Source organism: Mesorhizobium sp. P2_E7 (assembly GCF_056403855.1).
Genome location: NZ_JBFUER010000002.1, coordinates 335,640 through 450,982, shown reverse-complemented (window position 1 = coordinate 450,982; position 115,343 = coordinate 335,640). Strand labels below are relative to the sequence as shown.

Annotated in this window: 89 protein-coding genes, 1 tRNA gene and 1 other RNA gene (2 of these 91 cut by a window edge); 61 read left to right on the top strand and 30 right to left on the bottom strand. The window is 62.4% G+C overall.

Translation table 11 applies throughout. From position 1 onward, the window contains the following. Window positions 1-68 carry the 5' end (the start) of an acyltransferase family protein gene (locus AC1DYC_RS19110; protein WP_477408960.1) on the bottom strand. Its footprint begins 1,114 nt before the window's first position, so the window shows 68 of its 1,182 coding nt (coding positions 1-68); the start codon lies at window positions 66-68; its stop codon lies beyond the left edge, outside the window. An 803-nt stretch (window positions 69-871) separates the two neighbouring features. On the opposite strand from AC1DYC_RS19110, the gene AC1DYC_RS19105 reads away from it, so the two are divergent. The 7 genes from AC1DYC_RS19105 (at window position 872) to AC1DYC_RS19075 (ending at window position 6,472) form a co-directional block, all read left to right on the top strand. Further along, window positions 872-2,218 carry a tyrosine-type recombinase/integrase gene (locus tag AC1DYC_RS19105; RefSeq protein ID WP_477408958.1) on the top strand — a complete coding sequence of 449 codons (1,347 nt, stop codon included), beginning with the start codon at window positions 872-874 and terminating at the stop codon, window positions 2,216-2,218. 385 nt (window positions 2,219-2,603) lie between these two features. Beyond that, the gene (locus AC1DYC_RS19100; protein ID WP_477408956.1) at window positions 2,604-2,822 is read left to right on the top strand and encodes a helix-turn-helix transcriptional regulator; all 219 of its coding nucleotides are present in this window, start codon (window positions 2,604-2,606) and stop codon (window positions 2,820-2,822) included. Beyond that, the gene (locus tag AC1DYC_RS19095; RefSeq protein ID WP_477408954.1) at window positions 2,819-3,082 is read left to right on the top strand and encodes a hypothetical protein; all 264 of its coding nucleotides are present in this window, start codon (window positions 2,819-2,821) and stop codon (window positions 3,080-3,082) included. The genes AC1DYC_RS19100 and AC1DYC_RS19095 overlap by 4 nt, the downstream gene beginning before the upstream one ends. Continuing rightward, window positions 3,079-3,552 carry a hypothetical protein gene (locus tag AC1DYC_RS19090; RefSeq protein WP_477408952.1) on the top strand — a complete coding sequence of 158 codons (474 nt, stop codon included), beginning with the start codon at window positions 3,079-3,081 and terminating at the stop codon, window positions 3,550-3,552. Before AC1DYC_RS19095 ends, AC1DYC_RS19090 begins: the two co-directional genes overlap by 4 nt. Next, entirely contained in the window at window positions 3,549-5,738 is a 2,190-nt protein-coding gene (locus AC1DYC_RS19085; protein WP_477409017.1) for an AAA family ATPase, read from the top strand. The genes AC1DYC_RS19090 and AC1DYC_RS19085 overlap by 4 nt, the downstream gene beginning before the upstream one ends. Before the next feature lie 239 nt (window positions 5,739-5,977). Then, window positions 5,978-6,247 carry a hypothetical protein gene (locus tag AC1DYC_RS19080; RefSeq protein ID WP_477408950.1) on the top strand — a complete coding sequence of 90 codons (270 nt, stop codon included), beginning with the start codon at window positions 5,978-5,980 and terminating at the stop codon, window positions 6,245-6,247. Window positions 6,248-6,265: 18 nt separating this feature from the next. Continuing rightward, entirely contained in the window at window positions 6,266-6,472 is a 207-nt protein-coding gene (locus AC1DYC_RS19075) for a hypothetical protein (RefSeq protein ID WP_477408948.1), read from the top strand. A 181-nt stretch (window positions 6,473-6,653) separates the two neighbouring features. On the opposite strand, the gene AC1DYC_RS19070 is transcribed toward AC1DYC_RS19075, so the two are convergent. The 4 genes from AC1DYC_RS19070 to AC1DYC_RS19055 all read right to left on the bottom strand — a co-directional run bounded on the left by AC1DYC_RS19070 (window position 6,654) and on the right by AC1DYC_RS19055 (window position 13,223). Beyond that, window positions 6,654-7,223: a recombinase family protein gene (locus AC1DYC_RS19070; protein WP_477408946.1), complete on the bottom strand. Its 570-nt coding sequence runs from the start codon at window positions 7,221-7,223 to the stop codon at window positions 6,654-6,656. A gap of 70 nt (window positions 7,224-7,293) precedes the next feature. Beyond that, window positions 7,294-7,935: a hypothetical protein gene (locus AC1DYC_RS19065; protein ID WP_477408944.1), complete on the bottom strand. Its 642-nt coding sequence runs from the start codon at window positions 7,933-7,935 to the stop codon at window positions 7,294-7,296. Window positions 7,936-7,937: 2 nt separating this feature from the next. Then, window positions 7,938-8,252 carry a hypothetical protein gene (locus AC1DYC_RS19060; protein ID WP_477408942.1) on the bottom strand — a complete coding sequence of 105 codons (315 nt, stop codon included), beginning with the start codon at window positions 8,250-8,252 and terminating at the stop codon, window positions 7,938-7,940. Between the two features lie 849 nt (window positions 8,253-9,101). Beyond that, entirely contained in the window at window positions 9,102-13,223 is a 4,122-nt protein-coding gene (locus AC1DYC_RS19055; protein WP_477408940.1) for a hypothetical protein, read from the bottom strand. A 397-nt stretch (window positions 13,224-13,620) separates the two neighbouring features. Here AC1DYC_RS19055 and AC1DYC_RS19050 point away from each other — a divergent pair, with 397 nt between their 5' ends. Beyond that, on the top strand, window positions 13,621-16,329 hold the full coding sequence (locus AC1DYC_RS19050) for an ATP-binding domain-containing protein (protein ID WP_477408938.1): 2,709 nt from the start codon (window positions 13,621-13,623) through the stop codon (window positions 16,327-16,329). Between the two features lie 220 nt (window positions 16,330-16,549). Here the strand turns inward: AC1DYC_RS19050 and AC1DYC_RS19045 are convergent, their stop codons facing one another. The 4 genes from AC1DYC_RS19045 to AC1DYC_RS19030 all read right to left on the bottom strand — a co-directional run bounded on the left by AC1DYC_RS19045 (window position 16,550) and on the right by AC1DYC_RS19030 (window position 25,399). After that, window positions 16,550-19,141: a UvrD-helicase domain-containing protein gene (locus AC1DYC_RS19045; RefSeq protein ID WP_477408936.1), complete on the bottom strand. Its 2,592-nt coding sequence runs from the start codon at window positions 19,139-19,141 to the stop codon at window positions 16,550-16,552. Between the two features lie 551 nt (window positions 19,142-19,692). Further along, entirely contained in the window at window positions 19,693-20,439 is a 747-nt protein-coding gene (locus tag AC1DYC_RS19040; protein ID WP_477408934.1) for a hypothetical protein, read from the bottom strand. Between the two features lie 338 nt (window positions 20,440-20,777). Then, a complete protein-coding gene (locus AC1DYC_RS19035) occupies window positions 20,778-21,767 on the bottom strand; it encodes a hypothetical protein (protein WP_477408933.1) in 990 nt (329 codons plus the stop codon). Window positions 21,768-22,468: 701 nt separating this feature from the next. After that, window positions 22,469-25,399, bottom strand: coding sequence for a DEAD/DEAH box helicase (locus AC1DYC_RS19030; protein ID WP_477408931.1), 2,931 nt, complete (start codon window positions 25,397-25,399; stop codon window positions 22,469-22,471). A 381-nt stretch (window positions 25,400-25,780) separates the two neighbouring features. Between AC1DYC_RS19030 and AC1DYC_RS19025 the strand changes: the two genes are divergently transcribed. The 7 genes from AC1DYC_RS19025 to drmB all read left to right on the top strand — a co-directional run bounded on the left by AC1DYC_RS19025 (window position 25,781) and on the right by drmB (window position 41,932). After that, complete coding sequence (locus tag AC1DYC_RS19025; protein WP_477408929.1) at window positions 25,781-27,424, top strand: MBL fold metallo-hydrolase; 1,644 nt, start codon at window positions 25,781-25,783, stop codon at window positions 27,422-27,424. A 308-nt stretch (window positions 27,425-27,732) separates the two neighbouring features. After that, window positions 27,733-30,900: a DISARM system SNF2-like helicase DrmD gene (gene drmD, locus AC1DYC_RS19020; protein ID WP_477408927.1), complete on the top strand. Its 3,168-nt coding sequence runs from the start codon at window positions 27,733-27,735 to the stop codon at window positions 30,898-30,900. 2 nt (window positions 30,901-30,902) lie between these two features. Continuing rightward, entirely contained in the window at window positions 30,903-34,829 is a 3,927-nt protein-coding gene (locus tag AC1DYC_RS19015; protein ID WP_477408925.1) for an Eco57I restriction-modification methylase domain-containing protein, read from the top strand. After that, window positions 34,826-35,710, top strand: coding sequence for a hypothetical protein (locus AC1DYC_RS19010; protein ID WP_477408923.1), 885 nt, complete (start codon window positions 34,826-34,828; stop codon window positions 35,708-35,710). The genes AC1DYC_RS19015 and AC1DYC_RS19010 overlap by 4 nt, the downstream gene beginning before the upstream one ends. Then, a complete protein-coding gene (locus AC1DYC_RS19005; protein WP_477408921.1) occupies window positions 35,707-36,513 on the top strand; it encodes a hypothetical protein in 807 nt (268 codons plus the stop codon). Before AC1DYC_RS19010 ends, AC1DYC_RS19005 begins: the two co-directional genes overlap by 4 nt. A 50-nt stretch (window positions 36,514-36,563) precedes the next feature. Next, window positions 36,564-40,016 (top strand): DISARM system helicase DrmA, encoded by a 3,453-nt coding sequence (gene drmA, locus AC1DYC_RS19000; protein ID WP_477408919.1) that lies wholly within the window; start codon window positions 36,564-36,566, stop codon window positions 40,014-40,016. Window positions 40,017-40,024: 8 nt separating this feature from the next. Then, complete coding sequence (gene drmB, locus AC1DYC_RS18995; RefSeq protein WP_477408917.1) at window positions 40,025-41,932, top strand: DrmB family protein; 1,908 nt, start codon at window positions 40,025-40,027, stop codon at window positions 41,930-41,932. Window positions 41,933-42,113: 181 nt separating this feature from the next. Here drmB and AC1DYC_RS18990 read toward each other — a convergent pair. Beyond that, window positions 42,114-42,189 (bottom strand) — tRNA-Thr (locus tag AC1DYC_RS18990). Window positions 42,190-42,541: 352 nt separating this feature from the next. On the opposite strand from AC1DYC_RS18990, the gene AC1DYC_RS18985 reads away from it, so the two are divergent. Further along, complete coding sequence (locus AC1DYC_RS18985) at window positions 42,542-43,771, top strand: hypothetical protein (RefSeq protein ID WP_477408915.1); 1,230 nt, start codon at window positions 42,542-42,544, stop codon at window positions 43,769-43,771. A 9-nt stretch (window positions 43,772-43,780) separates the two neighbouring features. Here the strand turns inward: AC1DYC_RS18985 and AC1DYC_RS18980 are convergent, their stop codons facing one another. Both AC1DYC_RS18980 and AC1DYC_RS18975 read right to left on the bottom strand, forming a co-directional pair. Continuing rightward, window positions 43,781-45,376, bottom strand: a complete 1,596-nt coding sequence (locus AC1DYC_RS18980; protein WP_477408913.1) for a cisplatin damage response ATP-dependent DNA ligase — start codon at window positions 45,374-45,376, stop codon at window positions 43,781-43,783. Window position 45,377: 1 nt separating this feature from the next. Then, entirely contained in the window at window positions 45,378-46,388 is a 1,011-nt protein-coding gene (locus AC1DYC_RS18975) for a ligase-associated DNA damage response exonuclease (protein WP_477408911.1), read from the bottom strand. 105 nt (window positions 46,389-46,493) lie between these two features. Between AC1DYC_RS18975 and AC1DYC_RS18970 the strand changes: the two genes are divergently transcribed. Then, window positions 46,494-47,423 (top strand): methyltransferase domain-containing protein, encoded by a 930-nt coding sequence (locus tag AC1DYC_RS18970; protein ID WP_477408909.1) that lies wholly within the window; start codon window positions 46,494-46,496, stop codon window positions 47,421-47,423. 108 nt (window positions 47,424-47,531) lie between these two features. Then, on the top strand, window positions 47,532-47,888 hold the full coding sequence (locus AC1DYC_RS18965; RefSeq protein ID WP_477408907.1) for a hypothetical protein: 357 nt from the start codon (window positions 47,532-47,534) through the stop codon (window positions 47,886-47,888). Between the two features lie 14 nt (window positions 47,889-47,902). On the opposite strand, the gene AC1DYC_RS18960 is transcribed toward AC1DYC_RS18965, so the two are convergent. The 7 genes from AC1DYC_RS18960 to AC1DYC_RS18930 all read right to left on the bottom strand — a co-directional run bounded on the left by AC1DYC_RS18960 (window position 47,903) and on the right by AC1DYC_RS18930 (window position 57,321). Then, the gene (locus AC1DYC_RS18960) at window positions 47,903-48,844 is read right to left on the bottom strand and encodes a 2-hydroxyacid dehydrogenase (protein ID WP_477300466.1); all 942 of its coding nucleotides are present in this window, start codon (window positions 48,842-48,844) and stop codon (window positions 47,903-47,905) included. 19 nt (window positions 48,845-48,863) lie between these two features. Then, window positions 48,864-50,492, bottom strand: coding sequence for an ABC transporter ATP-binding protein (locus AC1DYC_RS18955; protein WP_477408905.1), 1,629 nt, complete (start codon window positions 50,490-50,492; stop codon window positions 48,864-48,866). After that, entirely contained in the window at window positions 50,489-51,628 is a 1,140-nt protein-coding gene (locus AC1DYC_RS18950) for an ABC transporter permease (protein WP_477408903.1), read from the bottom strand. Before AC1DYC_RS18950 ends, AC1DYC_RS18955 begins: the two co-directional genes overlap by 4 nt. Next, on the bottom strand, window positions 51,628-52,725 hold the full coding sequence (locus AC1DYC_RS18945; RefSeq protein WP_477408901.1) for a microcin C ABC transporter permease YejB: 1,098 nt from the start codon (window positions 52,723-52,725) through the stop codon (window positions 51,628-51,630). Before AC1DYC_RS18945 ends, AC1DYC_RS18950 begins: the two co-directional genes overlap by 1 nt. Before the next feature lie 30 nt (window positions 52,726-52,755). Then, window positions 52,756-54,624: an extracellular solute-binding protein gene (locus AC1DYC_RS18940; RefSeq protein WP_477408899.1), complete on the bottom strand. Its 1,869-nt coding sequence runs from the start codon at window positions 54,622-54,624 to the stop codon at window positions 52,756-52,758. Continuing rightward, a complete protein-coding gene (locus tag AC1DYC_RS18935) occupies window positions 54,624-56,501 on the bottom strand; it encodes an extracellular solute-binding protein (protein WP_477408897.1) in 1,878 nt (625 codons plus the stop codon). The genes AC1DYC_RS18940 and AC1DYC_RS18935 overlap by 1 nt, the downstream gene beginning before the upstream one ends. A 157-nt stretch (window positions 56,502-56,658) precedes the next feature. Next, complete coding sequence (locus AC1DYC_RS18930) at window positions 56,659-57,321, bottom strand: c-type cytochrome (RefSeq protein WP_477408895.1); 663 nt, start codon at window positions 57,319-57,321, stop codon at window positions 56,659-56,661. 191 nt (window positions 57,322-57,512) lie between these two features. Here AC1DYC_RS18930 and AC1DYC_RS18925 point away from each other — a divergent pair, with 191 nt between their 5' ends. Together AC1DYC_RS18925 and AC1DYC_RS18920 are read left to right on the top strand one after the other, a co-directional pair. Then, on the top strand, window positions 57,513-58,241 hold the full coding sequence (locus AC1DYC_RS18925) for a 3-deoxy-manno-octulosonate cytidylyltransferase (protein WP_477300479.1): 729 nt from the start codon (window positions 57,513-57,515) through the stop codon (window positions 58,239-58,241). A gap of 9 nt (window positions 58,242-58,250) precedes the next feature. Continuing rightward, window positions 58,251-59,114 carry a prephenate dehydratase gene (locus tag AC1DYC_RS18920; protein ID WP_477408893.1) on the top strand — a complete coding sequence of 288 codons (864 nt, stop codon included), beginning with the start codon at window positions 58,251-58,253 and terminating at the stop codon, window positions 59,112-59,114. Here AC1DYC_RS18920 and AC1DYC_RS18915 read toward each other — a convergent pair. Genes AC1DYC_RS18915 through AC1DYC_RS18905 form a run of 3 tightly spaced genes read right to left on the bottom strand, consistent with a single transcriptional unit; the run spans window position 59,111 to window position 60,836 of the window. Continuing rightward, a complete protein-coding gene (locus tag AC1DYC_RS18915) occupies window positions 59,111-59,416 on the bottom strand; it encodes a Dabb family protein (protein ID WP_477408891.1) in 306 nt (101 codons plus the stop codon). The two genes, AC1DYC_RS18920 and AC1DYC_RS18915, sit on opposite strands and share 4 nt — an antisense overlap. A 22-nt stretch (window positions 59,417-59,438) precedes the next feature. After that, complete coding sequence (nudC, locus tag AC1DYC_RS18910) at window positions 59,439-60,380, bottom strand: NAD(+) diphosphatase (protein ID WP_477408889.1); 942 nt, start codon at window positions 60,378-60,380, stop codon at window positions 59,439-59,441. 36 nt (window positions 60,381-60,416) lie between these two features. Continuing rightward, the gene (locus AC1DYC_RS18905) at window positions 60,417-60,836 is read right to left on the bottom strand and encodes an HIT domain-containing protein (RefSeq protein ID WP_142868516.1); all 420 of its coding nucleotides are present in this window, start codon (window positions 60,834-60,836) and stop codon (window positions 60,417-60,419) included. Between the two features lie 158 nt (window positions 60,837-60,994). On the opposite strand from AC1DYC_RS18905, the gene ffs reads away from it, so the two are divergent. The 12 genes from ffs to AC1DYC_RS18845 all read left to right on the top strand — a co-directional run bounded on the left by ffs (window position 60,995) and on the right by AC1DYC_RS18845 (window position 72,430). Then, an RNA gene (ffs, locus tag AC1DYC_RS18900) (signal recognition particle sRNA small type) lies at window positions 60,995-61,091 on the top strand. A 105-nt stretch (window positions 61,092-61,196) separates the two neighbouring features. After that, complete coding sequence (locus AC1DYC_RS18895) at window positions 61,197-63,026, top strand: DNA polymerase III subunit gamma/tau (RefSeq protein WP_477408887.1); 1,830 nt, start codon at window positions 61,197-61,199, stop codon at window positions 63,024-63,026. A gap of 30 nt (window positions 63,027-63,056) precedes the next feature. Continuing rightward, complete coding sequence (locus tag AC1DYC_RS18890) at window positions 63,057-63,380, top strand: YbaB/EbfC family nucleoid-associated protein (protein ID WP_454588116.1); 324 nt, start codon at window positions 63,057-63,059, stop codon at window positions 63,378-63,380. A 218-nt stretch (window positions 63,381-63,598) separates the two neighbouring features. Continuing rightward, a complete protein-coding gene (locus tag AC1DYC_RS18885; protein ID WP_477408885.1) occupies window positions 63,599-64,567 on the top strand; it encodes a cell wall hydrolase in 969 nt (322 codons plus the stop codon). Window positions 64,568-64,662: 95 nt separating this feature from the next. Further along, window positions 64,663-65,268: a recombination mediator RecR gene (gene recR, locus AC1DYC_RS18880; RefSeq protein WP_477408883.1), complete on the top strand. Its 606-nt coding sequence runs from the start codon at window positions 64,663-64,665 to the stop codon at window positions 65,266-65,268. 194 nt (window positions 65,269-65,462) lie between these two features. Further along, window positions 65,463-66,740, top strand: coding sequence for a lytic murein transglycosylase (locus AC1DYC_RS18875; protein ID WP_477408881.1), 1,278 nt, complete (start codon window positions 65,463-65,465; stop codon window positions 66,738-66,740). Window positions 66,741-67,002: 262 nt separating this feature from the next. Beyond that, complete coding sequence (locus tag AC1DYC_RS18870; protein ID WP_477408879.1) at window positions 67,003-68,646, top strand: ABC transporter substrate-binding protein; 1,644 nt, start codon at window positions 67,003-67,005, stop codon at window positions 68,644-68,646. An 18-nt stretch (window positions 68,647-68,664) separates the two neighbouring features. Then, entirely contained in the window at window positions 68,665-69,726 is a 1,062-nt protein-coding gene (locus tag AC1DYC_RS18865; protein ID WP_477300498.1) for an ABC transporter permease, read from the top strand. Next, complete coding sequence (nikC, locus tag AC1DYC_RS18860) at window positions 69,723-70,643, top strand: nickel transporter permease (protein WP_477408877.1); 921 nt, start codon at window positions 69,723-69,725, stop codon at window positions 70,641-70,643. Before AC1DYC_RS18865 ends, nikC begins: the two co-directional genes overlap by 4 nt. Before the next feature lie 10 nt (window positions 70,644-70,653). Further along, on the top strand, window positions 70,654-71,490 hold the full coding sequence (locus AC1DYC_RS18855) for an ABC transporter ATP-binding protein (RefSeq protein WP_477408875.1): 837 nt from the start codon (window positions 70,654-70,656) through the stop codon (window positions 71,488-71,490). Then, window positions 71,487-72,236: an ABC transporter ATP-binding protein gene (locus AC1DYC_RS18850; RefSeq protein WP_477408873.1), complete on the top strand. Its 750-nt coding sequence runs from the start codon at window positions 71,487-71,489 to the stop codon at window positions 72,234-72,236. The genes AC1DYC_RS18855 and AC1DYC_RS18850 overlap by 4 nt, the downstream gene beginning before the upstream one ends. Window positions 72,237-72,250: 14 nt before the next feature. After that, window positions 72,251-72,430 (top strand): hypothetical protein, encoded by a 180-nt coding sequence (locus AC1DYC_RS18845; protein ID WP_477408871.1) that lies wholly within the window; start codon window positions 72,251-72,253, stop codon window positions 72,428-72,430. Between the two features lie 164 nt (window positions 72,431-72,594). On the opposite strand, the gene AC1DYC_RS18840 is transcribed toward AC1DYC_RS18845, so the two are convergent. From AC1DYC_RS18840 to AC1DYC_RS18830, 3 genes are read right to left on the bottom strand one after another with little or no spacing between them, the layout of a single operon-like run. Next, the gene (locus AC1DYC_RS18840) at window positions 72,595-75,690 is read right to left on the bottom strand and encodes an efflux RND transporter permease subunit (RefSeq protein WP_477408869.1); all 3,096 of its coding nucleotides are present in this window, start codon (window positions 75,688-75,690) and stop codon (window positions 72,595-72,597) included. Next, window positions 75,687-76,772 (bottom strand): efflux RND transporter periplasmic adaptor subunit, encoded by a 1,086-nt coding sequence (locus AC1DYC_RS18835; RefSeq protein ID WP_477408867.1) that lies wholly within the window; start codon window positions 76,770-76,772, stop codon window positions 75,687-75,689. Before AC1DYC_RS18835 ends, AC1DYC_RS18840 begins: the two co-directional genes overlap by 4 nt. Further along, entirely contained in the window at window positions 76,769-77,899 is a 1,131-nt protein-coding gene (locus tag AC1DYC_RS18830; RefSeq protein ID WP_477408865.1) for an efflux RND transporter periplasmic adaptor subunit, read from the bottom strand. The genes AC1DYC_RS18835 and AC1DYC_RS18830 overlap by 4 nt, the downstream gene beginning before the upstream one ends. Before the next feature lie 225 nt (window positions 77,900-78,124). On the opposite strand from AC1DYC_RS18830, the gene AC1DYC_RS18825 reads away from it, so the two are divergent. Next, complete coding sequence (locus AC1DYC_RS18825) at window positions 78,125-79,402, top strand: 4-aminobutyrate--2-oxoglutarate transaminase (RefSeq protein WP_477408863.1); 1,278 nt, start codon at window positions 78,125-78,127, stop codon at window positions 79,400-79,402. A 159-nt stretch (window positions 79,403-79,561) separates the two neighbouring features. Here the strand turns inward: AC1DYC_RS18825 and AC1DYC_RS18820 are convergent, their stop codons facing one another. Continuing rightward, window positions 79,562-80,815, bottom strand: coding sequence for an NAD(P)/FAD-dependent oxidoreductase (locus tag AC1DYC_RS18820; protein WP_477408861.1), 1,254 nt, complete (start codon window positions 80,813-80,815; stop codon window positions 79,562-79,564). Window positions 80,816-81,307: 492 nt separating this feature from the next. On the opposite strand from AC1DYC_RS18820, the gene AC1DYC_RS18815 reads away from it, so the two are divergent. The 18 genes from AC1DYC_RS18815 to trmB all read left to right on the top strand — a co-directional run bounded on the left by AC1DYC_RS18815 (window position 81,308) and on the right by trmB (window position 98,608). Next, window positions 81,308-82,600, top strand: a complete 1,293-nt coding sequence (locus tag AC1DYC_RS18815; RefSeq protein ID WP_477408859.1) for an imelysin family protein — start codon at window positions 81,308-81,310, stop codon at window positions 82,598-82,600. 60 nt (window positions 82,601-82,660) lie between these two features. Then, on the top strand, window positions 82,661-82,972 hold the full coding sequence (locus AC1DYC_RS18810) for a (2Fe-2S)-binding protein (RefSeq protein ID WP_477300520.1): 312 nt from the start codon (window positions 82,661-82,663) through the stop codon (window positions 82,970-82,972). Continuing rightward, window positions 82,938-83,423: a bacterioferritin gene (gene bfr / locus AC1DYC_RS18805; RefSeq protein WP_142868533.1), complete on the top strand. Its 486-nt coding sequence runs from the start codon at window positions 82,938-82,940 to the stop codon at window positions 83,421-83,423. The genes AC1DYC_RS18810 and bfr overlap by 35 nt, the downstream gene beginning before the upstream one ends. Before the next feature lie 12 nt (window positions 83,424-83,435). Next, window positions 83,436-85,037, top strand: coding sequence for a di-heme oxidoreductase family protein (locus tag AC1DYC_RS18800; protein WP_477408857.1), 1,602 nt, complete (start codon window positions 83,436-83,438; stop codon window positions 85,035-85,037). Further along, window positions 85,037-86,110: an imelysin family protein gene (locus AC1DYC_RS18795; RefSeq protein ID WP_477408855.1), complete on the top strand. Its 1,074-nt coding sequence runs from the start codon at window positions 85,037-85,039 to the stop codon at window positions 86,108-86,110. The genes AC1DYC_RS18800 and AC1DYC_RS18795 overlap by 1 nt, the downstream gene beginning before the upstream one ends. Before the next feature lie 12 nt (window positions 86,111-86,122). Next, window positions 86,123-87,229, top strand: coding sequence for a DUF1513 domain-containing protein (locus tag AC1DYC_RS18790; protein WP_477409015.1), 1,107 nt, complete (start codon window positions 86,123-86,125; stop codon window positions 87,227-87,229). Between the two features lie 94 nt (window positions 87,230-87,323). Continuing rightward, window positions 87,324-88,001, top strand: a complete 678-nt coding sequence (gene tsaB, locus AC1DYC_RS18785; RefSeq protein WP_477408853.1) for a tRNA (adenosine(37)-N6)-threonylcarbamoyltransferase complex dimerization subunit type 1 TsaB — start codon at window positions 87,324-87,326, stop codon at window positions 87,999-88,001. Continuing rightward, on the top strand, window positions 88,001-88,495 hold the full coding sequence (gene rimI / locus AC1DYC_RS18780; RefSeq protein WP_192249924.1) for a ribosomal protein S18-alanine N-acetyltransferase: 495 nt from the start codon (window positions 88,001-88,003) through the stop codon (window positions 88,493-88,495). Before tsaB ends, rimI begins: the two co-directional genes overlap by 1 nt. 27 nt (window positions 88,496-88,522) lie before the next feature. After that, a complete protein-coding gene (olsA, locus tag AC1DYC_RS18775) occupies window positions 88,523-89,323 on the top strand; it encodes a lyso-ornithine lipid O-acyltransferase (RefSeq protein WP_477408851.1) in 801 nt (266 codons plus the stop codon). Window positions 89,324-89,397: 74 nt separating this feature from the next. Next, complete coding sequence (miaB, locus tag AC1DYC_RS18770; RefSeq protein WP_477408849.1) at window positions 89,398-90,807, top strand: tRNA (N6-isopentenyl adenosine(37)-C2)-methylthiotransferase MiaB; 1,410 nt, start codon at window positions 89,398-89,400, stop codon at window positions 90,805-90,807. 136 nt (window positions 90,808-90,943) lie between these two features. Continuing rightward, window positions 90,944-91,936, top strand: a complete 993-nt coding sequence (locus AC1DYC_RS18765; RefSeq protein ID WP_477233649.1) for a PhoH family protein — start codon at window positions 90,944-90,946, stop codon at window positions 91,934-91,936. 34 nt (window positions 91,937-91,970) lie between these two features. After that, on the top strand, window positions 91,971-92,477 hold the full coding sequence (gene ybeY / locus AC1DYC_RS18760) for an rRNA maturation RNase YbeY (protein WP_477408847.1): 507 nt from the start codon (window positions 91,971-91,973) through the stop codon (window positions 92,475-92,477). Between the two features lie 28 nt (window positions 92,478-92,505). Continuing rightward, complete coding sequence (locus tag AC1DYC_RS18755) at window positions 92,506-93,582, top strand: hemolysin family protein (RefSeq protein ID WP_477408845.1); 1,077 nt, start codon at window positions 92,506-92,508, stop codon at window positions 93,580-93,582. Between the two features lie 11 nt (window positions 93,583-93,593). Next, entirely contained in the window at window positions 93,594-94,127 is a 534-nt protein-coding gene (locus AC1DYC_RS18750; protein ID WP_477408843.1) for a VOC family protein, read from the top strand. 23 nt (window positions 94,128-94,150) lie between these two features. Next, window positions 94,151-95,743 carry an apolipoprotein N-acyltransferase gene (gene lnt, locus AC1DYC_RS18745; protein ID WP_477408841.1) on the top strand — a complete coding sequence of 531 codons (1,593 nt, stop codon included), beginning with the start codon at window positions 94,151-94,153 and terminating at the stop codon, window positions 95,741-95,743. Window positions 95,744-95,880: 137 nt separating this feature from the next. Further along, on the top strand, window positions 95,881-96,300 hold the full coding sequence (locus tag AC1DYC_RS18740) for a helix-turn-helix domain-containing protein (protein WP_112566421.1): 420 nt from the start codon (window positions 95,881-95,883) through the stop codon (window positions 96,298-96,300). A gap of 220 nt (window positions 96,301-96,520) precedes the next feature. After that, a complete protein-coding gene (gene metK / locus AC1DYC_RS18735) occupies window positions 96,521-97,786 on the top strand; it encodes a methionine adenosyltransferase (protein ID WP_477279392.1) in 1,266 nt (421 codons plus the stop codon). Window positions 97,787-97,906: 120 nt separating this feature from the next. Further along, window positions 97,907-98,608, top strand: coding sequence for a tRNA (guanine(46)-N(7))-methyltransferase TrmB (gene trmB, locus AC1DYC_RS18730; RefSeq protein WP_477408839.1), 702 nt, complete (start codon window positions 97,907-97,909; stop codon window positions 98,606-98,608). A gap of 42 nt (window positions 98,609-98,650) precedes the next feature. Here trmB and AC1DYC_RS18725 read toward each other — a convergent pair whose 3' ends face one another. Continuing rightward, complete coding sequence (locus AC1DYC_RS18725) at window positions 98,651-98,815, bottom strand: hypothetical protein (RefSeq protein ID WP_477300543.1); 165 nt, start codon at window positions 98,813-98,815, stop codon at window positions 98,651-98,653. Between the two features lie 296 nt (window positions 98,816-99,111). Between AC1DYC_RS18725 and rimP the strand changes: the two genes are divergently transcribed. The 10 genes from rimP to AC1DYC_RS18675 all read left to right on the top strand — a co-directional run bounded on the left by rimP (window position 99,112) and on the right by AC1DYC_RS18675 (window position 111,460). Continuing rightward, window positions 99,112-99,744 carry a ribosome maturation factor RimP gene (rimP, locus tag AC1DYC_RS18720; protein ID WP_477408837.1) on the top strand — a complete coding sequence of 211 codons (633 nt, stop codon included), beginning with the start codon at window positions 99,112-99,114 and terminating at the stop codon, window positions 99,742-99,744. A gap of 49 nt (window positions 99,745-99,793) precedes the next feature. Further along, window positions 99,794-101,389: a transcription termination factor NusA gene (gene nusA / locus AC1DYC_RS18715; protein ID WP_477408835.1), complete on the top strand. Its 1,596-nt coding sequence runs from the start codon at window positions 99,794-99,796 to the stop codon at window positions 101,387-101,389. 38 nt (window positions 101,390-101,427) lie between these two features. After that, window positions 101,428-102,078 carry an RNA-binding protein gene (locus tag AC1DYC_RS18710; RefSeq protein WP_477408833.1) on the top strand — a complete coding sequence of 217 codons (651 nt, stop codon included), beginning with the start codon at window positions 101,428-101,430 and terminating at the stop codon, window positions 102,076-102,078. After that, entirely contained in the window at window positions 102,075-104,642 is a 2,568-nt protein-coding gene (gene infB / locus AC1DYC_RS18705; RefSeq protein WP_477279403.1) for a translation initiation factor IF-2, read from the top strand. The genes AC1DYC_RS18710 and infB overlap by 4 nt, the downstream gene beginning before the upstream one ends. 171 nt (window positions 104,643-104,813) lie before the next feature. Beyond that, window positions 104,814-105,230, top strand: a complete 417-nt coding sequence (gene rbfA, locus AC1DYC_RS18700) for a 30S ribosome-binding factor RbfA (RefSeq protein WP_477408832.1) — start codon at window positions 104,814-104,816, stop codon at window positions 105,228-105,230. Beyond that, window positions 105,230-106,195, top strand: coding sequence for a tRNA pseudouridine(55) synthase TruB (truB, locus tag AC1DYC_RS18695; RefSeq protein WP_477408831.1), 966 nt, complete (start codon window positions 105,230-105,232; stop codon window positions 106,193-106,195). The genes rbfA and truB overlap by 1 nt, the downstream gene beginning before the upstream one ends. Window positions 106,196-106,239: 44 nt before the next feature. Next, the gene (gene corA / locus AC1DYC_RS18690; RefSeq protein ID WP_477408829.1) at window positions 106,240-107,334 is read left to right on the top strand and encodes a magnesium/cobalt transporter CorA; all 1,095 of its coding nucleotides are present in this window, start codon (window positions 106,240-106,242) and stop codon (window positions 107,332-107,334) included. Between the two features lie 97 nt (window positions 107,335-107,431). Next, window positions 107,432-107,806 carry a 30S ribosomal protein S15 gene (gene rpsO / locus AC1DYC_RS18685; RefSeq protein ID WP_477300560.1) on the top strand — a complete coding sequence of 125 codons (375 nt, stop codon included), beginning with the start codon at window positions 107,432-107,434 and terminating at the stop codon, window positions 107,804-107,806. Window positions 107,807-108,085: 279 nt separating this feature from the next. Then, on the top strand, window positions 108,086-110,233 hold the full coding sequence (gene pnp / locus AC1DYC_RS18680) for a polyribonucleotide nucleotidyltransferase (protein WP_477408827.1): 2,148 nt from the start codon (window positions 108,086-108,088) through the stop codon (window positions 110,231-110,233). Between the two features lie 90 nt (window positions 110,234-110,323). Next, window positions 110,324-111,460: a class I SAM-dependent methyltransferase gene (locus AC1DYC_RS18675; protein ID WP_477408825.1), complete on the top strand. Its 1,137-nt coding sequence runs from the start codon at window positions 110,324-110,326 to the stop codon at window positions 111,458-111,460. Between the two features lie 40 nt (window positions 111,461-111,500). Here the strand turns inward: AC1DYC_RS18675 and AC1DYC_RS18670 are convergent, their stop codons facing one another. The 3 genes from AC1DYC_RS18670 to fabB form a co-directional block, all read right to left on the bottom strand. Further along, window positions 111,501-113,054, bottom strand: coding sequence for a putative bifunctional diguanylate cyclase/phosphodiesterase (locus AC1DYC_RS18670; RefSeq protein ID WP_477408823.1), 1,554 nt, complete (start codon window positions 113,052-113,054; stop codon window positions 111,501-111,503). Between the two features lie 283 nt (window positions 113,055-113,337). Next, the gene (fabI, locus tag AC1DYC_RS18665) at window positions 113,338-114,150 is read right to left on the bottom strand and encodes an enoyl-ACP reductase FabI (protein ID WP_477408821.1); all 813 of its coding nucleotides are present in this window, start codon (window positions 114,148-114,150) and stop codon (window positions 113,338-113,340) included. A 13-nt stretch (window positions 114,151-114,163) separates the two neighbouring features. After that, window positions 114,164-115,343: the 3' portion of a beta-ketoacyl-ACP synthase I gene (gene fabB / locus AC1DYC_RS18660; RefSeq protein ID WP_477279417.1), read on the bottom strand. 41 nt of this gene lie beyond the right edge of the window; 1,180 of the gene's 1,221 nt are visible here — the last part of the coding sequence; its start codon lies beyond the right edge, outside the window; its stop codon occupies window positions 114,164-114,166.

Genomic DNA, 115,343 nt, shown 5'->3' with positions numbered 1-115,343 from the left:
GAATAGAGAACCATCGTGACAGCGATGGCGCGCAACGCGTCCAGCTGATTGTCGCGCGCGACCGCCATCAGCCATTTCCGCCGGTCTGATAGGTCAACTTGGCGGACTCCTCCACGGCGCACGTCCCGGTACTGAATCCCCCAGGAAATGGTGTAAACAGGCAATGGTGCGGTGCAACACAAAATATCTACCGAACTGTAATATTTATGTGAGCGAATGCTAAAAAATGGATACGATACGTAAATGCGCTGTGTCGTTGGCGGCCTTTCTCGCGCTGCGTCATCGAAAGAGTAGTATCGCATAAGAAAGTCTTGATTTAGTTGCGTGTATAGGATCTTGGTTTCTAGATGTGTTCCGTAGAATATCCAAATAACTCATGATATATATTTAGTGATTGAGGTCTGTATTTTCGAATAGTCGGCGAAAATCGAAACTGTCGATTTTACGCGATGCAGCATAATCGATAGCCAAGCGTCTGACGACGCAATCCTTCCCGATGGCGCGACAATCCCGGTGCGGGAGCTGACAACCGGAGATATCCGCACGTGTGGCGGCGGCCATATGGCGCATGTCGACGCAGACAGGAAGGCGTTTGCGCAGGGAGTGACGTGTCTTGGTTTGCGGCGGTCGTCGCTCGCTTGCGTCGGGTAGGGAACTGGTGCCGCTTAGGTGACTCGAACACCTGACCCCATCATTACGAATGATGTGCCAGGGCGCCGATATCGATACTGATGCATACTCGCTTTCGACCTAAATGGCTGACTTGTAAGAAATTTTGCGGAAAACGGTTCGAAAGGCATCGATATGCATACTTGTCCATAACTGGCGATCTTGTTACCTATTGTTACCTTTTCGACCAGAGGTAACGACCATGCCGAAAATCAAGTTCGCCGACGCCACCGTTCGCGCCCTCAAGTCTCCGCCCACTGGCCAAGTCGACTATTTCGACACGCTGTTGCCGTCATTCGGCGTCCGCGTCACCTCCAAGGGGCGGAAGACGTTCTTCGTTTTTGACCGAGTGGGCGGCAAGCTCAAGCGCATGACCCTTGGCCGTTACACGACTCAATTTGGACTGGCAGAGGCGCGCGAGAAGGCGCGAGCCTTCAAGGCCAGCGCAGAGCGTGGCGCCGATCCCGTTGTCGAGGCGAAGCGTGAGGCCGCCGCCGCTGAAGCCAGCACGTTCGGCGCGGCGGTGGAGAAGTTCCTCGCTGATCGGAAGGCGCATATCAGCGCCAACACATATCGCGACTACAGCACCTTCCTCGACGGTCCCGACGTGGTCGATTGGAAGGGGCGGCAGCTCGCCTCTATCAGCCGCGCCGACGTGACGGCGGTTCTCGACAAGCTCGATGCTCGCGAGCATTTCGCCGCGTCCAACAAGGCGGTCGCCTATCTCCGCGTGTTCTTCAATTGGTGCGCCGATCCCGACCGAGGCAACCTGATCGACCAGGCGCCGACCGACCGGTTGCGCATGCGGCACGACAACACCAAACGCGACCGCGCCCTGGCCGACGACGAGCTAGCCATCGTGGCGGCGGCGCTCCGCGATGACGACGCAACGCTCCGCGTCATGTACGGCCTCAACGACGCGCCACCCCTGGCCGATCTATGGCGCGATTTCTTCCTTGTGCTCGCTCTCACCGGGCAGAGGCGCGCCGAGGTTGCCGGCATGATGTGGAGTGAGCTGCGCGACCTCGACGGTAAGGAACCGATATGGGACTTGCCGGGTAGCCGTACCAAGAATGGCCTGCCGCATATCGTGCCGCTGTCACCGGCCGTCGTCACGATCCTGAAAAGGCGTAAGGTGCAAGCCGATGCCGATCGCAAGCTGGCGGAGGTGGTGGCGAAGCGGGACGGCGGCAAGGCGGAGCGTTTGCCATTTGTCTTTTCGGGCAGCGGCGGCGAGGAACCGGTGTCAGGTTTCAGCAAGGCTAAGGTTCACCTTGACGCCCGTGTGACCGCTGTAGCCAAGGCCCTTGGCCGTCCTGCCCTGCCGCGCTGGACCGGCCATGATCTGCGGCGAACAATGGTCACGGGAATGAACGAAAAGGGCGTCGCTCCGCATGTGGTCGAGGCCGTCGTCAACCACGTCTCCGGTACGGCCAAGGCTGGTGTTGCGGGCGTCTATAACAAGGCGCTCTATCTGCCCGAGCGCCGGGCGGCCTTGAACGCCTGGGCGACTCACGTCGCGGCCTCGGAGCCGACGCGGCTGGCCTGATTGTGTTTAAACGCGATGGGGCGGCCCACTACAGAACCCGCAGCCTCGCGCGGGGGTAAGCAGAGACCAGTATGCGACCAGCAGTGGAGCAACTAGTCATCTGGCCAAGCGCTTCCAGTTGGCATGGTCCTTGCTTTAATCTTGCCAAACCTGCCCAAACGTGATCTAATTATACGTCTAGGGCTCAGAGGCTCCCGACGTATCAACGGGACGCATGCTTATAGAGCGCCTTGCAGCGAGTGGCCGCCGAGCGATCCCGAACCGGCCGCTGTCAATGTTACCTCCGGCCAATAGCCGTTGAGGGTGATCGTGATCCACAAAAACCAATCCACGGCCGAAGTGTGCCCTGCGCACGCGCTGGCCAGCGACGCGAAAGGCAACAGCCATGACCGCTATGGAAGCGCTCGAACTCGACCCGCTCCTGACGACCGAGCAAGTCGCCAGGCGGTACAACTACCATCCCCAATCTCTCCGAAACATGATCGCCAAGGGTAAGGGTCCGAAATCCCTCAAGCTGCCCGGCGGACGCATCCGATACCGCGCCAGCGATCTCCTGGCCTGGGAACTGTCAGCTTGCGACGAGCCGGCCAAGGTGCTGGCATGACCAACATAGACGCCACTCCGCCCTCACCGGCGGAGATCGAGGGGGCGGAGAACTTCCTGCTCAACATCCTTATCACGCGAACCGATCATCGTCTGCGGCTCCCGCGCGCCATAAGCATGGCCCGACAGGCCGGCATCAAATGGCGCGCGATCGTTGCGGCGAGAAGGCAAGCCGGCATTGTAGCGACACGCGACAGCGATGGGGAATGGCTGTGGATGTTGCAGCCGGGCGTGGCAGTGCCGGCAGGGAGGGCAGCATGAGCGCCGTCGTCGACAAGATCATGTCGGACGCCTTGCATGGTGCCAGGGCAGCCGGGCAACGATGGGCGCACCGCGCATGGGCGGAGGCAGAAGGCGCATACGCGCGCACCCGTGCAAGCGGCGGCGACAACTACAGCAGCGTCAAAGCCTACGACGAAACCTTCGTCTACAACTACCTGTTCTGCCGCGAACTGCCGGCCGATGAGGTGATCCGCGAGGCCATGAAGGCCGGCATCCATCCGAGCGACGTCGGCAAGGCGCACGACGCGCTTGGCATCAAGACGATCGTCAATGGCGGCTGCAAGGTGCTTTGGGCACTGCCGGATGAGACTTATCGGCGGCTGGCCAGGGATGCTCTGTCAGACCCGGCGTACCGGCGGTTCAAGGCGGCGACCGCTTCACCTCCTCCCCTCAAGAGAAAACCCGCCGACACTGGCCAAAAGTGCGGCGGGCTCCCGAAGGAAATATGAAAATGTCTGATGCATTTAATTCTATCGTTTCCGCCCCTGAGCTTCAAGCATCCCGCGTCGATTTCGCATTGTGGTGCTCGCGATCCATCGGGCCGGTGTTCCGCTGTGTGCGCAATGGCAAGCCGCCGTTGAAAGCGGGCTGGCAGCAAGAGGCCACGACCGACGAGGTGACGATCCTGGAATGGTTCGGCGGCAGCAATCCGCCGAACATCGGCATAGCCACCGGCGGCGCGTCGGGCATCATCGTCGTCGACCTCGACCGTAAAGACGGCAAGGATGGCGGCAAGGCTCTCGCCGCCTTCGCCGAGGGACACGGCACGACGCTGGCTGGCAGCAAGACATTGACCGTGGCGACGCCCTCCGGCGGCATGCACCTGTTCTACCGCGTGCCTGCTCATGTGGCGGCCATGACCGGCAACGTCGGCGCCCTTGGCGAAGGGATCGACATCCGAGCGGCCGGCAATCTCGTCGTCGGCGCCGGATCGAAGATCGACGGCAAACCGTATCGCGTCCTTGATGCGCCCATCATCGACATGCCGGAGTGGCTGATAGACGCCTTCCTCGCCACCAAGACCAAGGCAGAGCCGCGCAAGGCGCCGAAGGGCCTGGAGCTGGACACGTCGCCAGCCGTAACGCTTGCCAGCCGCTACCTCGCCCACGATGCGACGCCGGCCGTAGAAGGCAGCGGCGGCGACGCTCAGACGTATGCCGTGGCCGCCGATGTGCGCGACATGGGCATTAGCGAGGACAAGGCGCTGGAGCTTATGGCAGAGCACTACAATCCGAGGTGCAGCCCGCCGTGGGAGCTTGATGACCTGGCCGTCAAGGTGGCCAATGCATACCAGTACGGCCAAAACAGCCCCGGCGTCGCGGCAATCAACCACGAGTTCGACGACCTGGACGCAGAGCACGACGCCGAGCTGCAACTGTGCCAGGAGCTTGGCCTGGATGTGCCGGCGATGATCCGCACCGCCGCAGCGAACGCGAAGGCAAGGGCGGAGCAGGACGGCGGCACGGCGGCACCTCGCATCAGCGCCACGCCGTTTGTCTGGATCGATCCCGCAACAATCCCGAAGCGTGAATGGCTGTTCGGCAAGCACTACATTCGCGGCTATGTGACCGGCACTGTAGCCCCCGGCGGCACCGGCAAGACGGCCATGACGATCGTCGAGGCGCTTTCGATGGGCACGGGTCGCGACCTTATCGGCGGCGATCCGAACCCGGCAGGGTTCAAGGTCTGGTTGTGGAACCTTGAAGACCCCGAGGTGGAAATCAGGCGACGCATTGCCGCCGCTGTCCAGTACCACGGCATCGAGCCCGCAGCGCTCGACGGCCAATTGTTCGTCAACTCGGGGCGCGACACGCCGCTTGTGATCGCCCGCAAGGTGAAAGACACCATCAAGGTGCTTGAGCCGGTCGTTGACGCCCTGGTGGCCGAAATCCGCGCGAAGGGAATAGACGTGCTTATCGTCGATCCCTTCGTTTCCAGCCATGCGCTGCCGGAGAATGACAACGCCGCGATGGACGCCGCCGTCAAGGCGTGGGCGCGCGTCGCTCACGTTGGCAATTGCGCCGTCGAGTTGGTGCATCACTCTCGCAAGCTTGGCGGCGAGGAAGCTTCGGCGGAAAGCGCGCGCGGCGGCAGTGCTTTTGTCGACGCATGCCGTGGTGTTCGCGTCATCAACCGCATGACGCCCGCAGACGCCGCCAATCTCGGCATTTCCGAGCCGCGTTTCTTTTTCTCTATGGTGGACGACAAGCCCAATATGGCGCCCCCGCCGACCAGCAAGAGGGATTGGTTTCAGCTTGTGTCGGTGCCGCTGCCGAATGGCGATGACGTCGGCACAGTCGATCGGTGGCAGAAGCCTAACCAGCTCGACGACGTGACGCCGGAGCACCTTGCCAAGGTCAGGGCGCTATTCACGGAAAGCAACTATCTGGTGAATGAACAATCGCCCGAATGGGGTGGCCGCGCGGTCGCGTCCGTCATCGGCGTCGACATCGGCGTCGGCTTGTCGGCCAAAGCGCGGACCACGGAACAGAATGCCGCCAGGGCCAAGGTGAGAGCCATTCTCACTATGTGGTTGAAGGCACCCGGCGGCATCAAAATCGAGCCGCGCAAAAACGCCAAGCGGGAGCTTAAGGACTGCTACGCAGGTTCCGACGACGCCGTAGAAGATCGATGAAAATCGAATGTGCCGCACTTGCCGCACTCAGGTGCGGCACAGGTACGGCAAGGTACGGCAAAACCCCTGCCGCACCCCACCTATATAGGGGTGCGGGGGGTGGCACGGCAGCGAAAGGGGCACTTTTTCAGGTACGGCAAAATACCCCTCCCACCCTGGCCTATTTGGCGAATGCGGGTTATCGGGTGTGGCAGTAAATATGCAGACGCACGGCATGCTGGACAAAAAGCGGATGGTCGATGAACCGCTTGTCGAAGAGATTGCGAAATCGAGGTCGATCTGTCCACGGAAAGGGTGGCGGGTCGCCTGCCGTCGCTCCGAAGTCGCAGCTTGGGCTCGCTTGGCAGCGATACAAGGATGAGCCGCGCTACCAGAGCAGCCCCTATCCATTCCGCCGTCGTCGCATGAACCTGTTCGACAAGCTAAACAGCGATTTCGTCGCGCTAATGTCGCTGGTCGGTGTCTTCTGGCTGGCAGTGCTGTTGATCCGGTACGTGATCGGCTATTAGGACATGGAGACCTTGTAGATGAGATATTCCGTTCTGGTCGACGGCGTGCCGGTTGCCAATCTGGCATTCCTTCGCGATTTAGCGTACGCGAAGCTGCACGGCGAAAAGCTCGCTGTGGAGAACATCGCAGCCGATGTTCAGATCGACGGCCACCCTGAGAAGCCGGGGCCTATGGCAACTTGGCGCTTCGACCGAGAAGCGAAGGATTGGGTCGAAGCTCACTGAGCGCGAGGAGCGAACCATTAGATCGAACCGAGCGGCTCATTTCGCTCACCCCGATTTGAACATCACCTCGCGCACGCGCAGGAAGATTTAGTCGACAGCGTCCCTAGGGCTCGGTCCGCGCAGGAACAAACATTCCATTTCGGGTCAAAATGGAATGGGGAGACGCTTGTCGTTCAAACGCTCAATCGACGGATCGCGAACCGTCGAGCACCTTCTGTACCGTTGCCTTTGAGAAGCCGACTTGCGCCGCCGTCGCGCGGATCGACAAACCGTCCGCTCGGGCCTGCTTGATCTGCTCGACGATCTCGGCTGTCAGCAGTGCAGGCCGGCCGCCCGATTTGCCTTCTGCCTTGGCCTTGGCGATGCCTTCCATCTGCCGCTCTTTACGCAAGGCCGTTTCAAACTCGGCGACGCTGGCCAGGATACCGAACACCAGCCTGCCGGTGCGCGTGGTGGTGTCCACGCCGCTGTCGTCGAGCACCTTGAAGCCGACACCCTTGGCCGCCAGATCATCGACGATTTGGTGCAAGTGTATGGTGGAGCGCGCAAGTCGGTCGAGCTTGGTGATGACGAGCGTGTCGCCTTCGCGAACGTAGTCCAGGCAGCGCGCCAACTCCGGCCGATCCTTGTCCAAGCCGGATTGCTTTTCGCTGAATATCTTGGTGGCGCCGGCTGCTTTCAGCCGCTCAACCTGCGTCGCATGGTTCTGTCCGGTACTGGACACCCGAGCGTATCCGACAATCGTTGTCATTGGTGCATTTCCTGTCCTGATTTGCGTTTAAACGGGATGCCGCGCCGTTGCCAGCGAGGCGGCTGCCCTTTCATCTGGCGACGATATGAAATTGCGATTGGCAGCAACCGCATGTGGCCGAGAACGTATCGCGGGCGACCCTGGCTTTGACGGCCGGAACACACGCGCATTCGAATAGGCGCAAGCGGCTGCCGGAGCCGGCACCGCGCGATTTGCCACCATGCGAACCGATGCCGGCCGGACATGGTTTAAACGAGACGGTACGGCCGAAGCGGTTCGTCAGAACAGCAACGGGAGCGCCGTCGTTTGGCTTCGGCAACGCGTTGATGGCAAGGCGGATGGCCGGCGTGAAGTCTGCCCAGCGGTACTGATGGCCGGCCGCGTGGCAGTGCCGAAGACCGAGCCGCTGGCATGCGTCTTTCCAGGCTTTGCCGTGGCCGGCCTCGAAGCCAGCGACGACGTGGCCAAGCTCATGAATGGTCGTGCCCGCTAGCTGGCAATCGCTTTCCTTGCCGAAGGCGCAGACCTCGACAAATGGCGCTGCGGGAGCTTCGCCATTCTGCCACTTGCTGTAATAAGTGACGCCGCGCAAACCGGCCTCGCCAGCGCCGAAAACCAGCTTGATGCCCGAGAGCCTGGCCGCATCGTCTGCACTGGCCGAAGCCGCGACGATATCGGCTACCGATCGGACGTATTGCTCATGGGTGAACATGCTCAATCTCCCCAGGCAACGCGCTTGCTGTCGGCGACGGAACGCCATGCGGTTCCGTAAATGCGCGCCTGGCGCTCCGCTTCGGCATGTACCCAGGCAATCGCTTCTGCGCGGACCTTGCGCCCGTCGTTTCCGTAGAACGACAATTCCGCCAGGGCTCGCGTCGGAAGCTCGACAACGGCGCGATATCCGTGACGGTTGAAGGATGCGCGGCAAGGCACGACGCGGGTTTTGATGACTGTTGTAGGCGTGAACATGACCTGTACCCTTTCCCTAAAGACAATGTGTACAAGAGATAAGGTACGCAAAAGGTACATGTCAAGTGGTCGTGTCAACAAAGTAAACAAAAGGGTACAAACATACCGCTTGCGACGTGCCGATGAAACGGCAAAGCCCGGTCGAAGCCGGGCTTGATGATGAGGCACCTGGCCTAAGCGGTGAGAGCCGCGCTATGCCCAAACGAACGCGCAGATGAGCCTGCCAACAACCAGCGTTGCGATCCCCGGGGCAAAGCCGAAACCCGGCTAAGCAGATGTGCGGTGTTGCGCGGCTCAATGATCCGGACCGACCGGGGGGTCTGGCGGCCGGCACCCCAAAGAAACGGTCGAACCCGGAAAAACCCGCATACCCCGATAAAAATTTGCGAGCCTCGCGCGCGGACCGGCGCTGCCCTCAATGGCAAGCCGGCGACCAGTCAACCCCGCCCTCGCGCGCGGGTACGATCGAACCGATATATCCGCCTGTATCACCGAAGCACCGGGGAATGCATCGGCACACGATGCGATCATTTATTGGTATCTCCTCCAAACTATGTTCGTTGTTGACCGAAATAGGGCCATAAGTGGCCTGTCTGCTTTCGGGCAAGGTCGAAAGCCGTCATCGCAGAGCTGGATCCGTGGCCACAGCCGAAGTTGAGCGGGGGAGCGATCTCTAAAAATCGACCGTGATCCGCAGATTCTCGTCGGACCTTTGCACCGCAGCCGCTTCGAACATCGCCGGATGTCCGAGGTCATACGCGGGAAGGGGGCCGATGCGCGGAAGAAGGCGCCGAGCAGCCGCTCAACGTAGATCGCGTCATTCTCAAGCAGCGTGGCGACGTCGCCCGGCTCCTGCCCGACAGGTAGCGCTTGAGCTCGGCTCCCGCCCGATTTGTTTGGCGCTGAGGACTATCGAAGCCAATAGTCCCTATGGTCCAAAGTGAAGAAGATCGAGATGATCTCCCCAGTCGCAGCGACAAGAACATCGGCCACGACGCCCTCGACCGTTTTGCGTTGCCTGCCTTTGCCGAAGACTACCTGACGAGGCCGCGCATCTCGTAGCGCCGCGCGCACCTGCTCGCGGCTCAGCTGTCGTCCAACCTTGTGATGCTCGACGTGGGACAGGATGAGCAGATTGCCGGCATGGCGTGCGCCAGAGGCCCCGGCATAATCGGCATGATGCGCGTCGATCATCTTGGCGCGATTCTCAGCCAGCTCCACATAGCTTCCGGCCGGCGCCAGCTTGGCCGGCGCGTGCGATGCAAGCGAGATTTGGCAGTGAAACGCGTAATGGTTCTGCTTCAAATCCCTGATCTGGTCTTCCTCCCCCGGGACCGCCGCGCGTTCGCGTTTCCTGTTCTTGTCGCGCTCGGCGGGCTTTTCAGGTTCGGACTTGCCGTGTTTTTCCGTCAGGGGAGCGGGATGGGGAACGTTCCGGGCCGGGTCCGGCGTCCAGTTATAATGGCCGATCGGCGCTTCCTCCGGCTCGACCTCACCGATCGGCTCGTCCTCATCCAGCGGTTTTTCATCCGCTTCCAATGGCTCCTCGAAGTCGAGCTTTTGCTCGGCTGCGGCCTTGGCCTCGACGATGTCGGTGTTGAGCGCCGCGGCCAGGGTTGGGCCGCACCAAAGAGGAGCGCTTTGCACGAAAATTCGTTCCGCGATCGCCATAAACAGGGCGCTCTCGACGCTGCTCCGTCGGTCGTCAGGCTCAAGCTTGAGCCACAGTATGCCCGCAGCCTCGTCGAATGCATGGTCGATCTCCGTCGCGATTTCGCGCTGACCGATCTTGTAGGTCGCAACAACCCTCCTCGCGCACATGACGCTCGCGATGCCGGAAAGACGGCTGGGCCAGTGCGCATGAATATACTTCCTGTCGACCTGATAATGGTCGAGCCGCTTTTCGAGCGTCCTGGCGATACGCCGGGACTTAAGCGTCGTGACGATCTCCTGAACCCAAGTCGGTGCCGGCACGGAATCGGACCCCGTCACCTTGGCGGGCTCGCCCGCGACATGTCGAAGTGATCGCACACCCTGGCCCAGCAGGATTTGAGTGATCGAGGAAATCACCTGCTCATGCTTGTCGATCGCGAGCATGAGCGATCCTGGATCGTCCAGGATGGTCCGCGCAAGCGCTGGGAAATCCTTCACGAAAACCGAGCGGCCCCTCGTAGCTGTACGGTAGCTGACAAGCTCGAGGCCGCGCGCGCTGTCGACGGGAAGGCAGGGCTCGTTCTCATAAATGCCCCACCAGCTCGTCGGCCCACTCTCATGCGCGAAATGGCGTACGATCTGCGGTAAGTGCGGTTCGATTTGCCGCTCGCCCTCGCGCAGCCAGGCGAAGAACGCGCGTGAGCTCTCCGTATTGGGCTCGGCCGGCAACACGCCGGCGCGGCGATAAAGGGCCTGGTCGTTTGGCGCGAGATTCTTGCCGCTGATCTGCCGCCGGTAATCGCCCCAATAGTCACCCCTGTTGCCCTTGAAGGCGAGCGCCACAGGCGCGGCAAAGTCGCCGCCTAGCGGAATGCACGCAAGCTGGCCGATCCCGAGATCATAGCCATCGGCAACGTCGGCGAGCGCCTTGAGCCGGCCCAGCAATGCAGGCTGGTTGGCCAGGTCCGCGGCAAGCGCCGCGCGCAACATCGCCGCGGTCGGGGCGGCGCGCATCGGCCAGATCTTCGCGAGTGCGTCGGAGCGGCTAGCGGCGACATGCTCGCCCACTAGGGACAACCGCCCCACCGCCGGCGTCGGTGAGACCAGGTCCGATCGTGCTCTAAGCGTACCATCGAGCGCCAAGGCCGGCGGTGCGTCGCTCGCGGCCAGGACTCGCGCGCTTGTTGATTTGGCGATGGCTTCCAAATCGCGCTCGAACTTGCGAAACCGCAACATTTCCTCAGCATCGAGCACCAGTCCCTCTGGCAGATCAGTGAGGGTGGCGGCCAGCCAGTTCGAGACTTCCGCCTCGCTGGGCTCGTTGCGAACGGTAAGGCCCAGCCGTCTGTGCGCCAGCGCGGTCCGAAGCTTCGCAATGTCAGCATGCGGGCGCGCTAGCGCGCTCACGACGACCCGGGCGGCCCCGCCGCTCTTGGGCTCGCACAATCTGCCGAGCGGTCCCGGCATGCCGCTGGCATCCGGCCAAATCGGCAGCTTCTTGATCGCGGGCCAAGCCTTTTTCGGGAATCCCGCGGGGTTGCGAACCAGCCACGCGAAAAGCCCTTTGGCGACCGTCGCGCCGATTGGAGCAGCGGCCAGGGTCTCGACCAGTTCCGGAAATCCGAAATGCGGCCGCAGCCAATTGTGCGATCTAAAGATCGGATGCGCGGAAAGGTCGGGATGAACGATGGGCGGCAGGCTGACGCCTGGCAGATCGGTAGGAAGTTCAGAGGCCAGGCCCATCTGCGACATCGGCGTCGTGATGCCATTTGTGTTGGGGAGCTCGAGGTCCTGGGCCGGCGAAGGGATCGGATCGCCTTCGAGCAAGGCGTCGAGATGGCGCCGAACCAGAGGAAGGTTCGACAAACCCCGACGGCGCTCTGCGTCGCTCGCCCAAGGAAAATAGCCTCCGTCTTCCGCATCAAGCGGCCTCAGTCGCTCGGCAGCGTCGGTCTCGTCGAAGCTGATCCGGTTTTCTAGCCAGCCGGCAAGATTCCGGTCGAGCAGGAGCGAGCGGATCCGCTCCGGCGTCGCGGCCGCCAGCAGCCATTCTTCGGGAGGCGCCACATCCGCCAGGGCGTGTGAATGGACGCCGGGACGTGTCTGCGTGCTCGGGATCAATATCCGCGTCCAGCGGCGGCGCGTCTTGTTCGTGGCCGCGCCTTGTCTAGCGCGCGGCGCGATGCTCGGGAGCGCGCGGCTTTGCGCGAGCGCCACGACCAGCGGGGCGAGCCGCTCGTCCGGCGCGAAGTCGGCGCCCAGGAGATCGAGTGGTAGCAAATCCGAGCGGCTGAGCAGCCACGAAATGGCCTCGACGAGAAGCGCGTCGCAGCCATTGACGAGATGTGTGTTCCAGACCTTCGACTGGTCGGCGAGGCCATGCCGCTCCGTATCGGAGGCGAACGGCGCGGAATAATGGGCCGCAAAGCCGCTTGAGGAGGAGGGGCCGCCCAGCACATAGCCGATCGGATATCTGAGCTCGCCGCGGCCGGCAACAATCCGCCCCCGCAGGGTCTCCGCCCAGGCCACCTCGATGGCGAGGCGTGCCTTGCGGGCATAGAAAGCCGGAACGTCATGCTGAGCCCCTTGGGGGCGTCCGATCGTGCGCGTGGCGACCCGCTCTCGAAGTGCGCTATCGCCATCAGGTCCGCTTATCTCGCAGCTACGTGAAAAGACCTGGAACTTGCCCTTGTCGAGCGCCCTTGTGGTCGAGAAGAAGAAGCGCTTCGTGCCGAGCCGGTGATGCCTGAGCTCGATGACATAGTGCGGCCGGATGTCCGGCCGCAGGGTGCCGATGAACCGCTGTGCCAGGGACGAAGCCGCGTCAGTGAACAATGCGTCGATATCCGCCTCGCTCGGCACTTCGAGGATCGTCCGCTCGCCCGATTTCGAAACCAGTTGCCGGCGCCGGTATGGAATCTCGATGGCGCAACCTACGTCCGGTCCGTCGGGATCCGCAATTGGCACGCGGCGCGCACCGGGTTTGGGCGGTTTGTTCTCCCCATATCTGTAGAGTGTCTGATGGGTCCTAAGCTTGCCCGATCGGATGTGGATCGAATCGCCGATCGTGAAGCACGCCTTGAGGCCGTGATTCTTGATGCCAATGAGCCCTTTTTTCTGCGGCACCTCATCGCCCGCGCCGCGGAGATAAGTGAGGCGCTTCCAGCCGTCCGCATCGACCGGTGCGCCATTGCCGCTGCCGATGAGCCGGTCGGCGCCGAAGTCTAGGACCGTATGCGTGCTGCCCGCGTCGATCTCGTTCTGCAAGATCTCAGCCACAAGATCATCTGCGCGTAAGCTTCGGATGAAATTGAAGAACTCCGGGACCATGTCGGTCTTGGTGTCATAACCATCGTCATTGAAATCCGGATCCGCCATTCTTCTTCATCTCACGAAATCAAGTCGAAGTCCTAGTGAGACTGCGCCGGGATGTTTCTATGTACGGTTTTCGGACATCTTTCGGAGCTTGATGGCTCCGATATCGAGGTGGTCGGTGCCGGCTCGAAGTTTAAGGCGGTCTTCGCGGTGCGTCCGCGCTTGCGGAGTTTGCGCTGAGCCTGAATGTGAAAGGGCTGGGTCTTTGGCCGTCACGCCGGGGACCCAAAGTCACATGGTTCATCATGTCGATGCGGGTCGGCCTGCAAAGGCCGGCCTGCAATACCGCCAAGGCTTGCACTCCGAAAATACCTTCAATCTCCCTTCATGCAGAGGGGAATATTTGTCTAAGATGCTTTAAGTCCGGGAAGGAAGACAGACTGGAGAAGGACGCAAGATCTTGAACAAGAAAAAGACAGTTTCCGTGGTGACGGCGCCCCCCAGCCAGTCGGAACGCGCTGTGCCGATTGCAGAACATACGCTGCGGCACTTTGAGGAGACGGCAGACCGGGTTCGGGAGAAACTTGGTGAGGGTAGTCCGTCACCCGCCAACGCCTTGGCTTCACTAAACGCCTTTACAGACGGCCCTGCGGTTCGCCGCGTGAGCCAGAACTCTGATCAATTGCGGCGCGCGCTTATTGCGCTGTTGGCAGAGCCAGCTTTTTCCCGTGTGGTGGCGCGGGACGAAGATGGCGCCCGCAGGTTCGTCTTCGTTTCCCGGGCGATCCCGCACCGGACGCCTTCGGACGGAAGCATTGCTGTCGGCTACCATCTCCCCTTTGGTCGAATCGCTGCGCTTCCCATTGGAGGAAGCATCCTGGGTCCCGGATCTCAAACATTCACGGTGCTCGAGAAGTCAACGCTGTACGCCAAGGAGGTGGGCGGTATCTGGGACTCACTCAACACCTTCGTTGAAGGCAAGGATTTTGCGGCGTTTACGGTCGTTTCGCTTCGCGAGTTGCTGCGGGGCATGGGTGTCGCCGAAGAAGAGCTTGATATCCTTGAGGCCGCACTGGCGAGCGACAGGGCTGCGGCCGTCGTTTTTGAGGGTCGCAAACGCGATGTCATTACCAGGATGGCGCTCCGTGATCTTAAGGTTCTAGACGAGTATCAGGATGAGATATTCCGTCTCCCCATTGATACGCGCCTTGTGATCCTTGGGCCGCCCGGCACTGGGAAAACGACCACGCTTATCAAGCGTCTTGGACAGAAGATCGATTTGGAAAGCCTTCCTGAGGAAGAGCGGGATGTGATCGGCGAGACAACGTCGGGCGAAGCCCAACACGAGACGAGCTGGCTGATGTTCACCCCAACCACGTTGTTGCGGCGGTATGTGAAGGAAGCCTTCGCGAAGGAGCTTATCCCGGCACCTGATGAGCGTATTCAGACTTGGGACGACTACCGGCGCGAGCTTGCCCGGAACCGCTTCGGTGTCCTACGCTCCGCTGCCGGGGGCGGCTCGTTCGTGATGAAGGATGCGTTGCCATTTCTGTTGCCGGAGACGGTAGCGGCGCAGCGGGCGTGGTTCGAGGATTTTGAGGCTTGGCAGCTCGGCCTGTTTTGGAGGGAACTGAAAGCGAACGCCGACATTCTGGCCGCCGATGGCTCGGCAGATGTAAAGCGTCTTGGCGCGCGTCTCCGGGAAGCACTTCCGTCGTCCGTTTCTGGCCACCATCCGGGCGCCTTAATTTCCATAGCGGCTATGGCGGACGAGCTTCAGGCGCTGATCGGCGGATTGAAGAGGAAAACCGACGAGGCGCTAAACGCGGCGGCGAGGCAGGCGCTTCGGGCAGACGCTGGTTTTCTTGATGCGCTTGTCGCGTTCGTCGGAACGCTAACAGAAAGCGATGATAACGAAGATCCTGACGAGGAGGATGAAGAAGAGACCCGGCAGATCAAGCTTGGCCGCGAAGCTGCTGTGGAAGCATTATACCGCGCCTTGCGTGCCAAAGCGCGTGCAGCGGCCAGTGGACGATCGCTCGGAAAGCAATCGCGAAACGGCCGACTTGTCGATTGGTTTGGCGACCGTAGCCTGACGCAGGACGCTTTGCGCACAATCGGGACCGATCTCCTTCTGCAAACGGCAGCGCGGCGTTTCCTGAATGCCGAACGGCGTCTTGTTGACGGGGTAGGCGCACGGTATCGACGCTTTCGTCGCGAACGTCAGACAGAAGGCCGCTGGTACCGTCGTGATCCGATTGCGGCGACCGACCTGCACCCGCTGGAGGTCGATTTAATTTTGCTCGCCATCCTCAACTCCGCCCGCACATTGCTTGCGGATCGGCGGATTGCACGCGGGCACGCCCAGGGCCGCCATGCCGCGTTGGCGCCCGTTCTGTCACTGAACCGCACGCAAATCCTGGTGGATGAAGCGACAGATTTCTCGCCGGTGCAACTTGCCTGCATGGCGGCGTTGTGCGATCCGGCGGCCCGTTCTTTTGTCGCCTGCGGCGATTTCAATCAGCGCATCACGGAATGGGGAAGCCGTTCGGATGACGACCTGAGGTGGGTATTCCCAGATTTCGAGGTTCGTTCCGTCAACATCACTTATCGCCACAGCCGGCAGTTGAATGAGTTGGCGCGGGCCATTGCGCAGCTTTCATCACCCGATGTCCCCGAGGCGCAGTTGCCGCAGCGCGTCAACAATGACGGATTCGACCCCGCTCTCGGCGTCAAACTGGGAGATCGCCTCGCCTGCGCGTCCTGGTTGAAGGACCGAATAGTCGAGCTTGAACGCCTGAGTGGCCAAGTGCCGAGCATCGCAATCCTGGTCAGCGATGAAGAGGAGGTTATCCCGATGGCTGTGGCGCTGAACGATGCGCTTGCATCGAGCAACATTCGCGCTGTTCCTTGTCCATTCGGTGAAATGGCCGGGCAGGAGAACGATGTGCGCGTGTTCGACGTGCGTCACATCAAAGGTTTGGAATTTGAGGCGGTCTTTTTCCTCGGCATCGACCGGCTCGCGCAGCGCCAACCCGATCTGTTCGAAAAGTACCTTTATGTAGGAGCGACGCGCGCCGCGATGTATCTCGGTCTGACCACCGCAGATGACCATCTTCCGACCAAATTGGCTGCACTCGAGGGACGGTTTGGCAAGCAATGGCTTTAGAATTTGGGGGCAGGACGCATTGGGGTCGGTGCCACGAGCGGACACGGAATGGGACATGACTGTTAGGACGTTTCCGACGGAACAACAGATTACCCGGAAAGAAAGGGCCGTCATCCAAACCCGAATACTGACCACGCGCGATAAGCGAGAAGGCATGGACGCTCCATTTCATGTTCCCCGGGGTTGAGCGTCGCGGGAGAAAAGGCCTTCAGACTTACGCTCAAGGCAGGAGGCTTCCGAGTTGTCGGAGTTCGGCTGCCACATTCGGGCCAAACTGCAAATCATGAAGCCGGCTTTCATTCAGATCCGTAATCAGTGATCGCATGTTTTGCCATCTCAACCGTCGAACGCCGCCTGCGGCACGCAAGCCACGACCATCTACAAGGTCGATAAGTTTGTCCTGCGCCTCTGGCGATAGTCCCAACCCCTTGGCCGTATAAATGAACTGCAGCCCCGTTAGCTTTCCGACATCATCAATTTCTTTGTCCGGCTCTATCTCGGGAAGAAGTTCAGGGACGCCTTGCAAGAGACTCGAATCCAAAATCTCGAACTCGCTCCAGAGAGCTGTTCCAATAGTGTCCCTCACTTCCGCGATCCATGGACTCGCCTCGCCATTGAACGACAGGATCAGCTCCCGTCTTGCGCGTGTCATGGCGACGTAGAGTTTGCAGGAAGCACGATAGGCTTCCTCTTCCGGAACATCATGCGGCGGGAGGATGCCCCTTCTGCAGTTCAGAATGATGAGCGAATCGAACTCGTAGCCCTTGGTCTGCTCAAGATCACAAAACACCAGACGATCAGAACTAGGGTCATAGGCACCATCGAGCGAAGTGACATTGCACTTCTCGGCAAAGCCCTTGACGTCTCGACTCGATAGTCCCGCAAATGCAATGCAAACTGTTTTGGCATAGTTCTGCAGAGCAGTGGCGGCATATGCACGCGCATACGCGACCTCGTGCTCCAGCGTATCTGCCGCGAGAGCCATTGGCACGGGGCCGCTGAAATTTGCGAACTGAGGGTCAAGTATCTCTAGGTCGTCGCTGTCCAGCATTTCATCGTTAAGATTATTGCTCAGCACCTCATAAGCCGCTTTCAGAATTTCCCGGCTGTTTCGATAATTCTTTTTAATTCGCTCGCGCGTGATACCGACAAGGCCCAAGTCCGGAAGGGAACGATGCTTCGGCAGTATGGTTTGTGCGATATCGCCGCAAAGAAAGATATCGTTCGGCCCTTTTTCGACGAGCTTTCTGATAATCTGAAGCTCGGTACTACCGAAATCCTGGGCCTCGTCGACAAGGACATTCGTATAACGCGGCTGTACGGCATCCAGATGCCTCGCAAGAGCCGAGGTAAGGCCCAGATAGTCGACGACACCGACATCGCGCATCTTCTGCTCCCACCCGTCCAGACCCTTAAGGATATCCGAACGACGATCAGCCGCGATCGGGAACTTGCGTCCCTTTCGTTCGAGACCGAGGTATGACGAGCGAGAATGCGGCGTGACGGCGCTACGAATCCAGTCAAACTCGTCACGAAGATAGGCCTCACCGCCAACGCCCCGAGCGGTCATCGACTTGTGCAAGGGCAGAAGCACCTTCGCAGAATCATTGTTCAGCCATTGGCGATAGTATTCGCGGAAAACCAGATCGACATGTTCATTGGATTTCCAGGTCACATCCACATAATGACGATCATTGTCCGGCTCGAATTGATGGAGAAGACGCTGGGCGAGTTCGAAGAATGACGTGACCTCAATACGGCCCCGGGCGGCGTCATTGCTGCAGGCAGCGTCAACAAGCTGGCGCAGGAGACCGGCCAAGCTACGGTTAAGCGTAAGAAGAAGCACTTTCGAATCCGCCGCCTCCGCCAGACGGAGTGCACGGCGAACGGCGACACAGGTCTTTCCCGACCCTGAAACTCCGGAGAGCTGAGAGACGCCGGCATAGTCGGCCATTACGACATTCTCCTGCTCGGGATGGAGGTACAAGAACCATTCGTGCCAACTGGAGCGCTTCTCGAAGGATGCTAGCCAAGCCTCATATTCTGGCGATCCAATGCGCAGACGGCGAATATCCTCGCCGTCGGCCACCTCGAGCATCTCGGCTTCGTCGACATCGTCCAGCAGCCCGATGCGACCCATACTCAGATCGACATGAGCCTGTGCACCCTCATAATTGCCAGAAAGCAGCAGATTGAAAACGGCATGAACGAGTTCTGCTTTTCCTGCATCTGGAATCCCGGCGACCACTCCATCAAGATCGCTGGTGCTTGAACGTGCATCCAGTGCCTCGAGCTTCCTCGCCACACTGCGCGGGAGCCCGTCCAGTACGTGGTCCATAGCGTCGGCGTCCAGTCGCTCGACAAGGGGCTTGTCGTGATGGTCGGCGCGAAATGAGTTGGCGTGAACCACTTGCTGGCCTGAACCAGGCACAAGAACAGCCCTGAGGTCCCTGACAGCAGGCTTCATCCCCTTCTGCCCGTCCAGCCATTTGTCGGCGTCTTCATGATCTCCGACAAACAGGAAAAGGCACGTCTTGTCCGTTTGCTGGGTGATCAGGCGCCAGCCATCGCCAAGATCGTACTTAACGGCATTCTGGACGCGGGTTTCACCATGATTGGTAAGTGGAACGCCAACAAAAGGATTTGGGTCGCGCAGGCTGCCGAGGATCGTTTTGACCTTGATGGCCTTCTTCTGTTGCTGTCCACCTCCCAGAAAGGCTCTGCTCAGTGACCTGTCAAATTCCTTCGTAGTGAAATAGGCGACTTGCGCGATGACGCCGTTAGGGTCGTCGATGCCCGATTGAATATTCACGTTTCCCCCCAGATCTGGCCGCCAGTTCTGCTGTCGAGACTTATCCTCAACTACATACAAGGTACAACAGAATAGAGAGCCGACTTCACGTCATCTGCTGGTTCAGCATGTCTCATCCGGGGCTCGTGGCCTGGCCCGCAGCCAGTCCTTTACCTCGAAGAGCCGGTCCTGTCCCCGCGCGTCGCTGCCATCACTGGTGTAGAGCGCCTTCGCTTCGGGCTCATCAAGCGGTCGGCCGGGCGGCGCTGACGCGGTCACGGATTGCTGGAATAGAGGGCCGCACTCCCTTTCTCCCCACAAATCAATCAAGGTCGTACAAAGCGGAAGTGCGAAATAGGACCAAGCCATTTTGGTGCTAGAGAAAAGATCGTGGCCCTGAGACCGGTTCAATATTGCGGCCGTACGTAGCATCAGCATAGCGCCGCCGTCGGCGGGATGCGGACCGAGAACCCCGACGAAGGGCGCCGTTTCAGATGTTCCTTAGCTCGACCGGAAGGCGACCTGAGGCATTCGCCCAATGGGCCTATCGCCCGCAGCGCGATGAAACCACGTCATGCCTGAGGGGGGCGACGCCCCGTTTGGATAGCGATGCGCCAACCACGATTGATATAGCCCTTGCTCTCCCTGGGTCGGCGCTTAACAGCCACTGGCTCGCGTGCGAAGTCGATTTCAATCAGGCCTGGGCTAAACTCCCTTACAGGCGCCCCGTGTTGTGCCGCTGCAAAGCGAGCCAACAGGTCATCGCGAGTCAAAAGGTGCTCCCCGCCGGCAATTGCCGTCGCAAGGATCATCATGTCGTTCACCGAGTTGCGGAAGTTGGATTTGACGTTGTGACGCTGGACAAAATTCCACAACAGGTCAATCCCCATCTCAGCTGTCTGAGAAACCAACGGTACGCATTCTTCGACGTGCTCGCATAGGAACACGAAGCGCGGCCGGAGCTTTTTCTGCAGGGATTTGTCGAGAGAAGAAACGAGATGGTTGAATGCAGGGCTGTTGCGGTCGTTGATGATCGCTGCCGTGGCTCGGCTGTTGAATTCGACAAGCGTTGGGTAGTCGCTTCCGAAGTCGAATACCAAACGTTCTAAACCACCGCTCTTCCATTGCGCTGGCGCTTCCGATGGCACGCCGAGATGCCGGCCGGAACGATACTTGATGTAATAGCGAAAGCTCGTCGGCGAACTGGGCTCGTACAGCTCCAGGAACTCGTGGGCGGCTACCGATGAAATCCGCGCGCCAGCGAGGCCAACTTCTTGGCCTTTGTAGGCGTAGGAAAGAACCTGCGTGTCGACCATCATGCCTGTTGCGCGCCTCGTTTGTCCGTCATCTGGTCTCCCGCTGATTGCAGGTTGTGAGGCCTCGCCCGCCTGCTCTCCGCCTCTGTCCTGCGTTGATAGGCAACTGGATCAAAGTGGGCAACGAACTTGGCAGCAGGCGTTAGGCCTCAGCACAGGTATTCAGTGTATCCTGGTGACAGGACTTGGCTTCCATGCGGCTTTCAGATGCAAACAGATAGAAGAGCGTTCGTCACAGTTGGCCAACGCATTCTTGTCGGCGCGATGCGTCAGCGTGCCGGACCCAGGTGGAACCTCCTGGCTTTTCGATCACCTCAAGCTACCTCACAGCCCCTTCAGTTCTAACTGTATTTCGACTTATACCGCTCCTCGGGACCCAGCCAGCTTTCAAGGTAATCCAGGGGATCCATTGTGCCGAGCATTGCTCTCGCCAGAGCGAGACGCTCCATTAGTTGGGCACGTCGTCCGCTATCCACGTGTTCTATGCGCCGCTCCGCATCCTGGAAGAAGCGTTCAACCGACATCGCGGACGCCCACCTGTCCATAATGTCTGAAAGTTGCTTCTGGCTCTCTGATCTCGCCTGCTCCACCCGCCGTTGATCTTCCTCACGAAGGTAGCGTTCGTGGGCTTCTTCCCATTCCCTTTGTCGCTGCGCTGCAGCCTCCTCAGCGGCGGTCATCAAAGCCTGAAGCTCATCCTTGGAGCTTTCCAACTTCCGGACAATTGCCGGGATCATCGCGCTGATCGAACTCTTGGCAGTCTCTTGCCAGCTCTCAACCCAATCGACACCATTAAGGGGAGAATAGGCAACCAAACGAAAGCGCCCGCAAGGAAGGTCCTGCTCGGTCGTCCATGTGTTAGCGAGTTGCCACGATCTGGCCGACTTTAACATCTTGCTATCCTCGCGGACGTACTTTCCACCGATATAGCGCATGGCGGTTCGTTCGGTCATCTCGGTAAGCGCAAGGCCGATGGGCACAGATTCAATGTAGGTGATGGTCGGTCGATGTGGCGACCAGATACTCCCGGTAGAGTAGCGCCCGTACTTCCTGTCTTTCCCAGGCGCTTCACGCTCTTCTATGTGGACACGACCCATCCTCTGATCGGGTGGCGCGAACAGAACGCGATGTCCCTTTCTATCAAAGGCAGTGTAGACCTCGTTTGCAAGATCGAGCGCTCGAACTAAGCATGCTTCCGAGGCAACAACGTCGGGCAGAAGGTACTTGTAAGGCCTTAGGAACTCGCCCTCTTCGACCTTGCGCGATTTCCGGAAGTGCCCCTCCACGCCGGTCAGCATGGGGTGACGACCCGATCGGATGGTCTTGGTCATGAGCGCGCCACCTGGCTTTCGCCTGAGGCGATTTTTGACAGGCACTGCGATGGGCTTGTCCTTCGACCAATTCAGTTGATCTCCAGGAAGCGCAGGGGGCAGGTCGGGACGAGGGTTAGCCTTCCCAACCGCCTTTTTCTGCCAATATCCTACAGGTGGACGGGGTACATTGAGTGCTTCACAAACACGTGCAAGGTAGGAGCCTGACACTCCGAACTTTTCAGCCAGATGGTTGATCGGTGTTGCCCAGACCTGCTCGTACAGGTCTTCTCGCGAAATCTCGAGAGCCTTTGGGCTTGGGGCTCTGGGGGCCTCGTCGTTAGTTGTCATTGGGAATCCTGCTGTCATCCAGCCACAGCGACGAGTGATCCGCGGTTCACGGTCGACCCGCGACATCACGAAATAACTGTCGCCGCCGCAGACCGTCCAGAGGCAAATTCGACGCATCTAGGTGCCCCGTTTGCGTCAGTTCGCGGAGCGGCCTCCAAGGGCGGCAATGAACAATGACCGCTTACAGGAAATGGAGCGTCGTCAGCGCAATGGCCGCGTTGAGGCGCGTTCCGGACAGGCAGCTGTGGGCCGAAAGCCGATGGTCTGCTTTCGGGACGGCTATGTCGAGAAGCTACCTGAATTAGGTTTCCCGCGCAGAATAGGATGGCATGCAACGAGGGTCTTGCGCCTGCGCAGCACCGCTTGGCGTCTCACGCGCTTGTCAACCACTGGGCCTTGGCGGCGCCACCACGCTGCGCATAATCCAACCCGTACACCATGAGGTCGGCAAGGTGGGCATCCACTATTGCCCTCGAAATACCAGGTTGTACGCCGAAAATCTCAAATGCCAGTCCGGTAGGAGGGGCGTCCTGGAAAACCTGTCTCATCGTATTGAAGTCGCCGCGCACAAAGCGCGATGGGTGGCGGTGACGACCAGCATCTATCCGATGTTCGATGTGTTGGGTGAGAACGGCTGCGTCACAATAGGCGATCGACTTCAACATCTGGCCCGAGACCTCGTACACATCGCCCACGCGTCCTCCAGATGGAGCGCCTCCCGCGCCTTTGCAGTGATAGAGCCGGACAATCACCGTGCCGTCTGCATTCCGCACAATCGCAACATAGTCGGCCGCCTCGCCGCTCCGATGGTCATACAACAAGGCAACGAGGCCGGGGGTGGCTACCAGGTGCCGTTCCAACCATTCGTGGACAGTCAGCTGTCCGTCATCCCGCAGAGGCCCAAATTCGTTCCCGATTGCACAATTGTCCCAGGCGAGGGCCTCCGCATCGCCGTCCCGCAGTTGGGCAACAACTGTAGCCGCCGCGCCGATCAGATTTACCCCGACGAACGATGATTTGTCCGCTGCATAAAAGACCGGTGGATGGAGCGATAGCCAGGTCGCCAGATCCATCCATTCATCAGATCCTGAGAAAATCTCGATCTCCTGGGCGCCCACCTTCGCGAATAGGGCACCGCCACCGAGATTGAAACGAAATCGCTCATTGATTGCCTCGGAGACGAGATCGAAGGTCATCGACGTTCGGGCCACGTTGATTTGAAAATCGACGAACTCAAAGTCGGTAACAACACCATAAGACCAAGGCGCTCCAGCACCGGTGCGCCAGCGCACGCGCGGCGCCAGACGGTAAGCTTGTTTGTGCCAGCCCGCAGCGATGACGTGCTCCGGTAGCCGTTCGAGGGTCCGTGCGTGCTGCACAATATCGAGATGAGATGCTTCGATACCGTCCCCGCCGCCGATACGTCCGTTCAGGTCGGTGATCCACTCGAGATACTCCGCCACGGTCAAACGCTGATTTGACCAAATGCGAGAACTGCTGCTGGCGCCGATCGTCTCCCGCACGTCGTCTCCGCCGACCCCGCTACCGAAGAAATGTCCTTGCGCGTAAGCACGCCCGTCACCTGTGGTCAACGCGCGTTCCGCCGCTGGACCGGTCATCACGCGGTAAGACTCCGCTTGCGAGTTCAGAGCCGTGTTCTTGAGCCCCACATTGTAGAAGCGCAGACCAGTGAGGCCGCTCAGGGCGCGGCGAGTGTGCTCATAGCTGATCGGACGATGTTGATCCCGCAGAATCGTCTGCATCAGCTCCAGATAGATTCGAGGAGTCCTACGTGTGGATCCGATAAAGCAGAGACCAGACGCCTGATTATACGCCAGCAAAAACGCGTCGTGACGCACATTCACCAAAACATCCGAGGTTGCCCAGTTGGGCGGCGACGTGTCGACAGTGAGTAGAAGGGTCACCAAACCGTCTACTGATGTCCATTGCTTCGCCACCCGAAGGTCGCGGCCGACTACTTCGCCAAAAAGCGAGAAATCCGGACGAGCCTGGCATGCGAAGATCTGCGTGTGCGCATAAAGCTCCAGCAGGAGCGGTGTTACGGAGTCATAGTCGGAATCCGCTTGCCGGCTGATTCTCAGGAGATTGAGAACGTCCCGATCTGCTTCCACCTCAGCAATCTGCTCACGAGCCACGTCATCGATCATTTCGGCGATGTCGACGCCCTCTTTAAAAAGACGGACCGATGCGTCCTTCAACCTCGCAAGAGGAGCGACGAGCGTGGCGTCGCCGGTGCGTGCATCGTTTGTTCGCGCGAAGCGTCCGATGAATTGCAGCGTGGGCACCAGCGATCGGTGCGGCGCGTGGAGGGCTGCGATCTTGAGTTTGGGAAAATCATATCCTTCGCCGAACATGTCGACGCAAACGACGCCATCGATCTCGCCCGCAATGAGTTCCGCCTCGGCTTTGTCTTGGGTACGCTTTGAAGCGTAGCTGTCGATTGTGCATACCCGCGCGCCCGCCCTTTCGTAGACGCCAACTAGTTGTCGTGCGGCGGCGATGCTTGCCGCCCGCGCGAAGATACGATGATCGAAGCCAGCCGCCTGATCCGCTCGAAGCTTTGCTACCGCCGTTTGCGCGACCGATCGGTCGATTTCCTCGTCATCATTGGCGTTGCGCACCTGTGCGGCGGTGAACGTGACCCGCCCGAACGCCGACTCCTTTGAGGCTTTAGAGACCGGATACCAGTACGCCATGCGACCCGGAATTATCTTGCGGTCGCGACGAAAGGGCGTGGCCGTCAGAAAGACAAACCGTGCACCAGAATAGTGCGTCAAGAAGGCGACCCAGGTGTCGGCGGGCGCGTGATGAGCCTCATCGAAGATGATCAGATCAAACAGATCTGGAGCCGCGCCGGGGGCGATGACCGGTGAAATGCTTTGTGGCGTCGAGATAATGACGTCCTGTGCAGCCAACGCACCCCAGGCGGCGGCGTCCGCCGGCGCACCTTTCTGACCGGTCACTGCGGGATTGGGGCCGTCAGCACGGATGACGCCCAGACGGCGCAGAACGGAAAGGTCATTGAAGTGGCTGGTCGTTTGAGCTCTTAGAGCGTTGGTGGGCTCCACGACTAGAACGCGACGCGCTCGCAGCAAAAATGGTAGCGCCATCAAGAGCGCGGTTTTTCCGTAGCCCGTTGGCAGGGATAGGATTGCCGGTTCGTCATAGACTGAAAAATGAGCTAGCACGGAATGAAGCGCGCCCAGTTGGCCGGGACGAAAACCGGTATTGGGAGCACCGACCAGTCTAAGGGAAATGTCGTTTTCGGTGAAATAGGTCATGGGGCCTCCCCGGTTATTTTCCGCCGCGATTCCGGCCTAGTTTAACAAGGTATCATATACAATTGGCCAATCTATAAAGTGGCAAGCAGTGTCTGCCGTTGTGCTTTCGCGTTCTCATCCGCGATCCCAAGATCAGTTGTGCAACAATGAATCGGTGGCTGCGTCCATGTTTCGAAGGGTTTCAACTTGACGAGGTCGCACAACCCAAGCATTTCTCCAATGACGATGTCTGCTTTCAACGGCAGTGAAATTGGTGACTTCCGAAATGAGGTGAACCGCTGGTGCCGCACCGGCCGTAGCGGATGTCCCACACGACCAAGTGGTCAGCCAACCTGACCCAGGTCAGGATCGCTATATTGCACCGAGACCAGGGGATCTGCTTTGGGCGAGTGGAATTATCTACCTAAACGTCCTGCGGGAATCCAACTCGAACGTTGGAAGCGGATGTGCTCGCATGCGCGTGATCTTCTTGAGTTTGAACGCGCACAAATCGTGGATCCGCACGGCTCTGATGCCGCTCGACTACGTGGGACCATTTCTGCCGACAGCGGCATTGCCAGATGGCGTCAATTTCCGATCGCGCAGCAGGCTGTGTCTGATCTAGCCGAGGATCGGCAGCGGCGCGAACGCTGGGTCCTCGAAAATCCTGATCAGTTCCTTAATTACCTAGATGCCGCAACCCGCAACCGATCGACGCGACTCAATCGGGACGATCGAGAAGCCTGGAGGCGCTTGGTAAACGGCATACTCCTTGGTCATCAACGGATACAGTTCGCCGCCGGTCAAGGCGGCTTTCACGCAGGGGGGTTGACTCGCTTGGCCGCGAATTCTGCTCTAGTCCATGCTTGGATGGAACAACAGGAGTTGGGGAAATGCGACTTTTTATACATCTATGACTGCGGGTCTCATCCCCGCAAGAATGTTGAAGCCGAAATATCATATCTCCTCCGACAGAGCGGCAGTCGTCGACTCGACTTCCTGTTCCTTTCCCATTTTGACGCCGATCATGTGTCGGGTGTTCCGGCGTTGATCGGAGACGGTAAACTCGGGGTCGATACAGTTGTCATCCCTTATGTAGACGATCTTGAGAAGGTGATCGCTGTTGCGCACGCAGCGACTCGCGCGGACCACGTCAATGGTTTCTTCGTGGAACTCGTCGTCGACACCGTCGGAACGCTCAAGGACCTCGGCGCACGTCGAATTCTTCTGATGGACAATGGCGACGGTCCGACGCCTGATGCACCACTTACAGACCCGATCAGCGGTGGTCCGGACGACCTGCCATGGAAACTTGGGTCCGCTGGCGAAGAACGGTCAGAGGTTCGAAGCGTCGGTCAGGACACTTTCTATGCTCGTGATGGAGCGATCGACATTGCAGGTGCCACTAGCGAGGGACTCCAACTTATCTGGCGTCTTCTTCCCTATGTGCAGCGAGCTGACGAAGACGCGAAAGGCATTTTTGCAGAGACCGTAGAAATCCTCTTAGGATGGGACGACGGAAGCTTTCGCAAGCGCATCGTTGATATGAACGAACGGCGAAGGCTAGTGACCGAGCACACCGATGTGCTCGGCGACGCGTATCGTTACGCTTTCGGCAACAAGAACGTGACAAGCATGTCGCTCTACTCTGGGCCTGCTGATCCTTCCCGGGTTGGCGCGACATTAGTACGGCCCAGCCTAAAACGCTGGCCTTTCGCGAAGATCGGTTGGCTGGGCACCGGCGACGCTCCCCTTCGGAATGCTGCCTTGGTCGCTGAGTTTGAAGCTCATTACGGCGACGTGTTAGACGCCGTCTCCACTTTCATGTTTCCGCATCATGGCTCCATCCACAACAGCAATCCCAAGCGACTCATTGGCGACGCCGATATCTATTTCGCCGCGGCGGAGCCCGTGCGGGGCGACTGGAAGCATCCTGCTCCGCAGCTGCGAAATGCCGTTGAGCACACGGGCAAGATTTTTCACCAGGTTGGCAGTGCGCGGAACTCAAGATTAGAGGAGGCAGCGGTCCTCTTTTTTGCCCGCTGAGCAGAGCTGGCAGGAAGCGCTCCACCTTGCTGCTAGGTTGGATTCAGTGTGAGATCCACCGCTTTCAGTTGCCTTCCGGAGCGACCGAGATGCGGCGCGAAGCTGCCGCCCTAGGCATGTCAGCCTTAGGCCGACAGCGGATGGGCGGCTTCTGGAACAAAGCAATAGCGGACTTTTCGGCTTGCCTCGAGATTTTCGTCCCGATTTAAGTAGCCATTCGAGATTACGCCTCTACTGAAGAGGTAGGTAGTACGAATTGCGGCCGGTGCCCTAGTTCGTCCTGCCTGATTGAAAAAGCAGGGGGGATCATGGCGCCATCACTTGGACAGTTCGTCCGCGTCCGCTCGCGCCGTTGGCTCGTTGAGAATGGACCGGAAGATCCGACATTCCCGGTGGTTCGCCTGGCCTGCATCGACGATGACGCCACAGGCGAGACGATCGAGGTCCTTTGGGATGCTGAACTCGACGGCGAAGTGTTGAGTGAGGAGAGTTGGGACCGCATCTCCAAGCAGGGAACTGATGATCCCTCAGTATTCTCGGCGTACCTCAAGACTCTGCGCTGGAACACTGCGACGTCATCAGACCGAGAGCTCTTCCAGGCGCCGTTCAGGGCCGGGATTCATCTCGATGCCTTTCAGCTCCTACCTCTGCGCAAAGCGCTTAAGCTGCCCCGTGTGAACCTGCTGATCGCTGATGATGTCGGCGCGGGAAAGACGATCGAAGCCGGCCTGGTCCTCCGGGAACTGCTTCTGCGACACCGCATCGACTTCGTTCTGGTCGCCGCACCTGCCGGCACGGTGCGTCAATGGCAAGACGAACTGGAGACCAAGTTCGGCCTGTCATTCACCATCGTCGACCGAGATCATCTGAACGTGCTACGGCGGGAGCGTGGATACGGTGCCGAGCCCTGGTCGTCCGGCTCGCGCTTCATACTCTCACACTCGCTGATGACGGACGAGACCTATGTCGCGGGCTTGCGCGATCTGCTCGGCGATTTCCGGCCGCGCTCGCTGCTGATCCTGGACGAGGCGCATCACGCAGCGCCTGCGAGCGGGATGAAGTACGCGATCGAGAGCCAGTTCACGCGCGTCGTGCGGGGTCTTGCCGATCGGTTCGAACATCGGCTGTTCCTTTCGGCGACGCCGCACAACGGTCATTCGAACTCCTTTTCCGCGCTTCTTGAGATACTAGACCCGCAGCGCTTCACCCGCGGCGTGCCGGTTCGGCCGAAGGATCTGGATCCGGTCATGGTTCGAAGGCTCAAGTCGGACCTGCGCCATTTCGGCGAGCGCTTCCCGCTCCGCAAGGTTGAGCCTATCCGGATTGCCGAACTGCCGCAGAGCGCGCCCGAACTCTTGCTTGCCTCGATGCTGCGCGCCTATGCGGACGCGGTGCGGGCGAAGGCGGAGGGATTGCCTCCCCGGCAGGCCGGATATGTGCGGCTGACGCTGGTCGGGCTGCAGCAGCGGCTCCTATCCTCCGTTGCTGCCTTCGCACGGACATTGGAGGTGCATCGCAAGGGACTGCTGCGCGCAACTGAGGTGGACACTACCAGCTACGCGGCAAGCGCGATCGGCATGGCCGCCGAGATGGAGGAGGAGCCGCAGGACGAGGCGGCGGCGGAATTGCTGCTCGATCAGGAGGAGAATGCGGCCGCCGAAGCGGCGGGAAGGGCCATCGCTTCTGTCTCCGACATCGCCATGGTCGACGAGATGCTGAAGGTGGCGCGCCGGCACGCGCAGGAGCCGGATGCGCGTGTAGTTAAGCTTGGCGCATGGATTCGCGAGAACATGGCGCCTGGGGGGCGCTGGAACGAGCGCCGCCTCATCCTCTTTACCGAATATGAGGACACCCGACGCTGGCTGGAGAAGCGGCTCCAGGAAGCGCTCGATGATCTTGCACCGGACGATCGGATCGCTTGCTTCACCGGTGCGACCTCGACGGACCGCCGCGAGGAATTGAAGCGCCGGTTCAATAGCGATCCGGCGGCAGACCCGCTGCGAATCCTGATCTGCACCGACGCCGCCCGCGAGGGTATCAACTTGCAGATGCGCTGCCATGACCTTGTCCACGTCGATCTGCCCTGGAATCCCGCGCGGCTCGAACAGCGCAACGGTCGGATCGACCGCAAGCTGCAGCCCTCTCCGGTCGTGTACTGCCGCTATTTCATCTACGAGCAGCGCGAGGAGGACGTTGTTCTGCAAGCGCTGGTTCGCAAGACGGAAAGGATCCAGGACGAGTTGGGATCCGCTGGCCAGGTCATCGCCGAGCGCATCAATCGGCGGCTCATGCAGGACGGCATCCGCGGCGCAAGCGGGCTCGCTCGTGAGATCGAAGGCGACGGCGAGACTCCCGACGAACAGACCAAGACGGCCGTCGAGGAGATGGATGATACGGTAGTCGCGCGTCGCGCCCGGCAGGCAAAGGAGCTCGACGACCTCCGGTCCGCCCTGGAGGACTCGCGTGCGCGGGTCGGCGTCGACCCCAACGACCTCAAGGCGGTGATGTCGGTTGCACTCACACGTACGGGCACCACGCTTGATGCGCACCGGGACGGCGCAGTCGGAGAGATCCCGACCTTCCGGCTCGATCCGTCGGAAGCAGCCTTCCAGACGGCAGGCTGGGGGGAGGCGCTGGACGACCTGCGAGTCCGCCGACGTAAGCGTGGCGAGACACTGAAGGACTGGCGTCGCGACGCGCCGGTTCGCTCCTTCAGCTTCAGGCCTGCAATCACTGAGGCAGGAGTCGATGCCGAAGGTGTGGTTCAGGTGCATCTGGAGCATCGGCTTGTCCGAAGGTTGCTCGCGCGCTTCCTGGCGCAGGGATTCGCGTCAGGCCTATCTCGGGCAAGCGTTGTTATCGGCCCCGGCGCCCAACCGCGCGTCGTGGTGATCGGCCGGCTGGCGCTCTATGGGCCAGGGGCGGCGCGCCTGCACGAGGAGATCATCCTGGTGACGGCGGCGTGGACGGAAGCCGGACGGGGCATGAAGCCGTTGAGGCCTTTCGGCCCGACGCGAGAGGCGGCGACGCTCGTCCAGCTCGAGGACGCCTTTCGGGCAGCTCGCGTTCCTGCACCACAGATCGTCGACCGCATACGCCAATACGCAGCGCAGGACGCCACCGACCTTGAGCCGGAGTTGCGCGCCCGTGCCGAAGAGGCCAAGGCCGAGGCGGCGAAGGATCTCGCCAGCATCGCTGAGGCGGAGGCGACCTCGCTGAAGCGCCTGCTGGAGGATCAGCGTGCGCGCATCGCCAAGGCTGACGCCGAGCCGGACGACAGGCAGATGAGCTTTCTGCCCGAGATCGTGGAGGAGGTGGAGCAGCGGCGGCGGGACCGGCGGCACTGGAAGGCGAAGCTCGATCGGCTGACGAGCGACATCGAGACCGGGCCCAAGCGCGTCCGCGAGTCCTACGGAGTGGTGGCAGATCGGCTGGAGACCATCGGTCTCGTCTATCTCTGGCCGGAGGGGAACTGAGCATGGCGGGATTCGATCCGAACGAGGAATGGCTCGGCCACGTCCAGCCGGTCGGCCTCGTCATCGCCCCGGTGGTGCTGAAGGCCTACGACCTCGTACCCGAGCAGCAGACACGCGCCGACACGGAGGCGGTGAAGCCGCATCTGTCGCAGACGGACAGCGGACCTGCGCTTCTCGATCCTTGGGCCTTCTTCGCCGACATACTCGGCTGGCGGCCGAGCCGCGTCGCAGGCAGTCCCGGCGGCGCGCCGATCGCGGACGAACTGGTACTTCGCATAGAGGAAAGCGACATCGAGATCGCGCCGCACTGGGCGGTCGCCGATCCCGAGGGCGGCTGGCAGATGCTCGTGCGGATCGAGGCGGCGGGCGTCGATCCGGACGGACGCGGCGCGCTGGAAGGCTGGGAGGCGACCCCGCATCAGCGGCTGGAGCGCTTGTGCAAGGATCGACAGGTCCGCACGGGAATCCTTGTGACCGACGGGGAGCTGCGCCTGATCCACGCCCCCCGCGGCGAGACTAGCGGCTGGCTCCGCTTCCCTCTGCGCTCGCTGGGCGAGGTCGGAGGCCGGCCGATGCTCGGCGGCCTGAAGCTGCTCCTCTCCTCCTTCCGGCTGCACAACGACGCGCCGGAACGGCGTCTTCCCGCACTGCTCCAGAAGAGCCGGGACGAGCAGGCCGAGGTGTCAACCAAGCTCGCCGCCCAGGTGCTCGGCGCGTTGCACGAGCTGATGCGCGGCCTGCACGATGCCGATCGCGCGCGAATGGAGCGGCTCGCCAGTGAGCGGCCGGAGCACGTCTATGACGGGCTGCTCACCGTACTGCTGCGCCTCGTCTTCCTGCTCTATGCCGAGGATCGCGAGCTCATTCCGTCGCGCACGGACGCCGAGGCGCAACGGCTCTACGAGCAGGGCTACGGCGTGCGGACGCTGCACGCGCGCCTGATGGAGGATCGTGCGCGGCACGAGCTGACCATGCACCTGCGCCGCGGCGCCTGGGCGCGGCTGCTCGCGCTGTTCCGCCTCGTGCATCGCGGCGACCGGTCCGGCGACTGGATCCGCGGGCGCGGCGGCAAGTTGTTCGACCCCGCCGCCTTTCCCTTCCTGCAGGGCCAGGACGACCCAAAGGATTCGCCGAAGCCCGCCGAGGTGTCGGACGAATGCCTGGCAAAGGTCCTCGACCGCCTGCTGGTGCTTTCCGGCGAGAAGCTCTCCTACCGCACGCTCGACGTGGAGCAGATCGGCAGCGTCTACGAGACCGTGATGGGCTTCACGGTGGAGACCAGGGATGGGCCCGCGCTCGCTATCCGTGCTGGCAAGAACGATAAGACGCCTGTCTTTGTGGATCTGAATAAACTGCTCGCGGCGAAGCCCAACGACCGCGCCAAGTTCCTGAAGGAAGCGGCCGACCGCAGCAAGGTGACGGACAAGGTCGGCAAGGCGCTGAAGGAGGCGGGCACGGTCGACGAGCTGGTCGCAGCGCTGACCCCCATCGTCGATGAGCGCGCCTCGCCCGGGGCCGCCGTCGCCGCTCCGGGCACCCCACTCCTGCAGCCGACTGACGAGCGGCGGCGGACGGGCAGCCACTACACGCCGCGCTCGCTCACCGCCCCCATCGTGCAGCACGCGCTGGAGCCCGCCTTCGAGCGCATCGGTGCGGACGCGACGGCGGAGGACGTGCTGTCGCTCAAGGTCTGCGACCCAGCTATGGGTTCGGGCGCCTTCCTGGTAGAGGCCTGCCGGGCGCTGGGCGACCGGCTGGTGCTGGCCTGGGCGCGCTGGCCGCAGACGCGCCCCGTCATCCCGCCGGACGAGGACGAGCCGCTGCATGCCCGACGGCTGGTGGCCCAGCGCTGCCTCTATGGCGTCGACCGGAACCCGCGCGCGGTCGACCTCGCCAAGTTGTCTCTGTGGCTCGCCACGCTCGCCCGCGACCACGAGTTCACCTTCCTTGACCATGCGCTGAAATACGGCGACAGCCTTGTAGGCCTGACAAAGGACCAGATCGCGGCGACGCACTGGGATACGACGAAGCAACCGACCTTCGTCGGAAAACTCGTGTCCGACCATTTGCAGGAAGCCGAACGGCTGCGTTTCGACATTCAGAAGCGGGCGGAATGGGCCAGCGCCGCCGAACTCGGCGCGCAGTTGCGCATCGTCGACGCGCGGCTCGATATGGCTAGGCTTGTCGGCGACGGAGTACTTGCCACGTTCTTCGCGGCAGGCAAGTCGAAACCCCGCGTCGCCGCGCTGGTCGACTTCCAGAAGATCGTACAGACCAATATCACGGCGCCGGACTGGTTCGACCGGATCGCGGCTCGCTCGCGCAGCCTTACCGCCGGCGAAGGCGCCCTGCGGCCGTTCCACTGGGCGGTGGAGTTCCCCGAGGTGTTCGATCCTCGGCCGCGCGACGGCAATCCCGGTTTCGACGCCATTGTCGGCAATCCGCCCTTCGCCGGCAAGAACACCATCATTGCCGGAAATCGCGACCACTATCTGTCCTGGCTGCAGACTCTGCATGAAGGCGCGCATGGCAATGCCGACCTGGTGGCGCACTTCTTCCTCCGCGCCTTCGGCTTGCTGCGGCAAGGCGGCGCGTTCGGACTCATCGCCACCAACACCATTGGCCAAGGCGACACGCGCGCTTCGGGGCTGACCAAGATCATCTCTGAGGGAGGCGCGATCTCGCGCGCCACGCGGCGGCTGAAATGGCCTGGCGAGGCGGCCGTGGTGGTTTCGGTCGTGCATATCGTGAAGGGTGCAGCGGTTGATCCAGTGCTTGATAAGCGGCGAGTGCGCCGCATCTCGGCCTATTTGGTCGAGGGCGATCTCGATACCTCGCCGGCCGCACTCGTGACGAATTCCGGCAAGGCGTTCGTCGGCTCATACGTGCTTGGCATGGGCTTCACCTTCGATGATGTCGCCGCCGCAAAGGGTGAGGCCGAAAGCCTCGACACGATGCGGGCGCTAATCGCTAAGGATCCGAGAAATGCGGAGCGGATCTTTCCTTACTTGGGCGGCGAGGAGATCAGCACTGAGCCAACTCAAGTTCATCACAGGTATGTAATAGATTTTGGTGATATTGAGTTGTCTGAGGCGCGTTCTGGTTGGCCGGAACTAATCTCGATTCTGGAAGCGCGCGTTATGCCGTTACGGGTCAAGGACAATAGGCCCGCCTACCGCAGGAATTGGTGGCGCTTTGCAGAACGTCGCAGCAATCTTTATACAGCACTATCCAGAGTCGATCGATTCCTCTTGCTGCCGAGAATGGCGACACATTTTTCAGTGTCGATGCGGAGCACGCCTTGCGTTCCTTCGGAGCAATTGATTGTTGTAGCAGTTGGAATTTCCGGGCTTTCCATTCTGCAGAGTCGAACACACGAACTTTGGGCAAGATTTTTCTCGTCCACAATGGGTGACGGGCTTCGCTACGCGCCGTCCGACTGCTTCCGTACCTTCCCATTCCCCGCCAGTTTCGAAACCGACGCCACCCTCGAAACCGCAGGCGAGGGCTATCGCGCGTTCCGCGCCGAATTGATGATCGCCCGCAATGAGGGCCTCACCAAGACCTACAACCGCTTTCACGCGCGCGGCGAGAACGGCGCCGACATCGCACACCTGCGTGCGCTCCATCACGAAATGGATATCGCTGTACTGCGTGCCTACGCCCAAGGCGCTTCGTCCGATATGGACGCGAAGGGATGGAACGATCTGGCCGATCGCGCCGCGCCAGAGTTCATCGAGCAGGAGGCAGACGAGGGTAAGACGCCCAAGACTCGCCTCGAATGGCCGTCCGAATTTAAGGACGAAATCCTCGCCCGGCTTCTGGCGCTAAACGCTAAACGCGCGAAGGCCGAGCGCGAGGCCGGACTGATCGCGGGGGATGAAGGGGAAGATGAGGAGACCGAGGAAGGGGACGGCGACGCAGCATGACCACTAGCTCATCGTATCTTGACCGAATTGAGCAGGTTGCTCCGCACCTTCTCACTTTGTCGGACACCCAGATCGACGCTCTGGTCGATGGCGGTGACGTGCTGTCGGATTCGCATTTCACGCCCGAAACGAAGGGCAAGTTTGGACAATTCTACGCACCGTTCGATTGGATGAATAAAGATGCCGACATTGTGCTTGTCGGTATTACACCGGGGAGAGCCCAAGCGAAGTCCGCATTGAAATCGCTGAGGGCCGCGCTTCGGCGTGGGCTGCCTGCTTCCGATGCGGCGAAAATTGCCAAACAGTCAGCCTCCTTCGAAGGAGATATGCGAGATATAGCGGCTCGTTTGATGAACCGTTTTATGTTCCACAAGATTTTCGGGTTGGGCAATTCTGCCGACCTTTTCGGCAAGTCTAGTCATCGAGCACATTACACCTCGTTGCTGCGATACCCCGTTCTTCATTGGCAGACGAAGTTCAAGAAGGGCGAGAAGCTCACAGGCTGGTTTGACTATAGCGGCGGTGAGAGCGCATTCTCAGTCGACATGCTGCGTCGTTCGATCGATCAGCATTTTACGCCTGAGATCGCGCTGTTCAAGGACGCCTGGCTGGTGCCGTTCGGGCCGGTTCCCGCTCTGGCCCTCGAGCGCATGGCTGCGAGCGGGTTGATTGATGTTGATCGTATACTGCTTGGCGTCAATCATCCCTCCGGCACGCAGTGGAATCGGCACAATTGCCAACTAAACACCTCTGACGACCATTCGGCCTGCGGCCGGAACGTCGGATGCGAAACAATTCGCAGACGAAGCGCTAATCTTGAGAAGGTTGTGGCAAAACACCTGTCAAGAGGAAGTCTAGAATTTAGTGGAGATAGGGAATGAGGAAGGCGGAGACGATCCGCAGCGGGAGACTCGGCAAGAAGGAGCTTCGCCTCGTCCGGATGAACGGGCGATTCTTCGGGCTCGCCGATGGCGTCCGCTGCGCCGAAGGGGAGAATGCCGACGATGTCTGGCGGCAGTTGCACGACGACGCAGGCAAGAGCGACCCGAAGTATTTCGGATTCAATGAGGCTCGAAAGCGCTTTCTAAAATTCTTCCCGAACGGCTTCCATTCCGCCGGATACGCGTCGCAGGAGCGCGACTACAAGCTTGCGGCGAAGGCGAAGCTCGACGACACCGCGCCACTCGAGAACGCGGTCAACGGGACAGGATTCGGCGAAGCAGTGCTTGCCGTGTTCCGCGCCACCAACATGCTTTCCCCGTTTGAAAAGACCCGTCTGCAGGACGTGCTGCGCGGCCCTCGTGCCGACGACTTCGTCCAGGCCGCAGCCCGCTTTACGCTCGACGGCAGCAAGTCCCATCTTCTCGCGATGGAACAGGCGCTGAAGCCGCACGACAACGCGAAATGGACCGTCGCGACCTACCTGCCATATCTCTGGCGGCCCGTCACGCACATGTTCCTGAAGCCCGAAGCCACCAAGGATTTCGCCACTCGTGTCGGACACCGCTTCGCCGATGACTACGAGGCACGGCTACACCTGCCGGTCTACGAGAGCCTGCTCGATCTCGTCGCCAGGACTGAGCTGGAATTAGCCGACATGCGTCCACGAGACCGGATCGACATCCAGAGTTTCATCTGGGTGGTGGGCGACTACAAGGAAGGGCGGGAAGCCGTCTATGAATAGGATTTGGGGAGCAGGTGTCGCCCGATGCCGACGACACCTGAGGGGGAAACATGACAATCGATCTGAAATCACCGACCGCCGTCCGTGGCCGCCTTGTTGAAACACTCCGGCGCGACCTGATCGGACCCGACCCGCGTGACGCCGACATCGCGGACGAGAAACTCGATACGAATCCTTCGCGTTGGTATCTGACAGGATTTCTGGTGCCTGCCCCAGTGGACGGCGTCGACGAAGTGGATCAGCCGGAAGAGACCGGGGATATGGTCACTGACGGCGAGGAGCAGGGAGATCCGGAGACAGGAACTGCCCGTGCCGCCGACGATGCCGCGCCTGACGATCCCGCCCCGCGGAGACCGCTGGCACCGTCCGCGTGCGGGTTGACCGTGTTGGTCGATGCGCGTGCGGAAACCGTCGACGTCACCGTGACCTGGGGCGACTATGTGACCGAGCCGCCACTGCCGCCGGAGGTGTTCCTCGACGATGCGGCGGCATTCGATCCTAAGCATCGCAATGTCGCGTGGCAGCGTATCCCCGGCAGGGCTCGCGTGACGATCCCGGTTCCGAGACCCGGCGAGCGCGTGGCCCGCACGCTTGAGGGATCGGCTGGAAAGCAGCGCCCGGGTGGCGGGTTGGTGATCGATGCATTTGCACGGCCCTACAGCCTCACTCAACCGGGCGGCAATAAGGCTGACGTCGTGGCGCTCACCGTGATGCTCGTCAATCGGCGCGACCCCACTCGCCGCCGCTTTGCCGACGTCACCTTCGCCTTCCAGGTGAAGCTCGAGGTTAGGAGCGACCTGCCGCTTCATCGGCGCATCGACATGACCGGCTTCGGCTCCGCCGATCCGGACGCCGCGACCTCCGACCTGCATTACCGCGACGTTGTCGAGTACGCTGTCGGCAACGCGACCTCCGCAGGATGGGTACCCGACGAAGACGGGGTGGTGCGCGCCGCGCAGACCGACTTCCTTCCGTTGGCCGAGGTGGAGCGCGTCGAGCCCAACGAGAAGATCGGCGCGACCTTCGGCATGGAGGATTTGGCGGCACTCGCGGCTGGCGACCCGGATACGCTGGTGGCATCCCTCTCCGGCCTGCCGGGCGAATATGCGCTCTGGATCGATGCTGAGGCGGTCGGGATCGGGGACATCGACGGAGAGCCTCGGCGCCGCACCGCCACGCGATTGCTTGACTCCGCGCGCCGGGCGCAGGCGCGCATCGAGGCCGGTATCGCGCTTCTGAAGAAGGACAAGTGGGCACGGCTCGCCTTCCAGGCGATGAACGAGGCCGTCGCCCGTGCCGCGCGGCAGCGCACTGCAGGCCGCAACGGCGATCCGGCGGCGCAGAAGCAGCCAACTTGGCGGCCCTTCCAGCTCGCCTTCGTGCTGCTCAACCTGCCCGGCCTGAACGACAAGCTGCACGAGGACCGGGAACTCGTCGACCTGCTGTTCTTCCCAACGGGCGGCGGCAAGACGGAAGCCTATCTCGGCCTTGCCGCATGGACCATTTCTCATCGCCGCCTGACCGCAAGCGGGAAGCTTGGTGCGGGCGTATCGGTGCTGATGCGCTACACGCTGCGCCTCCTCACGCTCGACCAGCTGTCGCGTGCGGCGGGCGTCGTCTGCGCGCTGGAACTGATGCGTAGTGAGCCGGCCTGGATGGAGGGGACGAAGCGTGTCCTTGGTGACTGGCCGATCGAGATCGGCCTTTGGGTCGGGTCCGCCGCCTCGCCGAACCGTCTCGGCGGCAAGGGCAACCCCAACCCGGACACGGCGGTCATCCGCGTCAAGCGCTTCAAGACCTCGGGCCGGGAAGCGCCAGCGCCGATCAAGGCCTGCCCTTGGTGTGCAGAGCCGTTCACGGCCGACAGCTTCGCCTGCACGCCTAACGCCATTGCGCCGAAGAACATGGAGATTCGCTGTACCAACGCGGACTGCGACTTCACCGGCGCGCGGGCGCTGCCAATCCTTACCGTCGACGAAGCGATCTACCGTCGGCTCCCGGCCTTCGTCATCGCCACAGTCGACAAGTTCGCCGGGCTGCCCTGGCTCGGCGAAGCGGGCGCCTTCTTTGGCCATGTGAACCGCACGGACGAATGGGGCTTCTACGGCGCGAACGACAAGGCGGGGGACGGTCGGCCGCTCGACAACGGCCACACGCTCGACCCGCCTGACTTGATCATCCAGGACGAACTACACCTGATCAGCGGCCCTCTCGGGACGGTCGCGGCGCTCTATGAGGTCGCCCTCGACCGGCTCGCCACTCGAACGAGGATGGGCCGACGCGTCCGGCCGAAGATCGTCGCCTCCACAGCGACCGTTCGGCGCGCCTCTGCTCAGATCAAGGCGCTGTTCGACCGCGAAACCACCGAAATTTTCCCGCCGCCCGGCCCGGACCGCCGCGACAGCTTCTTCGCGAAAACCGTACCGCCGACCGAGCGTCCGGCGCGGCTGTATCTAGGACTCGCCGCGCCGGGCAAGGGGCCGAAGCTCGTCTTTCTGCGCACGCTGACCACGTTGCTCGCCGCGGCCCAGAAGGAGGCGGACAACGGCAACGATGCCGACCCTTACATGACCGCGCTCGGCTACTTCAACGCGCTGCGCGAACTCGGCGGCGCGCGCCGTATCGTCGAGGACGAAGTGCGCAGCTACCTCTCCGACTACGGAGACAAGCGGCGGCGCCTCGCGCCACACGACCAGCCCTTCGCCAGCCGTCGCCTGCGCGACGTGCTCGAGCTCACGTCCCGTGAGAGCACCGACAAGGTCGCCGCGGCGAAGGACGCGCTGGCCGTGCCCGCCGCCGACAAGGCGGGCGTCGACGTGGCGCTTGCCACCAACATGATCTCCGTCGGCCTCGACATTGGCCGCCTCGGACTGATGCTGATGCAAGGGCAGCCGAAATCCGCCTCGGAGTACATCCAGGCGTCGAGCCGCGTCGGACGACTGCCCGACAGGCCCGGGCTGGTGGTGACGCTCCTCAACGCTCAGAAGCCGCGCGACCGTCTGCACTTTGAGCGTTTCCGGCAGTTCCACGCCGCGTTCTACCGCGTCGTGGAGCCGACCAGCGTGACGCCTTGGGCGGCGCGGGCGATAGACCGCGCGCTTGCCGCCGTCGTGGTGGCCTGCGTGCGGCATCTGCATCCGGAACTGACCGATGAGCGCAATGCGGTGGAGATGCCCGATCATATGCTGGCGCAGGAGATAGTCGACGTGATCCTCTCCCGCGCACCTGCGGACGCAGTCGTCGGGGGGCACGCCGCGCTGAAGGCGATCGTGGAGGGATTGCTCGACACTTGGCGGCGTATCGCCGAAGATCGGCGCGGAAATGCGGAGAAACTCTACTACGGCTATCCGGGCGCTCAGGCGCTGCTACACCAACCGCTCGATCCTCTGCTGGCGGGCCTTGATCCCGACCTCAAAGCCTTCAAGGCGGGCCGCTCCATGCGCGACGTAGAGCATGCCTCGGCTCTGAAGATCATCGACAATTTCGGCAACACTCTGAGCTGAGGTCCACCATGGCAAAAGACCAGATCCGCATGGGCCAGGTGGTCGGGCTCTTTGGCCCGGGCGCGATGATGGACCTGCCCGACCGTTCCGTCCTGGTGATGGGGCTCGATCATTGGGAATCCTTCGGCCCTCAGGCATTCGAGTCGATCGAGGAACCGCGGCTCGCGCAGTTGCTGGAACGCAGGCTGGCGGGTGGCGATGACAAGCGAATTTCCGCCGACAAGCCGCTTAGTTTCCGCACTCCGCCGATCGATCCCGGCAACCCGCGCCTGCCGTCGCCGGCCATCAAGGCGAAGGTGTTTCCAGAGTGGTTCGCCTGCGACTCCATCGCCGGCGATCCGCCCAACCGACGCCGGATCGTACGCTTTAGTGAGCTGGAGGCGCCCAAGCGGCTCGACTGGAAAGGAGATGACGGCAAGAAACGCCACGCCTCGCCGCTCCGCTTCGTCTGCGGATGCGAGAAGGGGCATTTGCAGGACATCGAGTGGCGGCGGGTCGTGCACGCCGGGCGCTTCGGCGAAGCCCGAGGCGAAGGTGGTGCCTGCCGTAGGGCGATGTGGCTAGAAGATTCCGGTACCAGCGCCGATCCCCGCGACACGCGCATCGTCTGTGAATGCGGCGCGCAGCTTTCGCTGGAAGAGCTGTTCCAGCCTGGTCGGCTCGGGCCGTGCAGTGGCAAGCGGCCCTGGATCGGCCCAGACGATCCGGACGGCTGTGACAAGTCCCTTCGGCTTCTCACCCGCAGCGCCACCAATACCTATTTTCCGCAGATCGTCCGCGTAATTTCGCTGCCGGAATCGAACGATGCGCTCGACAAGGCGCTCGATGCGGTGTGGTCGAACGTGGGCACCTGCTCCTCTGTAGATGAAGTCGCGATGGCGAAGCGGTTCAATCCCGTCATCGCAGCCAACTTGGGACCTTTCTCTGATCTGGACATTCTGGCTCGTATCGAAGCTCGAAGGACAGCTGGCAAAAATGCGGAGCAGATAGACCAACTGAATCCTCGGATCGCCGAGTTCCAGTTGCTGGCGAGCGGGCGGAAGCTGATCGGCGAGAATCGGCCCGACGCTCGGCTCCATGCCGAAACGCTTGGTCGTGATCTGTGGGATCCGAACCGCGCGCTGATGCTTGCAGGGATCAAGGACCTCGTGGCGGTGCACAGGCTTCGGGAGGTGTCCTGCCTTTATGGTTTCACGCGGTTCGAGCCGGCTCCGCTCGCCGATGACGGTGTCGAGGATGTCGGTCTCGCAGTGAACGGCGCGCCGCTGGGAGAGACCCCGGACTGGCTCCCGGCCATTGAGCAGTATGGCGAGGGCTTCTTCATCCGTTTCGACCCTGATGCACTGATGGCGCGGGCATCGCGACCCGCAGTCCAGCAGCGGAAATCCGTGTTAACCGGCGGCCTGAAAGCTTGGAAGAAGTCCCGCCGCGACCGCGGCGCTTCGGACAAGATCGCTTGGGAAGGCGAGCACATCGAATACACGATGGCTCATAGCCTTTCCCATGCGCTGATCAACGAGGTCGCGATCGACTGCGGCTATCCGTCTAGTGCGTTGAAAGAGCGCCTCTATCTCATTCCAGGTCTTCCGGGCCAGCCGAAGGAATGCGGGATTCTGATCTACACCGCCAGCGCGGGCAATCAGGGGACGCTCGGCGGTCTGGTCGAGGTGACGCGCCGCTTCCCGGCCGTCATGGCGTCCGCCCTCGGCCGTCTCGGCCTATGTTCCGGCGACCCGATATGTGCTGACCACGATCCTACCAAAGCGTCAGAGGATAGAGCGCTCCATGGCGCCGCTTGTCACGGTTGCCTGCTCATCGCCGAGACTAGCTGCGAGCAGCGTAATGTTTTCCTCGACCGGAGCCTGTTGGTGGACACCATTGCAGGTTCTGCGGCCTTTTTCTCTCCTGGTGACTGAATGCCTGGTCGACCAGCGCCCCGCACGATCAAACACTACGTTACATATACGCACTACAGGGGCGGTCGGCTGAGCCGTATGTGAGCAGCCAAGGCTTTGCCGTCGAGAATTTTGTTACCTGTTGCGTTACCTATTCGGCAAGCATGACGGCCGCAGTATCGGGCTAAGTCTTTGAAATATTTGGTGCCGCTTAGGTGACTCGAACACCTGACCCCATCATTACGAATGATGTGCTCTACCAACTGAGCTAAAGCGGCCCGGGAAGCGCGGGCTTCCAAGATCGGCTGGGTGATAGACTCAACCGGCCGCTAATTCAAGATGGGCAACCGCGATTTCAAGGCGGTATCCGGCAATTCGTCCCGGCATACCCGTTGGCGCGGGACTGAGCCACGTCTCGTTTTCGTCTTTCGATCTCGCCGGGACGTGTCGGCGGTCTGCGAGTAAACTGCCCGGGGAGACGGTGAAAGAAGCTGATTCTATTGTCAAAAACCCTGGAAATTGGCTTTCAACGCCTCGCCAAGGCAGAATGCAGCCGCTCGCCCGTTGATTGATTGGTCGCCTGCGGCTAACGATCATGGCAATGTGAGCGAACGGACAGGGGAAATTCGCTTGGACGCGATCGAAAAAGCGATCCGCAACGCCTTCGAGAAAGGCAATGCCGAGGACCGGGCGTTTCGCGAGAGGGTCTACCGCTCGGCCTTCGCCGCGCTCGACCGTGTCCTTCAGGCCAATCCCGGCGTGACGGTGGAAGCCGCCATAAAGCGCCGCAAGGCGGTGCAGGAGAAGATCGCCGAGATCGAATCCGAATTCCTGCCGGCGGTGCCGGATGTCACCGTGCCGACGCAAGACGCCGCGCAGACGCAAGACGCCGGGCAGACGCAAGGCGCTGCGCAGACGCAAGATGCCGTACAGGCGTCACGCGCCACCGAAGCGCCCGCAATCGATGCCCCGACTGGCGTCGCAGCCGGGCCATCGCCGGCGATCTTCGTTGACGGGCCGGTGCAGCCTGACGCATCCGATGCGCCGCGCTCGCGCGTCCTGCCGGTCGTCCCCGACATCATGCCCGACGCCGCGCTGCCGGGCGCCCCGGCGATCGATATGGCCGATTCCGCGCCGGCCGAGGCCGCGACGGAAGTGGCGCCCGACCGCGACGAAAGGCGGATAAGGGGCCGCCGGCTGCCGCTGACGGCCATCTTCTTCGGCGTGACGTTGCTCGCCGCCGCCGGCATCGGCCTCTATTTCGCCGTCCAGACCGGTGTCTTCAAGACGCAGGCGCAGCTCGACACGGCTCCGCCCGAGGCGCCGCCGACGGTCGACGATGACGACTTCACGCCACCCGCCGATACAAACGCGCCGCAGCAGCCTGGCGCGCCGCAACAGCCTGGCGCCGCCGAGCAGGCGCGTGACTGGATCAACGTCTTTGCGCCCACCGATCCGACGCATGTCGCGACGCCCTCCGACGCCAAGGCCGATGTCGTACAGGACGATACCGGGTCCTTCCTGCGCATCCGCTCGGGCGCTTCCGGCTCGGCCGTCAGCTTCGATGTCGGCCAGGGCGTTCTGGAGAAACTCGCCGGCAAGCATGCCGTGTTCGACATCGTCGCCCGGGCCGAGGACGGCAAGGATACGCAGATCTCCGTCGACTGCAATTTCGGCGATCTCGGCGATTGCGGCCGCAAGCGCTATGCCGTCGGCCAGCAGCGCAACGAATATCTGTTCGACGTGAAGTTCCCCGACAAGCCCCCGGGCGCGGCCGGCAGCATCGCCATCAACTCCGACTTCGACAAGCAGGGCAAGGCGGTCGACATCTACGAGATCCGCGTCTCGATCGAACCGTAAACTACCCTATCAATCCAACAGCGCCTGCAGCGTCTCGATGCGGTCGGCTTCGGCGGTCGGTTTGTCCCAGCGCAGCCGCGAAATGCGGGGAAATCGCATCGCGACGCCGGATTTGTGCCGGGTCGAGCGGTTGAGGCCTTCGAACGCCACCTCGAGCACCAGGCCCTGCTTGCGGTCGGCACGCACTGAGCGCACCGGGCCGAAACGCTCGACCGTGTTGTCGCGGACAAATTTGTCGATCTGCTTCAGCTCCTCGTCGGTGAAGCCGAAATAGGCCTTGCCGACCGGCACCAGTTCTTCCGAGCCCTCCGGCCCCGACCAAACGCCGAACGTATAGTCGGAGTAGAAGCTGGAGCGCTTGCCATGGCCGCGCTGTGCATACATCAGCACCGCGTCGACGGTATGCGGATCGCGCTTCCATTTGAACCACGGCCCTTTCGGCCGTCCGGCGAGATAGGGCGAATCCCAGCGCTTCAGCATCACGCCCTCGATGATCGGGTGTGGCGGCGCCTGGCGCAGCCGCTCCAGCGTTTGCCAATCTGAAAATTCGACGAATGGCGAAAGATCGAAACGGCGGGGGTCGAGCGTTTTGACGAAGGTCTCAAGCCGCTTCCGCCGCTCCGCGAAAGGCAGCGCGCGCAAATCCTCGCCGTCGATCTGCAGCGCATCGTAGCAACGCATGAAGGCCGGGTATTGCTGCTGTATCTTCGGCGTCACGCTCTTGCGGTTCAGCCGCTGTTGCAGGTCCGAAAACGTACCGGTCGCCTGGGGCTCGCCGACCAGCAATTCGCCGTCCAGCGCGGCAGAAAAATTCATGGCTTCGGCAAGATCCGGAAAGGCGCCGGACACGTCGTCGCCGGTGCGCGAATAGAGCCGGCGCACGCCGCCCTCGCACACCGCCTGGACGCGGATGCCATCCCATTTCCATTCCGCCGCATAGTCGGCCGGATCGAGTTTTTCCAGGTCTCCGTCACCGACCGGGTTCGACAGCATCACCGGACGGAACAGCGCCAGCGCCGTGCGCTGCGGTTTTTCGGCCTTGCCTTCCAGCCAGGCGAACAGCGCGGTGTAAGGCGGTGTCAGCCCATGCCACAGCTCCTCGATCTCGGCGACGTCGACCTTGCCAAAATCGGCTAGCGCCTGTTTGGCCAGCCGCGCCGAAACGCCGATGCGCAAGCCGCCGGTGACCAGCTTGATGATGGCAAAGCGCGCCGAAATACCGGCGCTGTCGAGCAGACCGGCCAGCACCTTGGGCCCGTCGGAGCGGCTTGCCGCCTGCAATTTCGCCACGACATCGCCAAGCGTCGGGTCCCGGTTCGGGATATGCCCTGATGCTTGCGGCCAGACCAGCGAGACGGTTTCGGCGAGGTCGCCGACATAATCGTAGGAATAGCCGAACAGCACCGGGTCCATGCGCTCGGTGACCAGCGTGCGCAGCATGGCCGGCTTGACCGCCGCGATGTTGAGATCGCCGGTGATCGCCGCCAGCGCCAGGCCGCGATCGGGGTCCTCGACGCTGCGGAAATAATCGACAAGCAGCGTCAGCTTACCATTGCGCGACGGCGTCAGCACCAGCCGGTCGAGGAGTTCGGCGAAGCGGTTCAACTCAATCGCCCTCGTCCTCATAGCCGACCAGATGCAGCGGCCGCGCGGCGATGCCTTCCAGCTCGCACCAGCGCACCAGCGCTTCCTCGCGGCCATGCGTCACCCAGATTTCGCCCGCACCCGTTTCCTTGATGGTGGCGGTCAGCTCGTCCCAGTCGGCATGGTCGGAAATGATCAGCGGCAGTTCGACGCCGCCTTGCTTGGCGCGCTGGCGGATGCGCATCCAGCCCGAGGCAAAGCAGGAGATCGGGTCGGGAAAGCGCCGCGCCCAGCGGTCGGCGAAGGCCGATGGCGGGCCGACGACGATGGCCCCAGTGAAATCCTGCTTGCCACCGCTGTCGACGGTTGCCGGCTCCAGCGTGCCGAGGTCGACGCCCTGGCTTTGGTAATATTCGCTAAGTTTGGCCAGTGCGCCGTGGATATAGATCGGCCTGTCGTAGCCGCCATCGCGCAGCAGCCGCATCACCCGCTGCGCCTTGCCCAGCGCATAGGCGCCGACCAGATGCGATCGCTCGGGAAACTGCGCCGCCGATTTCAGGAGACGAGCGATCTCTTCCGTATCGGGCGGATGGCGAAACACCGGCAGGCCGAAGGTTGCCTCGGTGATGAACACGTCGCATTTCACGGGCTCGAAGGGTGCGCAGGTCGCATCCCTGCGGCGCTTGTAGTCGCCGGAGGCGACGATGCGCCTGCCCTTGTGCTCGACCGCGATCTGCGCCGAGCCCAGCACATGGCCGGCCGGATGGAAGGTGATGGTGACCTCATTCAGCGCGACCGGGTCGCCGAGTGCAGCCGCTTGGCGGGTCCCGGCAAAGCCCTCGCCATAGCGCAGCCCCATAATATCGAGCGTCTGCTGCGTGGCCAGCACCGAGCGGTGACCGGAGCGGGCGTGGTCGGAATGGCCATGCGTGATCAGCGCGCGGTTGACCGGCCGCACCGGGTCGATGAAGAAATCGCCCGGCGGGCAATAAAGGCCTTCCGGCCGGGAATGAAGCAGGTCGCTGGCGCGCATGGTTCCAAGATAGGCACAAAATCCGGCGCGGGAAGCCTGTTGCAAGAGACTGCTGACTCGTCCTACAGCCAGCCACCGGCCGCATCAGCCGGCGGACCCATCACCATGCAAACGCTGAAAACCTCGTCCGGCGACCTGACCGCCGACCGCCGCGCCGACTATGCCGAGATGCTTTTCGGCTCGGGCGACCCTGCGGCGGCAGCGGAATTGCTGCTCGGCGCGCTGGAGCTGGCGCCGCAATGGGCGGCGGGCTGGTTTCGCCTCGGCGAGATGCAGGAGACACGGGACCAGCTCGACCTGGCGGCGCAGGCGTGGGCGATGGCGTTGAAACTCGACCCGGCGGATCGCCTGGGCGCTGCGCTGAAACTGCAGCTGATCGGCAAGGCGCCTGCTGCCGCGGCGCCGCCCAGCGCTTTCGTCGAAACGCTTTTCGACCATTATGCCGAAACTTTCGAGGATTCACTGGTCGACAAGCTCGGCTACCGGCTGCCGGAGTTTCTCGATCGCGCCATTCGCGCGGCATGGCCCGGCCGCTTTTCGCTCGCCCTCGACCTCGGCTGCGGCACTGGCCTGATGGGCGAGAGGTTGCGGCCGCTGGCCGACCGGCTCGAGGGCTACGACATCTCCGCCGCCATGCTGAAGAAGGCTCGAGCCAAAGGTGTCTACGACCTGCTCGCCAAGGCGGACCTGCAGCATTTTGCCTATGGCGGCTCGAAGGCCGATCTGGTGGTGGCGGCCGACGTGTTCATCTATGTCGGCGCACTCGATCGTGTGGTGAAGACAATCGCCGGCATTCTGGCCGGCAATGGCCTGTTTGCCTTTTCCGTCGAGACGCTGGCCGAAGGCGAGGCGACCGGCGAAGCCGGTTTTGCGCTGAGGCCATCGCGCCGCTATGCCCATTCTCAAGCCTATGTCGAGCGGGTGCTTGCCGCCGGCGGCCTGTCGGTCCTGTCCATGCAGCCGACCGTCATCCGCTGGGATCGCCGCCAGCCGGTCGATGGGCTGGCCGTGCTGGCGACGCTGTCGTCCGGCTGATGTCTCGTCCTGTTCGAAAATGTGACTGGGATTTTTGCGGCTGGCGCGGCATCAGATAGGATATCCGTCGAGAAAAGGTCCGCTCGGCTTGCCATTGAGGAGGAACAGATGCGCTGGAACATGATGGTCTTGGCGTCTTGCCTGGCGATGGCCGGCTGCATGGGTAGTTCGATGTCCGAACGGCAGGATCAGGACGTGCAATCATCACTGCAATATGACAGCGTGCCTTGCGATCAGTTGCTGGCGCAGCGCAACGGGCTGGCGCAGCAATATCATCTATCGACGGATGCAAAACCGAGCTTCTCCAATCCGGCGATGGGCTTCGGTCCGTTCACGCCGGATATGCGCTCCAAAAGCAAGCGCGATACCGACCTGGCAAGCGGCAAGATCGACGCCATGAACCGCTCGATAGAACGTCGCGACTGCGGCAAGCCGAACAAGAAGAAGTTCGCTCTGCCGAGCTAAGCCCAGCGGGATCTTTAGTACCCCGCCTTGCGATCGACCAGATTGTCGAGCTTCTCACCGCGCTCGAAAGCATCCATCTGGCGAAGCATGATCGGCGCCAGGTGAACGGGGTCCGAAGTTGCCGCCGCATGCGGCGTCACGAACACTTTTGGGTGGCCCCAGAGCGGGCTGGTCTTCGGCAGGGGCTCGACCTCGAACACATCGAGGCTCGCCTCCTTCAGTGTGCCGTCGTCCAGCGCGCGCAAAATGTCGGCATCCTTCTGCAGCCTGCCGCGTCCGGCATTGATCAGCACCGAGCCGCCGAGGCCGTTGCGCTTGCGCAATTCCTTCAGCACGCCGTGGTTGATGATGCCTTGCGTGTCCGGCGTTAGCGGCAACAGCACCACCAGTATGTCGGTGGCATTGAGGAACGGGATCAGCCCAGCCTCGCCGGCATAGGTCGAAACGCCTTTCATAGGCCGGTCGTTGCGCGACCAGCCATTGACGGTAAAACCGAGCGACAAAAGCACTGATGCCGCAGCGCGGCCGAGATTGCCGAGCCCCATAATCCCGACCGAAATGTCGCCGGCCGGTCGCTGCGGCGGTTCGTGCCAGGTCTTCTTCGGCTGCTGCGCGCGGTAGAGCATGCCCTGGCGGTGATGGTCGAGCACACGCCAGACGACATATTCGGTCATGTATTGGGTGAGATTGTCGGCAACCACCTTGACGATCGGCACATCGGGCAGGCCGGGATCGGCAAAGATGTGGTCGACGCCGGCGCCGATCGAAAAGATGGCGCGCAGATTGGGCAGTGACTTCAGGAGGTTCGGCTTCTGCTTCCACACCACGGCATAGGTGATCGACGGGTCCGAGGCACCGTCCGGCTCCAGCACCACCTCGCGCTCCGCCGACAGCAGCTCGCGCCAGCGCTGCGGATGAAAACCGGTGACGGCAAGCAGGATTTTGCCTTTTTCCATTTGTGAATTGTATTCCCTGTTATTCGCTGACGATACCGACCGGCGCCGTCTCGATCCTGAACGCGGCCGAGATCAGCGCCTTGGTATAATCGGTCTGCGGCCGCTCGAAAATCTGTTCGGACGGGCCGGCTTCGACGATCCTGCCATTGCGCATGACGATGACGTCGTTGGCAAGGGCGCGAATGACTTTCAGATCGTGGCTGATGAACAGATAGGCAAGGTCGTGCTTGGCCTGCAGGTTGCGCAGCAGGTCGACCACTTGCGCCTGCACGCTCATGTCGAGCGCCGAGGTCGGCTCGTCCAGCATGACGAAGCGCGGGTTGAGCACCATGGCGCGCGCAATGGCGACGCGCTGGCGCTGGCCGCCGGAGAATTCATGCGGATAGCGGTTGCGGGTGGCGGGATCGAGCCCGACCTCCTTCAGCACGTCGACGACCTTGTCGTCGCGCTGGTCGGGCGACAGTTTTGGCTCGTGGATTTTCAACCCTTCCTCGATGATCTCGGATACCGACATGCGCGGGCTGAGCGAGCCGAACGGATCCTGGAAGACGATCTGCAACTCGCGCCGCAGCGGCCGCATGGCGTTAAAGGAGAGCTGGTTGATGTCGCTGCCGTTGAACTGGATGGTGCCGGTAGACGAGATCATCCGCGCCAACGCCAGGCCGAGCGTGGTCTTGCCGGATCCGGATTCGCCGACCACGCCAAGTGTCTGGCCGGCGCGTACGGTGACGTCGATGCCGTCCACCGCCTTCACATTGTCGACGGTGGTGCGGAAGAAGCCCTTCTTGATCGGGAACCAGACTTTTATGTCCTTGCCCGTCATGACCGGCTTGGCGGCGGCGTTGGCGGCCGGCGGCTTGCCTTTCGGCTCGGCGGCCAGCAGGTGCTTTGTATAGGCGTGTTGCGGATTGGCGAAGATCTCCTTCGTCGGCCCGGTCTCGACGATCTTGCCCTTGGTCATCACGCAGACGCGGTCGGCGATCTTGCGCACGATGCCGAGATCATGAGTGATGAACAGCATCGACATGCCCTTGCGGCTTTTCAGCCCCGCCAGCAGTTCGAGGATCTGCGCCTGCACGGTGACGTCGAGCGCGGTCGTCGGCTCGTCGGCGATCAACAGTTCCGGCTCGTTGGCCAGCGCCATGGCGATCATGACGCGCTGGCGCTGGCCGCCGGACAGCTGGTGCGGGTAGGCGTCGAGGCGCTTTTCCGGCTCGCGTATGCCGACCTCCTTGAGCAGCGCCAGCGTGCGCGCCTTGGCCTGGCGGTCGCCCATGCCCTGATGCAGCGCCAGGATCTCGACAATCTGCTGCTCGATCGTGTGCAGCGGATTGAGCGAGGTCATCGGCTCCTGGAAGATCATGGTGATCTTGTTGCCGCGCACGCTGCGCAGCTGCTTTTCGTTCATCGCCAGCAGGTCGGCGCCCTGGAACAGGATCCTGCCCGAGGGATGGCCGGCGGTCGGATAGGGCAAGAGCTTCAGCACCGACAGCGCCGAGACCGATTTGCCGGAACCGGATTCGCCGACCAGCGCCACGGTCTCGCCCTTGGCGAGATCGAAGGAGATGTGGTCGACGGCAATCGACTGGTTGCCGCCTTGCGTGAAGGCGACGCTGAGGTCGCGGACCGAGAGCAGGGGCTCGCTCATCGGAACGCCTTGCGCGGATCGAAAGCGTCGCGCGTTGCTTCGCCGATGAACACCAGCAGCGACAACATCAGCGAGATGACAACGAAGCCCGATATGCCAAGCCAGGGGGCGTTGAGATTGCTTTGCGCCTGCTTGAGCAGTTCGCCAAGCGACGCGGTGCCGGGCGGCAGGCCGAAGCCGAGATAGTCGAGGGAGGTCAGCGTCGAGATCGAGGCACTGACCAGGAAAGGCATAAAAGTCAGCGTCGCCACCATGGCGTTGGGCAGAAGATGGCGCAGCATGATGGTGCGGTTGGACACGCCAAGCGCGCGCGCCGCGTTGACATATTCGAAGTTGCGGGCGCGCAGGAATTCGGCCCGGACCACGCTGACAAGCGACGTCCAGGAAAACAGCAGCATCAGCCCGAGCAGGATGAAGAAGCCCGGCGGCAGGATCGCGGCGACGATGAGCAAGAGATAGAGCAGTGGTATTGCCGACCAGATTTCTATGAAGCGCTGAAACAGAAGGTCGGTCCAGCCGCCAAAATAGCCTTGCAGCGCGCCGGCCGCGACGCCGATCACCGAGGAGCCCGCGGTCAGGATCAATCCGAACAGTACGGAAATTCTGAACCCGTAGATGATGCGCGCCAGCACGTCGCGCGCCTGGTCGTCGGTACCCAGCCAGTTCCAGTTGCCGACAATGCAGTCGGGATCGGCAGCGCCTTGCGGATACTGGCTGCATCGCTTCTGCGCGTCGTATTCCCATGACGGTTTTGCCGGCGCGGCGTCGGGGATCGCATTGTTGACGGTGCGGTAGGAATAGCGGATCGGCGGCCAGATCATCCAGCCATTAACGTTGATCTCGTCGCGGATGACCGGGTCGCGGTAGTCGGTGACGGCGTAGAAACCGCCGAATTTTTCTTCGGGGTAGGCGACCGCCACCGGAAACAGGATCTCACCCTTGTAGTAGGCGACGATCGGCCTGTCGTTGGCGATCAGTTCGGCAAACAGCGACAGCACGAACAGAGCGAGGAATATCCACAACGACCAGTAGCCGCGCTTGTTTGCCTTGAAGTTCTGCCAGCGCCGCAGGTTGAGCGGTGACAGCCAGGGTCGCGCGATCCTTGTCGGTGTCGTCTCGGCTGCGGCCTGCGCCATCAGACGTCTCTCCGCTCGAAATCGATGCGCGGATCGACCCATGTGTAGATCAGGTCGGACAGCAGTGTCACGAACAGGCCGAGCAATGAAAATATATAGAGGTTGGCGAACACGACCGGATAGTCACGCGCTAACACTGACCTGAAGCCCAGCAGCCCGAGACCGTCGAGGGAAAAGATGTTCTCGATCAAAAGCGAGCCGGTGAAGAAGGCCGAGATGAAGGCAGCGGGAAAGCCGGCAATGACGATCAGCATGGCGTTGCGGAACACATGTCCGTAAAGCACCCGCCGCTCCGACAGGCCCTTGGCGCGGGCGGTCACCACATACTGTTTGCGGATCTCTTCCAGGAAGGAGTTCTTGGTCAGCAGCGTCGTTGTGGCGAAGGCCGACAGCACCAGCGCCGTCAGCGGCAAGGTCATGTGCCAGAAATAATCGACGATCTTGTCCGGCCACGACAACTGGTCCCAATTGTCGGAGACGATGCCGCGCAGTGGGAACCAGTCCCAGAACGAGCCGCCCGCGAAAAGCACCATCAGCAGTATGCCGAACAGGAAGGCCGGTATGGCATAACCGACGATGATCACGCCGCTGGTCCAGACGTCGAAGCCGGAGCCGTCCTTGACCGCCTTGCGAATGCCCAGCGGTATCGAGATCAGATAGGACAAAAGAGTGATCCACAATCCGAGCGAGATCGATACCGGCATCTTTTCCAGGATCAGGTCGAGCACCGAAATGTCACGAAAATAGCTGTCTCCGAAATCGAAGCGGGCATAGTTCCACAGCATCATGCCGAAGCGTTCGAGCGGCGGCTTGTCGAAGCCGAACTGCTTTTCCAGCTTCTTGATGAATTCCGGATCGAGCCCTTGCGCGCCGCGGTACTTCGACCCGACATCGCCGGCGACATCGAAATTGCCGCCGCCGCCCGCATCGCCGCCGCCACTTCCGAGGCGGTCGCTGCCACCCTGGTTGGTCAGGCTGGCGATGACCTGCTCGACCGGCCCGCCCGGCGCAAATTGGGTTACGACGAAAGCAACTGCCATGATGCCGAACAGCGTCGGGATCATTAGCAGGATGCGTCGCAGTATGTAGGCCCCCATCAGGCCGCCAATCCTGCGCGAACGGTCATGTCAGGCTTTGCCAATTTTTGCCGCCTTGCCCTTGTCGACCCACCACAGCGCTTCGACCGGAAAGTCGAAATCGGGTTTCCGCTCGGGAAAGCCGAACATGTCCCAATAGGCGCATCGGTGATTCGCCAGGAACCAACTTGGAATCCAATCGCGCCTTGCACGCAAGACCCGGTCGAGCGCGCGCATGGCAATTGTCAGGCTTTCGCGATCCGTGGCGGCGCCTGCGGCGTCGACCAGGGCGTCGATGGCCGGACTTGATGTTCCCGGCAGATTGCGAGAGCTCGGCACGGTCGCCGCGCGCGAGTGGAAAATGGTTTCAAGGTCGTCACGGGTTGGCGTTGCCGGAAACCGGGCCGCAACCGAGATGAGGTCAAAGTCGAACGAATTCTGCCGCAGCTGATACTGCGCGGCATCGACCAGCCGGATCGACGCATCGATGCCGACCGCTTTCATGTTTTCAATCCATGGCGAATAGATTTGTTCGAAGATCTGATCGTCGACAAGGAACTCTGCTGACAAACGGCCGCCCTTGTCGTTCAAGACGAAATTGCCGGAGCGTTTCCACCCGGCTTCAGCCAGAAGCTTGACCGCCTTGCTAAGCAGCTGACGATCGCGGCCGGTGCCATTCGACACGTCTTGCATAACCGCTTCGCCAAAAGCCTCGGCCGGAATCTGGTCCCGCAGCGGCTCGAGAAGAGCCAGCTCTTTGGTCGACGGCATGCCTTCGGCGCGAAACTCGGATTGCTCGAAGCAGGATTGCGAGCGCTCGTAGGAGCCATAGAAGAAATTGCGCCGTGTCCATTCGAAGTCGAAGCAGAGCCCGATCGCTTGCCGCACGCGCGGATCGCGAAACTGCTCGCGCCGCTGATTGGCGGCGGTGGCCTGCATGGAAGGCATGGTTTCGGCGGGGAATTCACGCTTCACCACCTTACCGGCAAGGAAAGCCGGGAAGTCGTAGCCCGTCGCCCAGATCCGGGAGACGGCTTCCTCCTTGAATAGGATCTCTCCCTTCTTGAACGCCTCGAAGGAAGCGTTGCGATCCTGGTAGAACTCGATGCGGATGCGGCCGAAATTGTTCTGGCCACGGCTGACCGGCAGGTCATTGCCCCAATAGTCAGCCACACGCTCATATTCGATCCACGCCCCTGCCGACCAGCGGCCGACCTTGTAGGCGCCTGACCCCAGCGGCGGGTTCATCTGCGAGGAATCGAACGGGTTGGCCGTGTAGAAAGCCTTCGATAGGATCGGGAACTCGACGATGTTGAGGATGGTTCGACTTGTCTGCTTGCCGGAGAAGTTGAGCTTCAGCGTGTGAGGGTCGTCGGCGATCGCATCATCCAGATGCGTCAACGGCAACGAATAGTCCGGGTGTCCCTTGTCCTTGAGCAGCTTGAAGGTGAAGGCGGCATCCTCTGCCGTCAGCGGCGTGCCGTCATGAAAGCGGGCCTGCGGCCGAAGCGAGAAGGTGAAGCCGTTGCGGTCGTCGGAAATCGTCACGCCGTCAGCGATCAGTCCATAGAGGGCGTCAGGCTCGTCGAATGCTCTCACCATCAGCGAGTCGAAACACATCTCCATGCGCTGGGGCGAGTCACCTTTGGGGACGAACGAATTCAACGTGTTGAAGGTCAGCTGCGACTGATTCCGGCCCCAGGTGCGTGGCAGGAAATTGAAGGTTCCACCTTGCGGCGCGTCGACGTTGACGTAGTCGAAATGGGTGAAGTCCGGCTTGTATTTAAGATCGCCGAAAGCCGAGAGGCCGTGCAGCTTCACGTCGGTCGGGCTAGCGGCGAAAGCCTTGCCGGGCAGCAGCGCAGCGGCGGCCGCGGCGCCACCGAGGGCTAGGAAATCGCGGCGAGGAAGCCCAGCCATCAATTGCTGCCCTTGTACTTGGCGGCCAGCGCCTTTTCCTTGTCCGCATCGATCCACCAGGAATCGATATCGGCGCCACGGTAACCGGGCTGTTTTTCCGGAATGCCAAACTTGTTCCAGTAAGCGAGCCACACCACAGCGCGGTAGTATTGCGGCACGACATAGTAATTCCATAGCAACACGCGATCGAGCGCGTGGGTGGTGGCGACGAGGTCATCGCGGTCCGTGGCAAAAATGATGCGGTCGACAAGGGCATCGACGACCGGGTTCTTTATGCCGGAATAGTTGCGCGATCCCGGCGTATCGGCGGCCTTCGAACTCCAAAAGTCGCGCTGCTCGTTGCCGGGCGATTCCGACTGCTGAAGCTGCCCCGTGATGACGTCGTAATCGAAATTTCTGACGCGGTTCGTGTACTGGCTCGGGTCGACGATGCGCAATGTCGCATCGACGCCGATCTTGCGCAGATTGGCGATCCAGGGGCTGGAGATGACCTGGTCGGTTTCACTCGAGCCGAGGATTTCAAACTTGAATGGCTCGCCGGTCTTGGCGTTGACCATCTTGCCGCCCTTGATCACCCAGCCGGCCTGGGCGAACAGGTCGACCGCCTGCTTCAGATATTTGCGTTCGGCCTGCGGCGAATCGTAGACCGGCAGCTTGAATTCCTGCGTGAATAGCTCCGGCGGCAGCTTGTCGCGGTACTTCTCCAGGATTTCCAGTTCCTTGCCTTGCGGCAGGCTGCTCGAGGCCAATTCCGTGCTTTGGAAATAGCTGTGGGTGCGGCTGTTGAAGCCGAAGAACAGCGTGCGGTTCATCGATTCGAAATCGAAGGGGTAGGTGAGCGCGGCCCTGACCAGACGATCGGCAAATAGCGGATGCCTCTGGTTGAGCATGAAAGCCTGCATCGGCTCAGGGGAGGTGGTCTTGAATTCTTGCTTGATCACATCGCCGGCCTTGAGCGCCGCGAAATCGTAAAACGTCGCCCAGCGCTTCGAGCTGTTTTCCGGCTTGATGTCGTCGAGACCACCCTTCTTGAACGCCTCCCAGGACGCGTTGTCGTCAAGAATGTAGGTGAAATGCTGGGTGTCGAAATTCTCGCGGCCGATCTTCACCGCCAGCTTGGCGCCCCAATAGTCGGGCACGCGCTGCCAGACAATCTCCGAGCCGGCTTTGAAGCTGGCGATCTTGTAGGCAGCCGAGCCTAGTGGCGGCTCCAGCGTTCCCTTGGTGATGTCACGCTTCTTGCCACTGGCGTCGGTACCTTCCCACCAGTGTCTGGGCAGCACGACAAGGTCGCCGAGAATTTTCGGCAGTTCGCGGTTGCCCTTCTGGTCGAAATGAAACTCGACCTCACGGTCCGAGACCGCGACGGCGTCGGTGACGTTTTCGAAATAGCGGCTGTACATCGGGCTGTTGGCCTTCAGCACCTGGAACGACCAGATCACGTCGTCAGTGGTGATTGGCTGCCCGTCATGCCATTTCGCCCGCGGATCAAGGCGGTAAGTCGCGGAAGAATAGTCGGCCGGGTATTTATATGCGTTTGCGATCAAGGGATGGCTGACGCTGCCTTCGTCAGTCGCTTGATCCATTAGCGTGTCGTAGAGCAGGCCGCCGCCAAATGGTTGCAAACCGGCCGCCGGCGAGCCCTGCACGATGTAGGGATTGAAGCTGTCGAACGTGCCGGAAACGACCGAATTATAGGTGCCGCCCTTCGGCGCGTCCGGGTTCACATAATCGTAGCGCTGGAAATTCTCGCCGTATTTGGAGGGGCCGATCAGCGAGGAGGTCGTTCGCCATTCCTGGGACAAAGCTGCCTGCAGGCCACCGGCAAGAGCGGCGACAATCAGCGTTGATCTTAGAAGCGTACGGCCAACCGTCATGCGTTCTCCTCTTCGCAATGCGTCCGCCAGCGATCCTAGAGGATTTGACGCCGGTGAAAACCGCCATGCGCCGGCTTTGTCGCCGCATATGCGATTTTCCTAACGAAAAAGCCGGGCTGAACCCGGCTTTTCTGAGGTCATCGAGATGACAATTCGGTTATTTCGCGGGCGCTGCCGGAGCCGGAGCTGCGGGAGCCGCACCTTCAGCGGGCTTTGCCGGAGCGGCACCTTCGGCAGGCTTGGCCGGCGCGCTCGCGTCGGCGGCGGCACCTGGCGTCGGCAGCGGCTTCGGGCTGTCCGACAGTGTGCGCAGATAGGCGATGACGTTGGCGCGGTCCTCGTCCTTCGGCAGGCCGGCAAAGCCCATCGCCGTGCCCTTCACGAACTTCTTCGGCGAGGTGATGAAGTGGTTGATGTTGTCATAGGTCCACTTTTCAGTGCCGCCCTTGGAGAATTCCTTCATGCCGGCCGAATAGGCGAAGCCCTCATGCTCGGCGACCGGTCGGTCGATCAGGTCCCAGAGGTCCGGGCCGACCTTGTTCGGGCCGCCCTTTTCGCCGGAATGGCAGGCCTGGCATTTCTTGAACACGGCCGCACCCTGCTCGACATTGGCGGTGGCCAGCAGGTCGGCAATGGGCTTGGCCTCTACGGCAGGTCCGGCGCCACCACCTTCGGCCGGCTCGGTCGCCTCGATGGCGTAGCCGGGCTTTTCCGGAGCGGGCGAGGCGAACAGCGCGTCAGACACCAGCCCGACCGAGAAAACGACGAAACAGGTTCCGAGCAATCCGGCGAGCAGCTTGTTGACTTCGTTGGAATCCATGCGCCCCTTGCTCCCTTTTCCGGCGGACCGATCGTCCACTCCGTCCGTCGGTATCCCGACCAGCCCCGTCGAGCCGGTCAAATCGGGCGGAAACTAGGTCTTTTGCTCCAGCGTTGCAACACCTATAAGGGCGCTTCCAGTGAGACCTTTTGCCACTTTTCCCGTCGTCTTTTCAAACTCCAGCAGCCCCGATGTCCACGCTCATCCTGATCCCGGCCCGCATGGCCTCGACGCGCCTGCCAGGCAAGCCGCTGGCCGACATAGCCGGCGCCCCGATGATCGTGCATGTCGCCCGCCGCGCCGCCGAGGCCGGACTCGGCCGGGTGGTGGTGGCAACCGACACGCAAAGCGTGGCTGAGGCGGTGCAGTCGCACGGTTTCGAGGCGGTGATGACGCGGATCGACCATGAATCCGGCTCCGATCGCATTTTCGAGGCGCTGAGCGCGCTCGACCCCGGCCACAAGGTCGAAACCATCGTCAATGTGCAGGGCGACCTGCCTACCATCGATCCCGAAATCATCGGGGCGGCGCTGCGGCCGTTCGAGGACGCCGCGGTCGACATCGCCACGCTTGGCGTCGAGATCGTCCGCGACGAGGAAAAGACCAATACCAATGTCGTCAAGATCGTCGGTTCGCCGCTGTCGGCGACGCGGCTCAAGGCGCTCTATTTTACCCGCGCCACCGCGCCCTGGGGCGAGGGGCCGCTCTATCACCATGTCGGCCTCTACGCTTATCGCCGGGCAGCGCTCGAGCGCTTCGTCGCGCTGAAACCGTCGCCGCTGGAGCGGCGCGAGCGGCTGGAGCAGTTGCGGGCGCTGGAAGCCGGCATGCGCATCGACGCCGAGATCGTGCAGTCGCTGCCGCTCGGCGTCGACACGCCGGAAGACCTCGAACGCGCCAGAACCATCCTTTCAACCTGAGATATCGGCATGCCTGAAAAGACCAACAGAATATCCTTCCAGGGCGAGCCCGGCGCCAATTCCGACACCGCCAGCCGCAACATGTTCCCTGACATGGTGCCGTTGCCGTGTCCGACCTTCGAGGATGCCTTCAACGCGGTCGAGACCAACAAGGCCGACCTCGCCATGATCCCGATCGAAAACACGATCGCAGGACGAGTCGCCGACATCCACCATCTGCTGCCGGAATCGAAACTGCACATCGTCGGTGAATATTTCCTGCCGATCCACTTCCAGCTGATGGTGCTGCCGGGCGTCAAGCGCGAAGAGATCAAGACCGTCCACAGCCACATTCATGCGCTCGGGCAGTGCCGCAAATACATCCGCAAGAATGGCTGGAAGCCGGTGATTGCCGGCGACACGGCGGGGTCAGCCAAGCTGGTGTCGGAGCTCAAGGACCGCACCATGGCCTCGCTCGCGCCGGCTCTCGCCGCCGAACTCTATGGGCTCGACATCATCGAGAGGAATGTCGAGGACACCGACTCGAACGTCACCCGCTTCGTCGTCCTGACCAAGGACAAGCGATTGGCCGAACGGCCCTCGGCCGACACCAAGATGATGACGACCTTCATGTTCCGCGTCCGCAACGTGCCGGCCGCGCTCTACAAGGCGATGGGCGGCTTCGCCACCAACGGCATCAACATGACCAAGCTGGAGAGCTACCAGCTGGGGGCTTTCACCGCGACGCTGTTTTATGCGGACATCGAGGGCCATCCTGACGATCCGCTGGTCAAGCTGGCGCTCGACGAGCTGCGCTTCTTCTCGCGTGAAGTGCGCATTCTGGGCGTCTATCCCGCAAGCGAGTCGCGCGAGCAGTGGAAGGTCGCCGACTAGACCAGTAAGGTCAGCGGCACGTAGTCGATCTCGAGAAATTTCTCGACTTCAGGCACCCAGCGGTCGCGAACGAAGGCGACGTGATCGGGATGCTCATTGTATCTGGTGTAGGCAGCCTGATCGGCGAACTCCATCGAGAAGCCGAAGTGATAGTCGTTCTTGGGGCTGACCTGCCGAAGCGGCTCGAAATCCGTGACGCCCTTGATCGCGCTGAGGATGCGCTTGGCGTCGGAGAGGAAGCGCTTTTCCTCCAGCGAGTACTGCGAGTGCTTAAGCGTGAAAACCACGGTGTGACGGATCATTTTTTGCTCCCGTTATCCCTACTTACTCGCTATCGACCCAGGCGCGGATCAGATGATGCGCGATCGCGCCTTTCGGCGGCGTGACCAGATTGTCCTTGTGCGTCCTCTCCAGCATAGAGCGCACCTCGTCGCGGAAAAACCAGCGGCAATCCTCCAGCTCGTTGAGGTCGGCCTGGATGTCCTCGTTGAGCGGTTCGCCGAAACAGCCGATCATCAGCGAATAGGGGAACGGCCAGGGCTGGCTGGCGTGGTAGACGACGCGGCCGAGCCTGATGCCGGCTTCCTCCAGCGTTTCGCGGCGCACCGCGGCCTCTATCGTCTCGCCCGGCTCGATGAAGCCGGCCAGCGCCGAATACATGCCAGGGCCGAAATGCCGGCCGCGGCCGAGCAGGCATTTTTCCCTTGTCACAGTCAGCATGATCGCTACCGGATCGGTGCGCGGAAAATGCTCGGTGCCGCAGTTAGGGCAGTGCCGCTTGTAGCCGCCGGCCCGCATTTCGGATTCATGGCCGCATTTGCTGCAGAAGCGGTGGCTGGCATGCCAGGCAAGCAGCGCCGCCCCTTGCGCCAGCGCGCCGGCGGACGCCTCGTCGATCAGCCCCTGCATGTAGACCGAGCGATAGTCGATGGCCTTGATGGTCTCCGGCAGCACCTCCGGCTCGATGCCAACCGGCACCGCCAGCACCGGGCCGCTCTCGGCAAAACCAAGCAGGACGCCATGCGCGAAGGACGGCTGCAGTAGCTCGCTGTCGGCGACATCGAACCACGGGTCGAAATTGCCGTCGTCGAATTTCAGATACAGCCGACCACCATGCATCGGCAAAAGCCGTGCTTTGGGATCGGCGAGCGCCCTTTCGACGGAATCGTCGGCGCGGTTTTCGGATTGCCGATCGATCGTGTTGCCGGCGAAACCGACGAAGTGGCTCGGTTCGCGCAAGGGCGCGTCAAACAGGCGAAAGGTCATGGAGGCTCGAACGTTCAGGATGGACACGGGCGCAGTTTATAGCGCCGCCTTGATCTGTTGCGCAAACCGGCGGATGTCGGAACGTTGATAGGGCTCGCGCATGCCGTGCCCCCATACCGGGCCGGGCCAGCCCGGATCGCCTTCCGAGCGGGCAATGACATGGACATGCAGTTGTCGCACGATGTTGCCCAGCGCGCCGGTGTTGATCTTGGTGCAGCCGGTGGTTCGTTTCAGCGCCTGCGCCACCATATTGGTCTCGAAGGTCAGCATCGCCTGGTCGAGCGGCGTCATGTCGTGGATTTCCTCGATGCCGGGCCGCTGCGGCACCAGGACAAGCCATGGCCAGCGGCGGTCGTTCATCACGCGCAATTCGCACAGGCCGAGCCACATCAACTGCTCGCTGTCCGCCTCCAGCCTGGAGTCGAGCGTGAATCCGGCCTTGAGGCCCGGCAGCATTGGCGTTTCCCTTGCGTTTCTCGCATTATTTCCCAAACTCAGAACGCTAGAGCGGCTGCACGGGGGCTGCAAGCGATTCATTGAGCGGCGGAGCTTGAGGGCGTCCGATTCTCAATGCACCCTTGCATTTCATCGCGCAATTGCCGATATGGAACGCGGGAGGTTGGTGGTGGACGATCCACTCGCCAACCGGGTCAGGTCCGGAAGGAAGCAGCCCTAACGAGCCCGGAACGGGTCATTGTTCCAGCCTCCCACCTCATCGGCCCCTCTCGCGACATTGACGACGCATTGCAGCGCGGGCGAGACTATTAGCAGGAATCGGCCAGCCTCGGACGCGGCCTTTTGGAGCTTTACGGGCGAATGAGCGAAGCCGGAGATTCGGGCCCAGAAAACCTGGATAAGCAAAAGCCCGCCGCCTATCGTGTGCTGGCGCGCAAATACCGTCCGTCGAATTTCTCCGAACTGATCGGCCAGGAGCCGATGGTCCGTACGCTGACCAACGCCTTTGCCACCGGCCGCATCGCCCAGGCCTGGATGCTGACCGGCGTGCGCGGTGTCGGCAAGACGACCACGGCGCGCATCCTGGCGCGGGCGCTCAACTACAAGACGCCGACAGTCGACCAGCCATCAGTGGACCTCGCGGTCCTGGGCGAGCACTGCCAGGCGATCATGGAAGGCCGCCATGTCGACGTCATCGAGATGGACGCCGCATCGCACACCGGCATCGACGACATCAGGGATATCATCGAGCGCGTGCGCTACGCCCCGGTCTCGGCGCGCTACAAGGTCTACATCATCGACGAAGTGCACATGCTCTCCACCCAGGCTTTCAACGGCCTGTTGAAGACTCTGGAAGAGCCGCCGCCGCACGTCAAATTCATCTTCGCCACCACCGAAATCCGCAAGGTGCCGATCACCGTCCTGTCGCGCTGCCAGCGCTTCGATTTGAGGCGCATCGACGCCGGCGCGCTGGTCGCGCATCTCTCCTCGATTGCCGGCAAGGAAGGCATTTCGGTCGACGACGATGCACTGGCAATGATCGCGCGCGCGGCCGAAGGTTCGGCTCGCGATTCGCTGTCCATCCTCGACCAGGCGATTGCTCATGGCGGCGGTGCCGTCAGCGCCGAAGCGGTGCGCGCCATGCTGGGGCTCGCCGACCGCGCCCGCATCGTCGACCTGTTCGAACATGTCATGAAAGGCGATGTGGCAGCCGCCCTTGCCGAATTCCGCAACCAGTATGACACCGGCGCCGATCCGGCCGCGGTGCTCACCGATCTTGCCGAATTCAACCACCTCGTCACCCGGCTGCGTTTCGTGCCGACGGCCGCCGACGACGCCTCGCTGTCCGAGGACGAGCGCCGGCGCGGCACCGACTTCGCGAGCACGCTGTCGGTCAAGGTGCTGTCGCGGATCTGGCAGATGCTGTTGAAAGGCATTCCCGAGGTGCAGTCGTCCAACCGTCCGGTCAGCGCCGGCGAGATGGTGCTGATCCGGCTGGCGCATGCCGCCGACCTGCCGACGCTGGACGAGGCGCTGAAATCGCTGGAGAGCGGCGCCTCCGTCTCGAGCGGAACGCCGCGTCCGAATGGCGCGCCGGCCAGCACCGGCCCGGCAGCCCCAGGCAATGGCGGCGGCGCCAGTGCCGTGGCGCAGTCGCGCATGCCGAGTGGCAGCGGCGCGCAAACCATGCGGCTGGTTGAGCCGCAACCTTTGCCGGCAGCCTTTGTCCCGGCGCCGGAACCGGTTGTCGAAACGCCCGCCGTCCCGGTGAAATCGTTGGCCGACATCGTCGCCCTTGCCGACCAGCAGCGCGACATGGCGTTCAAGGTGCAGGTCAAGCGCTGCGTGCGCCTGGTGCGCATCGAGCCCGGCCGCATCGACGTCAGCCTGACCGACGATGCGCCGAAAATGCTGCTTAACGAGCTGACCGCCAAGCTGCGCGCCTGGACCGGCCGCAACTGGCTGGTGTCGCTGTCGAAGGAAGAGGGCGGCCAGACTCTCGCCGAGATGGAATCGACCAAACGCGAGACCGCTTTCTCCGATGCGAAAAGCGACCCGACAGTCGCCGCCATTCTGGCGCGCTTTCCCGGCGCCAAGATTATAGACGTGCGCATTCCCGACGCGCCGGAAGTCGACACCGACAAGGCCGAAGTGCCGGTCGAGCCACCGGCCGACGACGACGAAACCTGACCACAGCACGAATCCGCAAAGGACCCGACCATGAAAGATCTTCTCGGCCTGATGGGCAAGGCGAAGGAAATGCAGGCCAAATTCCAGGCCATGCAGGATGAGATCGCCACGCTTGAAGCAAGCGGGCAGGCCGGCGGCGGCCTGGTCAACGTCACGCTGACCGGCAAGTTCGAGATGAAGTCGCTGAAGATCGATCCGTCGCTGTTCAAGGAGGACGATGTCGAGATCCTCGAAGACCTGCTTCTGGCCGCCCACAATGACGCCAAAAATAAGGTCGAGCAGATCATGCAGGAGAAGACCAAGGCGCTGACGGCAGGCTTGCCGATCCCGCCCGGAATGAAATTGCCGTTCTGAGCCGGCTGCCACCAGTTAATTGATTATGAACGGAAATCGGCTGCCGGGGCTATTGTTAAGACTTTCCCCGGCTTTGCTCACGCGGACATATCGGGGCATTTATAAAGTTTTACCTATGCTGCACGAATGCTAATCCTTTAGCCATCTTTTTGCCTTTAAGAGTCTCATTCTTGCCACATCCTGGGACGGGTTGGCATCTGGAAAATGAGGCACTTTTGTTGATCGCGACGCGATGGAAGACGCCGCTGTTGCTCGGCATCATCTTCTCCCCTTTGTTCCTGGCGGGTTGCAGCCAGACCACGTCTTCTCACGGCATGTCGGTCGCCAGCCTGGCCGACGCCATAACCCCGAGCTTCCTCTCGACGCGCGCCTACCGCAACACGCCGAAGGAGAAGGAATGCCTTGAGCGGGCGATGTTCTTCGAATCCAACCGCTCGAGTCGCGACGGCATGATCGCCGTCGGCACGGTGGTGATGAACCGGCTGCGCTCCGGCAATCATGGCAGCACCATTTGCCAGGTGGTGGGCGAACCGGGTCAGTTCGCGCCCGGCGTGATGACGCGGCCGATGAATTCCAAGGCGATGCCTGATGTCGAGGAAGCTGCCGACGCCGTGCTCAAGGGCGAGCGCAAGGCCAAGCTGAAGAACACGATGTACTTCCACACCGCCGGCCTGAAGTTCCCCTACAAGAACATGCACTACACCATGGTTGCCGGTGGCAACGCCTTCTACGAGAAGCGGGGCCGCAACTGGCAGCCGCTGCCGGATGAAGGCACGACCATGGTTGCCTCCGCAACGCTGCGCGCGCCTGTGCCTGAAGCGCCGGTGCAGGTGGCTTACGCCGAGCCGGTGGTGAAAACGATTGTCCGTCCCGATCCGGCCAAGCAGGCCGCAGCTTCTCGCGCGGCCAAGGCAATCGCCGCCCCGGCCGAGCAGACCTATGTCACGGCAGCCGCAGCCCCGGTGAAGGGCGCCCGCGTCGCTACAAAGCAGACCGAGGTGGCGATGCAGGAGCCAATGGCCGAACCTGATGCGTCGCGCTTTGGCGGCACTCTCAACGCCCGCTACATCACCTCGGTGCCATCAGCGACGCAGGAAGCGTCTATGGGTTTCCAGTCGACGCCTGAGAACACCGACGCCATCGGCGCGATGATCGTCGACCAGACCCGGCCGGCATCAGCCTACTGAGACTCACTGCATTCAGAGCCTGCCATGGCAGCATGGCGGGCTCTGTGCGTATGCGACATGTTTCAAAGCGCGCGGAAAAATCCTAGATCAGTGCGATGTCCAAGCGAATCGCCGGTCCCGAGATCGAACGCCTGATCCAGCTCCTGGCCAAGGTGCCGGGGCTTGGGCCGCGTTCGGCCAGGCGCGCGGCACTGCACCTGATCAAGAAGAAGGAGCAGCTTTTGTCGCCGCTCGCCGCCGCCATGGGCGAGGCCGCCGACAAGGTGCGCATCTGCACCACCTGCGGCAATGTCGATACGGCAGATCCCTGCATGATCTGCACCGACCCGCGCCGCGATGCCTCAACACTGATCGTCGTCGAGGACGTGTCGGATCTCTGGGCGCTGGAGCGGGCAGCGGCGATGAACGTGCGCTACCACGTGCTCGGCGGCACGCTGTCGCCGCTCGACGGCATCGGCCCCGAGCAACTCAACATCCGCTCGCTGGTCGACCGGGTCGCCGGCGGCGAGGTCAAGGAGGTCATCCTCGCCGTCAACGCCACGGTCGAGGGCCAGACGACCGCGCATTACCTGACCGACCAGCTCGCGGGTTTCGAAATCAAGGTGACCAGGCTCGCGCATGGCGTTCCGGTCGGCGGCGAGCTCGATTATCTCGACGAAGGAACGTTGGCGGCTGCGTTGCGATCGCGGACGGCGTTTTGACGCAATTGGCGCGGAGGGTGTGCGACATGACCGGTACGCATTCTTCGAGGTTAGCGCCAAACACCCCCCTCTGTCCTGCCGGACATCTCCCCCTCAAGGGGGGAGATTGGATGTCGCTTCGGTTTTCGCCAACCACCAGCGTTGAAAGAAGCATCCCGTCCGAAAAGCTGCTGATCTCCCCCCTTGAGGGGGAGATGTCCGGCAGGACAGAGGGGGGTGTGACGGAACGCGGATCTTTCACATTAGCAGTCGTCACGTTTCTCACAGCCCTTGCCGCTCTCCTCCTCATCTCTCCCGCCTCGGCCGCCAAAATCGACGACCAGTTCCGCACCTGGCTGCAAACCGATCTCTGGCCAGAAGCCCAGACCAAAGGCATCTCCAAAGCCACCTTCGATGCCGCCTTCGACGGCGTAAAGCCCAACCTCAAACTGCCCGACCTCGTCCTGCCCGGCGAAAAGCCGAAAACTCCGCAAAAGCAGCATCAGGCCGAGTTCGGCTCGCCCGGCGCCTATTTCGCCGAAAAGACGGTGCGTGCCGTCACATCAGGTGGGCGCACGCGCGAGGCGGCCAACGCCAGGACGCTGGCCGCCATCGAGAGGCGCTATGGCGTGCCGGGCGAGGTGCTGTTGGCAATCTGGGGGCGTGAAACCGGGTTCGGCGCGGCGAAAATGCCTTACGACGCCTTTCAAGTGCTCGGCACCAAGGCGTTCATGTCGACCAAGAAGGATTTTTTTCGCACCGAAGTGCTGGCCGCCCTTGAGATCGTCGAGCGCGGACTGGCGCCGGTCGGCGCCATGAAATCGTCCTGGGCCGGCGCACTCGGCCAGCCGCAATTCATGCCGACCTCCTTCCTCAAGCATGCCGTCGATTTCGACCGTGATGGCCACCCCGACATCTGGAATTCGACCCCGGACGTGCTGGCCTCGATCGCCAACTATCTCGTCCATTATGGCTGGGTGAAGGGTCGCGGCTGGGGTTTCGAGGTCACGGTGCCGGCAAGCGTTTCCTGCTCGCTAGAAGGCCCCGACCAGGGCAGGAAGATATCGCAATGGGCGGCGCTGGGCATCAGCCGCGTCGACGGCAAACGGTTTCCGGGTAGCGAACTGAAGGCTGAAGGCTTTCTGCTGATGCCGGCCGGGCGCAGCGGACCCGCCTTCATCGCGACGCCGAATTTCTACGTGCTGAAGGAATACAACACCAGCGACCTCTACGCCCTGTTCATCGGCCATGGCGCCGACCGCATTGCGCACGGCGATGCCGACTTCGCCGGCAAATGGGGTCCGGTCGGCGGTCTCCATCGTTCCGACATCGCCGCCTTGCAGCGGGCGCTGGAGGCCAAGGGCTACGATGTCGGCAGCGCCGACGGTCTGCCCGGCTTCAAGACCCGGCGCTCGATCGGCAGCTGGCAGGAAAAGAACGGCCGCGCCGCTACCTGCTTTCCCGACGCCGATCTGGTCGGCGCGATCAAGTAGCACTGACAAGAGCAGATTTTTCCAAATAGGCGGCTGCAATTGGCTGGCCCATGCTTCGACGCGCGCAGCGCATTCCGCTCCACTATGCCAGCTCATAAATGCCCGTTGCCGGTTGGAGGGCTGCCGGATAGGGTGTTGACCAATTGGAAAAAAATCAACACGGTAAGGGGTCTAACGGTCGTCCTTCGGCCGCGAAAAAGATTACTGCAGCCCTGAGCCGGGAACTCGGGGTCAACAATCAACAAAACAGGGAACGATCATCATGATGATGGAAAAGTTTGCTCTACGCTCGCGCGTCTGGCTCGCCGGTGCCGCCATGTCCGCACTGCTCATTGGCGTTGCTCCTGCCTTTGCCGTGACGCCCGCCGACACGCTGGTCGAAGGTTTCGCCATCGACGACATCATCTCCATGGATCCGGGCGAGGCGTTCGAGCTGTCGACCGCCGAGGTCACCGGCAACACCTATGATCTGCTGGTGCGCCTCGACCTCAGCGACACCTCCAAGGTCAAGGGCGATCTCGCCGAGAGCTGGACCGTCTCCGACGATGGCCTTGTCTATACGTTCAAGCTCAAGCCCGGCCTGAAATTCGCCTCCGGCAATCCGGTCACCGCGGCCGATGTCGCCTACTCCTTCGAGCGCGCCGTCAAGCTGGACAAGAGCCCGGCCTTCATCATCGGGCAGTTCGGCATCAGCGGCGACAACGTCACCGACAAGGCCAAGGCGGTCGACGATGCGACGTTCCAGTTCACCGTCGACAAGGCCTATGCGCCGAGCTTCGTCTTGAACTGCCTGTCGGCAACGGTCGCCTCGGTGGTCGATGCCAAGCTGGTCAAGGAACATGTCGCAGCGGTCACGCCGAGCGCCGACTACAAATATGACAATGATTTCGGCAACGCCTGGCTGAAGACCGGCTATGCCGGCTCCGGCGTCTACAAGCTGCGTGAATGGCGGGCCAACGAGGTCGTCGTCATGGAGCGCAACGACAACTACTATGGCGAGAAAGCCAAGCTTGCCCGCGTCATCTACCGCAACATGAAGGAAAGCTCGGCGCAGCGCCTGGCGCTTGAGGCCGGCGACATCGACGTTGCCCGCAACCTCGAGCCGAACGATCTCGACGCCATCGCCAAGAACGCCGATATAACGACCACCGCCGCGCCGAAGGGGACGGTCTACTACATCAGCCTCAACCAGAAGAACCCGAACCTGGCCAAGCCCGAAGTGCGCCAGGCGTTCAAATATCTGGTCGACTACGATGCGCTGAGCACGACCATCCTCAAGGGTATCGGCGAGATTCACCAGTCCTTCCTGCCCAAAGGTGACCTGGGCGCCGTGGACGACAATCCCTTCAAGCTCGACGTCGCCAAGGCCAAGGAATTGCTGGCCAAGGCCGGCCTGCCCGATGGTTTCAGCGTAACCATGGACGTACGCACGGGACAGCCGACCACCGGCATGGCGGAATCCATCCAGCAGACGCTGGGCCAGGCCGGCATCAAGCTGGAGATCATCCCCGGCGACGGCAAGCAGACGCTGACCAAATACCGCGCCCGCAATCACGACATCTATATCGGCAATTGGGGCCAGGATTATTTCGATCCGAACTCCAATGCCCAGACCTTTGCGTCGAACCCCGACAATTCGGATGCCGGCAAGTCGCATACGCTCGCCTGGCGCAACTCCTGGGACATTCCGGAGCTGACCAAGGAAACGGAAGCCGCCCTGCTGGAGAAGGACGCGGGCAAGCGTGCCGATATGTACAAGGATCTGCAGCAGAAGATCCTCGACACCAGCCCCTTCGTCATCATTCACCAGCAACTCGAAGTGGCCGGCCTGCGCAAGAACCTCAAGGGCTTCGCGCTCGGCCCGAGCTTCGATAGCAACTTCGTCGGCCCGGTCTCGAAAGAGTAACGCCCACGGGCGCGCCGTATGAGCGCGATTGAAAACCAAAGCGGGCGCGGCAGCGCCCGCGCCTTCGCTATTGCATCGGCGATCGGCCGTTTCCTGGTCATCGCGGTCACGACCTATCTTGGCCTGCTCGCGGTGACCTTCTTCATCGGCCGCGTCATCCCGATCGACCCGGTGCTGGCGGTCCTGGGTGACAGGGCGCCTCTCAATGTGGTCGAGCGCACCCGCCGCGAGATGGGCCTCGACCTGCCGCTGATCGAGCAGTTCTATATCTATGTGAAGAATGCGCTGAACGGGGATTTCGGCACGTCGGTGCTGACCACCAATCCGGTCATGACCGACATCCGTCGTGCCTTTCCGGCAACCATTGAACTGGCGACTTTGGGAACGCTGATCGGCTCGTTGATCGGCGTGCCGCTCGGCGTGCTGGCAGCGGTAAAACGCGGCAGCCTTATCGACCAGATCGTACGCGTCATCGGCCTGATCGGCTATTCCGTGCCGATCTTCTGGATCGGGCTTCTGGGCCTCGTCCTGTTCTACGCCAAGCTGCAATGGGTGGCTTTCCCGGCCCGCCTCGACGTCGTCTACGAATACACCTTCACGCCGATCACCGGCTTCTATCTGCTCGACGCGGCCATGCAGGGCCAGTGGGACGTGTTCTATGACGCCTACCGCCACATCATCCTGCCGGCCTCGCTGCTCGGCTATTTCTCGCTCGCCTATATCAGCCGCATGACGCGCTCCTTCATGCTGAACGAGCTGTCGCAGGAATACATCGTCGCCGCGCGCGCCAAGGGCCTGTCGGAGACGCGCATCATCTGGGGCCATGCGTTGCGCAATGCGGCCGTGCCGATGGTCACGGTCATTGCGCTCTCCTATGCCGGCCTGCTCGAAGGTTCGGTGCTGACCGAGACCGTATTCTCCTGGCCCGGCATCGGCCTCTACATCACCAATTCGCTGCAGAACGCCGACATGAACGCCGTGCTCGGCGGCACCATCGTCATCGGTTCGGTGTTCATCGGCATCAACCTTCTGTCCGACCTGCTCTACAAGGTACTCGACCCGAGGACGAAGGTCCGATGAGCGCCGAGGCAATCCAGACTCGCCGCGAGTGGCTGCTCAGCGATCGGCCGGCTTCGCGCATGCAGGCAAGGCTCGGCCGCGCCTATGTCGCCTGGCGGCGCTTTTCCGCCAACCGGCTGGCGTTCCTCGGTCTGCTCATCATCATCGCGCTGCTGGTCGTGGCGGCCTTCGCCGACGTGCTGGCGCCCTATTCGCCGACCATTGGCGACTTGAAGAACGCGCGGCTCTTGGCGCCGAGCGCCGCGCACTGGTTCGGCACCGACGATCTCGGCCGCGACATCTATTCGCGCATTCTTTTTGGCTCGCGCTGGACGCTCTATGTCGTCATCCTTGTCGCCGTCATCGCCGCACCCATCGGCCTGCTCGTCGGCACAGTAGCCGGCTATGCCGGCGGCTGGACCGACGCCATCCTGATGCGCATCACCGACATCTTCCTCGCCTTCCCCAAGCTGATCCTGGCGCTGGCCTTTGTCGCGGCACTTGGCCCCGGAATCGAGAACGCGGTGCTCGCCATCGCCATCACCTCCTGGCCGCCTTACGCCCGAATTGCCCGTGCGGAAACGATGACCGTGCGCAACTCCGATTACATCAAGGCGGTGCAGTTGATGGGCGCCTCGCCGTTTCGCATCGTGCTGCGCCACATCATGCCACTCTGCATCTCCTCGCTGATCATCAGGGTGACGCTCGACATGGCCGGCATCATCCTCACCGCCGCCGGCCTCGGCTTCCTCGGCCTTGGCGCGCAACCGCCGCTGCCGGAATGGGGCACCATGATCGCGTCGGGCCGCCGCTTCGTGCTCGACCAGTGGTGGGTGGCCGGCGCGCCGGGCTTTGCCATCCTCATCGTCAGCCTTGGCTTCAACCTGCTCGGTGACGGCCTGCGCGACGCGCTCGATCCCCGGAGTGGCGACCAATGAGCGGGGATCAATGAGCGGCACCCTTCTCGACGTCGACGAACTGCGTGTCGATTTCCCGACGCGCACCGGCCTCATCCAGGCGGTGCGTGGCGTCACGTTTTCGCTCGGCCGCGAGCGGCTAGGCATCGTCGGCGAGAGCGGTTCCGGCAAATCGCAGACCGGCCGCGCCATCATGGGGCTCACGCCGCCGCAGGCGCTTGTGTCGGCGAAGAAGCTCGCCCTCGACGGTATCGACCTTCTGGCCATGCCGGCTCGTCAGCGCCGCGCGCTGCGCGGCAAGCGTATCGCCATGATCCTGCAGGATCCGAAATATTCGCTCGACCCGGTGATGAGCATTGGCCGCCAGATTGTCGAGACGCTGCGCACGCATGAGAAGGTCTCAAAGGCCGAGGCGCGCGAGCGGGCGTTGGCGATGCTCGAAGCGGTGCAGATACGCGACCCGGCGCGCGTCTTCGACCTGCATCCGCACGAGGTCTCCGGCGGCATGGGCCAGCGCGCCATGATCGCCATGATGCTGATCGCCGGGCCAGAACTGATGATCGCCGATGAGCCGACCTCGGCGCTCGACGTCACCGTGCAGCTTGACGTGCTCGGCATCCTCGACAAGCTGGTCAGCGAGCGCGGCATGGGGCTGATCTTCATCTCGCATGATCTGCGGCTGGTTGCCTCCTTCTGCGACCGCGTCATCGTCATGTATGCCGGCAAGGTGGTCGAGCAGCTCAAGGCGTCGGAACTGCGCGACGCCCAGCATCCCTACACGCGCGGCCTGCTCAACTGCATGCCCAGGATCGGCTACGAACGCCACCCGCTGCCGGTGCTCGACCGCAAGCCGGAGTGGGCGGCATGACTCCAGCCATTTCCATCGACGGGCTGGAGGTGGTGTTCGACCGCTTTCGCGCGCTGAAGGGTGTCAACCTCGAAGTGCAATCCGGCGATTCCTTCGGGCTGGTCGGGGAGAGCGGTTCCGGCAAGTCGACATTGCTGAAAGCCATCGCCGGCCTCGTGCCGGCCAAATCCGGCACCATCACAGTCAACGGCAAGACGCTGGGGCCGCGTCGTGACAAGGCTTTTTATCGCGAAGTGCAGATGGTCTTCCAGGACCCCTATGGCTCGCTGCATCCGCGTCAGACCGTCGACCGCCTGCTGCAGGAGCCGCTCGCCATTCATGGTTTTGCCGACGGCGAAAAGCGTATCCAGCAGGCTCTGGACGAGGTCGGCCTCGGCAACGGCTTCCGCTTCCGCTACGCGCACCAACTGTCGGGCGGCCAGCGCCAGCGTGTCGCCATTGCCCGCGCCTTGATCCTCGAACCGTCGATCCTGCTGCTCGACGAGCCGACCTCGGCCCTCGACGCCTCGGTGCAGGCCGAGGTGCTCAACCTCCTGGAAGAGGTCCGTCGTCGACGCAAGCTGACCTTCCTGATGGTCAGCCACGACCTCGCCATCATCACCCATATGTGCGAGCGGCTGATGGTGATGCAGAACGGCGAAGCGGTGGAAAATCTCACCGCAAGCCAGCTGATCGGGCACCGGGTGGAGAAGGATTACACGCGCAATCTGTTGAGGGCGAGCGAGGGGTTTGTAAGAACCGCTTGAATCTGGGGTTTCCTATGGCGGAATGGAACTTCGAAGACCCACCCAATGTCGCGGTGTTGTCAGACAAGAGCATATTTAAAAATGGCGACTGGATCGCATACGTCGTGCACGAAGCTGATGACGACGATAACTACAACGATGAAGGTGGCAATTTCATAGCAGCGAAAAGCAAAATCGGGATGAACGCGAGATAATGCTCGTCAGCCTCCAGAATGTGGTTCAGCGGGATGAGAGCATCCTGGAATTGGCCGATTTGCCAAAAGGCTGGCATGCTTGGCGTACTTCGAAATTGTCGCCCTGGCAGCGCGCCAAATCACTCCCTGTACCCTCCAACGACAACGAGTGATGCAGCAGGGCCTTAAGTCGAGCTTTGCGCCAGTTCGCCGTTCTCCGGAGCGGATGGATTGTCCCCCTGCTTAGGCTCCTTGATCCGGAACCAAGTCACATAAAGCGCCGGCAGGAACAGCAGCGTGATCGCGGTACCCGCGATGATGCCGCCCATCATGGCGTAGGCCATCGGCCCCCAGAACACTTCGCGCGCGATCGGGATCAGGGCTAGGCTGGCGGCGGCGGCGGTCAGCGCGATCGGCCGCATGCGGTGCTCGGTCGCTTCGATCACCGCTTCCCAGCGATCCTTGCCTTCCCGCACCAGATCCTCGATCTGCACGATCAGGATCACCGAGTTGCGGATCAGGATGCCGATCAGCGCCAGCACGCCGAGAATGGCGACGAAGCCGAGCGGTGCGCCGCTCGGCACCAGGGCCGCGACCACGCCGATCAGGCCGAGCGGCGCCACCGCCACCACCAGGAACAGGCGCTGGAAGCTCTGCAACTGCACCATCAGGATGGTTGCCATGACAAACAGCATCAGCGGCACAACGGCGGCGATTGGTCCCTGGCTTTTGGCACTTTCCTCGACCGAACCGGCGGTCGCCACCGAATAGCCCGGCGGCAGCTTGGCGATGAAGGCGTCGACCGATGGCTTCAATTCGTTGACGACGGTTGCCGGCAGCACGTCGCCGACCAGCCCGGCACGCACGGTGATCGTCGGAATACGGTTGCGCCGCCATACCGTCGGCTGTTCGAGGTCGTAGCGGAAGTTGGCGACCGCCGCGAGCGGGATCGCCTCGCCGTTGCCGGTCGGCAGCTGCATGTTCTGCAGCGTGTCGATCGAGCCGCGTTCGGCCTCTCGCGAGCGGGCAATGACGCTGATCAGATAGGTGGCGTCGCGCACCTGGGTGATGGTGGCGCCGCCGACCGTGCTGTTCAGCGCGCTGGCGATGTCGGAGGAGGTGATGCCGAGCTGGCGCGCCTTGTCCTGCAGCACGTCGACCCTCAGCACGCGTTGCGGTTCATTCCAGTCGAAGGTCGGCGCCGCCAGCTTCGGATTGACCGAGATCAGGCCGGCAAATTGCTGCGCGAGATCCCGCACCGTCTGTATGTCGGGTCCGCCGACGCGGTACTGCACCGGGCGCCCGACCGGCGGCCCGAGCTCGAGCGGCTTGACGAACGCATCGGTACCGACGAATTCCTCGCGCAGCAGCTTCTCCAGCACCGGCTTCAGCCGGTTGCGCGCCTCGATGCTCTTGGTGACGATGACGGTCTGGCCGAAATAGGGATTGGCCGGCTGCACGTCGAAAGCGAGCAGGAAGCGCACCGCGCCCTGGCCGATATAGGACGAGAAATGGTCGACGTCGGGATTGCCGGCCAGCGCCCGGCGTTCGAAGCGTTCGATCTGGTCGCGGGTTTCGGTGACGGACGAGTTCTGCGGCAGGTTCCAGTCGACAATCAGCTCCGGCCGGTCCGAGGGCGGGAAGAACTGCTGCTGGACGAGGCCGAAGCCGGCTATCGAGCCGGCAAACAACAACACGGTGACGAAGATCGTCAGCCAGTGATGGCGCACCGAGCCCACCAGCACGCGCCGAAACAGCTTGGTGAAGCGTCCGGCCTGCTCATGTTTGTGCTTCATCGTCGCCGGCAGGATGGTGACGCCGAGCAGCGGCGCAAACAGCACCGCCACGATCCATGACACCAGGAGCGAGACCGCGATGACGACGAACAGCGTAAACGTGTATTCGCCGGCAGCGCTGTTGTTGAGGCCGATCGGGATGAAGCCGGCGACCGTCACCAGCGTGCCGGTCAGCATCGGGAAGGCGGTCGAGGTATAGACGTAGGTCGCCGCCTTGCGCAGATTATCGCCGACCTCCAGCCGCGCCACCATCATCTCGACCGCAATCATCGCGTCGTCGACCAAGAGCCCTAGCGCGATGATCAGCGCGCCCAGCGAAATGCGCTGCAGCGAGATGCCGAGATAGGCCATGACCGTGAAGGTGATGGCCAGCACCAGCGGGATCGACAGCGCCACGACGAAGCCGGCACGCATGCCAAGGCTGATGAAGGACACCGCGAGCACGATGGCGACCGCCTCGAACAGCGCCTGGGTGAAGCCTGAAACGGCCTCCTCCACGATCACCGGCTGGTCGGCGACCAGATGCACGCCGACGCCTATCGGCAGGTCGGTCAGCACCTCGTCCATTTTCTTTTCCAGCGCCGCGCCGAATTCGAGCAGATTGGCGTTGGGCTTCATGCCGATGGCGAGCCCGATCGCATCCTGGCCGTTGAAGCGGAACAGGGCGGTTGGCGGGTCCGCATAGCCGCGCCGGATCGTCGCCACATCGCTCAGCCGGAAGAAGCGGTCGTTGACGCGCAGATTGATGCCGCGCAGGCTCTCCTCGGAGGTGAACTGTCCGCCGACGCGCACACTGACGCGCTCGGGTCCGGATTCGATGACACCCGACGGCGTGATGGCGTTCTGGTCCTGCAGGCTCGCCACAATCGCCTGCTGGTTGAGGCCGAGGGCTGCGATCTGGCGGGTCGAGAATTCGAGATAGATGGCTTCGTCCTGGGCGCCGACCAGGTCGACCTTGCCCGCATTAGGCACCGTCAGGATCTGGGTCCTGACATCCTCGACATAGTCTCGCAACTGGCGCGGCGTCAGCCCGTCCGAGGTGAAGGCGTAGATATTGCCGAAGACGTCGCCGAAACGGTCGTTGAAGAATGGACCCTGCACGCCTTGCGGAAACTGCGCCCAGATGTCGTTGACCATGTTGCGCACCTGGGTCCAGTTCGGCACGACATCGCGCGCCTTGGTGGTGTCCTTCAGGTTGACGAAGATGACGGTCTTGCCCGCCGTGGTGACCGAGCGGGTGAAATCGAGGCTGTCGAGTTCCTGGAGCTTCTTTTCGATCCGATCAGTAACCTGCCGCACCGTTTCGTTGACCGAGGCGCCCGGCCAGTTGGCCTGGATAACCATGGTCTTGATGGTGAAGTTCGGATCTTCCTCGCGGCCGAGGTTGAGGTAGGCGAAGATGCCGGCAACGACGAAGACCAGCATGAAGTACCACACCAGCGAGCGGTGGTTGAGCGCCCAGTCGGAGAGGTTGAACCCCTTCATGACGCGCCTCCCTGCGGGATCTTGACCTTCTGGCCCTCCACCAGGCTGTGGACGCCGGCGGTGACGACGCGCATCCCCGCTTCGAGCCCTTCGGCGACGATGAAGCTGGCGCCGCTCTTCGAGGCGATCTTGATCTCGCGCGTCGAGACGCTCAATGTCTTTTCATCGACGATCCAGACCTTGTCGCCGCCATTCTTCTGCAGCAGCGCTGATAGTGGCAGCTCGATCGTCGGCGCCACTTTCGCCACCCGGGTCGCCGTCACCGTCGAGCCGAGCCGGAAGGCTTGCGGCGGATCGGTGAGCGTCAGCTTGACGCGGCGGCTGCGCGTCGAGGGATCGGCCTGCGGTGCGATCTCGCGCAGCGTGGCCTGGGTTTGGATTGATGGCAGCGATTGCAGGATGACCTCGAACGGCGTCCCGACGGAGAGGTCGCCAGTCAATTGGTCGGGAATGTCGACCACGGCTTCGCGCAAATCCGAGCGCGCCACGGTGACGATGGTCTGGCCCGCCGAAACGGTCTGGCCGACCTCGGCGCCGGTCGCGGTGACGACGCCGTCGAAGTCCGAAAACAGCCTGGCGTAACCAAGCTGCTCCTGCGATTTGGCAAGCGCCGCCTTGGCCCGCTCGACGCCGGCTTCGGCGGCTTGCCTCGCCTGCTGCGCGGCGTCGAAGACGGCCTGCGAGGTGTTGGCGGCGGCAAGCAGTTGACGCTGGCGTTCCTCGCTGGCGGCGGCGTTGGTGAATTGCGCCTCGGCATTGGAGAGTTCGGCCTTGGCCGCTTGCACGGCAAGTTCCAGCGCTGTCGGATCGAGCGTGGCGATCGTCGTGCCCTTGCTGACGATATCGCCGACCTTGACGTCACGTGAGACGACCCGGCCGAGCAGGCGGAAGGCTAGGTCGGCGCTGACCTGCGGCTCGATGGAGCCGGCGAAGCCGAAGGTTTGCGTCGTCTGCGGCTCGATCACCATCGACAGCACCGGGCGGATGATCTCGGGCGGTTTTTCCTCCGATTTCGAGCAGCCGGCGAGCGCCGCTATTGCAGACAAGGCAGACACAAAGAGCAGGATACGCCGCCGTCTCATTGTCCGGCTCCCGAGATCTCGACCGCCTGTCCGGGGCTGAGCAACTGGCCACCGGCGGTGACGACGCTTTGTCCGGCCTCCAGCCCCTTGTCGACGACGACCACGCCGGAATCGAAGGCCAGCACATTGACCAGGGCTGTTGCCACCGCTTTGGTCGAGGGATCGACAATCCAGACAGCTGGCTTGCCCTCGACCGAGGTCAGCGCCTGCCAGGGCAGGATGATGGCTTTCGCTGGCCTGGCGTTGACCGAGCCGATGACGGTGGCGCCAAGCGGCATGCCTTCCGGCGTGTCGGCAATGCCGACCTTGACCCGGACCGACCCCGAAGCCGGATCGACGGCGGGAGAGACTTCACGCACCTTGCCCAAGGCCTTCACCTGCGGGTCGGCCAGCAGCGTGATCGTCACCGACGGCGATGGCGCCGTTTTGGCGACCAGCGTTTCCTGGACGTTGAACACCGCGTCGCGGTCACCGTCCTCGGCGACGGTGAAGACCGTCTGTGCCGCCTGCACCACTTGCCCGGCCTCGACCTGGCGAGCGGTGATGACGCCGGCCGCACCTGCCTTGAGCTCGGTGAAGGACAGGTTCTCCCTCGCATTGGAGAGCGCGCTCTGCGCCTGGTCGACACTGCCTTGCGCCACTTTCTGCGCCTGGTCGGCGGCATCATAGTCGCGCCTGGTGGTAAAACCCTGGGCAAGCAGGGTCTTCTGCCGTTCGAAGGCGGCGGCGGCCTGGGTCAGTTGCGCTTGCGCTGCGTCGAGATCGGCCTGCGCCGAGCGCAAATCGGATTCCTGTTCCTGCGGATCGATGCGGGCAAGCACGGCGTCCTTGTCGACATGCTGGCCGACATCGACGAGGCGTTCGGCGACGCGGCCGCCGACGCGGAACGACAGATTGTTCAGCGTGCGCGCCGAGATCACGCCGGTCAGCGAGGTCCTCGGCGCGTAGTCGGCCATCGCCACCGTCTCGGTGCGCACCATGATCGGCAGCTTCTTGGCCGCCGCCTCCTGCTTCTGGCATCCGGCTAGAACCAGCGGCACCATCGCACAGACGAAAAGGATCGGGGAAAACGAAAGAAGGCCGGCGGCCGGGGGCTGCGGGGCGGACGATGTCGCGTTCCTGCTCATGGGGTCCCTCACCGATCCGGGACGCTCATGACGGGTGAGCTGTCACAGACTGAAGCGAGGATAATCGATCCCAAGGAAAAGGAAACCGGTCTCGTACGCGTATCGGTCGGTGGCAGGCCCAATCGCTGGGCGACGGTGCCGACTTGAGGAAAACGTGAAATAAGGTCAGAAGAGGCCTTGAGACCTGTCAAGCAAGAGCGGGCGCCAGCCCGGCGAGGGATGACCATGAAGAACGCAGCCATTTCCGAACGCAAGAACCAGTCGATCTCGCGCGGCGTCGGCATGACGACGCAGATCTATGCCGACCGCGCCGAAAATTCGGAGATCTGGGACGTCGAAGGCCGCCGCTACATCGATTTCTCGTCCGGCATCGCCGTCGTCAATACCGGCCATCGGCACCCAAAGGTGATCGAGGCGGTCAAGGCGCAGCTCGACCGCTTTACCCACACCTGCCACCAGGTGGTGCCCTATGAGAGCTATGTCAGGCTGGCCGAACGGCTGAACGCCATGCTGCCCGGCAAGTTCGAGAAGAAAACCATCTTCGTCACCACCGGCGCTGAAGCCGTCGAGAACGCCATCAAGATCGCCCGCAACGCCACCGGCCGCCCGGCCGTCATCGCCTTTGCCGGCGGCTTCCACGGCCGCACCTTCATGGGCATGGCGCTGACCGGCAAGGTCGTGCCCTACAAGGTCGGCTTCGGCGCCATGCCGGGCGACGTCTACCATGCGCCGTTCCCGGTACCGCTGCACGGCGTCTCGGTCGCGGATTCGCTTGCCGCGCTCGACAGACTGTTCAAGGCCGATGTCGACCCGGCCCGCGTCGCCGCCATCATCATCGAGCCGGTCCAGGGCGAGGGCGGCTTCTACGACGCGCCGCGTGAGTTCCTGACGGCGCTGCGCAAGCTTTGCGACCAGCACGGCATGCTGTTGATCGCCGACGAGGTGCAGACCGGCTTTGCCCGCACCGGCAAGATGTTCGCCATGGACCATCATGACGTCGCCGCCGACATCACCACCATGGCCAAGAGCCTGGCCGGCGGCTTCCCGTTGTCGGCCGTCACCGGCCGCGCCGAAATCATGGATGCACCCGGCCCCGGTGGCCTCGGCGGCACCTATGGTGGCAGCCCGATCGGTGTCGCCGCAGCACACGCCGTGCTCGACGTCATCGAGGATGAAAAGCTGTGCGACCGCGCCAATGCGCTCGGCGCCCGGCTGAAGCAGCGCCTGTCGGCGATCCGTGACGACGTGCCCGAGATTGTCGACATTCGTGGTCTCGGTTTCATGAACGCGGTCGAGTTCAACGACGTCAAGAAAGGCCTGCCATCGGCCGAGATCGCCAACGCAATCCGCCTGAAGGCGCTCGACAAGGGGCTGATCCTGTTGACCTGCGGCGTCTACGGCAACGTCATCCGCTTCCTCGCGCCGATCACCATCCAGGACAACGTCATGAACGAGGCGCTCGACATCCTGGAAAGCTCGATCCGCGAAGTCTGCGCTGCCTGAGCCGCGACCCCTACCTCCCCCTTGTGGGGAGGTCGGACCGAAGGTCCGGGTGGGGGTCGGTGCCGCACCCCCGCCCCGCTGCTTCGCAGCGCCTTGCCGGGGCGAGCCACGGGTCTCGCCCGTCCTTCGGACCCCTACAAGGGGGAGGGTAAATCGCATCTAACCCGCAGCCCTTGCCGGCTCATCCTGCTGAAACGACGCCAACGCAGCCTTCAGCCCGTCAGGACCTTCCGCCACCGTCTGCGGCGTCGGCGAAAACCCGGCGCCGAGCATCTTGCGGCCGAGCATGTGGTCGCCCGGGCGGTTGACCGATTCGATGCCGAGCAGCCGGCTCCCGGCATAATGATAGATCGAGAACTTGTTGTCGCCGAGGTCGCCCAGCACGACATGGCTGTCGCCGCCCGAGGTCAGCCCGACCATCTGCAATTTCATGTCGCCGATATCCGACCAGAACCACGGCACGGCCGAATAGCTGTCGGTGTGGCCGGTGATCGTGCGCGCGGCAAGCCGCGCCTGGTCGGTGGCGTTCTGCACCGATTCCAGCCGCACGTCGCCGCCGGTCGACCAGTGGCGGTAGGAGGCGGCGTCGCCGATGGCGAGAATATCAGGCACTGAGGTGCGCATCTGCTGGTCGACGCGGATGCCATTGGCGACGGCCAGCCCGGTGGCCTGCGCCAGTTCGACATTGGGCACCGCGCCGATGCCGACGATGACCATGCGCGCCGGCAGCCTTTCGCCCGTGGAGGTGACGGCGGCTGAGACATGGCCGTTTTCGCCTTCCAGCCTGGCAATGGTGATGCCGGTGAGGATGCGCACGCCAATCGTTTCCAGCCGCTGGCGGACATGGCTCGCCACCACTGGCGCCACGGCGCGGCCGAGCAGCCGGTCCATGGCCTCGACCACGGTGACGTTGCGGCCGGCCACTCGCAGCGTCGCCGCAATTTCCAACCCGATGAAGCCGCCGCCGAGAATGACGACATCGTCGCTCTGCGCACTGAGCTCGCGGATCAGCCGCGCATCGGCGATCGAGCGCAGCGACAGCACGCCCGAGAGGTCCGCGCCCGGCAGCGGCAGAAGCCGCGGCCGTGAACCGGTGGCCAGGATAAGGCGGTCGAAGGCAAGCGCGCCGCCGCCCGCTATATCCAGCGTCCGGCCTGCCGTATCGATGCGATCGATTCGGATGCCCGGCCTGAAGTCGATGGCGTTGCCGGTGTAAAAGGCCTCACCGCGCAAGGGCTGCGGTTTGGCCTCGGCATCCTTGATGAAGGTCTTCGACAAAGGCGGCTTGTGGTAGGGCAGCTCGTTCTCGTCGCCGATCAGCACGACCGGGCCGTCATAGCCTTCCTCGCGCAGGCTGGCGGCCGCTTGCACGCCCGCATGACCCGCCCCGACAATGACGACACCGTTCTTCATCGCAACCCGAATTCCTGTTTCAAATCTGGAGCATGATGCCGAAAAGTGTGAAGCGGTTTGCGGACGACATCATGCTCTCTGATTGTGAGCTGTTCCGCCAGATGGCGATTGTCTGCCGCCGTCGCAAGAGCCCCGGTCCGGGTCGCACCCGGAACGGTGGTCTGTCAATCGCCCCGTCTCGCGACGGTCCCTGCACGATCGATTTAAAGTTGACAGTCCAAGTTTAGAATAATTCTAAACTGTTGTTTCAATTGAATTTTCTAGGGTTCACCAGTTGACTTCCGGCGCCGCGGTCGTTTTATGGAGGCTCGCGCGTCAGCGCATCCCTTTGATGTTTGGGCCTTGAACCCGTTCGATTGGAGGCATTTGGTGTCTTTCTTCCGTGAGCCGCGCTGCGGCGCGGCATCTGTTGTGTCCTATGGCATGCCTATGTCCAGGCATCGCTTGGCACGCGCGCCTTTTACCGAATTCCCTTTGACCTGGAGAATGATGATGACAGCACGATATGGCGGCAGGCTGGCTGCGATCGGTGCCACGGCAATGTTGACGGCGGCGGTTTTCATCCTGCCGGCCAAGGCCGCGGAGGTCGATGCCAAGGCGGTCATCAAGACCTATTCCGACATCGCGCTGGCCAAGTATGAGGATTCGCTGACCACCGCCCAGGCGCTCGACAAGGCTGTCGACGCGCTGCTTGCCAACCCATCGGCAGACACGCTGAACGCCGCCCGCGATGCCTGGAAGGCGTCGCGTGCGCCTTACCAGCAGACCGAGGTCTATCGCTTCGGCAACAAGATCGTCGACGACTGGGAAGGCAAGGTAAATTCCTGGCCGCTGGACGAAGGCCTGATCGACCATGTCGCCAAGAGCTATGGCACCGAGTCCGACGCCAATGCGCTCTACACTGCCAATGTCATCGCCAACAAGGAAATCGAGATCAACGGCAAGAAGGTCGACGCCTCGAAGCTGACGCCGGAATTCCTCTCCGGCACGCTGCAGGAAGCCGGTGGCATCGAAGCCAATGTCGCGACCGGCTATCACGCCATCGAATTCCTGCTCTGGGGCCAGGATCTGCACGGCACCGGCCCGGGCGCCGGCGAGCGGCCCTACACCGACTATGACCTCAAGAACTGCACCGGCGCCAATTGCGACCGCCGCGCTGAGTATCTGAAGTCAGCCAGCGACCTGCTGGTCTCCGATCTGCAGGAAATGGTCGGCAACTGGAAGGAAGACGGCGCCGCCCGCAAGAACCTCGTCGACGGCCAGCCGAACACCGCCATCTCGGTGATCTTCACCGGCATGGGCTCGCTGTCCTACGGCGAATTGGCCGGCGAGCGCATGAAGCTCGGCCTGCTGCTGCACGATCCGGAAGAGGAGCACGACTGCTTCTCCGACAACACCTACAACTCGCATCTCTATGACGCCATCGGCATCCGCGCTGCCTATCTCGCCAACTACACCCGCCTCGACGGCACCGTCGTTTCGGGCCCGTCGGTGCACGATATGGTCAAGGCGGCCGATCCGGCGATCGACAAGGAACTGTCCGACAAGCTCGATGTCTCGGTTGCCAGGATGGAGGCGATCAAGGCGCGGGCCGTGGCCGGTGAGGCCTATGACCAGCAGATCGCCGAAGGCAACACCGAAGGCAACGCCACGGTGCAGGCGGCAATCGACGCGCTGGTCGACCAGACCAAGTCGATCGAACGCGCCGTCGGTGCCTTGAAGCTCAACAACATTGCTTTCGAAGGTTCCGACAGCCTCGATGCACCGGAAAAGGTGTTCAAGTAGCACCCCAACCAACCACCAGCCAAACGGCGCGGAGGAGGCGCCGTCAGCCAGAGCCAATCCATGCTGATCTGCCATTGCAACATCATCACCGAAAAGGAGATTGAGCAGACGATCGTCGATCTGCTGGATCAGGATCCCTGGCAGCTCATCGTGCCGGCGAAAGTCTATCACACGATGCAAAAGCGCGGTCGCTGTTGCGGCTGCTTCCCAAATGTGGTCGAAACGATCATTCGGGTCACCGAAAATTACCACACCCGCTCGGAGGCGAGCGGCGTGGACATCGTTTCACATCTGGATCGCGTCAGAGGCCTGCGCGTCCAATACGGGAGCAGAACCCATGAAAGGCGAAAAGCAGATCATCGAGCGGCTTAACGAGGCTCTTTTTCTGGAGCTTGGCGCCGTCAATCAGTATTGGGTGCATTTCCGCCTGCTCGAGGACTGGGGATACGCCAAGCTGGCAAAGAAGGAACGCGCCGAATCGATCGAGGAGATGCACCATGCCGACCGGTTGGTGGCCCGTATCATCTTCCTCGAAGGTCACCCCAATCTGCAGTCCGTGGCGCCCTTGCGCATCGGCCAGAACGTCAAGGAAGTGCTCGAATCCGATCTTGCCGGCGAATATGACGCGCGCACCGCCTACAAGCGTTCGCGCGAGATCTGTGAAGAAGCAGGCGACTACGTGACGATGAAGCTGTTCGAGGAATTGCTCGCCGACGAGGAAGGTCATATCGACTTCCTCGAGACGCAGCTCGACCTGCTGGCCTCGATCGGCGAGGAAAAGTACGGCCAGCTCAACGCCGCATCGGCGGACGAGGCGGAATAGGACCATGCGGGAATGCGGCGCCCCCTAGATCTTTTGCGCCGCATGCGGCGGGCCGGCGGCCCGCTGCTTTCCAAAACCCCGCGATGCCACGTGTTTCGCGGGCTTTTGATTGCCATCCTTGCCATTGTTTCGGCCCCTGCGCTGGCTGGTTCTGCAGAACCGGTCGGCCTCGCGACGAGCCGCACCGACCTGACGCCGAAGGATCAGGCGCGCGTCCTTGCCGTTGCCCGGCCGACCACGGACTTCTCCAAGCCGGAATCCTTCGAAACGATGCAAGGCGGCGCCGGCACCTCGCGCAAGCAGGTCGACCGAGACGCCTTCTCGCAACCCTCTGAAAACATCACCTTCGAGGAAGAGGGCACCTTCAAGCTCGGCAATGCGCTGTTCCGCAAGAACTGGGTGTCGTCGCCGTCCTCGACCCAGGCCTCGGACGGGCTCGGACCGCTGTTCAACGAGCGCGCTTGCCAGAATTGCCATTTGAAGGACGGCCGCGGCCGTCCGCCGGCTACTGACAATCGAAGCACCTCGATGTTCTTGCGGCTGGCGCGCGATGCAAGCACAGCTGAGGAGAAGGCCGAGATCGCCGCGCACACGGTGATGAACTTCCCCGATCCAGTCTATGGCATGCAATTGCAGGAACTGGCGGTTCCCGGCCTCAAGGGCGAAGGCCGCATGCATGTCGACTATCACGACGAGAAGGTTACGCTTGGCGACGGCACTGTCGTTTCGCTGCGCAGACCGAGTTATTCCATCGATGGTCTTGGCTACGGCCCGCTTGACCCGCGCACCACATTGTCGCCGCGCCTGACGCCGCCGATGATCGGGCTTGGCCTGATCGAACAGATCGCGCCGGCTGATATCCTTGCCCATGCCGACCCGGACGACCGCGATGGCGACGGTATTTCTGGAAAACCCAACATCGTGCGCGACAGCATGAGCGGCGAACTGAAACTCGGCCGTTTCGGCTGGAAGGCGCAGACCGCCTCGATGCGCCAGCAGGCGGCGGATGCCTTTGACGGCGATATCGGCATTTCGACGCCGGAGGAGCCCAACCATTGGGGTGATTGCACCACGGCCGAAAAGGCCTGTTTGGCCATGCCGAACGGCGTCCAGAAGCGGCTTGGCCCGGTCGAGGCGCCGCCGCCGGTGATGGACCTCGTCACCTTCTATTCGCAGAACCTTGCCGTGCCGGCGCGGCGCGATGTCGGCGATCCCTATGTGCTCGCCGGCAAGAAACTGTTCTATGAAATGGGCTGTATCTCCTGCCACACGCCGAAATTCGTCACTATGCGCGGCACGCCGAACAAGACGCAGGCCTTCCAGCTGATCTGGCCTTATTCAGACCTCCTGCTGCACGACATGGGTCCCGGTCTCGCCGATGGCCAGGCCGTTGGCGAAGCCACAGGCAACGAATGGCGCACCCCGCCGCTATGGGGCATCGGCCTGACCGAGACGGTAAACGGCAACACGTTCTTCCTGCATGACGGACGTGCGCGTACGCTTACCGAAGCGATCCTCTGGCATGGTGGCGAGGGGCAGGAGGCGCGCGACCGCTTTGCCGCTGCCGATGCGGCCGACCGCGATGCTCTCATCAAATTCCTGGAGTCACTGTGATGCTGAAGCGTTTTCTGCCTGCCCTCGCTCTTGCGCTGGCCATGTCCTCGCCGGCATCAGCTTCGGTGAAAGCCTCCGACGTCATTCAGCGGGCGATCGACGGCTTTGTCCGCCCTGCTTATGCCAGCCTGCACGACCATGCCGGCCGCTTGGCCAAGGCCATGGACACGCTTTGCCAGGCGCCTTCGCAGGGCAATCTCGATGCCGCGCATGCCGAATTCTCGGCCACCGTCGCAGCCTGGTCATCGGCCGAAATCATCGGCTTCGGCCCGATCAAGGAGAACAACCAGCTGGAGCGCATGCTCTACTGGCCGGACCGCAAGAGCATCGGCCTGAAGCAGGTGCAGGCGGCGCTCGCCGGCAAGGACCCGACAGCCACCGATCCGTTGCAGCTGGCCGGCAAGAGCGTCGCCATGCAGGGGTTAGGGGCGCTTGAGTTCGTGCTCTATGGCGACGGCTCCGAGGCGCTGGCCGGCAAGGACGATCCGTATCGCTGCGCCTATGGCGCGGCGATTGCCAAGAACATTGAGACCATGGCGGCCGATGTCGACGCGGCCTGGAAAAAGCCGGACGGCTTTGCAGCACGGTGGGCCAACCCGGGACCTGACAATGCGCTCTACCGCGATGGCACGGAAGCGGTGACCGAACTGGTCGGCGTCTTCATCAACGAACTGGAAATGGTCCGCGACGTGCGCCTCAAAGGCTTTCTCGGCGCCAAGCCGGATGCTGACAAACCGAAGCAGGCGATCTACTGGCGTTCGCAGAACACCGGCCTGTCGTTGGCCGGCAATCTCTCCGGCATCGACACGCTGTTCCAGGCCTCGAAGCTCGGCGACGCGCTGCCCGAGGATTCGCGATGGATGGCGGAATCGATCCATATCCAGCTTACCAACGGCGTCGCTACCGCCAGGTCTGTCCAGGGCCCGATCGACAAGGCGCTGGCCGATCCGGTGCAGCGCGAAAAACTCGAGCATTTCGCGCTGATCACTTCCAGCCTGTCGGGCCTGATCGGCACCAGGCTTACAGCCGAATTCGGCCTGACCGCCGGCTTCTCCTCGCTGGACGGGGACTGAGCAATGGTTGCGATACGCACGCCGCTGATCGATCGCCGCGATTTTCTCAAAGCCGCCGGCGCTGGCTTCGTCGCGACAATGGCGCCTCGGGCGTGGGCAAATACGCTCAGCACGGATGCGGTCTTTGCCACCGCCTTCGTCAAGCGCGACGGCAGTTTTGGCGCGGCGGTGCTGTCCGAAGCCGGCAAACTACTGCACGCAATCGACCTGCCCGACCGTGGCCATGACGTCACCTTCGATCCCATATCGAAGCGCTCGGTGGTCTTCGCCAGGCAGCCCGGCACCTTTGCCGTGGTCTTCGACCACACCGGCCGCGAAGCGCCGCTCACCATAGCCAGCATCACCGGCCGCCATTTCTTCGGCCATGGCGTGTTCTCGGCCGATGGCGCGCTGCTCTACGCCACCGAAAATGATTTCGACAATGCCTCCGGCGTCGTCGGCGTCTATGATGCCAGAGCCAAATTCAGCCGCATCGGCGAATTTCCGACCTATGGCATAGGGCCGCACGAACTCCTGCTGCTCGGCGACGACAGGACGATCGCCATCGCCAATGGCGGCATCGAGACCCATCCCGACTATGGCCGCGCCGAGCTCAACATCGCGACCATGAAGCCGTCCTACGTGCTGATCGACCGCATCACCGGCGACCTTATCGAAAAGCACGAACTGCCGGCGGTGCTCCACCAATTGTCGATCCGCCACATGGATGCCGATGCGTCAGGCACCATATGGTTCGGTTGCCAGTATCGCGGCCCGGGCACCGACCGCCCGCTGCTGATCGGCCGCGCCGCCCGCGGCAAGGAGCTGCAACTGCTCGATATGCCGCGGGATGTGCTCTCCGGCTTCAGGAATTACATCGGCTCGGTCGCCGCCAATCCGCTCGCCGGGACTGTCGCGGTGTCGTCACCGGAAGGCAATTCGCTGGCCGTCATCGATGCCGCCAGCGGCAAGATCGTGACCACCAAGGCGCTGGTCGAGGTTTGCGGCCTGGCGCCGGACGGCCCGGGCTTCATGGCGACGACAGGCGCCGGCGACATCATCGAAGGCAGCGGCACGACGCGCTCCGAGCCCGACTATGTCTGGGACAACCACATGCTGCGCATCGCGCCGGCGGCGTAGGCCCGAAGCGAAGCCGCTTAACAATTTACGCGCTGGCTCTTGCGGCGGCGCGCCATGGCGGGCAGAGGGAGACTGTTTTTCGAACCGGTCGCCCATGAAACTGCTCGCTATCGACTGTGCCGCCAATCTCTGCGCCGCATGCATCTACGATGCAGCGGGAGACAAAGAGCTTGGCCGTTCCGTGCGCGATCTCGGCAAGGGCCATGCCGAACACCTGATGGCCGTCATTGACGAAGCGTTGAAGGCGGGCGGAACCGACTATGCCGGCCTTGGCGCCGTCGCGGTCTCCGTGGGCCCAGGGTCCTTTACCGGCCTGCGCGTCGGCGTATCGGCGGCGCGCGGGCTGGCGCTGGCGCTGAAGATCCCGGCGATCGGGGTAACGACGCTGGATGCGCTGGCAGCTGAGGCGAGGGCGGCCTTTCCCGGCCGCCCGGTCCTGGCCGCGCTCGACGCCGGCCGCGAGGAGATCCATGCCGCGTTTTACGATGCGGAAGCGATTTTGCGCTATGGTCCGGCGGTGACCACACTTGCGCAAGCCGCGGGAATGGCGGCGGACAATCTTCCGGTGCTTGCCGGCACGGCGGCTGAGCAGATCGCCGCGGCGGTCGGACGCGCCTTCGATATCGGCCCGACATCAGCCACCGCCGACATTGCGGTCTACGCCCGGCTGGCTGCGGCAAAAGGCGAGGGCGAGAAGCCGAAGCCGCTTTATCTGCGCGGCGCTGACGCCAAACCGCAGGCGGGGTTCATTCTGTCGCGGCAGGAAAAGTAATGCGCATTCCTTTCCTCCAGCCGCGCCGCAGGGACTATGCGCTCGAACCGCTGACCATCGCCGACAGCCCGGCGGTGTCGGTACTGCATCGCGAGGATTTCGTTCGTCCTTGGACCGATGGCGAGTTCGCCGCGTTGCTCGAACAGGACACCGTGTTCGGCTATGCCGCGCGTGAGATCGGCCAGGGCGCCAAGCCGCCGGTCGGCTTCGTGCTGGCCAGGCTAGCTGCCGGTGAGGGCGAAATCCTGACGGTGGCCGTGGCGCGTTCGCATCGCCGCCAGGGGCTCGGCTGGCAGTTGATGGACGCGGTGCTGCGCGAACTGCACGCGCAGCGCGCTGAGGCGCTCTTCCTCGAGGTCGATGAGACCAATGTCGCGGCGATCGCCCTCTACCGGCGGCTCGGCTTCCGCCAGGTCGGCCACCGCGCCAATTATTACCGCTCGACCGAACACGGCCCGACCGGCGCGCTTGTCATGCGCCGCGATCTTCGCTAGCGAGAGCGGGATAGGGCGGCTAGGCGCATGATCGGAAAAATCAGGATTTTCCTGGCGCTGAGCCTCGTTGTCGTCGGCTCGCTGGCGCTTGTGCCGCTGCAGCTTCTGTCGATGAAGACCGGAATCTGGCGCGAGACGGTTATTCTGAAGGTCTGGCACCGGCTTATCGTGCGGACGCTCGGCCTGCGCATCCATGTCAAAGGCGCATTGTCCAGCCAGCGCCCGCTGCTGGTCGCCTCGAACCACATCTCCTGGACCGACATCATGGTGCTGGGCTCTTTTGCCGATGTTACCTTCATCGCCAGGGCGGATATGGAGGGATGGCCGCTGATCGGCTGGCTGTCGAAACTGCAGCGCACGGTCTTTATCGAACGCGAGCGCAAGCGCACAGCCGGCGACCAGGCCAGCGAGATCGCCAGCCGCATGGCCAAGGGCGATGCCATGGTGCTGTTTGCCGAGGGATCGACCGGCGACGGCAACACCATCCTGCCGTTCAAGAGCACGCTGTTCGGCGCCGCCTCGATGGCGATTTCGGAAGGCGCCGCCGAACAGGTCTTCATCCAGCCGGTGGCGATCGCCTATACGCGGGTGCACGGCGTGCCGCTCGGCCGCCGGCACCGACCTATCGCGGCCTGGATCGGCGACCAGGACCTGATGCCGCATCTCAAGGTGCTGATGGCCGAAGGCGCACTCGACGTCGAAGTGCATTTCGGCGAGCCCGTCGCCTTTTCCAAGGGCTCGAACCGCAAGGAAACGTCAAGGCTGATGGAAAGCCAGGTGCGCGCCATGATGCAAGCGGCACTCGCCGACCCGGTCTCGAGCCGGTAGCCCCGGGCTGCGCCTTCAGGCGCATGCCCAGAATCGTCTGTTTTTTGTTACGGAAAGGCGTTAGAAGCCGCCGGATGGACTTGAACACGATTGAAACGCACGACATCGGCGCCGTGGCTGAACAGCCGGCAGAGCGCTCCACGGCTGCCAAAAAGGTCTTCGTCAAGACCTATGGCTGCCAGATGAATGTCTATGACTCACAGCGCATGACCGATGCGCTGGCCGCCGACGGCTATATCGCGACCGACGCCATCGCCGAGGCCGACTTGGTGTTGCTAAACACTTGCCACATCAGGGAGAAGGCGGCGGAAAAGGTCTATTCCGAGCTTGGCCGCATCCGCGACATGAAGGCCGAACGGGCAGCAGCCGGGCGCGAAATGCTGATTGGCGTCGCCGGCTGCGTCGCCCAGGCCGAGGGCGCGGAAATCATCCGCCGTTCGCCCGCCGTCGATCTCGTCATCGGTCCGCAGACCTATCACCGGCTGCCCGACGTGCTGGCGCGGGTGCGCGGCGGCGAGAAGATCGTCGAGACCGAATACGCCATAGAGGACAAGTTCGAGCACTTGCCGCAGCCGAAGCGCGCCGAAGTCATCAAGCGCGGCGTCACCGCCTTCCTCACGGTGCAGGAAGGCTGTGACAAGTTCTGCACCTTCTGTGTCGTGCCCTACACCAGGGGCTCGGAAGTGTCGCGGCCGGTGGCTCAGATCGTGGCGGAGGCCGAGCGCCTGGCCGACGCCGGCGTGCGGGAGGTGACGCTGCTTGGCCAAAACGTCAATGCTTGGCATGGCAAGGGCGAAGATGGCACGGAATGGGGCCTTGGCCGCCTGCTGTTTCGGCTGGCCGAGATTCCCGGCCTGGCGCGGCTGCGCTACACCACCAGCCATCCGCGCGACATGGATGACGAATTGATCGCCGCCCATCGCGACCTGCCGGCGCTGATGCCCTATCTGCATTTGCCGGTGCAGTCCGGCTCCGATCGCATCCTCAAGGCGATGAACCGAAGGCATACGGCCAAGGATTATCTGGCGCTGCTCGAGCGCATCCGCGCCGCTCGCGGCGATATCGCGCTGTCCGGCGACTTCATCGTCGGCTTTCCTGGCGAGACCGAGGCCGATTTCGAGGCGACGATGGAACTGGTGCGTCAGGTCAACTACGCCTCGGCCTTTTCGTTCAAATACTCACCGCGCCCCGGCACGCCGGGCGCCGATATGCCCGATCACGTGCCCGAAGCGGTCAAGGACGAGCGCTTGCAGCGCCTGCAGGCGCTGCTGCTCAAGCAGCAGCAGGATTTCGGCTTGAGCCTGGTCGGAACCACCATCGATACGCTGATCGAGAAGCCCGGCCGTCAGGCTGGCCAGAAGGTCGGCCGCTCGCCCTGGCTGCAGCCGGTTATTGTTGATGAAAAGGCCGGCGAAATCGGTGACATTATCCGGGTGCGAATCACGAAGACGGGCTACAATAGCCTGTTCGCCGAATTGGCCTGATGCATGTCGCTCAAAAGTGGTCCCGGTTTTGGGGCAACGACATGCATAGCAACAGACCTCGGCAGATGAGGAGAGACGGTTGAGCGCTGCTGAAGTGAAGACTCTGCCCCAGAACCAGACGTCCGGGGCCTCTGACATGGCGCACATCGTTCTGACTTTCGACAACAACAAGCTTGCCAGCGCCCTGTACGGCCAGTTTGACGAGAACCTGGCGAGGCTCGAGCAGAAGCTCGGCGTCGACATCCGCTCGCGCGGCAACCAGCTGACCATCAAGGGTTCGGCCTCGGCGGCCGAGCAGGCGCGCCGCGCGCTCGACAATCTCTATGGCATTCTCCAGAAAGGCACCGATATCGGCCAGTCCGACGTCGACGGCGCGGTACGCATGGCGATCGCCGCCGACGACCAGCTGACGCTGCCGACGCTGGAGCGCAAGGGCAAGGTTTCGGCCGCGCAGATATCCACCCGCAAGAAGACCATCTATGCCCGTTCGCTCAACCAGGACGCCTATATGCGGGCGCTGGAGCGCTCGGAGCTGGTGTTCGGCATCGGTCCCGCCGGTACCGGCAAGACCTATCTGGCGGTGGCGCATGCGGCGATGCTGCTCGAACGCGGCATGGTCGAGCGCATCATCCTGTCGCGACCGGCGGTCGAGGCCGGCGAGCGGCTGGGCTTCCTGCCCGGCGACATGAAGGAAAAGGTCGATCCGTATCTGCGGCCGCTTTATGATGCGCTGTACGACATGATGCCGGCCGACAAGGTTGAGCGTGCCATCGCTGCAGAAGTCATCGAAATTGCGCCGCTGGCCTTCATGCGCGGACGAACGCTGGCGCACGCCGCCGTCATCCTCGACGAGGCGCAGAACACCACGCCGATGCAGATGAAGATGTTTCTGACCCGCCTCGGCGAGAATTCGCGCATGATCGTCACCGGCGATCCGACGCAGATCGATCTGCCCCCAAGCACCAAATCGGGCCTGGTCGAAGCTTTGCGTGTCCTTGACGGTGTGGCCGGCGCGGTAACCGTGCGCTTCAACGATGTCGATGTCGTGCGCCATCCGCTGGTGGCCGAAATCGTCAGGGCCTATGACCGCGACGCCAAGCTGTCGCGCGGCCTCGGCGCCGAGAGCTGATGTGACGATGCGGGCTCATGCCTGAAGATATCTCATGCCTGAAGACATAAAGACTGGCGGCGGGGGTAGTTCGATCCCCGTCGAGATCGATCTGTCGGTCGAGGCCGGCGATTGGCCCGACGAGTCGGCGCTGTCGCTGCTGGTCGATCGCGCCGTGTCGGCTGCCTTTGCCGAAACCGCCGCGGCCGGCCCTTCCGAGCTCAGCATCGTCTTTTCCGACGATGCCCATATACGCACCCTCAATGCCGGTTGGCGCGGCAAGGACAAGGCGACCAACGTCTTGTCTTTCCCGGCTTTTCCGTTCCCCAAGGGCGGCAAGCTGCCGCCGATGCTGGGCGATATCGTGCTCGCGTCTGAGACCGTGACGCGCGAAGCGGCCCTGGAAGAGAAGCCCTTCGAGAACCATATCACCCATCTCGTCATTCATGGCCTGCTGCATTTGCTTGGCTACGATCACGAGACCGATGCAGAGGCCGAGGAGATGGAAGCCATCGAGCGCGCAGCGCTTGCAAGGCTTGCCATTCCCGATCCCTACACGTAATGACAAAAGACCAATTGACCGGACGACGATGAACGACAAACCAGAAACTGCCGCCCGCCCCGAGGCTGGCAGTGCGACCAAGCCTTCCGATACGACGGAAGAGGGATCGAGTCCGAGTACCATCTCCGGCAGCGTCACGAGCGAGCCATCGCCTGCCGGTCCCTCCCTGTTCGACCGTGTTTTGGGCCTTTTCAGGCAGCGCAACGGCACCAGCCTGCGCGAGGAGATCGCCGGCGCGCTTGCCGAAACGACCAGCGATGCCGAATCGTTTTCGCCCGGCGAACGCGCCATGCTCAACAACATATTGCGCCTGCGCGAGGTGCGCGTTGAGGACGTCATGGTGCCGCGCGCCGACATCGAGGCGGTCGAGATCACCACGACTTTGGGCGATCTGCTCGGCCTGTTCGAGCAGTCCGGCCATTCGCGCATGCCGGTCTATTCCGAGACGCTCGATGATCCGCGCGGCATGGTCCACATCCGCGACGTGCTGGCCCACATCACCAAAATCGCCCGGGTCAAAAAGGGCAGGACATCGAGAAAGACACCGGCAACGACGCTTCTCGACCTCGCCCAGGTCGATCTTGGCCGCACTATCGGCGACCTCAATCTGATCCGTCCGGTTCTCTTCGTGCCGCCCTCCATGCTGGCCTCCGACCTGATGGGCCGCATGCAGACGACGCGTACCCAGATGGCGCTGGTCATTGACGAATATGGCGGCACCGATGGTCTCGCCTCGCTGGAAGACATCGTTGAAATGGTCGTCGGCGACATCGAAGACGAGCATGACGAAGACGAGCCGCTGATCACCCAGACCGGCGAGGGCGTCTTCGTCGTCGACGGCAAGGCCGAGATCGACGAGGTCGCCAAGATGATCGGCGAGGATTTTACCGCCGGCGAGCACGGCGAATATGTCGACACCATCGGTGGCATGATCTTCAACACGCTTGGCCGCGTGCCCGCGCGCGGCGAAGTCGTGCAGGCCATACCCGGCTTCGAATTCCACGTGCTCGACGCCGATCCGCGCCGCGTCAAGCGGGTGCGCATCGTTCAGAACCAGAAGGGCGAGCGCCGCCGCCGCGCAACCGCTCGCACCGAGCAGGCCTGATTTCGCGCGACATGACGGTCGACGACCCGTTCAAACACGCCACGTTCGGTTCCGGGGTTTTCTATCGGGATCCAAGGGCGGCGTTGATCTGGCTTGAGGCGGCCTTCGGTTTCGAACCGAGCATGGTGGTCAATGACGCCGACGGACGGCTGGTCCATGCCGAGATGCGTTTCGGCGATGGCTACATCATCGTCGATTCCGAATGGGCCGACCATATTGCCAGCCCGGCAAGTGTCGGCGGCAAGAACACGCAATCGGTCTGTGTGCGGCTGAAAGGCGGCCTGGACGCGCATTGCGAACAGGCGAGGGCGGCCGGAGCCGAAATCACCGAGGAGCCGGCCGACCATTTCTACGGCGAGCGGCAATACCGCGCCCGCGACCCGGAAGGCCATGTCTGGACCTTCACCCAGACCTTACGCGCCGTTCCGCGGGAGGAGGCCGAGCAGCTGAGCGGCTTCAGCATAGAAGGCTGGCACCGGCAACATCAGATTGCGCTTATCGATGTTTGGAGCACGGCGCGCGGCCTGATAAATCTTGGCTCCTGATTCGCACGACTTGGGAAGTCTGCATGGAGCGCCTGGCCGGCCGGATAATTCTGCTTTGGGGCTGGCGGCGTGCGCTGGTGGCGTTTCTTGCCGGAGCGCTGGCGGTTCTCGCCCAGGCGCCTTACGATTTCTTCGCCGTCTGTTTCGTCTCGTTTCCGCTACTGGTCTGGCTGCTCGACGGTGCCACCGGCGAGGCCTCCGACAGCTGGCTCAGGCGCCTGCGGCCAGCCTTTGCCATCGGCTGGTGGTTCGGCTTCGGCTATTTCCTCGCCGGCCTGTGGTGGATCGGCGAGGCGCTTCTGGTCGAGGCCGACAGTTTCGCCTGGGCCTTGCCGTTCGCGGTCGTCGGCATTCCTTTGGCGCTGGCGTTTTTCTACGGCTTCGCCGCGGTCGTCGCCCGGCTGTTATGGACCAACGATATCGGCCGCATCGCCGCCCTTGCCTTCGCTTTTGGCCTGACCGAATGGCTGCGCGGCTTCCTGTTCACCGGCTTTCCCTGGAATGCCGTCGGCTATGCGGCGATGCCCGTGCCGCTGTTGATGCAGAGCGTGTCGGTGACCGGCATGATCGGCATGAACGCGCTGGCGGTGTTTGTCTTTGCCATGCCGGCTCTGCTCGCCGCGCGCCGGCATCTGCGCCTCGGACTGGTGTTGCTTGCCGTTCTCGTCGCCGCCCATGCCGGCTTCGGCTATTTCAGGCTGGCGACCCCTGACAAGCCGGCAACGCAAAATCTCGATGTCCGCATCGTGCAGCCGGATGTCGATCTCAGCGAGAAGTGGGACGCCTCGGTGCGTGACCGCATCTTTGCCACCATGATGGGCCTGTCGGCCGCAGCGCCGGATCCCGGTCATAACAAACCGCAGCTCATCCTGTGGCCGGAGACGTCGGTGCCGTTCCTGTTCACCGAGCGCCCTGATGCGCTGACCGCGCTCGGCGACATGCTACAACCCGGGCAGATGCTGATTGCCGGCGTCGTGCGTGAGGAGGGCGGATCGGGGGCCGAGACCGGCAGCCGCTACTACAATTCCGTGGTGGCGATCGACGACAAGGGCGAGATTGCCGACGCCGTCGACAAGGTGCATCTGGTGCCCTTCGGCGAGTATCTGCCGTTTTCCGGTCTGCTCGGCCGCTTCGGCATCGAACAGCTGGTCGCCGGGCCGATGAACTTCGCCGCCGGCAATGAGCGTCACCCGATCACTTTGCCCGGCGGCATCAGCGCCTTGCCGTTTATTTGCTACGAGGTGATCTTTCCCGATCTGGTTTCAGTTGACGCTACGTCATCCCAGCTTATTGTGAATGTCACAAACGACGCCTGGTTCGGCGACACGCCCGGACCGTACCAGCATTTCAGGCAGGCACAGATTCGCGCGGTGGAAAATGGATTGCCCCTGTTGCGCGCAGCCAACAACGGCATTTCGGCCGTTGTCGATACGCGTGGGCGCGTCGTCGACGCGCTGGCGGTCGATGCGCGTGGTGCCATCGACGCGCGGGTGCCCATCTCCGGCCAGGCGTTCATCTCCGCCGCTCAACGGCGCATTAACGGAATGCTGATCATGTTCCTGTTTGCCGCTATCGCCCTCAGCTTGAACGTAAGGCAACGGCTACGGGTGAATTGACAGTCGACACATTAGAAACTCATACTGTTATCGCCTAATTTTCTCGAAGTCGGTTGGTGTTTCTGTTGGGGCAGGTGGCTCCGGCTTCGTTTGGGCAAGAAAAATAGAAAAGGCCGGAAAAATTCGGCGAGGAAAAAATGACAGAAGAAAACAAGAAGAAACCGAATCCGATCGACATCCATGTCGGAAGTCGCGTCCGGCTTCGGCGCAATATGCTTGGAATGAGCCAGGAAAAGCTGGGTGAAAATCTCGGTATTACGTTTCAGCAGATCCAAAAATATGAAAAGGGAACGAATCGCGTCGGCGCCAGCCGTCTGCAGGCAATAGCCTCGATACTCAGCGTGCCTGTCGCCTTCTTTTTCGAGGATGCGCCAGGGCAGGAGCCGGTGGGTAACAGAGGATTTGCCGAGGACGCTTCGATGGCTTTCGCCGTCGAATTCTGCGGCAGTCCGGAAGGTCTTCAGCTCAACCGCGCCTTCGTCAAGATCGCGGATGTGAAAGTGCGCCGCCGGATCATCGATCTGGTGAAATCCCTTTCTGCCGAAGATGCCGAGTGATCCCCGTGGGTCTATCGACCCACCGGGTCGATTGACCCATTGGCCACCGTAGCCCATGGCTCGACTGCCGGCGGCACGTGTCGCCGGTGGTACAAGATATATTGCTGCGACATTCATGCCAGAACTGCGGCACCGCTTGACGAGCGGCGCCCGGCACCGTTAACACGTGGCGCGCCAAAATCGGCAGCCCTGCCGATCGTTTTTTCAAGAGGGGACACCCGTGACGCGGCAGAACTACTTCTTCACCTCGGAATCCGTTGCCGAGGGTCATCCCGACAAAGTCTGTGACCGCATCTCCGACGAGATCGTCGATCTGGTCTATCGCGAGGCCAAGAAGACCGGCATGGACCCCTGGAAAGTCCGCGTCGCCTGCGAAACGCTGGCCACCACCAACCGTGTCGTCATCGCCGGTGAGGTCCGGGTTCCCGAGACGCTGCTGAAGAAAGACAAGCAAGGCAACATCCTGATGGATGCCGCCGGCCACCCGGTCGTCAACCCGGCCAAGTTCAAATCCGTCGCCCGCAAGGCGATTCGCGAAATCGGCTACGAGCAGGCCGGCTTTCACTGGAAGACGGCAAAGATCGAGGTTCTGCTGCACGGCCAGTCGCCCGACATCGGCCAGGGCGTCGACAACGCCGCCGACCGCCAGGGCGAAGAAGGTGCCGGTGACCAGGGCATCATGTTCGGCTATGCCTGCCGCGAGACGCCGGACCTGATGCCGGCGCCGATCTACTACAGCCACAAGATCCTCGAACTGCTCGCCGCCGCCCGCCACGAAAACAATGGCGAGGCCGGCAAACTCGGTCCCGACGCCAAGAGCCAGGTCACCGTTCGCTATATCGACGGCAAGGCCGCTGAAGCGACGCAGATCGTGCTGTCGACCCAGCACCTCGATTCGTCCTGGGATTCCAAGAAGGTCCGCAAGGTCGTCGAACCCTACATCCGCGAGGCGCTCGGCGACCTCAAGATCGCCGACGACTGCATGTGGTACATCAACCCGACCGGCAAGTTCGTCATCGGCGGCCCCGACGGCGACGCCGGCCTGACCGGCCGCAAGATCATCGTCGACACCTATGGTGGTGCTGCCCCGCATGGCGGCGGCGCCTTCTCCGGCAAGGACACCACCAAGGTCGACCGTTCCGCCGCCTATGCGGCGCGTTACCTCGCCAAGAATGTCGTGGCGGCCAAGCTCGCCGATCGCTGCACCATCCAGCTTTCCTACGCCATCGGCGTCGCCCAGCCGCTGTCGGTCTATGTCGACCTGCACGGCACCGGCAAGGTCGACGAGGCCAAGCTCGAGGATGCGCTGCGTACGGTGATGGATCTGTCGCCGTCCGGCATCCGCAGGCATCTCGACCTCAACAAGCCGATCTACGCCAAGACCTCGTCCTATGGCCATTTCGGCCGCAAGGCTGGCCGTGACGGGTCTTTCTCCTGGGAGAAGACCGATTTGGCCAAGGCGCTCAAGGACGCAGTTGCCGCTTAGGCATGATTCCAAAAAGTGGGTACCGGTTTTTGGAAAAGATCATGCTCCAACAAAGGATTAGATTGAGATGAGATTTCAGCCAAATCTCATCTCAATCTAAGCGCGGCGCGCGACCTGGCCATGGACCCAAAGGAAAGGCGGAGCCGGGCGACCGAAGGGTTCTTCGGCCGCCGGCATGGCAAGACCATTCGCCCGCTGCAGGCGGCGGCGCTGGAAAGCGGTCTTGGCGCCTATGGCCTCGACCTCTCCGCACAAGCGCCTGCGGATTTGCGCACGCTGTTTACGGCGGATGTTTCGACGGTTCGGCTGGAAATCGGCTTCGGCGGCGGCGAGCATTTGCTGCATCGGGCCATGGAAGCCCCGGCGACCGGCTTCATCGGCGTCGAGCCGTTCGTCAATGGGATGGCAAAGCTGATGATGGCGGTGCGGGAAAAGCCGCTTGCCAATCTTCGCGTCCACAATGACGACGCCACGCGCCTGCTTGACTGGTTGCCACAGTCCTCGCTCGACGGCATCGACCTGCTCTATCCCGATCCCTGGCCGAAGAAAAAGCACTGGAAGCGGCGTTTCGTCAGCCCGCTCAACCTCGACCGGTTCGCACGCGTATTGAAGCCCGGCGGAAAATTTCGCTTCGCGTCCGACATCGACACCTATGTGAACTGGACTTTGTTGCACTGCCGGGCGCATGGCGCATTTCTATGGCAGGCGCAAGATGCGGCCGACTGGCATCGGCCCTATGAAGGCTGGCCGGGCACACGCTACGAGGCAAAAGCCATTCGCGAGGGCCGGCGGCCGGCCTATCTCACCTTCATCAGGAATTAGTCCGCTGCGGGACAGGGGTCCCGCGTTGTCATCAGGCCCGGCTTAGAAACGGCCGATCTTGTCGAAAGCGGTCGGGTCCATGCCAAGCCTGCGCAAATCATTGGCGCGCGGTTTGCGGCCGGCTTCGACGGCCCGCGAGGCGGCAACGGCGCTGCCGAACAGGGCAAAAGCGTCGCCTATGGCGGAAAACACATTACGGTTGCTCATTGTCTTGACCTTTCGCGCGCCACCGCGCGCCATTTCGGTTTGTGCAGTGCAACATAGATAGGAATGCGGCGTCTGAAATCACAGGGCTGTTACGGCATAGGCGGCATGCGCCCCGCGCAATCCTGGCCAGCCGTCGCCGGCTGCACTTTGCCCGACCCGTCAACAGGCTTGAAACACCGGCCGGGATCGTCTATATCAGCCTCAAATTCTTGGTCGGTATGACGAAGAGTGGGTCCACCCGGTCCCGCTCTTTTTTATTACCTGCCGGTCAGCCATCAAAGAGCGACAGGAACCGCATGACTGCTACGGCAAGCGAAGCCGACGACCGCATCATCCGCGAAAGCGGCATCGATGCGCGCATCGCGCTGATCGTTCAGCCGGTGTTGCGCGGCATCGGTTTCCGCCTCGTGCGGGTGCATCTGTCGGGCCAGAACGGGCTGACGCTGCAGATCATGGCCGAACGCGAGGACGGCACCATGACCGTCGAGGATTGCGAGGAGGTCAGCCGCGCTGTGTCGCCGGCGCTCGACGTCGACGATCCGATCGAAAAGGCCTATCATCTCGAAGTGTCGTCGCCCGGCATCGACCGGCCGCTGGTGCGCAAGTCGGATTTCGTCACCTGGACCGGCCATCTGGTGAAGATGGAAACCTCGGTGCTGGTCGCCGACCGCAAGCGCTTCAAGGGCAAGATCGCCGAAGCCGCTGAAGACGATGTGCTGATCGAGCGCGACAAGGCCGCTTATGGCGAAGAGCCGACGGTGCGCGTTCCCTATGACGCGATCGCCGATGTGCGGCTGATCCTCACCGACGACCTCATCCGCGACGCCCTGTCGAAGGACAACAGGGAACGCAAGGAAGCCAAGAAACGCCGCGGCGAGCCGGAAGACGATGTTTCCGAAGGCGCCACGGAAGAAAACGAACAGGAATAACGATTGAGCTGCCGGTCAAGCTCCGGCACCCAGTTCGGGAGATAAAGACATGGTTGTAAGCGCCAACAGACTTGAACTGCTGCAGATCGCCGATGCGGTCGCGCGTGAAAAGTCGATCGACAAGTCGATCGTCATCGCCGCAATGGCCGATGCGATCCAGAAGGCTGCGCGCTCGCGCTACGGCCAGGAAACCAACATCCGCGCCGACATCAACGCCAACACTGGCGAGATGAAGCTGCAGCGGCTGATGGAAGTGGTCGAGAAGGTCGACGACTACGCCACCCAGATCGCCATTTCCTCGGCGCGCGAGCGCAATCCCGACGCCCAGCTCGGCGACTTCATCGCCGAACAGCTGCCGCCGATGGATTTCGGCCGCATTGCCGCCCAGTCGGCCAAGCAGGTCATCGTGCAGAAGGTGCGCGAAGCCGAGCGTGACCGTCAGTATGACGAATACAAGGACCGCATCGGCGAGATCGTCAACGGCACCGTCAAGCGCGTCGAGTATGGCAACGTCATCGTCGATCTCGGCCGTGGCGAGGCGATTATCCGCCGCGATGAGCTGATCCCGCGCGAAAACTACAAGTATGGCGACCGCGTCCGCGCCTATGTCTACGACGTGCGCCGCGAACAGCGCGGCCCGCAGATCTTCCTGTCGCGCACCCATCCGCAGTTCATGGCCAAGCTCTTCACCATGGAAGTGCCGGAAATCTATGACGGCATCATCGAGATCAAGTCGGTCGCCCGCGATCCGGGCTCGCGCGCCAAGATCGCCGTCATTTCGCGTGACTCGTCGATCGATCCGGTCGGCGCCTGCGTCGGTATGCGCGGCAGCCGCGTCCAGGCCGTTGTCGGCGAATTGCAGGGCGAAAAGATCGACATCATTCCGTGGTCGCCTTCGGCCGCCTCCTTCATCGTCAATGCGCTGCAGCCGGCGGAAGTCGCCAAGGTCGTGCTCGACGAGGATGCCGAGCGCATCGAAGTGGTGGTTCCCGACGACCAGCTGTCGCTGGCCATCGGCCGCCGTGGCCAGAACGTGCGCCTTGCCTCGCAGCTCACCGGCTGGGACATCGACATCCTGACCGAGGCCGAGGAATCCGAGCGCCGCCAGAAGGAATTCGTCGAGCGTTCGTCGCTGTTCATGGAAGCCCTCGATGTCGACGAGATGGTCGGCCAGGTGCTGGCCTCCGAAGGCTTCACCAGCGTCGAGGAAGTTGCCTATGTCGATTCGGGCGAGATCGCTTCTATCGATGGCTTCGACGAAGACACCGCTTCGGAGATCCAGACCCGCGCTCGCGAATATCTGGAGAAAATCGAAGCCGAGCATGACGAGAAGCGCAAGGCGCTGGGCGTCACCGACGAGCTGCGCGAAATTCCCGGCGTCACCACCGCCATGATGGTGACGCTCGGCGAGGATGGCGTGAAGACGATCGAGGATTTCGCCGGCTATGCCGCCGACGACCTCACCGGGTGGAAGGAACGCAAGGACGGCGAAACCAAGGTCTATCCAGGCGTTCTCGCCAATCACGGCGTGTCGCGCACTGACGCCGAGCAGATGGTTCTGGCAGCCCGCCTCAAGGCCGGCTGGATCACCGAAGACGAGCTTGCAGCCGAACAGGTCCCGGCTGACGAAGCTGTTGGTGCGTGAGGTGAAACCGCATCGCACACAACCCGCCCCAGGACGAGATGAACGATCGCACCTGCATCGTTACCCGCAGGCAAGCCGAGCCGGATGAGCTGATCCGTTTCGTCGTCGGCCCGGATTCGGCCGTCGTTCCGGACATCAAGAGAAACCTGCCCGGCCGTGGTTGTTGGGTGAGCGCCGACCGCCTACATATCGACAAGGCGGCGGCGAAGAACCTGTTTGCCCGCGCCTTCAAGGCGCAAGTGACCGTACCGCACGATCTCGGCGGCATGGTCGACGGACTGCTTGCACGATCCGCTTTGGGCATGCTCGGCCTTGCCCGCAAGGCTGGCGCGATCGCTCTCGGCGCCACCAAGGTCGAGAGCGCGGTGCGCAGTGGATTGGCGCTTTTCGTGCTCCACGCGACCGAAGCGTCCGACGATGGCGTGCGCAAGATCAGCCAGGCGCGGCGGGCAACTGTCCACCTCGGCGGGCCCGCAGTCCTTGCCTACAAACTTTTCTCCGAGGCCGAGTTGAGCTTGGCATTGGGGGGTACAAATGTGATACATGCTGCCGTTCTCGCGGGAGACGCGGGCAAGGCGGTTGAGAAGCGCATGGTTGCGCTCGACCGATATCGGGGCGGAACCCCCGACGATCTGGCAATGCTTGCGGCCGTTGCTGACGAAGATGATGCTGCAGAGGATATGGAATGAGCGATACGAAATCGGGCGACGACAAGACGTTGAGTGTTACACCGAAGAAGACCTTGACGCTGAAGCGCCCCGGTACCGAGCAGAGCGTCGTGCGCCAGAATTTCTCGCATGGCCGCACCAAGCAGGTCCAGGTCGAGATCAAGAAGCGCAAATTCTCCATGCCCGGCGACAAGCCGGAGCCGGTGGCAGCACCCGTTTTGACGCCCAAGCCCGCGGTTGTGGCAGCTCCCGTGGTGCAGGAAGCGCCCAAGGCGCCGCCCCCGCCGCCGCCGGTCGAACGCAGCGGCATGGTGCTGAACGAATTGTCGCGTGGCGAAATGGAAGCCCGGCGCAGGGCGCTCGAAGGCTCCAAGGTTCGTGAAGTCGAGGATCGTCAGCGCGCCGCCGAAGACGCCAAGCGCCGCGCCGAGGATGAGGAACGCCGCAAGCGCGAGCGCGAGGAATCCGCGCGCCGTCAGGCCGAGGAAGAAGCTCGTCTGCAGACGGAGGCCGAGTCCCGCCGCCGTGCCGAGGAAGAGGCGCGCCGTCGCGCGCCGCTCGCCGCCGAACTGGCGACGGTCGACGACGAGGAAGAGGTCAAGCCGAAGCGCCCAAGCGGCGCGGGTGCCCCGGTCCGCCGTCTGGTCACGCCCGAAGTGGCGCGTCCGGCCAAGCCCACCAAGGCCGAGGAAGACCGTCGTCGCGGCAAGCTGACCCTCAACACGGCGCTTTCCGACGAGGATGCGCGCGCCCGCTCGCTGTCGTCGATGCGTCGCCGCCAGGAAAAATTCAAGCGCGCGATGCACAATGAGCCGCGCGAGAAGGTTATGCGCGAAGTGATCCTGCCCGAGACCATCACCATCCAGGAACTGGCGCAGCGCATGTCCGAGCGCGCCGTCGATGTGGTCAAGTACTTCATGAAGCAGGGCCAGATCCTCAAGCCGGGCGACATCATCGACGCCGACACGGCCGAACTGGTAGCCACCGAATTTGGCCACACGGTCCGCCGCGTCGCCGAGTCCGACATCGAGGAAGGCCTGTTCAACATCGCCGACAATGCCGAGGACCTGGTGTCGCGGCCGCCGGTCGTGACCATCATGGGCCATGTCGACCACGGCAAGACCTCGCTGCTCGACGCCATCCGCAACGCCAATGTCGTCTCCGGCGAAGCCGGCGGCATCACCCAGCATATCGGCGCCTACCAGGTCGAGAAGAACGGTCAGAAGATCACCTTCATTGACACGCCCGGCCACGCTGCTTTCACGGCGATGCGCGCTCGCGGCGCCCAGGCTACCGACATCGCCATCCTGGTGGTGGCGGCCGACGACAGCGTCATGCCGCAGACGATCGAATCGATCAGCCATGCCAAGGCGGCCGGCGTTCCGATCATCGTGGCGATCAACAAGATCGACAAGCATGGCGCCGATCCGCAGAAGGTGCGTTCGGAATTGCTGCGCCATGAGGTGTTCGTCGAATCGATGGGCGGTGAAGTGCTGGACGTCGAGGTCTCGGCGACCAAGGGCACCAATCTCGACAAGCTGCTCGAGGCGATCCTGCTGCAGGCCGAAATTCTCGACCTCAAGGCCAATCCGGACCGTACCGCCGAGGGCGTCGTCATCGAGGCGCAACTCGACAAGGGCCGCGGCCCCGTCGCCACAGTGCTGGTGCAGACCGGCACGCTGATGCCGGGCGATATTCTCGTCGCCGGCAATGAATGGGGCCGGGTGCGCGCGCTGGTCAACGACCGCGGCGAGCAGATCAAGGAAGCGCCTCCGGCCATGCCGGTCGAGGTGCTTGGCCTGCAAGGCACGCCGCAGGCCGGTGACCGGTTCGCCGTCGTCAACAACGAGGCCCGCGCCCGCGAAATCACCGAGTATCGCCAGCGTCTGGCGCGCGAGAAGGCGGTGGCTCGCCATGCCGGCCAGCGCGGCTCGCTTGAACAGATGATGTCGCAGTTGCAGACGAGCGGGTTGAAGGAATTCCCGCTGGTCATCAAGGGCGACGTTCAGGGCTCGATCGAGGCGATCAACGCCGCTCTCGACAAGCTTGGCACCGACGAGGTGCGTGCGCGCATCGTTCATGCCGGCGCCGGCGCCATCACCGAAAGCGACGTGTCGCTGGCGGAAACGTCCGGTGCCGCGATCATCGGCTTCAACGTCCGCGCCAACGTGCAAGCACGCGCGGCCGCTGCGGCCGCGGGCATCGAAATCCGCTACTACTCGATCATCTACAACCTCGTCGATGACGTGAAGGCGGCGCTCTCGGGCCTGCTTTCGCCGGAACGTCGCGAGACCTTCATCGGCAATGCCGAGATCCTCGAGATCTTCGACATCACCAAGGTCGGCAAGATCGCCGGCTGCCGTGTCACCGAAGGCAAGGTCGAGCGTGGTGCGGGCGTGCGCCTGATCCGCGACAACGTCGTCATCCACGAAGGCACGCTGAAGACCCTGAAGCGCTTCAAGGACGAAGTTGCGGAAGTTCCAGGCGGCCAGGAATGCGGCATGGCCTTCCAGAACTACGAGGACATGCGCGTCGGCGACATCATCGAGTGCTTCCGCGTCGAGATGGTGACCAGAACGCTCTGAGTTCGTATACTGTCGGCACGACCGGGCGGTGGTCGAAAGACCGCCGCCCAAACTTTAATGCCTGTCGCCCAAAAGTGCGTAGCGGTTTTGGGATAAACGACATGCATAGAACAAGTATGAGACGTGCGGCACGGTCCCATCCCGCGCCTCACGCTTTCAGGATTGAGAAAAATGCCCCGTCCAACCGTCTCCAGCCCATCCCAGCGCATGTTGCGTGTCGCCGAACAGGTGCGCCATGCGCTCTCCGAAACCTTGCAGCGCGGCGAGATCATCGATCCGCTGATCGAGAATACTGTCGTGTCGGTCTCGGAAGTGCGCATGTCGCCCGATCTGAGGGTCGCCACTGCCTTCGTGTCGCCGCTCGGCGCCAAGGACACCGGAGCGGTGATCGACGCGCTCAACAAGCACGCGAAATTCGTCCGTGGCCGCGTTTCCGGCGCGCTCCGGCAAATGAAGTTCATGCCTGAGTTTCGCTTCAAGCTCGACACGTCATTCGACAATTTCGCCAGGATCAACGATCTCCTGAAATCGCCCGAAGTCGCCCGCGATCTCGGCCCTGAAGACAACAACGACAAGGACGAGAAATAGTGGGGCGCCGCGGCAAGAAGAAGGGCCGGCCGATCTCCGGCTGGGTGGTGCTGGACAAGCCGGTCGGCATGGGTTCGACCGAAGCCGTCTCCAAGATCAAATGGCTGTTCCAGGCCGAAAAGGCCGGCCATGCCGGCACGCTCGACCCGCTGGCCTCCGGCATGCTGCCGATCGCGCTCGGCGAGGCCACCAAGACCGTGCCTTACGTGCAGGACGGCGCCAAGATCTACCGTTTCACCGTCGCCTGGGGCGAGGAGCGCTCGACCGACGACCTCGAAGGTCCGGTGACCAACAGTTCGGACAAGCGACCGGCCGAGGCCGACGTCAGGGCGCTGCTGCCGAAATACACCGGCGTCATCATGCAGACGCCGCCGCAATTCTCGGCCATCAAGATCGCTGGCGAGCGTGCCTACGACCTCGCTCGCGAGGGCGAGACGGTCGATATACCCGCGCGGGAAATCGAAATCGGCCGCCTCGATATTGTCGAGCATGCCGCCGACCGCACCCTGTTCGAGGTCGAATGCGGCAAGGGCACCTATGTGCGCTCGCTGGCCCGCGACATGGGCCGCGACCTCGGCTGCTTCGGCCACATCGCCGAACTGCGCCGGGTCGAGGTCGAGCCGTTCACCCAGGAGGACTTCGTCACTGTTGCTGAACTGGAGGCCGCCCGTTTCGGCGAACAGCGCGAAGCTGACGGCGATGCCGACGCTGCCGATGCGCCGATCGACTTTGGCGCCATCGATGCGCTGCTTGTCGACACGGCGGCCGCGCTCGACTGCCTGCCGCAGATCGCCATCAGCGACGACGCCGCGACCAAGATCCGGCTTGGCAATCCGGTCATCATCCGCGGCCGCGACGCGCCCGTGGAGGCCGAGGAAGCCTGCGCTACGGCGCGTGGCAAGCTGGTCGCCATCGGCGCCATCGAGCAAGGCATGTTCAAGCCGAAGCGGGTCTTTGCCGGCTGATTCCCGTCGTCTAATCTCAATCGGACGTTACACCCGAGGGGCACATGGCAAAGGCTGATACGGTGAAGAAGCGGACGCCGGTGAAAACGCGGCGGCCGCCGGTCGGCGCTTCCCCCGGCACGCTGATCGCCGATCCGGCGGCGCGCCGCTCCGAGCTCCGGCTGACGCTGATCTCGCCGGAAAAATTCAAGACCATCGAAAAGGCCAGCATCGATGATCTCAACACCCATTGCGACAACTGGCCGGTCGTCTGGCTGGACTGCACCGGGCTCGCCAACATCCAGCTGATCGAGGAGATCGGCCGGATTTTCAACCTGCATCCGCTGGCGCTGGAAGATGTCGTCAACACCGGTCAGCGGCCGAAGGTCGACTTCTTCGAAGATCACGCGTTTGTCGTCATGCGCATGATCGACGACGTCAAGGTGCATCGCTATGAGCAGATCGCGGTGTTCTTCGGCAGGAATTTCGTCGTCACCTTCCAGGAACGCGAAGGCGATCCGTTCGACCCCGTGCGTAAACGCATCGCGGCGGCGCTGCCCAACCGCTTGCGGTCGCGCGGAGCCGACTATCTGGCCTATGCGCTGATCGACGCCATTGTCGACAGCTATTTTCCGCCGATCGAGGCCGCGAGCGAGGAGGTCGACGGCATCGAGGATGAGATGCTTAACACACCGCACAAGCATCAGATGCGGCAACTGCACGAATTGCGGCGCGACGCCAATGTGCTGAAGGGCGTGCTGTGGCCGATGCGCGATGCGCTGGCGACGCTGATCCGCAACGACGTGCCCTATGTGAAGTCCGAGACGAAAATCTTCTTCAACGACACGCTCGACCACGCACTGCGGCTGATCGAGCTGGTCGAGAACCAGCGCGACATGCTGACCGGCCTGATTGAAATGCATCTGTCGCTGAGCCAGGCGCGCACCAACGATGTCATCTCTTATCTCACCATCGTCTCGGTGATCTTCATGCCGCTCACCTTCCTGGTCGGTATATGGGGCATGAATTTCGACCCCGAAAGCTCGCCATGGAACATGCCGGAACTGAAGGCCTATTACGGCTACCCGGCTTCGCTGCTGTTCATGCTGGCCGTTGCTGTCGGCCTGATCGTCTTCTTCAAAAGCAAGAAGTGGCTATAAGCTTCTGCCGCCGGAGAAATTCTTGGATTCGCGAGCAAAAAGCGGCGAAAAGCCGGCTTTATGAATTGGGCTGGTGTTTTCCGGGGAATTGCCCTATATGCGCCGCAGCTTCGCGCCATGTCGCGTTGCTTGCACCGGCCCCTGCTGGACGACATCCCGGCTGAGGGCGACCCGTTTCCTCAAACAGATAAGGAAAAACACGATGTCGATTACTGCCGAGCGCAAACAGGAATTGATGGGTGAATTCGCAACCGCCAAGGGCGATACCGGGTCTCCGGAAGTCCAGGTGGCCATCCTTTCCGAGCGCATCAAGAACCTGACCGACCACTTCAAGGACCACAAGAAGGATAACCATTCCCGCCGTGGTCTGCTCGCTCTCGTCTCCCAGCGCCGCAGCCTGCTTGATTATCTCAAGCGCAAGGACGACGCGCGCTATCAGACGCTGATCGAGAAGCTCGGTCTGCGCCGTTGACGAATTGACCGGCGGGCTTTCGAAGGAGAGCCCGCCGGTCGCGCATTCTGCCAGTCGCATCGATTGGCCAGATCCGGTTTCGAGCGTGCAGAGGGCCACTCGAAACCGCCCATGGACGGTCATGGGGCAGGATTGCAGGACGCTCGTGCGCTGACCAGCGCCGAAATTTACCCGAGCTTCCCGTTGTCTTGCCCGTGGCTGCCCGAGAAAGGAAGCCAGGGAAAGGGCATCCGCGCACCGTGAAACGGCGCGGCCCTTTCCGCTTATTAAGGACAAGACATGTTCAATCACCACAAAGTGGAAATCGAATGGGGCGGCCGTCCGCTCATCCTGGAAACCGGCAAGATCGCGCGTCAGGCTGACGGCGCGGTGCTCGCGACCTACGGCGAAACCAAGGTTCTCGCCACCGTCGTTTCGATGAAGGAGCCGAAGCCGGGTCTCGATTTCTTCCCGCTGACCGTCAACTACCAGGAAAAGACCTACGCCGCCGGCAAGATCCCGGGCGGCTACTTCAAGCGCGAAGGCCGTCCGAGCGAAAAGGAAACGCTGGTTTCCCGCCTGATCGACCGCCCGATCCGCCCGCTCTTCGCCGACGGCTACAAGAACGACACCCAGATCGTCGTCACCGTCGTCCAGCATGACCTCGAAAACGATCCGGACATCCTGTCGATCGTTGCCACCTCGGCCGCTCTGACGCTCTCGGGCGTTCCCTTCATGGGCCCGGTCGGCGGCGCCCGCGTCGGTTACATCAACGGCGAATACGTTCTCAACCCGCATGTCGACGAGATGCAGGAATCCAAGCTCGACCTCGTTGTCGCCGGCACCGCCGACGCCGTTCTGATGGTCGAGTCCGAAGCCAAGGAACTCGGCGAAGAGCTGATGCTCGGCGCCGTCATGTTCGGCCACAAGGGCTTCCAGCCGGTGATCGACGCCATCATCAAGCTGGCCGAAGTTGCCGCCAAGGAACCGCGCGATTTCACGGCGCCGGATTATTCCGCGCTTGAAGCCGAGATGCTGAAGATCGTCGGCGACGAACTCAGCGAAGCCTACAAGAACGTCGACAAGCAGAAGCGCTACGCCGCCGTCGACGCCGTCAAGGCCAAAGTCAAGGCAGCGTTTGCCCCGGCCGAAGGCGAAGACGCCAAGTACACGTCCGAGCAGATCGGTTCTGTGTTCAAGGAACTCCAGGCCAAGGTCGTGCGCTGGAATATCCTCGACACCGGCTCGCGCATCGACGGCCGTGACCTCAAGACCGTCCGCAAGATCGTCTCCGAGGTCGGCGTTCTGCCGCGCACCCACGGTTCGGCGCTGTTCACCCGCGGCGAGACCCAGGCGCTGGTCGTTGCCACGCTGGGCACCGGCGAGGACGAGCAGTATGTCGATTCGCTGACCGGCATGTACAAGGAGAAGTTCCTCCTTCACTACAACTTCCCTCCCTACTCCGTCGGTGAGACCGGCCGTATGGGTTCGCCGGGCCGCCGCGAAATCGGCCATGGCAAGCTCGCCTGGCGCGCCATCCGTCCGATGCTGCCCTCCGCTGACCAGTTCCCCTATACGCTGCGCGTCGTCTCGGAGATCACCGAGTCCAACGGCTCGTCGTCGATGGCCACTGTCTGCGGCACCTCGCTGGCGCTGATGGATGCCGGCGTTCCGCTGGCCAAGCCCGTCGCCGGTATCGCCATGGGCCTGATCAAGGAAGGCGAGCGCTTCGCGGTTCTCTCCGACATCCTGGGTGACGAAGATCACCTCGGCGACATGGACTTCAAGGTCGCCGGCACCGCCAACGGCATCACCTCGCTGCAGATGGATATCAAGATCGAGGGCATCACCGAGGAGATCATGAAGATCGCGCTGGACCAGGCCAAGGATGGCCGCCAGCATATCCTCGGCGAGATGGCGCATGCTCTGACCGGCGCCCGCCCCGAACTCGGTGAGTTCGCGCCGCGCATCGAGGTCATGCATATCCCGACCGACAAGATCCGCGACGTTATCGGCTCCGGCGGCAAGGTCATCCGCGAAATCGTCGAGAAGACCGGCGCCAAGATCAACATCGAGGACGACGGCACGGTCAAGATCGCTTCGTCGAACGCCAAGGAGATCGAGGCGGCCAAGAAGTGGATCCACACCATCGTCGCCGAGCCGGAAGTCGGCGAGATCTACGAAGGCACGGTCGTCAAGACCGCCGACTTCGGCGCTTTCGTCAACTTCTTCGGTCCGCGTGACGGTCTCGTCCACATCTCGCAGCTTGCCAACGACCGGGTCGCCAAGACATCGGACGTCGTCAAGGAAGGCGACAAGGTCTGGGTCAAGCTGATGGGCTTCGACGAGCGCGGCAAGGTCCGCCTGTCGATGAAGGTCGTCGACCAGGCCACCGGCAAGGAAATCGTCCGCGACAAGAAGGCCGAAGGCGAAGAAAACGCCGCCTGAGTGGTCCGAGAATGACATTGAAACGGGCGCGGCTTATGTCGCGCCCGTTTTCGTTTAAGACCCGGTTTGTCTCAGGCATGAGATCGAAGAATGGCCGCTGAGCCGCTGAAGACACTGTTCCATCCCTTCGAGGCCGAGGCGCTGCCTCTGCCGCAAAAGGGCGAGCGTGTGCTGTTCCTGGGCGCCGAGCCCGGCTTCCGCCTGCCGGAAGGCTTTGAGGCAGCGCTGCATCTCGTGCAGGGTTTCCGGCCGCACTTCCGTGCGCTGGGCCGCGCGGGCCACACAGTGACGCCGCGTCCGGAAGGCGATGCATTCGATGCAGCGCTCGTCCTCGTCGGTCGCCATCGCGGCCAGAACGAGATGCGCATTGCCGAAGCGATCGAACGCGTTGCACCGGGCGGCCTGATCGTTGTCGCCGGCGGCAAGGAAGACGGCATCGACAGCCTGCGCAAGCGCATGGCCGACAACGAGGACAAGCTCGCGGCTGCTATCTTGCGCCGAGAATCGGGCAGTGTCGTCGTTGAACGGCAGGGCCAAGCTCCAGAGATAGTCAGCGAAAGGCGTTACCATCCTTCGAAGGCGAATGTACCTCTGGGTGGACACCTGTCGAAGAACCATGGCGTTGCGTTCTGGCTGGCGCGCACGCCGCAGGCAGAGGCGTTTGCGAAGTCCATCAAGGATTGGCAAGGCGACTGGCCGTTGATCGAAGGCCGCTTCCGCACCGCGCCCGGCATGTTCTCCTTCGACCGCATCGACGCCGGCTCAAAACTTCTGGTCGACAACCTGCCCAAAGACCTGCGCGGCAACATCGCCGATTTTTGCGCCGGCTGGGGCTATGTCGCCGCCGAGACCGCGGCACGTTCACCTGGCATAACAGGGCTCGACCTTTACGAGGCGGATTTCGACGCACTGGAGGCAGCAAAGGGCAACATCGGCGTGACCAGCTTCGAGCCGGGCTTTTTCTGGATCGATCTGCTGAGCGAGCCGGTCGAGCGGCGCTATGACGCCATCGTCATGAATCCGCCCTTCCATCGCAGCCGGGCAGCCGAGCCGGAAATTGGCGCCGGCATGATCCAGGCGGCGGGCAGGGCGCTGAAGCCGGGCGGGCGGCTGTTCATGGTGGCAAACCGCCAGCTGCCTTATGAGCCGGTTCTGAAGGCTGTCTTCTCCAGCCACGCCGAAATCGCCCGCGATGGCATGTTCAAGGTCTTTTCCGCACGCCGCTAGAACATGGTCCCAAGGCGATCATGCGCGGAACAGAACCGCCTCAATGCATGCTGACGATGCGCGCCGGCTCGTGGACGGGAATAGTCGCTCGGATCTCGCCGGGCTTGATCTTGAGCGGTGCCGGCCTGCCGAACAGATAGCCCTGCACCATCTCGCAGCCGGCCGCTCGCAAGAGCGTGGCCTGATTCTCGGTCTCGACGCCTTCGGCGATGATGCCGACGCCGAGCGCCCGTGACAGGCCGACGATGGTGGAGACAACGGCGCCCGAATTGGAATCGGTGTCCATGCGGCTGATGAAGGAGCGGTCGATCTTCAGCTTGCCGAAGGCGAAGTCGATCAGATAGCTCAGATTGGAATAGCCGGTGCCGAAATCGTCGACGGCCACCGAAATGCCCATGTCGGCAAGCTGCTGCAGGATGATGGCGGCGCGGTCGCGGTCCTGCATCATCGCCGTCTCGGTCAGTTCGAGTTCCAGCCGTGACGGCTTGATGCCGGTGCTGGCCATGGCGTCGCGCACGATACCGACGAAATCCTTGGTCATGAACTGGACCGGCGAGATGTTGACGGCAACGAAGCAGTCCTCGGGCAAATGGCGGGCATCGCTGCAGGCCTTGTGCAGCACCCAATTGCCGATCGGGTGGATCATGCCGGTCTCTTCCGCGATCGGAATGAACTCCATCGGCGGGATCATACCGCGTTCGGGATGCTTCCAGCGGATCAGCGCCTCGTAACCGACGATGCGGCCGCTCCGCAGGTCGAGCTGCGGCTGGTAGTGGAGGTCGAAATCGCCGCGATCGAAGGCAATGTGCAGTTCGGATTCGATCCAGTGGCGATAGTCGGCGACCTGACCCATGTCGGAATGGAAGAACGACCAGTTGCCCACCCCGCCGGCGCGGGCATTCTGCAGCGCCAGGTTGGAGCGGCGCAGGACGAGGACCGGATCGACGCCGTCTTTCGGCATCGCCACGATACCCACCGATATGCCGACCGATTGCAGGTGGGAATCAAGCTGATAGGGCTTCAGCATCTCCTCAATCAGGGTTTCGACAGTGGCTTCCATCGATCCCTGGATCTCATGGTCCGAGACGAGAATGGCGAATTCGCCGGCGCCGATGCGCCCCATCACCGTGCCCTCGGGCATGCAGGCCTTCAGCCGCCTGGTAAAGGCGCGGATCAGTTCGTCGCCATGGCTGTAGCCGATGGCGTCGTTGATCTGTTTGAAGCGATCGATGTCGATGTCGATGAGGAACACCGGCTCGCCGGTCTTGATCGTTGCCGACGCCGCGTCGGCAACCTTGCCGACCATGGCCGGCCGCGCCAGAAGCCCGGTCAGCTTGTCGAAATGGGTTTCGTTGAAGACGTAGTCCACCGATTCATCGACGCCGGCAAAGAACGAGAGTGCAGCACCGGCGGCGGCCAGCGCGCACAAGGCCGACGCGATGCCGACCATGGTTCCAGCCTGCATGCCGGCAAAGCCGTCACCAAAACCGTACTGGAGACCCCAGAGCCCGAGAACGAAACTGCCAAGGCCCGAGGCGGCGACGGTGAGCAGCCGGAACACAGGTGTTCGCTTCGGGTTGCTGACAGCAGGCATTACTCAGTCCCTGTTGCACGATCCCAAAAATCAACTCGACTTTCCGGAAAGATCACACGCGAATTCACAAACCCTAAAGCACGCGCAGTGCCCTAGCCATAGGACTTATAGCGGGTATGTCCTTAAAATGAGTTTCTGCCAATGCATCTAATTTTACTGGAAGAACTGCAGCGTGATCGCGAAAGGTGGTCTCAGCTTTTCTCGGACAAACGGGAACCGTTAGTCCAGAAATCTGCTTAACCAAAAGAGATAGAGCCCCGATTTCATCGGGATGGAACAAGCTCTAATCGCGTCCGCTGTCGGTCTGCTTCAATTCATCCAGCGTTGGCATGGACACGATGTGATAGCCGGAATCGACATAATGGATCTCGCCGGTGACGCCTGACGAGAGGTCGGACAAAAGATAGAGCGCCGAGCCGCCGACTTCGTCGATGGTCACCGTGCGGCGCAGCGGCGAGTTGCGCTGCTGGTAGGAATACATGTGCCGCGCATCCGAAATCCCGGCACCGGCCAGCGTGCGCACCGGTCCCGCCGATATGCCGTTCACCCTGATGCCGCGCGGGCCGTAATCATTGGCGAGATAGCGCACGCTGGCTTCCAGCCCGGCCTTGGCGACGCCCATGACGTTGTAGTTCGGCATGACGCGGACAGAACCGGCATAGGTCAGCGTGATCATCGCGCCGCCGTCGCTCATCAGCGGGGCGGCATGGCGAGCGATCTCGGTGAAGGAATAGCAGGAGATGACCATGGTGCGGACGAAGTTGTCGCGGCTGGTGTCGGCGTACAGCCCCTTGAGCTCGTTCTTGTCGGAAAAGCCGATGGCGTGGACGACGAAGTCGAGCTCACCCCATTCCTTGCCGAGCGTCTCGAAGGTAGCCGCGACCGAAGCGCTGTCCTCGACGTCGCAGGGCACGACCAGCGACGCGCCGAGCTTCTCGGCGAGCGGCTTGACGCGGCGCCCGAAGGCTTCGCCCTGATAGGTGAAGGCGAGATCTGCCCCATGCTCGGACAGCTTCTTGGCGATGCCCCAGGCGATCGAATGATCGTTGGCGACGCCCATGACAAGCCCGCGCTTGCCTTTCATCAGTCCGTCCATGGCCGGCAAATCCTTATGCGGAATAGCGCTGGAAAACGAGCGTTGCGTTGGTGCCACCGAAACCGAACGAATTGGACAAAACCGTGTCGATCCTGGCGTCGTCGATACGCTTGCGCACGATCGGCATGCCCTCGAATTCCGGATCGAGGTTTTCGATGTGGGCGCTCTCGCCGATGAAGCCGCCTTGCATCATCAGGATCGAGTAGATCGATTCCTGCACGCCGGCCGCGCCCAGCGAATGGCCGGTCAGCGACTTGGTCGAGGTGATGAACGGCATCTTGTCGCCGAACACCTCGCGGATGGCGCCCATTTCCTTGGAATCGCCGACCGGCGTCGAGGTGCCGTGCGTGTTGATGTAGTCGATCGGGGTCGACACCGTCGCCAATGCCTGGCGCATGCAGCGCACCGCGCCTTCGCCCGACGGCGCCACCATGTCGTAGCCATCCGACGTCGCGCCATAGCCGACGATCTCGGCATAGATCTTGGCGCCGCGCGCCTTGGCGTGTTCGAGTTCCTCCAGGATGAGGACGCCCGCGCCACCGGCGATGACGAAACCGTCGCGGTTGGTGTCATAGGCGCGGGAAGCAGTCGATGCCTTGTCGTTGAACTTCGACGACATCGCGCCCATGGCGTCGAACAGGTCCGACATCGTCCAGTCGAGGTCTTCGTGGCCGCCGGCAAACATCACATCCTGCTTGCCCCACTGGATCAGCTCGTAGGCATTGCCGATGCAATGCGCCGAGGTCGAGCACGCCGACGAGATCGAATAGTTGACGCCGTGGATCTTGAACCAGGTGGCGAGCGTCGCCGACGCGGTCGACGACATCGCCTTCGGCACTGCGAACGGACCGATGCGCTTGGGGCTGTTGTTCTTGAGCGTGATCTCAGCCGCCTCGACGATGGTGCGGGTGGACGGACCGCCCGATCCCATGACGATGCCGGTGCGCTCATTGGTGATGTCGCTTTCGCCAAGCCCGGCGTCGGCGATCGCTTGGTCCATGGCGACATGGTTCCAGGCTGCGCCCTGGCTCAGGAAGCGCATGGCGCGGCGGTCGATCATGGCCGACGGGTCGAGCGTCGGCGCGCCCCAGACCTGGCAGCGGAAGCCGTGTTCGGCGAAGGAATCGGAGAAGCTGATGCCCGATTTGGCATCGTAGAGCGAGGATTGCACCTCGTTGGCATTGTTGCCGATC

Excerpts from the sequence above, each read along its gene's own strand:
- AC1DYC_RS19105 (WP_477408958.1), top strand. The coding sequence starts at position 872 with ATGCCGAAAATCAAGTTCGCCGACGCCACCGTTCGCGCCCTCAAGTCT.
- AC1DYC_RS19100 (WP_477408956.1), top strand. The coding sequence starts at position 2,604 with ATGACCGCTATGGAAGCGCTCGAACTCGACCCGCTCCTGACGACCGAG.
- AC1DYC_RS19095 (WP_477408954.1), top strand. The coding sequence starts at position 2,819 with ATGACCAACATAGACGCCACTCCGCCCTCACCGGCGGAGATCGAGGGG.
- AC1DYC_RS19090 (WP_477408952.1), top strand. The coding sequence starts at position 3,079 with ATGAGCGCCGTCGTCGACAAGATCATGTCGGACGCCTTGCATGGTGCC.
- AC1DYC_RS19085 (WP_477409017.1), top strand. The coding sequence starts at position 3,549 with ATGAAAATGTCTGATGCATTTAATTCTATCGTTTCCGCCCCTGAGCTT.
- AC1DYC_RS19080 (WP_477408950.1), top strand. The coding sequence starts at position 5,978 with ATGAACCGCTTGTCGAAGAGATTGCGAAATCGAGGTCGATCTGTCCAC.
- AC1DYC_RS19075 (WP_477408948.1), top strand. The coding sequence starts at position 6,266 with ATGAGATATTCCGTTCTGGTCGACGGCGTGCCGGTTGCCAATCTGGCA.
- AC1DYC_RS19070 (WP_477408946.1), bottom strand. The coding sequence starts at position 7,223 with ATGACAACGATTGTCGGATACGCTCGGGTGTCCAGTACCGGACAGAAC.
- AC1DYC_RS19065 (WP_477408944.1), bottom strand. The coding sequence starts at position 7,935 with ATGTTCACCCATGAGCAATACGTCCGATCGGTAGCCGATATCGTCGCG.
- AC1DYC_RS19060 (WP_477408942.1), bottom strand. The coding sequence starts at position 8,252 with ATGTACCTTTTGCGTACCTTATCTCTTGTACACATTGTCTTTAGGGAA.
- AC1DYC_RS19055 (WP_477408940.1), bottom strand. The coding sequence starts at position 13,223 with ATGGCGGATCCGGATTTCAATGACGATGGTTATGACACCAAGACCGAC.
- AC1DYC_RS19040 (WP_477408934.1), bottom strand. The coding sequence starts at position 20,439 with ATGATGGTCGACACGCAGGTTCTTTCCTACGCCTACAAAGGCCAAGAA.
- AC1DYC_RS19035 (WP_477408933.1), bottom strand. The coding sequence starts at position 21,767 with ATGACCAAGACCATCCGATCGGGTCGTCACCCCATGCTGACCGGCGTG.
- AC1DYC_RS19030 (WP_477408931.1), bottom strand. The coding sequence starts at position 25,399 with ATGACCTATTTCACCGAAAACGACATTTCCCTTAGACTGGTCGGTGCT.
- drmD (WP_477408927.1), top strand. The coding sequence starts at position 27,733 with ATGGCGCCATCACTTGGACAGTTCGTCCGCGTCCGCTCGCGCCGTTGG.
- AC1DYC_RS19015 (WP_477408925.1), top strand. The coding sequence starts at position 30,903 with ATGGCGGGATTCGATCCGAACGAGGAATGGCTCGGCCACGTCCAGCCG.
- AC1DYC_RS19010 (WP_477408923.1), top strand. The coding sequence starts at position 34,826 with ATGACCACTAGCTCATCGTATCTTGACCGAATTGAGCAGGTTGCTCCG.
- AC1DYC_RS19005 (WP_477408921.1), top strand. The coding sequence starts at position 35,707 with ATGAGGAAGGCGGAGACGATCCGCAGCGGGAGACTCGGCAAGAAGGAG.
- drmA (WP_477408919.1), top strand. The coding sequence starts at position 36,564 with ATGACAATCGATCTGAAATCACCGACCGCCGTCCGTGGCCGCCTTGTT.
- drmB (WP_477408917.1), top strand. The coding sequence starts at position 40,025 with ATGGCAAAAGACCAGATCCGCATGGGCCAGGTGGTCGGGCTCTTTGGC.
- AC1DYC_RS18975 (WP_477408911.1), bottom strand. The coding sequence starts at position 46,388 with ATGCGCGCCAGCGACCTGCTTCATTCCCGGCCGGAAGGCCTTTATTGC.
- AC1DYC_RS18970 (WP_477408909.1), top strand. The coding sequence starts at position 46,494 with ATGCAAACGCTGAAAACCTCGTCCGGCGACCTGACCGCCGACCGCCGC.
- AC1DYC_RS18965 (WP_477408907.1), top strand. The coding sequence starts at position 47,532 with ATGCGCTGGAACATGATGGTCTTGGCGTCTTGCCTGGCGATGGCCGGC.
- AC1DYC_RS18960 (WP_477300466.1), bottom strand. The coding sequence starts at position 48,844 with ATGGAAAAAGGCAAAATCCTGCTTGCCGTCACCGGTTTTCATCCGCAG.
- AC1DYC_RS18955 (WP_477408905.1), bottom strand. The coding sequence starts at position 50,492 with ATGAGCGAGCCCCTGCTCTCGGTCCGCGACCTCAGCGTCGCCTTCACG.
- AC1DYC_RS18950 (WP_477408903.1), bottom strand. The coding sequence starts at position 51,628 with ATGGCGCAGGCCGCAGCCGAGACGACACCGACAAGGATCGCGCGACCC.
- AC1DYC_RS18945 (WP_477408901.1), bottom strand. The coding sequence starts at position 52,725 with ATGGGGGCCTACATACTGCGACGCATCCTGCTAATGATCCCGACGCTG.
- AC1DYC_RS18940 (WP_477408899.1), bottom strand. The coding sequence starts at position 54,624 with ATGGCTGGGCTTCCTCGCCGCGATTTCCTAGCCCTCGGTGGCGCCGCG.
- AC1DYC_RS18935 (WP_477408897.1), bottom strand. The coding sequence starts at position 56,501 with ATGACGGTTGGCCGTACGCTTCTAAGATCAACGCTGATTGTCGCCGCT.
- AC1DYC_RS18930 (WP_477408895.1), bottom strand. The coding sequence starts at position 57,321 with ATGGATTCCAACGAAGTCAACAAGCTGCTCGCCGGATTGCTCGGAACC.
- AC1DYC_RS18925 (WP_477300479.1), top strand. The coding sequence starts at position 57,513 with ATGTCCACGCTCATCCTGATCCCGGCCCGCATGGCCTCGACGCGCCTG.
- AC1DYC_RS18920 (WP_477408893.1), top strand. The coding sequence starts at position 58,251 with ATGCCTGAAAAGACCAACAGAATATCCTTCCAGGGCGAGCCCGGCGCC.
- AC1DYC_RS18915 (WP_477408891.1), bottom strand. The coding sequence starts at position 59,416 with ATGATCCGTCACACCGTGGTTTTCACGCTTAAGCACTCGCAGTACTCG.
- nudC (WP_477408889.1), bottom strand. The coding sequence starts at position 60,380 with ATGACCTTTCGCCTGTTTGACGCGCCCTTGCGCGAACCGAGCCACTTC.
- AC1DYC_RS18905 (WP_142868516.1), bottom strand. The coding sequence starts at position 60,836 with ATGCTGCCGGGCCTCAAGGCCGGATTCACGCTCGACTCCAGGCTGGAG.
- AC1DYC_RS18895 (WP_477408887.1), top strand. The coding sequence starts at position 61,197 with ATGAGCGAAGCCGGAGATTCGGGCCCAGAAAACCTGGATAAGCAAAAG.
- AC1DYC_RS18890 (WP_454588116.1), top strand. The coding sequence starts at position 63,057 with ATGAAAGATCTTCTCGGCCTGATGGGCAAGGCGAAGGAAATGCAGGCC.
- recR (WP_477408883.1), top strand. The coding sequence starts at position 64,663 with ATGTCCAAGCGAATCGCCGGTCCCGAGATCGAACGCCTGATCCAGCTC.
- AC1DYC_RS18875 (WP_477408881.1), top strand. The coding sequence starts at position 65,463 with ATGTCCGGCAGGACAGAGGGGGGTGTGACGGAACGCGGATCTTTCACA.
- AC1DYC_RS18870 (WP_477408879.1), top strand. The coding sequence starts at position 67,003 with ATGATGATGGAAAAGTTTGCTCTACGCTCGCGCGTCTGGCTCGCCGGT.
- AC1DYC_RS18865 (WP_477300498.1), top strand. The coding sequence starts at position 68,665 with ATGAGCGCGATTGAAAACCAAAGCGGGCGCGGCAGCGCCCGCGCCTTC.
- nikC (WP_477408877.1), top strand. The coding sequence starts at position 69,723 with ATGAGCGCCGAGGCAATCCAGACTCGCCGCGAGTGGCTGCTCAGCGAT.
- AC1DYC_RS18855 (WP_477408875.1), top strand. The coding sequence starts at position 70,654 with ATGAGCGGCACCCTTCTCGACGTCGACGAACTGCGTGTCGATTTCCCG.
- AC1DYC_RS18850 (WP_477408873.1), top strand. The coding sequence starts at position 71,487 with ATGACTCCAGCCATTTCCATCGACGGGCTGGAGGTGGTGTTCGACCGC.
- AC1DYC_RS18845 (WP_477408871.1), top strand. The coding sequence starts at position 72,251 with ATGGCGGAATGGAACTTCGAAGACCCACCCAATGTCGCGGTGTTGTCA.
- AC1DYC_RS18840 (WP_477408869.1), bottom strand. The coding sequence starts at position 75,690 with ATGAAGGGGTTCAACCTCTCCGACTGGGCGCTCAACCACCGCTCGCTG.
- AC1DYC_RS18835 (WP_477408867.1), bottom strand. The coding sequence starts at position 76,772 with ATGAGACGGCGGCGTATCCTGCTCTTTGTGTCTGCCTTGTCTGCAATA.
- AC1DYC_RS18830 (WP_477408865.1), bottom strand. The coding sequence starts at position 77,899 with ATGAGCAGGAACGCGACATCGTCCGCCCCGCAGCCCCCGGCCGCCGGC.
- AC1DYC_RS18825 (WP_477408863.1), top strand. The coding sequence starts at position 78,125 with ATGAAGAACGCAGCCATTTCCGAACGCAAGAACCAGTCGATCTCGCGC.
- AC1DYC_RS18820 (WP_477408861.1), bottom strand. The coding sequence starts at position 80,815 with ATGAAGAACGGTGTCGTCATTGTCGGGGCGGGTCATGCGGGCGTGCAA.
- AC1DYC_RS18815 (WP_477408859.1), top strand. The coding sequence starts at position 81,308 with ATGACAGCACGATATGGCGGCAGGCTGGCTGCGATCGGTGCCACGGCA.
- AC1DYC_RS18810 (WP_477300520.1), top strand. The coding sequence starts at position 82,661 with ATGCTGATCTGCCATTGCAACATCATCACCGAAAAGGAGATTGAGCAG.
- bfr (WP_142868533.1), top strand. The coding sequence starts at position 82,938 with ATGAAAGGCGAAAAGCAGATCATCGAGCGGCTTAACGAGGCTCTTTTT.
- AC1DYC_RS18800 (WP_477408857.1), top strand. The coding sequence starts at position 83,436 with ATGCGGCGCCCCCTAGATCTTTTGCGCCGCATGCGGCGGGCCGGCGGC.
- AC1DYC_RS18795 (WP_477408855.1), top strand. The coding sequence starts at position 85,037 with ATGCTGAAGCGTTTTCTGCCTGCCCTCGCTCTTGCGCTGGCCATGTCC.
- tsaB (WP_477408853.1), top strand. The coding sequence starts at position 87,324 with ATGAAACTGCTCGCTATCGACTGTGCCGCCAATCTCTGCGCCGCATGC.
- rimI (WP_192249924.1), top strand. The coding sequence starts at position 88,001 with ATGCGCATTCCTTTCCTCCAGCCGCGCCGCAGGGACTATGCGCTCGAA.
- olsA (WP_477408851.1), top strand. The coding sequence starts at position 88,523 with ATGATCGGAAAAATCAGGATTTTCCTGGCGCTGAGCCTCGTTGTCGTC.
- miaB (WP_477408849.1), top strand. The coding sequence starts at position 89,398 with ATGGACTTGAACACGATTGAAACGCACGACATCGGCGCCGTGGCTGAA.
- AC1DYC_RS18765 (WP_477233649.1), top strand. The coding sequence starts at position 90,944 with ATGGCGCACATCGTTCTGACTTTCGACAACAACAAGCTTGCCAGCGCC.
- ybeY (WP_477408847.1), top strand. The coding sequence starts at position 91,971 with ATGCCTGAAGACATAAAGACTGGCGGCGGGGGTAGTTCGATCCCCGTC.
- AC1DYC_RS18755 (WP_477408845.1), top strand. The coding sequence starts at position 92,506 with ATGAACGACAAACCAGAAACTGCCGCCCGCCCCGAGGCTGGCAGTGCG.
- AC1DYC_RS18750 (WP_477408843.1), top strand. The coding sequence starts at position 93,594 with ATGACGGTCGACGACCCGTTCAAACACGCCACGTTCGGTTCCGGGGTT.
- lnt (WP_477408841.1), top strand. The coding sequence starts at position 94,151 with ATGGAGCGCCTGGCCGGCCGGATAATTCTGCTTTGGGGCTGGCGGCGT.
- AC1DYC_RS18740 (WP_112566421.1), top strand. The coding sequence starts at position 95,881 with ATGACAGAAGAAAACAAGAAGAAACCGAATCCGATCGACATCCATGTC.
- trmB (WP_477408839.1), top strand. The coding sequence starts at position 97,907 with ATGGACCCAAAGGAAAGGCGGAGCCGGGCGACCGAAGGGTTCTTCGGC.
- AC1DYC_RS18725 (WP_477300543.1), bottom strand. The coding sequence starts at position 98,815 with ATGAGCAACCGTAATGTGTTTTCCGCCATAGGCGACGCTTTTGCCCTG.
- rimP (WP_477408837.1), top strand. The coding sequence starts at position 99,112 with ATGACTGCTACGGCAAGCGAAGCCGACGACCGCATCATCCGCGAAAGC.
- nusA (WP_477408835.1), top strand. The coding sequence starts at position 99,794 with ATGGTTGTAAGCGCCAACAGACTTGAACTGCTGCAGATCGCCGATGCG.
- AC1DYC_RS18710 (WP_477408833.1), top strand. The coding sequence starts at position 101,428 with ATGAACGATCGCACCTGCATCGTTACCCGCAGGCAAGCCGAGCCGGAT.
- infB (WP_477279403.1), top strand. The coding sequence starts at position 102,075 with ATGAGCGATACGAAATCGGGCGACGACAAGACGTTGAGTGTTACACCG.
- rbfA (WP_477408832.1), top strand. The coding sequence starts at position 104,814 with ATGCCCCGTCCAACCGTCTCCAGCCCATCCCAGCGCATGTTGCGTGTC.
- corA (WP_477408829.1), top strand. The coding sequence starts at position 106,240 with ATGGCAAAGGCTGATACGGTGAAGAAGCGGACGCCGGTGAAAACGCGG.
- rpsO (WP_477300560.1), top strand. The coding sequence starts at position 107,432 with ATGCGCCGCAGCTTCGCGCCATGTCGCGTTGCTTGCACCGGCCCCTGC.
- pnp (WP_477408827.1), top strand. The coding sequence starts at position 108,086 with ATGTTCAATCACCACAAAGTGGAAATCGAATGGGGCGGCCGTCCGCTC.
- AC1DYC_RS18675 (WP_477408825.1), top strand. The coding sequence starts at position 110,324 with ATGGCCGCTGAGCCGCTGAAGACACTGTTCCATCCCTTCGAGGCCGAG.
- AC1DYC_RS18670 (WP_477408823.1), bottom strand. The coding sequence starts at position 113,054 with ATGCCTGCTGTCAGCAACCCGAAGCGAACACCTGTGTTCCGGCTGCTC.
- fabI (WP_477408821.1), bottom strand. The coding sequence starts at position 114,150 with ATGGACGGACTGATGAAAGGCAAGCGCGGGCTTGTCATGGGCGTCGCC.